We start from the raw sequence: 86,084 nt of genomic DNA, 5'->3' as shown, positions 1-86,084 counted from the left end.
GAATAGGGGAATAGGGGAATAGGGGAGGAAGAAAGTGTCAGTAGGGTTGCGAAGGCGCGCCGCTTCCTTTTCGTTACCCTACTCCCCTACTCCCCTACTCCCGCGGCCTCTGCCAGCCGATATCGAGCAGACCCAACCGGCCGAGTTCCCGGTCCATCGCGCGCGCGACATCCTTGCGCTCGGCGCCGATGTCGCGCAATTGCCGGTCCGAAAGGTCGTCGACGTTCTCGGGCGGGAGGTTGACCGCCATTTTTGCATGGCGGAACCAATCAGACACCGCGCGCAGCCAGGCCGGGCGGACGGTTACAGGACTCAAGACGATGTGAGACATGGTGCAATCCGGCTTCTCCGGACATCAAGTCCGGTTTGATGTTTGTACGATGGTCACATCATGACGGATTGAAATTAAAACGAGAAACGAGTAGTTTTCTCTGCATCTTCAAGTTTTGTTTGAGGATTGAAAATGCTCGACCGGCCTCTCCTCGTCCTATTCTGATGGCGCGCCTGCTGCCTGGAACCCGTGCACTGAGGACGCTGGAAGCAGCCGCCCGGCACCTCAATTTCACCCGCGCCGCGGACGAACTTGGCCTGACCCCGGCCGCGGTCAGCCACCAGATCAAGGAAATCGAGGATCAGCTCGGCATCGTGCTGTTCACGCGCACCAGCCGCACCATCCGGCTGACCGAGGCGGGCGCGGTGCTGTTCGAGGCCTCGACCGACGCGCTCGACCTGCTTGGCCGCGCCGTCTCACGGGCGCACAAGCTGGCGCGTGGAACGGCGTTGCTGAAAGTGACACTCGACGCCCAGTTCGCGACAAAATGGCTGATGCGACGCGTCGACGATTTTCGCAAGCAGCGACCGGGCATCGAGCTCCGCTTCGACATTGCTTCTGAATTGCGCGATTTCGACCTGGACGACGTCGATGTCGGCATCCGTTTCGGCGCGGGAAAATATCCCGGCCTTTGCACCCACCGGCTGTTCGACAACATCATCATCCCTGTGTGCAGCCCCAGCCTGCTGGCCTCCGGCCCGCCGCTGCGCGAGCCGCGCGATCTCTTCCATCACACGCTCGCCCATATCGAGTGGGCGCGACAAGGCGTGACCTGGCCAAACTGGCGGATGTGGATGGCGGCGGCCGGCGTCGACGATTTCGACGACAGCCGGACGATCGTGTTCGGCACCTCGACCGACGCCGTTCAGGCCGCGCTCGACGGCAATGCCGTTGCTCTCGCCGATTTTGCCATGGTGGCGAACGACCTTTCCGAGGGCCGGCTGATCCGGCCCTTCGAACTTGGCATCAAGGTTCCGCCCGACTTCGCCTACTTCCTGGTCTATCCCATCGCATCCGCCAACGACCCCAGGATCGTGGCGTTCAGGGATTGGCTCCTCAACGAAGTTCACAACCCGCAGCCGGAGCCGACGCTTGGATGAGCTTCAGGTCGCTCTGAGTGATCAGCCGGCAGTCATCGACCTATTTTTTCATGGCGGCAGCGTCAGCCCGCGACATCCGCCGCGCCGAACCAGCCGATCACCGCGCCGATGATAAGCAGCACGCCGAGCCAGTGGCCGCAGACGATGATGGTCAGGTCCCAGCCGAACCCTTGGTAACGATGATTGACGGATAGCGTCGTGGCGACGAATCCGAACCAGAGAACGAAGCCGAAGACGAGCCCGGCAACGAGGTTCGGTTCGCCACCGGTCATCGCTCCGACGATCAGAGACATGACGAGCGCCATGACAATTTCCGCGACGAAGCTGATTACGAAGGGCAGCGGCGATTTACTCATGGTCGCCGGATCAAGCCTGGTGGCCTTTAGCCACGGCTTGCTCAGGCCCATGTACCAGGCAGCGCCGAACAACCACGCCACCACCGCGGCGACGATCACCGCCAGCCAGTTCACTGCTGAAAAATCCATGATTTCCTCCCCGGAAGCATGTCGCTCAAAAGCATGCCCCCGGGCCCGAGCCGGGGGTGCCCAGCGGTTTTGGGACAACGGCATGCGTATTCTCAAAATCGAAGCGTGATGGAACGCCTGTTCGGCAATGCCGTCAAGAAAACCGCCAGACGGTGGTGCGTTTGACCAGCGCGTCTTCCAGCGCCCGGGTTACCGCCACCTCGTAGATGGCGAGCGGCTCCAGTCCAGCTTTCGGCAGATAGGAGCGGCCGGGATCGCCAACGAGGATGTCGGCGCCACGCGCCTTGAGCGTCGCGAACCATGGCTTCAGCCGGTCGGCGAAGGATTTGTCGTAGAAGACGTCACCGGCCAGGACCACATCCCAGCCCGCATCGGTTCCGATGCAGTCGGTGCCAAGAAACATTATCCCGACGCCATTGGCCTCGGCGTTGAGGCGGATCGCGGTCGCACAGAACGGGTCGATGTCGGCGGCGATCACCTCTGCCGCGCCGGCCTTCACTGCCGCAATGGCGACAAGGCCGGAACCGGAGGCAAAGTCGAGCACGCGCTTGCCCTGCACATCAGACGGATTGTCGAGGATGTAGCGGGCAAGGCCCTGGCCGCCGGCCCAGGCGAAGGCCCAGAAAGGCGGCGGCAGACCGATTTCGGCCAGTTCGTCCTCTGTCCGCTGCCACAGATCATGCGCCTCGTCGGCCAGATGCAGCAGCATCTCCGGCACATGCGGCGGTGCCATCAGCGCCGTGTTGTCGAGGATGAAGTTTCTCGCGCTGTTTGGCGTCAGCGCCGTCACGGCGCCGGCGTCAGGTCGCCCATGCGGCAGACCTCTTTCCATTCGGCCGGCGTCACCGGCTGCACGGAAAGCCGTCCGAGTCGGACCAGCGCCATCTCGGCAAGCTTGGGGTTGGCCTTGACCTGCTCCAGCGTCACCGGCTTCGGCACATCCTTGACGGCGCGGATATCGACACATTCCCAGCGCGGATCGTCAGTAGTGGTGTCCTGATGGGCCAGCGCGCAGACCTCGACGATGCCGACCACGTCGAGCCCATCGTTGGAATGGTAGAAGAAGCCGAGATCGCCGATCTGCATCGCCTTCATGTTGTTGCGCGCCGCATAGTTGCGCACGCCGTCCCATTGCGTGCCGGCCTTGCCCTTCGCCTTGAGGTCCTCGAAGGAGAAGACCGAGGGTTCGGATTTGAACAGCCAGTAGTTCATTTTTTGCTCCTCCGCGGCTGGAGATCAGCTACAGCGCCGCGCGTCTTTCAGACGCGCAAAGGACGCTGTAGCACTTTGATTTTGCGCATGATCCTTTCCGAAAATCGATTCCGATTTTCGGAGTCATGCACTCACTGGCTTGTTGAAGGTCCAATTCCATTGCCGGATTTCGACGCTTTCGAACAGCCCTGCCCTGGCAAAAGGGTCTGCCGCCGATAGCGCTTCTGCCGCCTCCAGATCGGGCGCCTCAACCACGACGAGGCTGCCGTTCGGCTTGCCGTCGGCGTCGAGGAACGGACCGGCGAAGGCCAGCTTGTTCTCGCCGTTCAGTCCCTCCAAAAAGGCAACATGCTCGGGCCGCGTATCGAGCCGCACCTGCAGGCTTCCAGGCTTGTCCTTGCAAATCAGCGCAAACAGCATCTTTCCATCTCCGGATTGTTCAACATTACACGTCGGTTTCGGTCTTCAGCGGCCTTGTCATCAGCGCCGACACAGCCTGGCGGATGGTGATCGTGCCGTCCAGTATGGCGGCGACGGCGGTGATGATCGGCGCGTCGATGTTGCGCTCGGTGGCGATGCGGGCGGCGATCGCCGCCGTCGGCACCCCTTCGGCCAGTGGCAGCCCGGCAAGCGGCTTGCCTTGCCCCAGCGCCAGCCCGTAGGCGAAATTGCGCGACTGGGCGGACGAGCAGGTGAGCAACAGGTCGCCGAGGCCGGAAAGTCCCATCAGCGTTTCCGGCCTAGCGCCGAAAGCAGCGCCGATGCGGCGCAATTCGACGAAGCCGCGCGTCACCATGGCGGCCTGGGCGCTGGCGCCGAGCTCGGCGCCGGTGACCGCACCGGCGGCAATGGCGAAGACGTTCTTCAGCGCGCCGCCGATCTCGACGCCGATGAGGTCGTCACTCGAATAGCAGCGCAAATTCTGCGCCGAAAAGCGCGCGGCCAGGTCGGCCGCCAGACCCTCATTGCCGGCGGCGACCACCACGGCCGTCGGCAGCCCCCTGGCGACGTCAGTGGCGAAGCTCGGCCCGGATAGGGCGGCGACCGGATTTTCAGGCAGGATCTCTCCAGCGATCGCCGACAGCAATGCGCCGGTGTCGCGCTCGATGCCCTTGGCGCAGAGGACCAGCGGGACGTCTTTCGGCATATGGGCTTTCGCGGTGGCCAGCATGGCGCGCAGCGACTGCGCCGGCGCCACCGCCAGCACGCAGTCGGCGCCGTCGAGCGCAGCCTCGATATCACTCGTTGCCACGATGCCGGCCTGGAGCGCGATGCCAGGCAGATAGCGCGGATTTTCGCCACGGTCGATCGCGGCGACGGTCTCCAAGTCGCGCGCATAGAGGCGGACGAAATGGCCGGCGCGCAACATGGCCAGCGCCAGCGCCGTGCCCCAGGCACCGCCGCCGAGCACGGCAACGCGCCAGCCGCTTGGTACCTTGTGCCCGCTGCCGCTCATGCCTTGGCTCCGCGCCGGCCCGAGCCGACCATCGGAGCGGAGATGCTGTCCAGCGGCCAGCGCGAACGCGGCACGAAATCAGCGGTGTTTTCACCCGATATGCCGGCGCGCAGCCGCTCGATGCCGGCCCAGGCGATCATCGCCGCATTGTCGGTGCAGAGCTTGAGCGGCGGCGCGACGAAGGCAAAGCCGGCCTTCTCGCACAGGGCTTCGAGTGTGGTCTTGATCGTCCGGTTGGCGGCGACACCGCCTGCAACGACGAGCGCAGGCTTCAGCTCGCTCGGAAACTCCTTGCGGAAACGGTTCAGCGCCCTCGAAACACGGTCATCCAGCGCATCCGCAACCGCCGCCTGGAAGGAGGCGCAGATGTCGGCGACGTCCTGGTCGCTCAAAGGGGCAATGGCCGTCGCTGCCTGGCGCACGGCGGTCTTCAGCCCGGAAAAGGAAAAATCGGGCTGCGCCGAGCCCTTCATCGGTCGCGGGAAGGCGAAGCGCGCGGCGTCGCCGGTCGCCGCCGCCTTCTCGACATTCGGCCCGCCCGGATAGGGCAGGCCGAGCATCTTGGCCGTCTTGTCAAAAGCTTCGCCGAGCGCATCGTCGATGGTTGTTGCCCAGCGCTGGTAGTCGCCAACGCCACGCACCGCAACGATCTGCGTGTGGCCGCCGGACACCAGCAGCAACAGATAGGGAAAGTCGAGCCCGTCGGTCAGCCGCGCGGTCAGCGCATGGCCTTCGAGGTGGTTGATAGCAATCAGCGGCTTGTTCGCCGCGGCTGCGATCGCCTTGGCCGTCATCAGCCCGACGATCAGACCGCCGACGAGGCCGGGGCCGGCGGTCGCAGCGATCGCGTCGATATCGGCGAGATCGACGCCTGAATCGGCAAGCGCGGCCTCGATGATGCCGTCCAGCGCCTCGACATGGGCGCGCGCGGCGATTTCCGGGACGACGCCGCCGAAGGCGGCATGCTCTTCGATCTGGCTGAGCACGATATCAGACAGGATTTTCGGCGCGCCGCCGCCGTCCAGCGCTACCACGCTGGCGGCGGTCTCGTCACAACTCGTCTCAATGCCCAGAACGCGGATCAATTCGTTGCCATCCCTGGAGATTGTGCAACCAGCCTTTCCCCGTTAGGAGAAAGCCCGGAAACGGCCTCGATCTGCCGGGGGTTATCACGGACAGCGCGCCATGCAAACAACCTTGAAAATCGGAACACGCGGCAGCCCGCTGGCGCTGGCGCAGGCGCATGAAACGCAGGCGCGGCTGATGGCCGCTCACGGCATGCCGGTTGAGGCATTCGAGGTGGTCGTCATCTCGACCAGCGGCGATCGCATCCAGGACCGGCCGCTGTCGGAAGCCGGCGGCAAGGGGCTGTTCACCAAGGAAATCGAGGAGGCGCTGCTGGCGCGCCGCATCGACATCGCCGTGCATTCGTCGAAGGACATGCCGACGGTGTTGCCCGACGGACTGGAACTGTCTGCCTTCCTGCCGCGCGAGGATGCCCGCGACGCCTTCGTCGGCAAGGCGGCCAAAACGATCGCCGGATTGCCGCACGGCGCGAAGGTCGGTTCGTCGTCGCTCCGGCGTCAGGCGCTGATCCGGCGGATGCGGCCGGACCTCGAGGTGGTGATGTTCCGCGGCAATGTGCAGACGCGGCTGCGCAAGCTCGACGAGGGCGTCGCCGACGGCACCATCCTTGCCTATGCCGGGCTGAAGCGGCTCGGACTCGAAGATGTCATCACCGACCTGATGCCGCTCGACAGCTTTCCGCCGGCGCCGGGGCAAGGCGCGATCTGCATCGAAAGCCGCATCGGCGACCTCGATGTGGAAAGAATGCTGACGGCAGTCCACGACGTGCCAACCGGGCAGGCGCTGGCCTGCGAACGCGCTTTCCTGGCGGCGCTCGACGGTTCCTGCCGCACGCCGATTGCCGGCCATGCGACGATATCGGCCGAAACGGTGTTCTTCGGCGGGCTGATCATCTCGCCGGACGGCGCGCAATCGCATGAGGTCAAGGCGGAAGGCCCGGCGCAGGATGCCGCGCGCATCGGCGACGAAGCCGCCAGGACCGTGCGGGCCAAGGCCGGCGAAAAATTCTTCGACGGCTGGGCCTGACATGCGTCGCGTCCTGGTGACGAGGCCGGAGCCGGGCGCTTCGCGCACGGCACAGCGGCTCGAGGACCTGGGTTTTAAGCCGATCCTGCTGCCGCTGACCGAAACGGTGGCGCTGCCGGTTGATCCGGACAGGGTCGCAGCCAATGCCGCGGCCGTTGCCGTCACCAGCGCCAATGCCGTGCGCCATGCGCCGAAAGAAATCAGCACGGCGCTCGCCGGTTTGCCTTGCCATGCCGTCGGCAGACGGACAGCGCAGGCCGCCCATGCGGCCGGGTTTCTGTCGGTCAGCGAAGGGCCGGGCGATGCCGAGGCGCTGGCGGATGCGCTTGCCGGCGATTACGCCGGACAAACCATCGTCTATTTGTGCGGGCGGGTGCGTTATTCGGGTTTCGAGCAGCGGCTGCAGTCGGCAGGCGTTCAGGTTCGCGCCGTCGAGACCTATGACACTGTCGCGCTGGATTATTCCGATGAGGCCGTTCTTGCGCGCTTGTCCGGCCGGCCGGTCGAGGCAATGCTGCTCTATTCGGCCAAGGCCGCCACAGCGCTGCAGGCACTGGCTGGGCGGCCGGCGCTGCGTGAGCTTTTTAAAAAGTCATGTTTTTTTGCGCTGTCCGGACGTATCGCCGCAGCCTTGGACACTGTTGCCTCAGAACAGCTCCGCGTTGCGCCGGAGTCCAGCGAGGAGGCGCTGCTGGAGCTTTTGCGGACGTCGCCTTGACCCCGTGTCATCACGCCGCCCCTTTTCACCGCTTGGTGATGTGCTAGACCCTTTCTGAACCATCCCGAAGCGAAACTTGCGGAGCCCAAGCATGGTCAAGACGCCGAAGATGCGGCATTCGAAAAGCCGTCGCGAGCCGGTGACCATCGAGCTCGAGCCCGGCGCTGTCTCGCGCGTTGCCGACGAGGATGCCGCCAACGGGCGGACCGACGAGGCGAAGGCGGAGGAGGCGGCAAGCGCGTCGCAGCCGGAAGCGCCTGAAGAACCCGTCCATGCCGACCAGACCGACATCGAGCCGTGGGAACATGCCGAAGCGGCCCCGCCGGACGGCTCGGAACAGCCGGCCGAGGGCGGTGCCAAAACTCCTGAAGGGCCCAAGCCGACTTATCCGGCCGGCTCGGAGGCATCGGCGAAGCGGGCCTTCGACTACAGTTTCGACGACGCATCGGCCAAGGACGCTTCGGCCAAGGCGGGCGCCGCAGACGCGCCGAAGGAAACCCAGGCAGGGACTGAAGACATGGCAGCGCAGCCGAAGCATGGCGGCATCAACGGCATCGCTGCCGGCATTATCGGCGGCGTCATCGCGCTGGCTGCCGCCGGAGGGCTGCAGTTTGCCGGCCTGCTCGGCGCGCCAGGGGTTGGCGATTTATCCTCGGGCGGCGTGTCGCTCGATGGCGTCAACAGCGAAATCGCTGCGCTGAAGAGCGAGATTGCCGGGCTCAAGGATACAGCCGGCAACAATGACGCCTCGGCCAAGGTGGACGGGCTGTCGTCGGCGCTGGATCAGGTCAAGACGGATGTCGCGGCGCTGCAATCGGCGATCGAGCAGGGCGGAGCAGGCGACACTGCCGGGCTTGCAGCCCTCGGCGATAAGGTCAGGCAGATCGAGACGGCGGTTGCGGCGCTTGGCCAGACCGGCAACACGGCGCCGGTCGATCTCGGGCCGCTCAATGAAAAGCTGGCCGGGCTCGACGCGGCGGCGAAATCCGCCGGCGAGACGGCGAAGGCACAGGACGGCCGGCTTGCAGCGCTGGAACGGTCGGTGTCTCAGCTTTCCGGCAAGGTCGAGGCACAGGCCGGGCAGCCCAAGGTTGCGCTCGCCATCGCCGCATCGGCGCTGAAGGCAGCACTCGACCGTGGTGCGCCATTCGCCGCCGAACTCGAAACCTTTGCGGCGATTTCGCCGGATGCTCCAGAGATCGCAGCCTTGCGTCCCTACGCCGAAACGGGCGTTCCGACCCGGGCGGAGATCGCAACCGAAATGCCTGCCGCCGCCAACGCCATGGTCGCTGCCTCCGAGCCTGTCGACCAGAATGCCGGCTTCCTGCAAAACCTGCTGTCGAGCGCGCAATCGCTGGTCAAGGTCAGGCCGATCGGTGCAGTCGAAGGCGCTGGCGCTCCGGAAATCGTCGCTCGCATGGAGGTGGCGGTCAATCAGGGCGATTACGCCAAGGCGCTCAGCGAATACGATATGCTGCCCGAGGCGGTGAAGGCTGCCGGCGCCGATTTTGCCGGCAAACTGAAGGCGCGAATCGAGGTCGAGAAGCAGGTCGACGCGCTGATCGCCAGTGCGATGAAGGCGTGAGGGAAACCCGATGATTCGCATTCTGCTTTTCCTCGCCGTGGTTTTCGCGCTCGGGCTGGGTTTCGCCTGGCTGGCCGACCGGCCAGGCGAGATGGTCGTCACCTTCAGCGGCTATCAATACCAGGTCAGCCTGATGGTGGCGGCGGTGGCGGTCGTTGCCGTGGTTGCCGCGGTGATGATCGTCTGGTGGCTGCTCAAGGCGCTGTGGAACAGCCCCTACACCATCTCGCGCTATTTCCGCGTGCGCCGTCGCGATCGTGGCTATCAGGCGCTGTCGACCGGCATGATTGCCGCCGGCGCCGGTGACGGGGCGCTCGCCCGCAAGAAGACCAAGGAAGCGGCAAAGCTGATCCGCTCCGACCAGGAGCCGCTGATCCAATTGCTGGAGGCGCAAGCCTCGCTGCTCGAAGGCGACCATGAGGGTGCCCGCGAAAAGTTCGAGACTATGCTCGACGACCCCGAAATGCGGCTGCTCGGCCTGCGCGGGCTTTATCTCGAGGCCGAACGCCTCGGCGACCGCAACGCGGCGCGGCACTACGCCGGCCGCGCTGCGGCGATGGCGCCGCAACTGGCCTGGGCCGCCGAATCGACGCTGGAAGACCTGACCGGGCGTGGCGACTGGGACGGCGCGCTGAAACTGGTCGAGGCGCAGAAATCGACGCGGCAGATCGAGCGCGATGCCGCCAACCGGCGTCGCGCCGTGCTGCTCACCGCCAAGGCGCAGGGGCTGATCGACAGCGATCCCAACGCCGCCAAAACCGCTGCTCTGGAGGCCAACCGGCTGCGGCCGGATTTCGCGCCGGCGGCGGTGAACGCAGCCAAACTGCTGTTCAGACAGAATGATGTGCGCAAGGGCGCGAAGATACTCGAAGCGGCGTGGAAAGCCGAGCCGCATCCAGAGATCGCCGAGCTTTACACCCACGCCCGGCCGGGCGATGCCGTGCTCGACCGGCTGAACCGGGCGAAGAAGCTGCAGGAGATGAAGAAGAACCACGCCGAATCGTCGCTGGCGGTGGCGCGCGCCGCGCTCGACGCGCAGGACTTTTCAACCGCCCGCAAAGAGGCCGAGGCGGCTATCCGCATGGATCGCCGCGAAGGCGCCTATCTGCTTCTGGCCGACATCGAGGAGGCCGAGACCGGCGATCAGGGCAAGGTGCGGCAGCTTTTGTCCAAGGCAGTACGTGCACCGCGCGATCCGGCCTGGGTCGCCGACGGCGTCGTTTCCGAACGCTGGGCGCCGGTGTCGCCGATCACCGGCAAGCTCGACGCCTTCGAGTGGCGTGCGCCGATGGAGCGGCTCGGCCAGCTCATCGACAGTGACGAGGATGCGCCGGCCGCCGCGGTGCCAACAATTGCGGCGCCAACGAAGCCGGAAAAGGAAAATGTGATCGAGCTGAACCCCGCTGGTTCGGCCGAAAGACCGACCGCCGTGGCGGCATCGGAAACTGGCGAAGACGATGTTGCGCCGGTCACCGCCACGGCGTCTGCCGCGGTGCCGCCGGATGGCGACGCTGTCGAACCGGCGGAGGAAATGGCCCGGCTGCCCGACGATCCCGGCGTCGATCCGGACGACGAAGAGCAAAAATCACCACGCAGGTTTCGATTGTTTTGATTTGGCTAAGCTTGAAAGTTTTGGCGGATGGGAAGCAGGAATCACATGTTCGAACGCGTTCTGTCGTTTCTGAAGGACCTGCCGGGAGACGGCAGCGCCCGCAACGACGCCGATGATCCGCGCGTTGCCGCATCCGCCCTTCTCTACCATGTGATGAGTGCCGACGGCTTGCGTCAGGATGCCGAATGGGAGCGGTTCAAGGCGGTGCTGGCGGAAAGCTATTCGATCAGCGGCGACGAGCTCGACGCGCTTGCCGCTGCCGGCGAGCGGGCCGACAATGAGGCGATCGACCTCTACGCCTTCACCAGCGTTTTGAAGCGTCAGCTCGATCCGGACGCGCGAAAAGCCTTCATCGGCCTGATGTGGGAAATCGTCTATGCCGATGGCGAATTGCACGAGCTCGAGGACAATATCGTCTGGCGCGTCGCCGAGCTGATGGATGTCGAACGCCACGACCGCGTCGAGGCACGCCGCAAGGCGGCCGCCGAAGTGCCGGGCGCGGCTGGAACATCGAGCGACGAATAGACGGGATCCCCCATGCCATCCACGCCGAGGCCGAGACCAAAAATCCTGATCGTGCTGCATCAGGAGAGTTCGAGCCCCGGGCGCGTCGGCCACATGCTTATCGAAGAAGGCTTCGACCTCGATCTCCGCTGCCCGCCGCTCGGCGACGCCTTGCCGGAAACACTGGACGGCCATGCCGGAACCGTGGTGTTCGGCGGACCGATGAGCGCCAATGACGAGGACGACTTCGTCCGCCGTGAGACCGACTGGCTAAAAATTCCGCTCAGGGAGAACCGGCCGTTGCTCGGCATCTGCCTCGGCGCGCAGATGCTGGTCAACCATCTTGGCGGCAAGGTCGAGGGTCATGGCGAGGGGCTGGTCGAGATCGGCTGGTATCCGCTGACAGCGACCGAGGACGGCAAGAAGCTGATGCGCTGGCCCGAGATGGTCTATCAGTTTCACCGCGAGGGCTTTTCGCTGCCGAAGGACGCGACGCTGCTGGCGACGGCCGAAACCTATCCAAACCAGGCCTTTCGTTATGGCGACAATGCCTGGGGCATCCAATTCCATGGCGAATTGACAAGGGCGATGATGCAGCGCTGGGTCGTTCGCGGCGCGCATCGCTTCGAGTTGCCCGGCGCGCAGCCCGGTCGCGATCATCTCGGCGGCCGGCTGATCTGGGACATGCATCTCAAGCGCTGGCTCGGCGAATTCCTGCAGACGATCTTCGGCAAGCCGGCGCTGTCCTGATCTGATCTAGTTTTGCCCGGATCAGTGCGCCCTGGGATCAGTTTCGCCCGTTGAGGTGGCGAACCTTGCGCAGCTGCGGGAACAGCACCGCCCACAGCCCGGCGACAACGACTGCGCCGACGCCGCCGATCACCACCGCGGGCACGGTGCCGATCAATGCCGCCATGGTGCCGGCGCGGAATTCGCCGAGCTCGTTGGAGGCGCCGACGAAAACCTGATTGACGGCGTTGACGCGGCCGCGAACCTTGTCCGGCGTCCACAGCTGGATCAGCGTCTCTCTGATGTAGACGCTGAACATGTCGGCGGCGCCGAGCAAGGCGAGCGCTGCGATCGACAGCCAGGTGATGGTGGAAAGGCCGAACAGCACCGTGAAGGCGCCGAACAGCGCGACGAAGCCGAGCATGACCACGCCGGCATGGTTGCGGATCGGATGTCCGGCCAGCCAGATGGCAACGCAGATGGCGCCGACGCCCGGCGCCGAACGCAACAGTCCCAGGCCCCAAGGGCCGAGTTCGAGGATGTCGCGCGCATAGACCGGCAGCAGCGCCGTGGCGCCGGACAAAAGCACGGCGAACAAATCGAGCGAAATGGCGCCGAGCACGATCTTCTCGCTCCAGATATAGCCGAAGCCGGCAAACAGGGTCTGCATCGTCGGCCTGTCGGTCTCGCTGCGCTGGGCAGGCTTTGGGATGGTGAAGACCAGCACCGCGGCGACAAACATCAGAACGGCAGCGGTGCCGTATGCCGCTTGCGCCGAAAGCCCGTAGAGCAGGCCGCCGGCGACCGGTCCGACGATGGTCGCCGTCTGCCAGGCGGACGAATTCCAGGCGATCGCGTTGCCGAAATCCTCCGGCGGCACGAGGTTGGCGAACAGCGACGCCGCGGCCGGTCCGAGGAAGGCGCGCGCGATGCCGAACATGGCGAGCACGCCGAAGATCAATCCCGGTCCGCTAAGACCGCGCAACGTCAGCAGCAGCAGGGCCAGCGCGCAGATCGCCTCCAGCAGCACCATCAGCGCCATGATCAGGCGGCGGCCGAAACGGTCAGCGACCACCCCGGTGATCAGCACCAGCAGCAGCGAAGGCAGGAACTGGACAATGCCGACAAGGCCGAGATCGAACGGATCGCGGGTCAGGTCGTAGACCTGCCAGCCGACGGCGACGGACACGATCTGGGTGGCGAATGTGGCGAGGAAGCGTGCCGCCCAATAGCTCAGGAAGGGTTTGTGCCGGAAGGCGGCATAGCGCCGGTCGGGCGGTGCGTGAGGTTCGGGTGTCATGAATCAGGCCCCGTGGCAAGGAAGTCGGCCGGCGGGGCACTTCCACGAGGGCGCTGGTCCGACCACAGCGCTTTTAACGCAGTTCGGTGCGAGGCGCGCGCAAAAATCGGCTCTGGATCAAGGATTTCCGGCTACCATGCTAATTGCACAGCGAGGCGGAGGCGGAGAGTTATTTTGGCGCGCAGGTCGAGTTCCCCCCTGTCCTGCCGGACATCTCCCCCTCAAGGGGGGAGATTCGACGCCGCGACGGCTTCCGCCAATCTCGAGCGTCAAAGGCGACTTCGAGCGCGTCAGACCGTGGCCTTCGGCTTCCTGGTCTTCTTGACCGGCGCCGGCGGGGCGGCCTTGCGGCCAAGGCCGATCGCCTTCGCCAACTGCGAGCGCGAGGCCGCATAAGTGGGGGCGACCATGGGATAGTCAGCCGGCAAGCCCCATTTGGCGCGGTAGGCATCCGGCGTCAGTCCGAAATGAACGCCGATATGGCGCTTCAGGGATTTGAACTTCTTGCCGTCTTCGAGGCAGATGATGTAATCTGGAGTCACCGATTTCTTGGGATTGATCGCCGGGATCAGCGGTGCTGCGACCGGAACGGCGGGCTGGCCGAGCCCACCTATCGACGCGCTGACGCTGGCGATGAGATCGCCGAGGCCGGAAGCCGGCAAGCGGTTCTTCTCGACGTAAGCGGACACGATGTGAGCGGTCAGCTCGAGAAGGTCGATGTCCTTGCGGGCTTTGTTGCTGTCGTCGGTCAATCTATTTTCTCCGTTAGTGGGGTCGCAGAATTCCTAGTCGGCAAATCTGCATAACGCAATGACGCCGCACCACGCCACACATTATTTTGAATAACAATACTAACGGCCGGGCCAGATCAACAGGTTTGGGCCCGAACCGCTATAATATCAGACAATCAGGGATTTGTCGCGCCACAGTCGAAATCCCCCGTCGAAGGCGCGTGTGTTGTCGCCACGCCTGCAACCGGCAGGCAATTCGTCGAGTTTGTCGGCATTGCCGCCGCCGATGACCACATAGTCAGGCTGAAGGGCGGCGCGCAGCCGCTCGACGACGTCGAAGACGTGTTTGCGCCATTTCTTCTTGCCGCGCTTTTCAAGGCCGCGTTCGCCGACATAGTCCTCGAAGCTGCTGCCCTTCCTGTAGGGAAGATGCGCGAGCTCCATCGGCTGGGCGACGTTGTCGAGGACCATCGCAGCACCGAGTCCGGTTCCGAAACCCAGGAACAGCATGCGCCCGCCTTCATAGCTGCCGACGGCCTGCATCAGCGCGTCGTTGACCAGCTTCACCGGCTTGCCGAACTGCGTTGCGAAGTCAAATCCGACCCAACCCTTGCCGAGATTGGCGGGGTCGGCCAGTGGCCTGTTGTGGTGCACCGGGCCGGGATAACCGATCGAGACGACATCGTAGGGCAAGCCATTGGCGAGCGTCTGCACGGCGGCGATCATCTGCTGCGGCGTCAGGCCGGGTCCGGAATCGGCTCTGCGCTCCTGGCCGCCGGCGCTGGTGAGGATCTTGACATGGGAGCCGCCGATATCGATCACAAGCACGATCTTTTCGCTGTCCGGTGCCAGCTTTTTCGCCGCTTTGGCCATTGCGTCGCCTCCGAGTTCATTTCGCCGGGTTGATCCAGCCGTTCGGCGGTCCGAACCCGGCCATCGCATCGGCGGGACCCCATGCTCCCGGCTCATAGAGGTGTGGCGGCGTGGTATCGCCGAGCACCGGGCCGACGATCCGCCAGGCAAGCTCACTGGCATCCTGGCGAGTGAACAACTGGCCGTTGCCGTTCATGGCGTCGCCGATCAGCCGCTCATAGGGCGGCATGTCGCCCTTGCTGTCGTCGAGCGCGGTGAGTTCGACCTGCTCGCCGATCATGTCGTCACCAGCGGCCTTGCGCTGGGCGCCGATCGAGATCGCCACCTGCGGGTCGATGCGGAAACGGACGTGATTCGCATCTCCGGGCTTGATCGGGTCGAAGACGTCGAGCGGCGGCCGCTTCAGCCGCACGATGACCTCGGTGGCGTGCACCGGCATGCATTTGCCGGCGCGGATGAAGAAGGGCACGTCCCGCCAGCGCCAGGTGTCGACGAAGAAACGCACCGCCGCGAAGGTCTCGACCGGCGAATTCGGCGCGACGCCCGGCTCGCTGAGATAGCCTTTGAATTGGCCGCGCACGACATCGTCCCTGGTCAGCGTCCGGATCGCCCGCAGCACCTGCACCTTCTCATCGATCAGATCGTCGGCCGAGCGGCCAACGGGCGGCTCCATGGCAAGCAGCAGCAGGATGTTGAGCAGATGGTTCTCGATGACGTCGCGGATGCAGCCGACCTCGTCGTAGAAGCGGCCGCGGCCTTCGACGCCGAAATCCTCGGCCATGGTGATCTGCACGCTCTCGACGAAATTGCGGTTCCAGATCGGCTCGAGAAAGGAATTGGCGAAGCGGAAATAGAGCAGGTTCTGGATCGCCTCCTTGCCGAGATAATGGTCGATGCGAAAGATCGACTGCTCGTCGAACACCAGGTGAAGGACCCGGTTCAGCCAGCGCGCCGATTGCAGATCGTGACCGAACGGCTTTTCCACCATCAGGCGCGCGCCCTGGGCCGCGCCCGACTGTTCCAGGCCCTGGATGACCGTCTCGAACATGGTCGGCGGCACCGCCAGATAGTGCAGCGGGTGCCGCGCGGTCCCGAGCGCGCTTTTCAGCTTCTCGAATGTCGCGGCGCTGCGGTAGTCGCCGCTGACATAACGAAGCAGCGAGGCTAGTTTAGCGAAGATCCTTTCGTCGACCTTGCCGATGGCCTTGACGATGCCGTCGTGGGCGCGCGCCTGCAACTGCTTCAGGTCCCAGGCGTCGAAAGCGACGCCGATCACCGGCTCGGTCAGCGTTCCCTTGGCGACCATGGCGTAAAGTGCCGGGAAGATTTTTTTGTGGGCGAGGTCGCCGGTCGCCCCGAAAAGCACCAGCGTGTCGGACCGTTCCTGGTTCATGAGCGTGTCTTCGCCGTCACGAGCCGGTCTTCGGCTTTTCGACATGGCCGCCAAAGGCATAGCGCATGGCGGACAGCAGCTTGTCGGCGAATTCGGATTCGCCTTGCGAGGCGAACCGGTCGAACAGGGCCGAGGACAGAACCGGCGCCGGCACGCCGGTGTCGATCGCCGCCTTCAGCGTCCAGCGGCCTTCGCCGGAATCCGAAACCCGTCCGCCGAACTGCGTCAGCCCCGAATCGGCCTTCAATACGCCCGCCGTGAGGTCGAGCAGCCAGGAGCCGATGACGCTGCCATGCCGCCAGACCTCGGCTACCTCGGCGATATCGATGTCGAACTGGTAATATTGCGGGTTTTCCAATGGACTGGTTTCAGCGTCGGCGGTCCGTTGTCGCTTGCCGGCATTCGCCGACTTCAGGATGTTCATGCCTTCGGCATAGGCGGCCATGACGCCGTACTCGATGCCGTTGTGGACCATCTTGACGAAATGACCAGCGCCACTCGGCCCGCAGTGGAGATAGCCGAAGGGGGCGGTTCCGGCATCCTTGCCGGCGGCGGGCACCCCGGCATCGGCGCCCGGCGCCAGGGTGGCGAAGACCGGATCGAGATGCTGGACCGCGCTGTCTGGGCCGCCGATCATCAGGCAATAGCCGCGCTCGAGGCCCCAGACGCCGCCGCTGGTGCCGACATCGACATAGTTCAAACCTTTCAATGCCAGGCGCGCGGCATGGTCGACAGCCTCGTGATAATAGGAATTGCCGCCGTCGACGATGATGTCGCCCGGCTCCATCAGGTCGGCCACCTGATCGACGATCCGGCTGGTGATCGCCGCCGGCAGCATCAGCCAGGCGCTGCGCGGCTTGGTCAGCTTGCCGACGAAATCCTCCATCGAAGCGGCTCCGATCGCGCCAGCCGTCACAAGGGCTTCAACGCTGGCCGGGTTGATGTCGTAGGCCACGCATTCGTGGCCATCGCGCAGCAGGCGCCGCACCATGTTGGCGCCCATCCTGCCCAGTCCCATCATTCCGATCTGCATGTTTTTCGTCCTGCTTCTTGAGGGATAGAAGATCTACTGCTCTATCTTTGGAGCATGATCTTTTCCGAACCGAAGGTCAGCGAAGCAAAACCGGCTTCCATTTTTCGCTAACGCGGACCTTCGGTTCGGGATCATGCTCTAGTCCGGCTTGTCGATACCGACGGAAAAGTCGACATTCTCCCAACGGCCGGCATCGGGCCAGAAAAAAGTAAAGACGATCCTATTGCCCGGCGGGACATCGGCAACGGGCAGGTCCGTGAGATGGATGCCGAAGGCGTTCTCGATCGTAGTGGCGTCATGGATAGTTGCCCAATCGTCGTTGCTCCAATGGACCACTGCCCGGGCCAGCAGTTCGACGCGCAGCAGCTTGCCGGCGGGCATGGCGCGGAGCTTGTGATTGAAGCGCCATGTCCGGCGCGGCGCCACGGTCCTGTCCTCGATGTAGCGCTTCACGCCTTGCGGCGGCATGTCGAAGACGGCGCAGTCATTGAGCGAGCGCAGCAGCTTGATATGCTCCGAATGCGCCCAGACCAGCGGCATGGCGCTGCCCGACGGTCCGCCGTGCCGCAGTTCGTGTTCGGCCATGTCGGGACCATCCCAGACCTGCTCCGGCAACAGGCCGCCAGACCCGGCAGAATCCTCCAGGGTCTTCAACAGGCTCGCTGCCTTGTCCTTGCGGCCCGCCGCCAGTTCATAATGGGCGCGTTCGCCGACCAGCAGCGGCCAGGGCCGGCCATGGCCGGTCCCGTCGAAGGGCGCGCCGTCGGCGTGCTCGCCATAGCCGTCGCTGGTATAGCGATACCAGACAGGCCCCTGCGGCAGGTCGCAGCGCAGCCGCGCATCGATGACCTTGACCGTGCCGACGATGCGCGGATCGTCGGCGGCCCTGAGGCCGAAGCGGACGAGCGCCAGCGCATCCGGGCTGACGATCGCCTCGGCCGGCCGGTCGCTATCGCCGGGCGGCCGGTTCTTGATCGGCACATAGCCGTCCTTCGGCGACGCCGCGCCGGCGGTGTCGGGCGGCGCGATACGGACGTAATAGCCCTCGACGCCGACGTCTTCGCCGAGTGGAGTGCCGGTGACATAGGTCCAGCGCTCGATCTGGTCGTTCCAGACATCGGCGGTTTCCCGCAGATATTTTGCCGGCTCTGCTTTGCCGCAAGCTTCGAACATGTCGGCCGCGGCCAGCAGGGCGGCGATCTCGACGGCCAGCGTGAACGGGCTGTAGCCGGCATCCTCCTCCCAGCGGTCTTCACCGGTGACCGGACCGTTGCGCACGACGTAGGAAGCGGCGCGTTCGACCATCGGCATGAAGGAGCGCAACGCGGCGTCTGCCAGATGCCCAGCCCGGCGCAGCGCGTCTGCGAGCAGCAGCGGAAACGCGCACTCGTCCATCTGGATGCCCGGCCAATAGGCTGATCCGTCGAGCCAGGCGTTCTGCGGCCAATGCCCATCCGGCTGCTGGATCGAGCGGAGATAGGCGAGGATCTCCAGCGCTTGCGCCGGATCGCCGGCGGCCAGGAAGCCGCCCGCGGTTTCGACCAGGTCGCGCGGCCAGACCAGATGATAGCCGCCGATATCGTCGTCGCCCTTGCTGAAGCCCCACGGGATCGACAGGCTGGCGACGGCCGCGCCGGTGGATGAGCGATGTGTTGCCAGAACCGCCGTGCTGACACGATAGGTGTTGATCCCCGCACCATGCCGGTCCAACGGCAGCAAGCCAGCCTGCCATTTGCGCCATTTTTCGATAAAGGATTTGGCCGCGGGCGCAAAGCCTCGCTTCAGGCTGGCCGAGGCATTTTCCGCCGCCTCTTGCGGCGTCGTTCCGAAACCCAGCGCCAGCAACGCCGTCGGGTTCGCAGCCGAAAAGCCGATCTCGCCGGTCAGCGCGACATTGCCGTCCTCGGCCCTGCGGCAAGCCGGGTCGAGCCGGCCGTCACGACGGAGTTGCTGCCAGCCGTCGGAGACACCGACATAGCCGGCCGAGCATGCTCCCCAGGGCAGCGACGAGGCGAGCGCCAGGCAAACGCCACGTCCCGATGCAAACAGGACAGGCCTTCCCTCGTGGTCGCCGACCCAGGCGGTGTTGGCCATGCCGGCGTTGACCAGATGTGGCGCCAGCAGCGCGTAGACGCGGTGATCGGCGTGTGTGCCTCTCAGCGGCGTGAAGCTGATTTCCTGAAGCAAAACAGGATGTTCCGGGTCAGTAACGATACGCTTCTCGATCCAGTAGGTGGCGGCGGTGTTGACCAGCCTGTAGGCGGGCACGCCGTCCTCGAACGGCTCGAGGCTGTGCACGGCATCGCGCTTTTCTTCCGAGAAATAGAAGCCGGGGCCGGTGACGACCAGTCCCATGTCTCGGGTGCAGGCGCTGTCGAGGCGGGGATAATAGACCTCGTTGAGGGTGCCGTGGCTGATCGTGAACCAGACAGGACAGGCCGGCGAAAGCGCGGTTCCGATGCCGCTCTTGGCGCTCGACGTCCAGCGCGCCGGAATTCCGGGTGCACCCAGCGCATCAGTCGGCGTCGCTGCCATCTCGATTTCGATCTCCTGCCCCACCCCTAGACCAGGAGCCGAAGCCTTTTCAATCATTGCACCGCAAGTTGATCGTCAAACCTTCATCGATCGCTGTTGACAAGTGCGCCCATCTAAATTTGTCTGACAATATTGAAACGAGGGTCGTCATAACAGCCGCCAGCAGCCAACAACGACCAGCAATCCATGGGAGGATAACAGATGAAGAAGATACTCGTCCTGAGTGCCCTTGCAGCGATGCTCGCGTCAGGCGCAGCACTGGCCGACACCAGCGACAAGAAGATCGCCTTTTCCAACAATTATGCCGGCAATTCGTGGCGACAGGCGATGCTCGACAGCTATGCCATCGTCACCAAGAAGGCGGTCGCCGACGGGGTGGTCGCTGCCGCGGACATCTTCACGACGGCCGACAAGGAAGTGCCGACACAGGCGGCCCAGGTGCAGAACCTGATCCTGCAGGGCTATGACGCCATCGTCATCAACGCCGCCTCGCCGGACGCGCTCAACGGCGCCGTCAAGCAGGCCTGCGATGCCGGCATCGTCGTCGTCTCCTTCGACGGCATCGTCACCGAGCCCTGCGCCTACCGCGTCGTCGTCGACTTCAAGGACATGGGCAGGCAGGAAGTCGAGCAGATGGCCAAGTTCCATCCCGAGGGCGGCAATCTGCTGGAAATCCGCGGCCTTGCCGGCACGTCGATCGACGACGCCATCCACGCCGGGATTCTGGAGGGTGTCGCCGCCCATCCCGAGTTCAAGATCGTCGGTTCGGTGACCGGCGACTGGGACCAGACCACAGCACAGAAGGCGGTCGCGACGATCCTGCCGTCGCTGCCGGAGATCGTCGGCGTCGTCGATCAGGGCGGCGACGGCTATGGCGCGGCACAGGCCTTCGCCGCCGCCGGCAAACCGCGCCCGACCATCATCATGGGCAACCGCCAGGACGAATTGCAGTGGTGGAAGGAACAGAAGGACAAGGATGGCTACCAGACCTGGTCGGCGTCGATTGCGCCGGGCGTGTCGTCGCTGGCCTTCTGGGTGGCGCAGCAGGTGCTCGACGGCCGCACCGATGTGCCGCATGACCTGTTGGTGCCATACCTCGCCTTCACCCAAAATAATTTCGAGGCCGAGCTGCCGAACATCCCCAAGGGCGGCGTCGCCAGCCACGAATACACGCAGGAAGACGCCATCGCGGCGATCAAAGCCAACATCAAGTGAGCGTGGCACGTTGCCAGCTGCGTCGCCAACCGGATATCGCCAGGGATGCCTAGGGGTGACGCGGATATTGTCAGGCTGGACGGAGCCGAAAAACATTTCGGCGCCATTCGGGCGCTCGCCGGGGTGGATTTCCACGTCGGCGCCGGCGAATGCGTCGGTCTCGTCGGCCACAATGGCGCGGGCAAGTCGACGCTCATGCATATGGTGGCGGGCACGCTCGTGCCCGACAGCGGTCGGATCGCGGTGCGTGGCGGCATCGAGGATAACTATTCGGTGCCGCGCGCCCAACAACTTGGCATACGCTGCGTGTTCCAGGAACTGTCGCTGTGCCCGAACCTCAGCGTTGCCGAGAACACCCGAATCAACCACCCGGCGCTGCGCGGCCTCGGCTGGCGGCGCAAAGCGGCCGATCTGATCGCCGCCAAGCTCGACGAGATATTTCCGGGCCACAGCATCTCCGCCGCCGATATCGCCAGCGACCTTTCCATCGGCAGGCGGCAGATGGTCGAGGTGGCGCGCGCCTTCACGGTGACGCAGGATCCGCTCGAATTGGTCATCCTCGACGAGCCGACATCCTCGCTCGACGCGCACACGGCCGGCCAGTTGCTGGGTTTCGTCCGGCGCTTTGTCGCCGGGGGCAAGAGCTGCATTCTGATCTCGCATGTTCTGGGCGAGGTGCTCGGGAATGCCGACCGCATCGTGGTGATGCGCGACGGCAAGGTCGTCGCGTCGGATGCGGCTAAGGCTTTCGATCGCGGCAGGCTGGTGACGACCATGGGCGGAGCGGCAGCGCGTGAGAAGATCGCGGCCGAAATCGCGACCCAAAAGCCGGAGACCGGCCCGTTGCGGGTCCGGGCCCGCCCAGCGCGGCAACAGGACGGCAACGAACTTGTGGCGCATGCCGGCGAGATCATCGGCCTTGCCGGGCTTGCCGGTCATGGCCAAACCGATCTGCTGCTGGCGATTTTCGCAGCCGCGGCGCACACCAAAACCGGCATCGAGGTCACCGCGCCGGTGGCGCTGGTGGCCGGCGACCGCCAGTCTGACGGGATCTTTCCGCAATGGTCGATTGCGCAAAACATCGGCATCCGCTCGCTGGCGCGATTGCGCAACGGCCTGCTGATCTCGCCGCGGCGCGAAGCCGAACTCGCCGACTTCTGGCAAAAGAAAATCGGCATCCGCACCCCCGACATGAACAACAACATCTTCTCGCTGTCCGGCGGCAACCAGCAGAAGGCCCTGTTTGCCCGGGCGCTCGGTTCCGACGCCAGGATCGTGCTGATGGACGACCCGATGCGCGGCGTCGACATCGGCACCAAGCTCGAAGTCTACGACCTCGTGCGCGAAGAGGCTGGCCGCGGCCGCACCTTCCTCTGGTACACCACGGAAACCGAAGAGCTCGACAATTGCCACCACGTCTATGTCTTCAAGAACGGCCGGATCGTCGCCAAGCTTGGTCGCGACGAGCTGACCGAGGAAAAGATCATTCAGTCCTCGTTCGGCGACGCGGCCTGAGATGACGGCAGCACCCGTCGAGACCGGTCCCAAGAGTTCTTCCGAGCGAAGCGCGTTGGCGCGGGCGCGTCTGCTGCGCGGGCTGCTGCCAGCGATGTCGCTGATGCTGGTGCTGCTGGCGATCGCCTGGCTCAACCCGCGCGCCATCAGTTATTTCGGCTTCAGCCTGATGCTCAATTTGGCGGTCCCGATCGCCCTGGCCACGATCGCGCAGATGTTCGTCATCGCCGGCAACGAGCTGGACCTGTCGATCGGCACCTTCGTCGGTTTCGTCGGCTGCGTCACGGCGACATGGCTGAAGGAGGCGCCGCTGGTCGGTGTCTTGATCCTCCTCGGGTCGATCGGCGTCTATGCGCTGCTCGGCGCGCTGATCCATCTGCGCAACCTGCCTTCAATCGTGGTGACGCTCGGCATGAGTTTTGTCTGGCAGGGCCTCGCCATCCTCATCCTGCCGAAGCCCGGCGGCAAAGCACCGGACTGGCTGCTGTCGCTTATGGCCTTCAAACCGCCCTTCGTTCCGTTCCCGATCATTGCGGCGCTGCTGATCGCGGCGGTCGTTCATTTCGGGTTGATGCGCACCTCGTATGGCGTGATCCTGCGCGGCTCCGGCGGCAATGCCGCGGCCCTCAGCCGTGCCGGCTGGTCGCTGCTCAAGACCAAGATCGTGCTGTTCGCGTTGACCGGTCTGTTCGGCGTTTTGTCCGGCATGGCCCTGATCGGCATCACCACCTCGGCCGATGCCAATATCGGCAATGGCTACACGCTGCTTTCGATCGCCGGGGTCATCCTCGGCGGCGGCGAATTTGTCGGCGGCCGGGTATCGCCGATCGGCGCGGTAATCGGCGCGCTGACGCTGGCGCTCGCCGCCTCGCCGCTGCTGACCTTCATGCACATCCCGCCCGATTGGCAGGTGGCCGCCAACGGCGCCATCCTCATCATCGTGCTGGCGGCCCGGGTGCTGATCAGCCGCAGGGAGAGGTGAGGGGATGGCATCGATGCGATTGCTGCTCGCAAAACCCTGGATATGGTCCTTCATCGGTGCGCTGCTGGTGTGGCTGGCGACGATCACCTTCACCGGCGGATATGGCGGCGGCGGCATGATCACGGCGGCACTTTCGCTCGCCGTCTTCACCGTCATCGTCGGTGTCGGCCAGATGTTCGTGATCACGCTCGGTCCCGGCAATGTCGACCTGTCGCTGCCCGCCAATATCGGCCTCGCCAGCGCCGTCGCCATGAAGGTGATGGACGGCAATGATTCAATGATCGCGGTCGGGCTGCTGGCGGCGCTGGCCTGCGGCATGGCGATCGGCGCCGCCAATTATCTGTTGATCTGGGCGCTGCGCATTCCACCGATCATCGCCACACTGTCGGCGAGCTTCATCATCCAGTCGATCGACATCAGCTATGGCCGCGGCTTGCAGATCAAGCCGCCGCCGGGCTTTGCCAGTTTCACCAACTGGCAGATTCTTGGCATTCCGGTGCTGGCGATCCTCACCGTGCTGTTCTCCATCGGCGCTGCGATCGTGCTGCAGCGCATGATCTATGGCCGTTCGGTGCTGGCGATCGGCCAGAACATCCGCGCGGCGTGGCTGGCCGGCGTCAATGTCGGCCGCATCCGCTTTCTTACCTACACGCTGTCGGGCGCGCTCGGCGGCCTCGACGGGGCGCTGCTCGCCGGCTATTTCCGCGGCGCCAATGTCGATATCGGCAATGAGTACCTGCTGGCCTCGATCGCCGTCGTCGTCATCGGCGGCACGTCGGTAGCCGGCGGCAAGGCCAATGTGCCGGGTGTATGGGGCGCGGCCCTGTTCCTGGTGCTGCTTTTGACCATGCTCAACACGTTCGGCGTCAGCGCCGGCGTCCGTCTGTTGCTGACCGGGCTGATCATCGTCGGCGTCATCACTGCCGCCGGCGGGCAGAAAGCGCTGCGCTAGCAAGCGGGGGCCCTTGGCGGCGCTGACCTGTGTCATCTCATACGTGCTTGCGCCCGCCAGATTCGCGGAACCAGCTGTCGGGATAGGGATACCACCAGTCCTGGATCGCTGGCCTGTGGTCGATGATGACCATCTTCGAGCGGCGGAAGGCATCCAGCCCCTGGCGACCAAGTTCGCGGCCGAGGCCCGACGCCTTCCAGCCGCCGAACGGCAGTGCGTCGTTGTCGATCAGCGGATTGTTGACCCAGACCATCCCTGCCTCAAGCCGCTCCGCAGCCTCATGCGCCTCGGCAAGATCAGTGGTGAACACCGAGGCGCCGAGCCCGAACGGGCTGTCATTGGCAAGTTCTATCGCCTCGTCGAAATCCTTGACCCGGCAGATCGCGGCGACTGGCCCGAAACATTCTTCCCGCACGATCGCCATGTCGGGGGTGACGCCGGTCAGGATCGTCGGCTCGTAGAACCAGCCGACATTGTGCGCCGGCGGAATACGCCCGCCGGTGATCGCCTTGGCACCATTGCGCACGGCATCGTCGACCAGCCGCATGACTTTCGCCCGCGCCGCCTCGCTGACCAGCGGCCCGATCTCGGTCTTGTCGAGGCCGTTGCCGATGCGCAGCGCCCGTGTCTTCTGCGCAAACAGCTCGACAAAGCGGTCATGAACGGCATCGACGACGAAAAACCGTTCGGCCGAGGTGCAGACCTGGCCGGTGAGATGGAACGCGGCGGTGACGCTGCCGGCGGCCGCCACGTCGAGCGGGGCGTGTCGGCTGATGATCAGCGGATCGCTGCCGCCGGCCTCGATGACGCATGGCTTCATGCGCTCGGCGCAAGCGACGGCGACAGCCTTGCCGGCGGCGACCGAACCGGTGAAGGCAACCGCATGGGTGCGATCGGAGGCGATCAAAGCCTGCGCCGTGGCCGCCGCGCCGGGCAGGCAGGAAACCAGGCCCTCCGGCAGTGAGCGGAACACGGTCATGTAATCCAGCGTCGACAGTGTCGTCGCTTCGGCCGGCTTGATGACGCAGGCATTGCCGGCGGCAAGCGAGGCGGCAACTGTCCAGCACATCAACAGGATCGGGAAATTGTAGGGCATGATGTGCACAGACGTGCCGTAGGGCTCGTAGCGCGCATACTGGAACGAACCCGCCTGCGTCGTGCCGGCGATCTTGCCGGCATCGTCACGCGCCATCTCGGCGTAGTAGCGGAAGATCGGCGCGCAATTGGCGATCTCGCCGATTGCTTCCGGATAGGGCTTGCCCATCTCGCGCACCATAAGCTCGGCGCAGCGCGTGAAGTCGGCCGCCTCGATGGCGTTGGCGACTGCATGCAGATGCCCGGCGCGGCTCTTGGCGTCGAGCTTTTTCCAGGCAGCTTGCGCCCTGGCCGCAGCGGTGAGCACGGCGTCGATCTCGCCGTCGGTTGCAGTCGCGATGGCGCCGACGGTTTCCAGTGTCGCCGGATCGATCACCGGTTTTGCCCCGCCGGTCATCGGCCGATAATCCGGATTGACGAAGAAGGCCGGCCGGTCAGGTGAGAAGTCCATGGTCGTCCTTTCAAGCTGCTCAGCGGATCATGTAGACCTTCTTGATGGTCTCGTGGACGGTGCAGACGCCCTTCCAGTCCTGCGGAAAGAACGCCGCCGTGTCCGGTTCGATCTCGATCACCTCGCCGGATTCGTGGACATAGGTGCAGCGGCCCTCGAGGAAATGGCAGAATTCGTCGCGGGTAACGTGGCAGTGCCATTTGCCTGGGGTGCAGACCCACAGCCCGCATTCGGAGCGGCCTTCCGGCCGCTTGTGCAGCAATTTGCCGGAGGTGCGGGATTCGCCCTCGATCATGGTGGGGATGACGCCCCAGTCGACGAGGTCTGTAAGGGCGAGCGGCGATTTCATGATCGGTGTCGGCATGTCGTGAAGCTCCAGTGGCTGGCTTCAGGCCAGCATGTAAATGTTGCGGATGGTTTGGTGGACGGTACATTCGCCCGCCCAGCCGGCCGGGAACATGACCACCGTGGCGGCAGAGACTGCTATCACCTCGCCGTCGTCCGATCGGTAGGTCGCGCGGCCGGCAACGAAATGGCACAACTCGTCGCGCGGGATCGCCAGCCGCCAGCGGCCGGGCGTGCAGACCCAGATGCCGGATTCCGGCTGGTTGTTCGGCCCCTTGTGGACGAGCCTGCCGGTGGAGTGCGAAGCACCTTCCAGCGCATTGGGCTGTGCGCCCCAGTCGACGAGGTCGGTGCGGGTCGAGGCTTGGTGGAGATGTGGCACAGTGGAGGTCATGTGGGTGCTCCGCCGGCGCGATGCATGACTTCGCGATCGTCTCGCTCTACGGCGCCCCCCTCTGTCCTGCCGGACATCTCCCCCACGAGGGGGGAGATTGGCAGCTCTGGCGGCGGCACTCTTCTTGCGACATTTGTGATTGGCGAAATCAGTGATGACGGCCAATCTCCCCCCAAGTGGGGGAGATGTCCGGTAGGACAGAGGGGGGCGCGAAGGAACGCCATACCCATCCGCCCGGTCACAGCAGCTCCTCCAGCAGCCCGGCCGCCTTCTCCGGGCCGTTCTGCGATTGCATCTGGGCCGACGTCTTCGCCAGCTTGACCTTGATTGCCGGGTCGGTCAGGCAGGTTTCGATCTTGGCGATTAGCTCGGCGTCGCTCCAGTCGTAGCGCGGCATGCCGAAGCCGTGGCCGGTTTCCTCGACCCGCGTCGCGTTGTCGTGGCCATCCCAGACATAGGGCATGATGATCGCCGGCTTGCCGAAGTAGAGACACTCGGTGAACGAGTTGTTGCCGCCATGGTGGATAACCGCGTCGACCTGCGGGATCACCGAGGGCTGCGGAAACCAGCTCTCGACGATGACATTGCCGGGCACTTGCGCGTATTGGTCCTTGTAGCCGCCGAGATTGACCAGCGCCCGGTAGCGAGTCTCGGCCAGCGTCGCGATGATGCGCTTCAAGAGATCGACATCGCCGGCGCCAAGGCTGCCGAACGAGACGTAGAGCAGCGGCCCGTCATTATTCTCAGCAAAGGTCGGCACGGTGTAGGGCTTCTCCTGCCGCACGCAGCCTTCCAGATACTGGAATTTTGCCGGGTCGAGCGGATGGCGGCGCTTGAACTTTGCCGCCTCGGGATAAAGCAGCAGGTTGAGGTAAGGCGAGGCCTCGAAGAATTGGCCGATCGGATACGGCGCTTCGTTGTTGGCTTTCAAAAACGTATTGAAGTCGTCATGGATCGGCTTGATTGCCGCGTTGAAATGGTCGTGGTAGCGCTGATGGCAGGCGTGGTCGTTCTCGCCGCAGCCGGACAGATGCGGAGGGATGTCCTCGTCCTCGATCTCGTTTTCCGAGCAGGAGATGACGCGCACCCATGGCTTGCCATACTGCTTGATCGCCGGGAACAGGATGACGTTGTCTACGCAGATGACGTCGGGCTTGATCGTCGCAAGCACGCCGGGCAGGTCCTTCTCAGCCCATTTGGCGCTGTCGACGATCGCCGTCCAGCAGTCCTTCACGTAATTGTCGACCTGGTCGTAGGGCGATTTGCGGAAATTCGGGATGTGGCCGTTGATGAAGTCTTCCCAGAACTTGGCCATCTGCTCGGGCGGCATCGGCTCGGACAGGTTCACCGGATGCGCCTCGAAGCCGTAGCCCTTGTAGACGTCGACGAAGCCGGGGTCCGACAGGAACACCGCTCTGTGGCCGCGCGCCTCGACCGCCTGGGCGATACCGACGGAGTTGAGCGCCGGGCCGTAGGCCGCTTCCGGAAAAAACGCGATGGTCTTCTGCGCCATGAAAGTTCTCCTTCAATCAATCTGCGAAAATTCTGACGTCGGCGGCATCCCAGCCGAGTTCGACCGCATCGCCCGACGCGACCGGGCGGCGGTCGGCGGCGTCGGCGGTGACGCGCACCAGGAACGGTTTTTGTGACAGAGCGGTGCGGACATGCAGCTGCAGGTCCAGCCCGTGATAGGCGAGCGCCTCGACGATGCCGGCAACACGGTTGGCCGTCTCTGGCGGCGGGAACAGCCGGATGCGCTCGGGCCGCACCGAAGCGACCGCCGCAGCGCCGGGCGAAAGTATTTCGGGAACCATGCCTGATATCCGCGCACCATTGGCTGCCAGCACGCCATCGTTGGCGGCTTTGCCCGGCACGAAATTCATGACGCCAATGAAGTCGGCGACGAAACGGTCGGCCGGATGTTCGTAGACCGCATGCGGCGTGTCGCATTGCAGCAGCTTGCCGTCCCTCAGCACCGCCATGCGGTCGGCCATAACGAGCGATTCCTCCTGGTCATGGGTGACGATGACGAAGGTGATGCCGACTTCGTGCTGCAGCCGCTTCAGCTCCAGTTGCATGGCGCCGCGCAATTTCTTGTCGAGCGCACCGAGCGGCTCGTCGAGCAGCAGCAGCCGCGGCCGCTTGACCAGCGCCCGGGCAAGCGCGACGCGCTGCTTCTGGCCGCCCGACAATTGCTCCGGCTTGCGGTCGGCGAAGGCGACAAGCTCGGTCGTCGCCAGGATGGCGTCGACGCGGGAGCAGATTTCGTTTGCCGGCAAGCGCTCCATTTCAAGGCCGTAGGAAACATTGGCCCGGACGCTCATATGCGGAAACAGCGCGTAGGACTGGAACATCAGGTTGACCGGCCGCCTGTTGGGCGGGGTTTTGGCGATGTCGCGGCCGTCGAGCAGGATGCGCCCCTCATTGGGCGTCTCGAAACCGGCCAGCATGCGCAGCAGCGTGGTCTTGCCGCAGCCGGAAGGTCCGAGCAAGGCGAAGAACTCGTTCTCGCGGATATCGAGCGAGATGCCGTCGACGGCCGTCACCCGGCCGAAGTTCTTCGACACCTTGTCGATCGCCAGCAGCGTGCGGGGCTCGCTCATTGGCCGATGACTCCGCGGTTGAGCCGCTGCGACAGGGTTAGCGCGGTGATTGAGACCGCCATGACGATGGTCGCCAATGCATTGATCTCCGGCGTGATGCCGAAGCGGATCATCGAATAGATCTGCATCGGCAGCGTAGTCGAGGCGCGGCCGGCGCCGGCGGTGAAGAAGGCGATGATGAACTCGTCGACCGAAAGGGTGAAGGCGAGCAGCGCGCCGGCGACGACCGCAGGCAGGATGACCGGCAATGTCACCCGCCTGAAGGTGGTGAGCGCGGAAGCGCCGAGATCGGCGGAGGCCTCGACGATCGACCAGTCGAAGCTTTTTAGCCGCGCGCGCACCACCGAGCAGACGAAGGCGAGGTTGAAGACGACATGGGCGAGGATGATGGTGTGCAGGCCGAGCGTGAAATCGAGCATAGAAAAGAAGCTGAGCAGCGCCACCGCCAGCACGATGTCGGGAATGATCATCGGCGCAAAGATCAGCGCCTCGAGGCCGCTTCCGTACTGCCGGCGCATTTCGACGCCGATGGCCAGCAAGGTGCCGAGCAGCGTGGCGATGGCTGTCGAGACCAGCGCCACGATCAGCGTGTTGAGGGCGGCGGAAAGGATCGCGGCGTTTCCGGCGAGCGAGGCATACCATTTCAGCGAAAAGCCCGACCAGACGGTCGGCAGCCCGCCTTGGTTGAACGACAGCGCCACCAGTACGGCGATCGGAACGTAGAGGAAGGCGAAGACGAGCGTCAGCACGAGCCAGAGCGTACGCCGTGTGGCGGGCGAGCGCTCAGTCATCGGCGCCTCCTTTCGCTTCGGCGATACGGCCCGCGGCGCGATCGGCAGCCAGGGCCTGCGCCGTCAGCACCAAAAGCATGATGGCGATCAGCGCCATCGCCAGCGCTGCGCCGAACGGCCAGTCATTGGCGGTCAGGAACTGGTCGTAGACAAGATTGCCGATCATCTGGAAGCGGCCGCCGCCGAGCAGTGCCGGCGTGACGAAATTGCCGATCGACAGCACGAAGACGAAAACCGCCCCGGCGGCGATGCCCGGCACCGTCAGCGGCAGTATAACCCGGCGAAATGTGGTCATGGCCGAAGCGCCGAGATCGCGCGAGGCCTCGGCCAGCTCCGGATTGAGCCGAGACAGCGGCGCGTAGCAGGCGAGGATGACGAAAGGCAGGTAATTGTAGACCAGACCGGCGATGACGGCGCCTTCGGTATAGAGCATCGACGGCGGCTCGCCGGTATAGCCGAACCAGCGCAAGAGCTGGGTGATCAGGCCTTCGCGGTTGAGCAGCACGATCCATGCATAGGTGCGGATCAGGTAATTGGACCAGAAAGGCAAGACGGCGAAGAACAGGAACACCGGCTGCCACCGGCGCGGTGCTGCCGCGATCGCATAGGCGGCGGCATAGCCGATCACCACCGCGATCAGCGTTGCCGTGCCGGCGATGCGCGCCGAATTGAGGAAGATGCCGGCATAGAGCGGGTCGAGCACCAGCCCGAAATTCTCCAGCGTGAAGCTGTATTCGATGCCGCCATAAATGCCGCGCCGGAAGAAGGCGAGCGCCAGCACCAGCGCGCATGGCACCACCATCAAGGCGGTGAGCCAGGCCAGCGCCGGCGCCATCAGCAAGGAGGAGCGAGAAGGTGTGAACGATCTCATGTCGCACCCTCCTCTGGCCTTGAGGCCATCTCAAAAGCATCGAAATTGTGTTTGGACAAGCGCCCCCTCACCCGGATTGCCAACCGAATTGCGAAGGGCAATTCGGGGCAATCCGACCTCTCTCCGAGGGGAGAGGAGGTCGCCGACCTTGGCGTCAGCCTCTTCTCCCCAGCGGGGAGAAGGTGGCCGCGAAGCGGCCGGATGAGGGGGTGCTGCGCCGGAGATTGGCGAGCGGCTGCAATCCAGCCGATCTCCCCCCTTGAGGGGGAGATGGCCGGCAGGCCAGAGGGGGGCGTGAAGGAACGCAAGCCTGATTCCAGATGCCGAAACTACTGCGCCGCCTTGATCTCGCTGACGATCTTCGAATAGTCGCGCTGGGCGTCGCCGACGTCGCGCAACTGCTCGAACTTGACCAGTTCGGCCACAGGCATGTTCATATTTGGGAATTTGGCGAGGAAATCCGCCGGCAGGCTTTCCATAGCCGGCTTGTTCGGCACCTTGTAATCGATGTTCTGAGCCGCCCAGGCGTGGTTCTTGGCGTCCAGCATGAAGTTGATGAACTGGAAGGCGGCGTCCTTGTTGGCCGATGCCTTCATCACCACCATCGTATCGACCCACAGGTCCGAGCCTTCCTTGGGTATGGTGTATTTAATCTGCGGATTCTCGGCGATGCCATAGTTGCACCAGCCATCCCATGCCTGCACCATCAGCGCCTCGCCCGAAACCAGCTTCGAATAGAAGGTGGTGTCGTCATAGGCGAGCAAGGTCTTCTTGGCCGAGATCAGCAGGTCCTTGACCTCGGCGAGCTTGGCCGGATCGGTTTCGTTGACCGAATAGCCCTTGGCGAGCTGCCCGGCGGCAAGCAGCCAGCGGTCGGTCGCCAGCATCGTGGTCTTGCCCTTGAGCGCCTCGGACGGGGCGAGAAGATCGTTCCAGCTGGCCGGCTCGGTCTTCACCAGATCCGAGCGGTAGCAGAGGCCGGTTGTGCCCCAGGTGTAAGGCACGGAAAAATTGTTGCCGACATCGTGCGGCAGCTTGGCCGCCTCAGGATAGAGATTGGCGAGATTGGGGATCTTGGCGTGGTCGATCGTCTCGATCAGGCCGAGATTGTTCAGCACTTCTGCGAACGGCGAGGAAACGAAGACCACGTCATAGCCCTTGCCGCCCGAAGCAACGAGCTTGCCCATGATCTCCTCATTGGTGGCGTGAACGACGACCTCGCCGGAAACGCCGGTCGCTGCTTTGAAGGCGGCCATGGCGTCCGGCGCCATGTAGCCGTCCCAGTTGGAAATGACGAGATCGGCGGGGGCCGCCGGCGCCGACAGCGCCATAGCGAGGCCAAGCGCGATCGCGGAAGTTTTTAACGAACGGTGCCGCAGGGTGGTGGCGGTCATGACAGACTCCCATTCTGGTTGATCGTCGAATTCAATCAATCGTCGGACCAGCGCTTGCGACCATGCCGCCGCTTCGATCCTGTTCCCCGGTCTTTTTATTGCCGATTGAACCCACAGTACTATTGCAGAAAAAAGTACGTCAATCCATAATTTGGAAAATCGCCGCGAAGTCCAGCCGATCGCGCCCGCAAGGGCAGTTGGTAAAACCGTAGCGGTCGAGCCCGTTCACGAGAAACGCCATGCAAGCCGTTGCCAGACGCCCGCGCACCAATCATCTTGATCTCGCGCAGCGCATTCTCGATGTAGCCCGGCAGCGCGGCTTCGAGGCCGGCGCCCATCTCCCGGAACAGCAGATCGCCTCGCTCTGCAACGTCTCGCGGACCCCGGTGCGGGCCGCGCTGCGCCTGCTCACCGAAAAAGGCGTCGTGCGATGGGAAGCCGAATCCGGCTATCGGCTGGCCGTTGACCTCACCAAGCAGGCGACGCTTGCCACTGACCTGCCAAGCGCCGAGGAGGACGAACTCGCGGAGATGATCCTGCGCGATCGGTCGGCACGTCGGTTGGATCAGACTGTGACCATCGGCGCGTTGATGCGGCGCTACAGTGCCGAACGAAGGACAGTACTAAAAGCGCTAAAGAAACTGACAGACGAAAATCTTCTGGATCGCGCACCGGGACAGTCCTGGCTGTTCAGGCGAGCGCCAGACGATCCGGAGGCACAAGGGGAAAGCTATGAGTTCCGCCTGATGCTGGAACCCGCCGCCATTCTGGCGCCTGGCTTTCGGCTGGACGGGACCCGCGCGGCAGCGTTGCGCCAGGGCATGGAGGCGCTGCTGGCGCTGCCCGACGCCACATTCGATATCAGAGAGTTCCAGCGGCTGGACATCGACTTTCACGGCCTAATCGCCGGCGGCTCCAGCAACCGGTTCGTCGCCGACGCGCTGTCGGACCATCTCAGGCTGCGCCGGCTGCCGGGGACCTATGCCGGCGTCAACGTCTTCCGGCTGAAGCAATCGCTGCGCGAGCACCTGACCATACTCGACCAACTGGAAAGCCGGCAGTATGAGGTTGCAGCCGATCTGCTTCGCGTCCATCTGCGATTGTCCCGCAGCCAGCGACCGCAGGCGGCCAGTCGCGGCGCCCCCGCGTTGTTCGGCATGATCAGCCGGCCGGATTGACGAGGACCACGAGAACAGTGACGCGCAAAACCGGCCCGACTATCGCGTTGTTTCCCGAAGCGAGCTTCGGTGCCGCGCTCAATTGCGTCGGCATCGCGCAGGCCTTGCGCGCAAGGGGTGCGCGGCCGGTGTTTATCTGTCACGCCGGCTTTTCCGGCGTGTTCGCCGACTACGGGTTTCAGGAATACCAGTTGCCGACCGACGATCCGCTGACCGACAGCGAACGCCAGAGCTATTGGCAGGCCTTCGTGCGCCGGCATCTGCCGCATTTCAGGCTGAGCCCGATCGACCAGCTCGAAACCTACGTCGCCCCGACCTGGCAAGCGATCGTCGACACCGCGGTCAATGCCGAGGCGCCGCTGCGCAAATTGCTGACCCGGTTGAAGCCGGACGCCGTGGTGCTCGACAACGTCGTCATGTTTCCAGCACTTGCTGCCGCCGGTTGCCCATGGGTGCGCGTCGTCTCCTGCGCCGAGACCGAGCTGCCCGACGCCGATGTACCGCCCTATCTGTCCGGTCTCGCCGCCGACGACCCCGGTCGCGCGGCCTTCGAGGCGCGCTACCTGGCAGCCGTCGCTCCGGCACATGACCGGTTCAACCGGCTTCGGACCGACGCCGGCCTTGCGCCCTTGCCGGAGGGGCTTTTTCTCGAAGCTTCGCCCGATCTCAATCTGCTGCTGACCCCAACCATCGTGCGCAGGCAGCGCGCCGAGCCGCTCGACCCGGCCCGCTTCGTCTATCTCGAAGGCTGCGTCCGTTCGGAAGGGCCGTTCGACGTGCCGGTCTTTCCACGCAATGACGGGCCGCTGGTCTATCTCAGCTTCGGCAGCCTGGGCGCGATGGATGTCGGGCTGATCGAGCGCATGCTCGCCGTGTTCGACCGGCTTCCGGCCCGCTTCATCGTCAATGTCGGCGGTCTGCGCGACAGCTATCGCGCGGTTCCGGACAATGTCTATCTCGACGCCTGGTTTCCGCAACCGTCGGTTGTCGCCAAGTCCGATCTCTTCATCCATCACGGCGGCAACAACAGCTTTTGCGAAGCGCTGCGTTTCGGCGTGCCGTCGCTGATCATGCCCTATTGCTGGGACGGGCACGACAATGCGCAACGCGCCGAGGAAACCGGCGTCGGCCGCTACCTCAGCCGCGATGGCTGGAGCGACGACGAACTGGAACAGGCTATCCTTGGCCTAATGGCCGACGGCGAGATGCGCTTTCGCCTCAAGGAGAATGCGGCCACCATGGCGCGGGCGCCGGGAACTGACGCCGCCGCCGAAGCCATTCTCGCCCTCGCAAGGACGTGACCTGATGCTCAACACCACGACAACGGATGCACCGCAAATGACCCCGACGGACGATCCGAAGCGATGGCTGGAGCAGCAGGGGATCAGGGAAGTCGAGTGCCTGGTGCCGGACGTGAACGGCGTGTTGCGCGGCAAGGCGTTGCCAACGGCCAAGTTCCTGAAGTCGCTCGAAGACCGCGCGCTCTACCTGCCGAGCAGCGCCTTCCTGGTCTGCATAGACGGCCGCTATTCCGGTTCCAACGACGAGGGCTTCGCCTATCAGGATCCCGACATGCGGATGGTGCCGGATGTCGCGACGCTCTGCCTTGCGCCCGGCGCTGGAGCTGAAAAGGCCTATGTCTTCACCGATGCGTTTCACATGGACGACCGGCCGTGGATGGCCTCGCCACGTCATGTGTTGAGGGCCGTGCTCGATCTCTATCACCAGCGCGGCTGGCGGGCAGTGGTGGCGCCGGAGCTCGAATTCTACCTGACCGCGCCCAATCCCGATCCCGATCGGCCGTTGATCGCGCCGGTCGGGCGCAATGGCCGCTCCGAAACCGTGCAGCACCCCTATGACATGGCGGCGCTGGAGGAATTCGAGCCGGTGATCCAGCGGCTCTACGACTATGCCGCAAAGGCCGGGCTGCCGCTCGATACGCTGATCCACGAGTCAGGCACGGCGCAGCTGGAGATCAATTTCCTGCATGGCGACGCGCTGCCGCTGGCCGACAAGGTGCTGCTGTTCAAGCGGATGACGCGCCGGGCCGCGCAGGATAATGGCATGCATGCGACCTTCATGGCCAAGCCGATCGCCGCACAAGCCGGCAGCTCCATGCATCTCCACATGTCGGTCATCGACGAGGCCGGGAATACGCTGTTCGCCGGGCGTGACGATGCCGACACCGAGATGTTCGGGCATTTCATCGGCGGCCTGCAGAAATACATTCCGGAGGTGATGCCGCTGTTTGCGCCGAACGTGAATTCGTTCCGCCGCATCCGGCCGAACCACAGCGCCCCCGCCAACATCGAGTGGTCGCATGACAATCGCTCCTGCGGCCTGCGCGTGCCGGCCGGTGGGCGGGCCGCGCGGCGGGTGGAAAACCGGCTGCCCGGCGCCGATGCCAACCCCTATCTGGCGATGGCCGGCTCGCTGCTCTGCGGCTATCTCGGCGTCGAGGAAAAGCTCTCGCGTTCGCCCGAGGCATCGGGCAACGCCTATCGCAGCAAGAGCACGCTGCCGAAAACCATGGAGGAGGCGCTCGACCGTTTCGCCGCCTGCAGTCCGGTTCGGGACCTGCTCGGCGAGGATTTCGTCCAGACCTATTTGCGCGTCAAAAGCGTCGAGCTCGACCTGTTCCAGAGCGTCGTCACCAGTTGGGAACGCGACCACCTGCTGCTCAAGGTCTGATGATGGGCTTCAATTCCGGACTGGACATCGGCAAATCCTACTATGTCGCGACCGCCAATCCGGCGCATGATCATCCGGCGCTGCAGGGCGACGTCGACGTCGATCTGGTGGTGGTCGGCGGCGGCTGCACCGGACTGTCCGCAGCCCTTCATGCGGCCGAGCGCGGGCTGAAGGTGGTTCTCCTCGAAGGCGGCAAGATCGGCTGGGGGGCGTCGGGGCGCAATGGCGGCCAGATCATCCCCGGCCTGCGCAAGGGCGCCAAGGGCCTGGTTAAATTTTATGGGCCCGAACGGGCGCGGGCGCTTTTCGCTCTCGCCCTCGAGGCGCGCGGGCTGGTGCTCGACCTGATCGAGCGCCATGCCATCGATTGCGACCTCCGGCTCACCGGCCATCTGGCCGGTGCGGTCAACGGCTCCGACCTGCGCGACCTCGAGGAAGAGGCCGAGTGCCTTGCCAGCGTGATGAACTTTCATGACGTCGAGATGCTGTCGGCGGCGCAGGCGCGTGAAATGGTGAACACACCCTATCACGGCGCCATGTACGAGAAGCTCGGCGGCCATATGCATCCGCTGAACTACACGCTGGGTCTTGCCCGCGCCACGGCAGCGGCAGGCGTCACCATCCACGAGAATTCGGTAGCGCTGCGGCTGGAGCGGAAACCTTCCATCCGGGTTTCCACGGCCAAGGGCTCGGTCCGGGCCAGACATGTTGTGTTGGCCGGCGACGCCCTGCTTCAGGGGCTCGAACCGCGCGTCAACAGCCGCATCATGCCGGTCGGCAATTACATCATCGCCACCGAGCCGCTGGACGACACCAGCGACGTCATCCCAAGCAACGCCGCCGTTTCCGACACACGCTTCGTCGTCAACTACTACCGGCTGTCGGCGGACGGCCGCCTGCTGTTCGGCGGTGGCGAGCGCTACACGCCGTCGCCGCCCGCCGACATTGCCGGCTTCGTGCGGCCGCATATGGAAAAGACCTTTCCGCAATTGCGCGGCCGCCGCATCGATCATGCCTGGGGCGGGCTGGTCTCGGTGACGACGTCGCGCCTGCCGGATGTCGGCCACTATGGCGAAGTCTATTTTGCGCATGGCTATTCCGGCAAGGGCGTGATCCTGTCGACGCTGTCGGGAAAGCTGCTTGCCGAGGCGATCACCGGCGATGCGTCGCGGCTCGATCTGTTCTCGACGCTGAAGCCAATGCCGTTTCCCGGCGGTACCGCCCTGCGCGGCCCGCTCTATGTGCTCGGCATGCTCTGGTACGCCATGCGCGATCGCATCAAGCATTGAGCAAGCAATCCACTGCCGCCGTGGTCTTGCGAGGAGGGCAGCCGGCTGCAGCTTCCCGACAAATTTGACCATGTGGACAAAGGTCGGATGCCGTTCCATAGTTCCCTCGCCTGATATCCAAAGAAACAGCCGGCTCGACACGGCGCCAATCAGAGGGGCATGCAATGGAAAACGGGAAGAGCAAAATCCAATCGAAACGCGGAGGGCTTTCGCGACGCGATTTGCTGGAACTCGGCGCGCTCGGCCTGGCGGCAACCATGCTGCCGGGCCAGGTCTTGGCGCAGGACAAGAAGCTGAAGGTGGCGGCGATCTTCGCCACGCCGACCGAGGAGCCATGGGTCCACCAGATCCATGTCGCCCTGCAGAGGGCCGAGAAGGAACTCGGCATCGAATACAAATGGTCGGAGAAGGTGCAGACGGCCGATTTCAGCCGTGTGATGCGCGAATATGCGCAAGGCGGCTATGAGCTAGTGCTGGGCGATGCGTTCGCTGCCGAACGCGAATCCCGCCGCACCGCCAAGCAGTTTCCGAAGGTCGCCTTCCTGTTCGGCTCCGGCGCCGGGCCGGCCGAGCCGAATTTCGCTGTCTTCGACAATTGGATCCACGAGCCCGCCTATCTCTCCGGCCTGATCGCCGGAAAGATGTCGAAATCAGGCACGATCGGCGCCGTTGCGGCGATGGGCATTCCGGAAGTGAACCGGCTGGTCAATGCCTTCTTTGCCGGCGCCCGCGAGGTCAATCCTGACATCAAGAGGAAGGTCGCATTCATCGGCTCTTTCTTCGACCCGCCAAAGGCCAAGGAAGCGGCTATCGCCCAGATCGACGCCGGCGTCGACGTGATCTATGCCGAACGTTTCGGCGTCATCGAAGCGGCAGTCGAGAGGAAGATCCTCGCCATCTCCAACATGTCCGACCAGTCCAACCTCGGCCCGGACACGGTGATCACCGGCCCGGTCTGGGACATGTATCCGACGGTCGAGCATGCGATCAAACTGGTCAAGGCCGGCGTCTTCACCGCGCAGGACTATGGCGATTTCTCGCGCATGGCCAAGGGCGGCTCCTTTCTGGCGCCCTACCACAAATTCGACAAGACGCTGCCCGCCGACGTCAAGGAGCTGGTCGAGAAGAAGAAGGCCGAAATCCTCGACGGCAATTTCCGTGTCGTCGTCGACGAGAACACGCCGGTTTCGGATTGAGCGGCGCAGCCCTCCCCTTGAGGGGAGGGTGCCGAGCGAAGCGAGGCGGGTGGGGTCACCTCAGCTGCCTCGAGCTTTAGACCGATAAGGATGGAGCGCGTCACAGCGGACCCCACCCGGCCCTTCGGGCCACCCTCCCCTCGAGGGGGAGGGATATCAGCGCCATCTCCCACCAGGAGCACCCTCGCCTTTGCCCGCCCCTCTCATCGAAATGCGCGGCATCTCCAAGAGCTTCGGCGCCGTCATGGCGAACGAGGCCGTCGATCTTAGCGTCGCACCCGGCGAAATTCTCGGGCTGCTGGGTGAAAACGGCGCCGGCAAGACGACGCTGATGAACGTGCTGTTCGGCGCCTATGCCCCCGACGCCGGCGAGATCCTGGTTCAGGGCCGGCCGGTGACGATCAACAACTCGGCCGATGCGCTCGCCGCCGGCATCGGCATGGTGCACCAGCATTTTCATCTGGCGCCGCGGCTTTCGGTGCTGGAAAACCTGCTGATAGGCATTCCCGGCAAATCGGGCCGGATCGACCGCGCCGGCGGGCTGGCGCGACTGGCGGAGATCGGCCGCCAGCATGGCCTCACGCTCGATCCGGACCTTCCCGTCTCGGCGCTGTCGATCGGCGAGCAGCAGCGGCTCGAAATCGTCAAGGCGCTGTTTCGCGGCGCAAGGCTGCTGATCCTCGACGAGCCGACGGCGGTGCTGGCGCCAACCGAGATCGATGGACTGTTTTCGGCGCTGCGATCGATGGTGGCCCAGGGCCTCGGCATCATCTTCATCTCGCACAAGCTCAACGAGGTCAGGGCGCTGACCCATCGCTGCGTGGTGCTGCGGCATGGCCGCGTGACCGGGCGCGTCGACGCACCTGCCAGCACGACATCCCAGGACATGGCGCGGCTGATGTGCGGCCACGAGATCGTACCGCCGGCCAGGGGACCGTCGACGCCGGGTGCTGCGGTGCTGACCCTGGATGGCATCTCGACATCGCGTCGTTCAGGCATGGCGCTCGCCGATGTCTCGCTCTTTGTCCGCGCCGGCGAGATCCTCGGCATTGCCGGTGTCTCGGGCAACGGCCAGCGGGCGCTTGCCGAGGTGATCTCCGGCGTTCGCGCGCCCGATGCCGGCCGGATGACGATAGCCGGCAAAGCTGTCTCGCGGTTCTCGCCGCGCGAGGTGCAGGCGCTCGGTCTCGGGCGCATCCCGGAAGACCGGATGACGACAGGACTGGTCACCAACCTGCCGCTTGCCGATTCGATGGTGCTGCCGCGCATCGGCACCGGGGCGTTCAGCCGCAACGGTCTCCTCAGGCCCGATGCGATCCGCGCCTTCGCCGAAGAACAGATCAAGGCCTATGACATACGCTGCCCCGGGCCGATGACGCGGGCCGGAGCGCTGTCCGGCGGCAATCTGCAAAAGGCGCTGCTGGCGCGTGAGCTCGCCTTCGACCCCAAGGTGCTGATCGTGTCGCAGCCGACGCGCGGCCTCGACATTGGTGCGGCGCGCTTCATCCACGAAAAGTTCCTCGACATGCGTGCCAGGGGCTGCGGCATCGTCGTCATCGGCGAAGACCTCGAAGAGCTGCTGATGCTCTGCGACCGCATCGCGGTGATGTATGAGGGGCGCATTGCCGGCACGTTGGACAGCGCCGACGCCACGATCGCGCGGCTCGGACTGATGATGACCGGAGCGGAGGGCCATAGTTGATGTTCCGCCTCGAAGCCCGCACCTCAACGCCCGCCTGGTTCAACCTGGCTCTGCCGTTGCTGGCCATCGGCGCGACATTGGTGCTGTGCAGCGGCCTCATTGCGCTGGCCGGTGCCGGGGTGATCGAGGCCTATGGCGTGATGTTCTCGGCGTCGCTGGGCGACAGCTACGCGATCACCGAAACGCTCGTGCGTGCAACACCGATGATCTTCACCGGGCTTGCCGTGGCGGTCGCCTTCCGCGCCAAATTCTGGAATATCGGCGCCGAGGGGCAGTTGCTTGCCGGTGCGGTGGCGAGCTGTGCGGTCGGCGCCATTCCGATGCCGGGGCCGCTTGCCATGCTGCTGATGGCGCTCGCCGGCGCCGCCGCCGGTGCTGCGGTCGCCCTGATCCCGGCAACGCTGCGGGTGAAATTCAAAGTCGATGATGTCGTTAGTTCACTGCTGCTCAACTCGGTCATCTTCTACGCGTTGATGGCGCTGATCGAAGGCCCTTGGAAAGACAGTTTCAGCGGGTACCCGATCTCGCCGCCGATCGAGGATTCAGCGAATTTCCCGGTGCTGCTCGAAGGCACGCGGCTGCATCTCGGCGTCGTGGCGGCTTTCGTGGCCGCACCGGTCATCTGGTTCCTGATTGCGCGCACGACGCTCGGCTTCAGGATCAGGGTGATCGGCGAAAATCCCGAGGCCGCGCGCTATGGCGGCATCCATGTCGAGCGGGTGCTGATCTCGACGGCGCTGCTGTCCGGGGCGCTCGCCGGCCTTGCCGGCGTCAGCGAAGTCGGCGGCGTGCATTTCCAGGTGATGAGCGACATCTCGCCGGGCTATGGCTATTCCGGCATCGTCGTCGCCATGCTGGCGAGGCTCAACCCGCTTGGCGTGATGCCGGCGGCGCTGTTCCTCGCCGCCGTCATGACCGGCGCCGAGGCGATGTCGCGGGCCACCGGCGTTCCGGCCTTCCTCAGCGACGTCATCCAGGGCACCGCGCTGCTCGCCATGCTGGTGGCGCTGCTGTTCACGGCCTATCGCATCCGCCGCGTCGGAGCCGCATGATGAGCGTCGTGCTCGAACAGATTTTTCAGGTCGGCTTCCTCGCCGCGATCATCCGCATCGCCACGCCTTTGGCTTTCGCGACGCTGGGCGAGATGTTTTCGGAGCGGGCCGGCGTGCTCAATCTCGGCATCGAAGGCATCATGCTGTTGTCGGCGATGACCGGCTTCACCGCGACCAGCCTCAGCGGCAGCCTGTGGCTCGGCGTGCTTGCGGCGGTGCTGACCGGTGCGCTGATGGGTGCCGTGCATGCGCTGTTCACGGTGGCTCTCGGCCTCAGCCAGCATGTCTGCGGCATCGGCGTGACGCTGTTCTCGTCGGGCCTCGCCTATTTCCTTTACCGGCTGATCTTCGGCCAGCAATCGGTGCCGCCCAGCATCAAGAGTTTCGAAACGCTGCCGATCCCTGTTCTCTCCGACATCCCGGTGCTCGGACCAGCCGTGTTCAACCAGTTTTCGCTGGTCTACATGGCGATGGCAGCCGTTCCCCTTGCCGCTTTCGTGCTCTATCGGACTCCGTGGGGCCTGTCGGTGCGCATGGTCGGCGAAAATCCGCGCGCCGCCGATTCGGCCGGCGTCGGCGTCATCGCCGCTCGCTTCCAGGCGGTGATCCTTGGCGGTGCCCTGATGGGGCTGGCCGGGGCTTTCCTGTCGATGGTGCAGTTCAACGCCTTCACCTTCGGCCTCGTCTCCGGGCGTGGCTGGGTGGCGATCGCGCTCGTCGTCTTCGGCCGCTGGGATCCCTGGCGTTCGGCGGGGGCGGCACTGCTGTTCGCCTTCGTCGATGCCCTGCAACTGCGCATGCAGGCGAGCGGGCTCGGCCATATCCCCTATGAGGCGTTCCTGATGCTGCCCTTCATCTTCACCATCGTCGCCATGGCGGTGATGTCACGCAACGCCGTCGCGCCTTCGGCGCTCCTCAAGCCGTTCCGCCGCGAAGAACGCTGACAGGGCGGGGAAGGGAATTCTCAGCCACCGCTTAGCGCCCGCATCACATTCGGCAGCGCCGGCAGCGTCAGCAAAACCGTGCCCGCAAGCCAGATCGACGCGACGACGATGCTCCTGGGGCGCGCCGACCAGCGCTCATAGAGAGCGGCCGGCACGCCGGCGAGCATGATGGTCATCGTCGACAGGATCAGCGCACTTGCCATGTAGACGATCTGGCTCAGGGGAGGCGCCCAGCCCGGATACCAGATCGGATAGAACAGGAACACCATCAGCACCCACGGCGAAAAGATGCCGTTGACGATGGCGACCGCCATGACCGGGACAAGACCGTTTCTGTCCATTGCCTCAACCCCCCTGCGAAGCCATCGGCGCAATGCCGAAATTGATCAGAAAGACGAGGTAGAACACGCGCAAGGCCATAAGCCAGAGCACGCTGAAGACGATCACCACCGGCTGGGTCAGGATCGACGGCGTAATGCTCCGCACGGCCCGCAGGAACGGGTCCGTGACACTCTTGAAGAAGCGCCAGATGTAGTTGTCCCAGCTTTCGGGCACGAAGAGGCGGAGCAGGAGACGCCCCATCAGAGTGTACATCACCGCGGCAAGGATGAAATTCGGGATGTGGAAATACCAATAGGACCAGAAATCGTTCATGTGGGACTTTCCAAGCAGCGGCGGCGCCGCGTTATGCCAGCGACGCCTCCAAAATGAAAGCGGGGTCCGTCACCGGACCCCGCCTTGAGCGCCGATCGCTATGCGCGATCAGGCAGTCTTTTCTTCCATCATCTGCTTGCCGCGCGGCACACGGATTTCTTCGATGAAATCCTGCATATCCCGGGACGGCGCCCTGGTGAGAAGGCTGATAATGATCATCACGGCGAAGCCAACCGGCAGTCCGAAGGCCGCCGACGAAATGTTCTTCACGCCCCACCACAGTTCCATATTCGGCGTCGCCTTGTCGAAGTCGGCGCCGTACTGGGTCATGACAAGGTAGAAGATGGTGATGCCGAAGCCCGCGATCATGCCGGCGACCGCACCGGCCGAGTTGGCGCGCTTCCACCAGACGCCGAGCACCAGCGCCGGGAACAGCCCGCCGGCGGCAAGAGAGAAGGCCCACGACACCATCGACAGGATGTCCGACGGCTTGGTCGATGCGACGTAGGCGGCCAGCACGGCGACCATAACCAGCAGGATGCGGGACACGATCAGGCGCCGCGACGTCGGCGCATTCTGGTCGATCATCTTGTAGTAGATGTCGTGGCTGAGCGCGTTGGCGATGGCCAGCAGCAGGCCGTCCGCCGTCGACAGCGCGGCGGCAAGACCGCCGGCGGCGACGAGGCCCGAGATGACGTAAGGCATGCCGGCCATTTCCGGCGTCGCCAGCACGATCATGTCGGCGTTGAGGTTGATGTCGGCAAACGAAAGTGCCGTCACCCCCTTTTCGGCGCAGGCCGCGACGATCGCCGCGGTGTCGGTCGCCGCCTTGCCGCAGATCTGCACGAGCGTATTGTCGGCAGCGGCCCAGCGCATCATCCATCCGGCTTTCTCGGCGATGTTTTCAGGCGTCAGGCCCGACGCCACCAGGTCGAGCATCGTCCACTTGGCGAACGCCGCATAGGCGGGCGCAGTGAAGTAGAGGATGAAGATGAACAGCAGCGACCAGGCGACCGAAACACGCGCTTCACGCACCGACGGGGTGGTGAAGTAGCGCATCAGGACATGCGGCAATGACGCCGTTCCGACCATCAGGCAAAGGATGAGCAGGAAGTAGTTCTTGGCATCGTAGCCGCCATGCACGAATGGGGTGATGTGATGCACGGTGATGCCCTGCGCCGTCTCAAGCGCGGTGATGTTCGCCAGCGCCTGGCCTTGCATCAATTGTGGGATCGGCACGCCGGTTTTCACCGTCGACATCCAGATGACAGGGATGAGATAGGCGATGATCAGCACGATGTACTGGGCGACCTGCGTCCAGGTGACGGCGCGCATGCCGCCCAACATGGAGCACACCAGGATGCCAGCCAGTCCGACATAGACCGCGACGTTGAAGTCGATGCCAAGGAAGCGGGCCGAGATCAGCCCGGTGCCGAAAATCTGCGCGACCACATAGGTAAATGAACAGGAGAACAGAACGATTACGCCGATGAAGCGGGCAAGATTGCCGCCGTAGCGCGCCGACAGGAAGTCGGGAACGGTGTAAGCGCCGAACTTGCGCAGATAGGGCGCAACGAGGATGGCCACGAGCACGTAGCCGCCGGTCCAGCCGAGCACGAAGCCGAGACCGTCATAGCCGAGCAGATAGAGCGAACCGGCCATGCCGATGAAGGAGGCCGCCGACATCCAGTCGGCGCCGGTCGCCATGCCGTTGTAGAGCGCCGGTACGCGACGCCCGGCGACGTAATATTCACCGACGTGCATGGTGCGGCTCAGGACGCCGATCACGGCGTAGATGACGATGGTGAAGCCCATGAACAGGTAGCCGATGACAACATTCTCGACGCCCATGGCGCTCAAGACAGCCATCAGGATGATGAAGGCTATGAAGCCGCCGGTGTAGATGCCGTAGATGCGGCCGAGATTGGAGGTGAAGTCGCCTCCGCCTGCGGTGGTGGATGTCGTGTTAGCCATTGAAGTTCCCCCGATCAATCTTCATGGACGCCATGCTCTTCGTCGATCGCGTTCTGGCGCCGTGCGAACCAGAACAGCATGACGACGAAGGCGATGAGCGAACCCTGAGCGGCCATGTAGAAGCCGAGCGGAAAGCCAAAAATGACGATGGTGTTGAGTTGCTCCACGAACATGTGGATGACGTAACCGAAGAACACCCATAGGCCGAGCATGACGAACATGAGGCTCTTGGTCTTGTTCCAATAACTTATGCGGTCTGGCGTCGCCATAGCGTTGAACCCTCCCTAGGTTGGCAGCTTGCGAACCGTCTCGACCGCAAGGCGCCGTTTAAAGCTTGCCTCTTCCGCTGACGCGGAAGCCCTCCGGCATATGTCGCGGCCAAGCATAGAATCAGCCGACCGTAACTGTGGAGGAGTATCACTTTTTGTCGCGGCTGTTCATACGACTTTAGAATCGGTGAAAGGACTGGAGAATCGGTGAGAGGACTTGAATTGGCAAGAGGGCTGGCGGTGCGGCATCGCGGAGGCTAAACGGTCAACATCGGTTGGAACCGAAGGGAGAGCGCCATGGGCCTGCTGAACGACCTGTTGCCCGCGTTCCTGCGCAAGCCGCAGCCGATCGGCAGCGTCGGCGAACTGGCTGACTTCATGGATTCGCGCGCCGCCTTCCTGGCGCAGAAAAGCATCGTCGAGTTCTGCCGCGTCAGGGCAGGGGTATACTGGCAGAAGCTGTTCAGCGAGAAGGAATTCCAGGCGGCGCTCAGCCATTCGCGCTGGCGCGCCTACCCTGCGTGTTACGCCATGATGGCGGAAATGGTGGAGGGTGCGCTGCGCGAACCTGCCGGCTTGCGCCAGCGAGGCCTGCCGGCGGCGCTGGAACAAGTCGCCTTGGCAAGCTTCTCCAAATATGCCGTTCCAGAGGGCTCACCCGCCACTTTCTGGGAAGACGCCACCGAACTCACCCGTCAGCGCCTCGCCGCCACCCAGATCGGTCCGCCGCGGCCGGTGCGCGAGATCCCCGAGCCGCTGGCACGAACGGTTTTCGAGATGGTCCCGATCCACCCCAATCTGCTGACCAACGATTACGACTATATCTTCAACTTCCTGAGAATGAATCTGCTGCGCGCGCATGAGGATTTCCTGGTGCAGGCCGACCGCAGCGCCCTCGTCGACCAACTGCTTGGCGCCGCGCGCAGCTGAGTTTGTTTACTGTCCGAGCGTCGCCGGCGATGCGAACATCAGGTCCCGCACCAGGTCGGGTGCCGACTGAAGGCGCTTGATGAGGCTCTTGAGCTGTGCCTGCTGATCGCGCGCCAGCGCATTGATCTCGACGCGGTTGGATACCGGTATACCGGCGTAGATGTCACGCGTCTGCTGAGCGAGCAGCAAGCCGACCAGCATGGCGTGACCGGCCAGCATCGCCTTCATGTCGGGCTCGCCGCCAATATCCAGGGCGATCAGTTGCTCGAGCCGGGCACGGGTGCTCCGCTCGCGGATGCCGTGGCGAATTGCAAGCGTGCGTGCCGTCGCGACGATTGGAAAAAGGCCATGCTTCTTGATGTCCAGCCGGCCATTTTCAAGCTGAAAGCCGCCAAAGACAGTGAAGGGACTGCCGGTCGTCATCTGCTCGCCGAGCAGCTTCGCGAACACCGGCTCGGCGTGGGCACGGTCATAGGCATATTCGATGAACTGCGCGGCCAGCGTGGTGTCGCCATGCACCGGCCGCAGGTCGTAGACGATATCGACGTTGAGCAGGTCCTGAGGCCGCAGGCGGCGAACCCAATCCTCGACGCGCCGCTTCCAGGTGGAGAGGCTACCGCGGAATGCGGCATTCGAGGCCATTACCCCGCCTTTGCAATACGGCACGCCTGAGACGTCGAGCATGTCGGCGAGCCTGGCGCCGAGTTTCTTGAACCAGCGGTCTTCGGGCCCATCCGGCTCGCCATCTGCGAAGACGATTGCGTTGTCCTGGTCGGGGGCCATCAGGCTTTCGCCACGGCCGCCTGAGCCGAGCACGAGCACGGCATAGGCGCAGGGCGGCGGGCCGTGACCTTCGATCTGCATCTGCTGTTCGGCAAGCACGGCGGCGCGGCGGGTAAGCGAGCAAAGTTCGTCGCTGATGATTTCCGCCACCACGCGCGGGTCGATCGCTTCGCCGATGAGCGATCGTACCACGCCCGGCAGCATCGACCAGCTGGCCGCCAGTTCGGCGGCGTCCCTGGCATGTTCGATCGTGTCGTCGAGATCGATGGCAGCGGCGGCGCGAAGCCTCAGCAGGTCGCGCGCCGAAAGCACGCCGACCAGCATGCCGCCGTCGTCGCGGACGGCGAGGTGGCGGACTTTCAGCCGATCCATGCGGCCGATCGCCCGATAAGCGAAGGCGGCGGCGCGGATGCTTATCAGCGGTCGCGCTGCGATGTTTCCGACCGGCATGTCAAAAGCCCGCTCGGCGTCGGACGATATGCGGCGCAGCAGGTCACGCTCGGTAACGATGCCATAATCCTCGATCGCTTGATCCGGCGTTCCACGCTCGGACACGAGGACAGAGCTGATCTTGCGCTTGACCATGAGGTCGATGACCTGCCTTGTCGGCTTGGTCGACTTCACCACCACTGGCGGGCTGCTCATCAGGCTGCCGACGCGATGGCGATAGGCATAGGGATCAACCGGCTGAAACGCGGGAGCCTGGGGTCGCGACACCGGTTCGGCCCAGCCGGCGCGATGGCCGGCTTCGAGAGCGTCCGAAAGGGCAAGGCAGGCAACCTCGGCCTCTCCAAGTGTTCGGATGTTGCGCTTGCGCAACTCCGGAATCAGCGCGGCAAAGATGTCTCCGGCCGCAATCGCATCGCCCAGAGCCGAATGCCGGCCGGTTATCTCCAGGCGAAGCCACCCGGCGATCGTTTCCAGCGAATGGTCTGCCAGATTGGGATTTGCTATGGTCGCAAGAAGCCGGACGCACAGCGCCCGAGGCTTTTTCCAGGGCAACCGGGCGCGTCGGCATTCGCGCTCCAATACCGCCAGGTCGAAGCCGATCGAATGGCCGACGAGGATGCGGTCGCCGACGAACTCCTGGAATTGTGCCCATGCATCCGGGAAGCTGCCGGCTCCGTCAACATCGGCATCGGTGATGCCGTGGACGAGCGAAGCCTCGGACGGGATTGCTTCACCGGGATCGATGAGCAGATCGAGCTGAGCTTGCCGTACGACCTTGCCATGCGCGATGCCGATCGCGCCAATCTGGACCACGCGCGCCTTGGTGGCGTCGGGCCCGGTTGTTTCGGTGTCGACGGCGGCAGCCGCAATTGCTATCAGCGGTGTCGCGCCGCTCGCCGGCTTCAATTCCGTCTCCTTCGGCATAGCCGATAGCCTTCCTCTGCCGGATGTCTTGCCCAGACAACGCCTGTCCTAGACAGCGCCTGTCGATGCCGGAAAGGTTCGATTCTGCTTTGCCATGCAACATAGAGCGCGCCGGCGGGCCGCGTCGATGGCCGAAGTCAGGCTATGGCGTTCGCAATGTTGCGCGGGGAGTTGCGCGCCTGCACGTCCAGGCGGCACATTCGCCTTAAAGTGATTTGATACGGTCGCAGCGCTCGCACATTGTCGGCGAGCTTGCTGCCGAGGGCGCCGATGGATGAGATCAGGCGGGTTGCTGTGGGGTGCATCGGGCGCGCCGTCATGTTCGGCTCGCTTGCCATTGGCTGTGTCATGGTCGGATTCTCCTTCAACCCGGTGTCTGCATTTCGCTCCGGCGCGTTCCTCACGCTGACCATGGTTCTGGCGCTGATGGGGAAAGCCACGACCGCAGCCTTCAAAAATCCCAAGCACACCGAAGTCTGGCTCTATCTCGATGAGAAATCGCGCCCAGCAGATGCCTCGGCACGACGGGTGTTCGGCACCATCATGGGCGACGTTTATAGACTCTACGCCCGGATCGCGCTCGGCGTCGCGGTCGGGTTCTTCCTTGTGTCGCTCGTGCTGATGCTGTTCGGCCTGGAAGCTTACAGGCCGCCCGCCAACTAGGCGGCCGCTCCGCCCATCCCTGCCCGCCCGCACGACCGGGCGTTTTGCCATCGGGCCGATCGGCCTCGGAAAGTGCCGCGCTAAGCAGCAAACAAACCAAATTGTCCTCAGGTTGGAGAAAAACATTCTAAGGATCGCTGGAAAATGGCACTCGACAAAATCTACTGATTTAATAGATTAACTGCCGAGACGGAGGTCGATATGTCCTATTTCCAGAACGCCCACACTGCCCGCAAAGGCCAAAGGCTCGGTTCCGAGCAGACTTGGCGGCCGGCCTATGCGGGCGCCTTTGCGTATCTCGTCTTTGCCCTTGCGTTCGTGTTCACCGGGGCGGTCGTTCTGGGTTTTGTTCCCTGACTATGGAGCCCGCGAGTCATCGGGCCTGACTAAAGGGATAGCTGTCTGCCGTTTCGCGATATCGGAGTTGAATGAACCGAGTCCCGGTGCGCTTTCGCGCGCTTGACCCCAACGTGATGGAGGAGATGGCAATGCCGTTCGAGTTCACGCATGTTCCCGGTAAAACTCACCCGGCCGACCCAACCGCGCCGTTTTTCTACGATTTCGCGGAAACCGCGACAAAGCTGTCGCTGATCGAGGACATCGGTTTCCAGAAAATCGTCGTCGACGATCCGGCCGGGCTGCTGACCAATATGGATATTGCCGCCCGGGCGCTGGACCGCACTTCTTCGCTCGAGATCGTTCTCACGCATTGGGCTGGTGTGATCGACCCGACGGTGGCGGCACGGCAATTGGCGGCCCTCGACGCGAAAAGCGGCGGTCGGCTGTCGCTCAGGATGCTCAGCGAGCCGCTGAACGACGACGATGCCGAAACACGCCCGGTCGGTCACACGGTCGTCTGGCAGCGCATCGATGAATATCTGGTGCTGCTGAAACGGTTGTGGTCGAACGACAGGCCGTTCGACCATGAAGGCGCCTTCTACAGCGTCAGCGGCGGCTATGTGCCGCGCAAGGGGCCGCGTAGCGCCGGCGTGAGCATCCGCATGGGCGGACGGTCCGGAACGGCGCTCAGGGTCGCCGGGCGGCATGCCGATGTCTTCGAGCTGACGCCGGGTTCGCTCGACGAGATCCGGCAACTGATGGAGCGGGTTCGCAATGCCGCCGCCGAACACGGTCGGGCCGGCAAGCTGCGTTTCGCGCTCCCCGTCCGGATCCGTTCGGAGGGCAACGCTTCCTGCCAGAAGGCGGTCGAATTTGTCGGACCACCGGCACAAGTCGCGCTTTCCCTGCTTCCTTATGCTGCCCTGGGAATCGAGGAGTTCATGATCGTCGGTGTCGACAGGCCGGGCGGCATCGCGGCGGCGGGCCGCGAGGTGATCGCGCTGCTGCGCAATTCGCTGACGCGGCGCGAGGCCGATGTCCCTCAGCCCGGCGCGTTTGCGCCTCGCGTGATCCGCGAAGCACGCGCCGGCTGAGCGCGTGCTATGCGCTTTGTGGTCGCCAACCCGAAGCGCGTGGCGGGGCCGCTCATTGCCGGCCTTTCCACATCAGCACCATGAAGTAAGGCCCGCCAACCAGGGCAGCAAGCAAACCCGCCGGAATCTGCCACGGGAAAATCAGCATCCGGCCGGCCCAGTCGGCCGAGACAAGCATCATCCCGCCAAGCATCGCGGAAGCGAAAAGCTGCGGCAAGGCGCGTTGAAGACCGAGCATGCGGGCCAGGTGCGGCGCCATCAATCCGACGAAGCTCAGCGGCCCGATGACCAGCGTGGCTATTGTCGTCGGCACCGAGATAAGCACCAGGAGGACGACCCGCACGCGAAACAGGCCAAGCCCGAGCCCGCGCGAGGCGGCTTCTCCAAGCGGCAGGATTTCCAGCCAGCGGCTGGTGAGGGGCACGATGGCGAGCAGAGCAGTCGCCGTCACGGCAGCGATTGAGGCATCGGCGGCGGTGGCTCGGTAGGTGGAGCCGGACAGCCAGCCGATCAGCGTATCGAGCCGAGGATCGCCGCTGGCGAGCATCACCGCCGAGAATGCCGACGCCATCGTCGCCACGGCGACCCCGGAAAGCAGCAACCGATCAGGCGCGAGGGGCTGCCGGCGGGCGGTCGGCGAAACCATCGCCAGGCTGACCAGCGCCCCGACGAGACCGGCCGCGATCATCGCCGGACGGTTGACATCAGAAGTCGCGACGAAGAGCAGCAGTATGCCTAGCGAGGCGCCGCCTGAGATACCCAGCACCTCGGGCGCCGCCATCGGATTGCCGGTCATCCGCTGCATCAGCGTGCCGACCACGCCAAGCATCATGCCAGCGCAAACCGCGACGACGATGCGAGGCGCTCTGAGCGGCAGCAGGTCGGCAATTTCGGCGGCCGAGGCCACGTGCCAGCCGGTCGCGCCTCGCCCGATGACAAGCGCGGCGCAGAGAAGAAGCGCCATCGCGACGAGCCCGAGCAGCAGACAGGGCCACCCGCTGCGCCTGCGCACGGAAGCCAGCATGGTGCCGTCCCGATCCGGGCTGGTGCGCAATTTCGGCAGGAGAAGAAACAGCAGCGGCGCACCGAGGAAAGCAGTCGCCACGCCTGCCGGGATTTCGGAGGTAAACGGCAGGACCTGCACCAGCCAGTCGGTCAGCCACAACAGCGCGGCGCCCGCAAGCGGCGCCCAGATCATGCGCTGGCGCAGGGTCCGTGCGCCGGCGAGCCTGACCAGCGCCGGCGCTGCAAGCGCCACGAAGCTGATGACGCCGACGGCTGCGACCACCATGCTGCTCAGCGCGACGGCGACAGTCATCCCGGCCAGCCGCGTCACCACGGGATTCGTTCCGAGGCTTTCGGCTCCCTCGTCGCTGAGGTCGAGAAGCCGCAGTGGCCGGAGCAGAAGGAAGGCGGCAATGCCGGCCATCGCCAGCCATGGCGCGAACCCGAGCACAACGGCATCGCCGTTCTGGATCAGCGAACCGCTCTGCCAGATGAAGAGTTCCTCGGAATATTCGCGGTTGGCCGCCATCAGCAGGGCGCTCGCCGAACTGCATGTGAGGCTGACCACCAGGCCGGAAATGATGATCGCGACCGGCGAGAAACTCCGGCCCCGGGCCAGAGCCAAAACCGCCAGCGTCGACAGGGCGCCGCCGGCGAGCGCCATCCATTCGCGACCTTGCTCCAGCAGCCACGGCGCGTAGAGCGTGGCGATCGTCAGGGCGACGGTGGCGCCTGCATTGGTGCCGATGGTCGTCGGCTCGGCGAGCGGATTGCGCAGCACCTGCTGGAGCAGCGTGCCGGTCAGGCCGAGCGCCGCGCCGGCCAGCAGGCTGATCGCCAGACGCGGCAGAAAGGCATGCCGGTAAAGCAGCTGCCGCGGATTGGCAAAGTCGGTCGCCCCGAGCGACTGCCACCACATGTCGGCGGGCAACAGGCGCAAAAGCCCGGTAGCGGTGAGATAGGCGGCGAGCACCGCCGGCACGCCGACGAGGGCGACGAGCATCCCTGCCTTGAAACGAGCACGATGGCCGGCCGTGGACTGCATGATGGTCATGCCCGGGCCAAAAACGTCGCAAAACGGGTAGCGGCGGCTAGCCCGCCGAACGGCCATACCGGCGGGATTGTCCTGACGTTGCCGGCTTTGACGCAGGGAAGGTTCGCCCAGAGGCTGCTCTGGTCGATCCTGATCTTCACATGCGGCGGGATCGGATCGAGCGAAATCACGCGGGCCTCGCCGATCGCAACCAGTTCTTCGATGCCCAGCATGGAAAAGCCCCAGCTATCGGTCGGCGCCGTCCAGGCGTTGGTGAGGCTCAACCGGTCGAGCACGTCCTGGAACAGACTGCCCTTGCCGTAGACGCGGACGTGACGATCGTCGAACATGCTGACCACCGCGAGCGGCTGGTCTGCCCGCCCTGAAAACTGTGCCCTGATCTGGGCGATTGCCGCCGCCGTTTCCTGGACAAGGCGCAGAGCCTCAGCCTCGCGGCCGAGCTTTGAGCCAAGTTTCAGCGTCTCATTCTCGGCCTGGCGATAAGGCGCTTCGGTGCCATCGTAGAAGGGCACCGTATGCAGCGGCGCGATCCGCCTGAACGGAGCTTCGTCCAGCCCATAGCCATAGGCGCCGGTGATAAGATCGGGCTTGAGTTCCAGGAGCAGTTCGAGATTGGGCTCGCCGCGCGAGCCGAGATCGAGGCAGCCGGCAGGAAGAGCCGGTCCCGCGACCCAGTCGCGGTAACCTTTTGAGTCGGCGACCGCCACCGGGCCGATCCCGAGCGAGACGACCATCTCGGCCGAGGTCCATTCGAGGCAGGCGATGCGCGGCGGCGGAGCGGCATGCGCCGGGTCGCCGCGCAGGCCTAGGCTCGTCGCGGCCAGGCCGGCCAGGCACCGGCGCCGCGTCAGTGGCGCCAATTGGGTCCGGGCCTGCACGCGCGGGTCACCATGTGTATTTCACCGAGCCGTTGATCCGGCGACCCTCGCCATAAAAGCAGCCGAAGCTTTCCGCGTAGCAGGAGGCGACATAGCGCTTGTCGAACAGATTGCTGACATTGAGGTTCAGCTCGGCGTTCCTCCATTCGTAGTGGAGTGCGGCATCGACAAGCGTGACTGCCGGCACTTTGAAAGTGTTGGCGTCGTCGCCGAAGGTCGAGCCGACATAGCGGATGCCGGCGCCGAGCCCGAAGCCTTCCAATTTGCCGCTGCCGACGGTGTAATTCGCCCACAGCGAGGCCGCATGCTCCGGCACGCCGAATGGGATGTTGCCCTCATCGCTGATTGTCTCGCCACTATCGTCATCGACGGTGATCGAGGTGGCCTTGGTGATCTCGGTGTCGAGATATGTATAGGCCGCCCGGAAATCGAAGCCTGAATCGAGGCTCGCAACAGCTTCCAGCTCGATGCCGCGCGACCTGATCTCGCCGGTCTGGAAGATGTCGTTGGGCGCGCCAACACCGCCATAGCGTACGACATTCTGCCGGGCCAGGTCGAACGCCGAAACGGTGACGAAGGCGTTCCAGCCGACCGGCTGGTATTTCAGCCCGACCTCGTACTGCTTGCCGGTTTCGGGCACGAGCGGATTGCCGTTGCTGTCGGGGCCGGACACCGGCTGGAACGATTCGGAATAGCTGACATAAGGGGCAAGGCCATTGTCGGCGAGATAAAGCAGACCGGCGCGGCTGGTGAAGGCGTCGTCCTTCTGGCGGGGACCGAAAGCGCCGGCCAGATTGTCGTGGACTTTCGCGTCGGCCCAGTCCTGGCGGCCGCCCAGCGTCAGTCGCCAGTTGCCCAGCTTGATCTGGTCCTGTGCGTAGAGGCCGACCTGCGATTGGGTGGTGTCGGTGTCGGTATAGGGCGTCATTTCGCCGACCGGGTAGCCATAGGCCGGGTCGAATATGTTGAAATCATCGTCGGTCATATCGTTGCTGGCGGCATAGTCGCGGTAGGTGTAGCGCTTGTAGTCGAGGCCGAGAAGCAGCGTGTGGGCGAGCGGCCCGGTGTCGAAATCGGCCTGCGCCTGGTTGTCGATGGTCACGCCGCTGAGCCTGCTGCCGCCGGCATCGGCATAGCGGGAATAATCGCCCTCATCATTCAGAAGCCCGCCGCCGAAGACGCCTTCCTCATAGTGCTTCAGATAGACGTAGCGGGCATGCTGGCGAACCTGCCACGTCTCGTTGAGGCGGTGATCCAACTCGTAACCGATCGACGCCTGGTCGTTGTCGTAGGTGTCGAAGCCCGGTTCGCCGACGAACATGCTGTTCGGCAGGTATTTTCCGTCCCTGCCCGGCCTGATCGTGCCGTATGCCGGCAGATACTGCATCGCCCAGCCGGACCGGTCGCGCTGATAGTTGGCGAGGATGGTCAGGCTGGTATCGGCATCGGGCTGCCAGGTCAGCGCCGGCGCGATGAAGATGCGGTCGTCCTCGACGAAGTCTGTCTGCGTATCGCCGGTGTGGGCGGCGCCGGTGAGGCGGAACAGCAGCGACTTGTCGGCGTTGACAGCCCCGCTGAAGTCGAACTTTCCTTCATAGCGGTCGAAGCTTCCGGCGCCGAGCTCAACCTCGCGGAGGTTCTCCTCGGTCGGACGCTTGCTGACATAGTTGATGATGCCGCCAGGACTTGCCTGGCCGTAAAGAACCGATGCCGGCCCGCGCAGGATTTCGTAGCGTTCGGCACCGTAGGAATCGAGCGCCGTGAACAGCGTGAAATTGCTTTCCTTGAGCTGCAGCCCGTCCTTGTAGAAGACGCCGCTGGAATTCGAAATGCCGCGTATCTGCAAGCCGTGGCCACGATTGTCGGTGCCGTAGAGATTGCCGGTTGCGCCTGGCGTATACCGCAGCGCGCTGTTCAGGCTGTCCACCGCCTGCGCTTCCATCTGGTCTTTGGTGATGACCGATATCGACTGCGGCGTCTCGATCAGCGGTGTTTCGGTCTTGGTAGCGGTGGAGCCCTGGGTGGCGACATAGCCGTCGACCGTCCCAAAGGCGCTTTCGACGCGTTCCTGAATATTGATCGGGTCGAGAGTGGTGGTCGCCTCCTGCGCGACGGCGTGACCGCCGCCAAGCAGCACCGGCAGCGACATCGCCGCGACCAGCAGGTTTCGGCGCGCAGTCACTTCGCTTTGAGTTCTTCCGCGACCTGAACCAACGACCATCTCGGCGCGCTCCACATTTCGTGTTTCGACGCAAATCCGGCGCGTCACGACATTTTGTTGACTCAAAAGTCATCTTCATTGTTGACTAGTAAACTCATGTTTCATAGTCACCGGACATGGGCGCCCGCAAACCGGATTGCCGAAAACCGGATTTGGAAATGCGCGCAAAGCTGGAGTGAGGCCGAGACCGTGGCAGGAATTCATGCCCAGACTGCCTTCCATGTCGAAGCGGTGCGGTTCGCCGTCGGCGAGCGGACGCTGCTCGGTCCGGTTACACTCGAGTTGCAACGCTCGCGCGTCTATGGGCTGATCGGGCACAACGGCTCGGGCAAGTCGACGCTGATCAAGCTCCTGGCGCGCCAGCAGCCGGCAAGCTCGGGCGGCATAACCTTCGCGCAGCGGCCGCTGGTGCAGTGGGGCGCGCGCGAACTGGCGCGCGCGCTCGCCTATCTGCCGCAGACGACGCCGGCGGCGACCGGCCTGACGGTGCGCGAACTGGCGACGCTCGGCCGCTATCCCTGGCATGGCGCGCTCGGTCGTTTCGGGCATGAGGACAGGCGCCATGTCGAGGAGGCGCTTGTCCTGACCGATATGGCTGACTTCACCGACCGGCTGGTCGACGAATTATCCGGCGGCGAGCGCCAGCGCGCATGGCTGGCCATGCTGGTGGCGCAGAATGCCGGCGTCATGCTGCTCGACGAGCCGATCTCGGCGCTCGACATCGCCCATCAGGTCGAGGTGCTGGGGCTGGTCAGGGACCTCAGCCGCAAGCGCGACCTGTGCGTCGTCGTCGTGCTGCACGATCCCAACATGGCGGCGCGCTACTGCGACGAATTGATCGCGCTGAAGGACGGCAGGCTGCTGACGCGCGGCACGCCGGACCAGATCATGCAGGGCGACGTGCTCAAAGGAATTTTCGGTGTCGAGATGGGCGTGTTTGCGCACCCCGTCACCGGCCAGCCCATCGGCTATGTGCAATGAGGCCACCGTGAGAATAAGGAAGAAGCCCTTGTCCAGACATGGTTTGTTCGCGGCGTTGCTCGCATCCGCCATCCTGTCGGCCGGCGGCGCAGCCGCCCAGGAGCAACCGGAGGCAGCCGCCCAGGAGCAACCGGGCGCGGCCCCGGCGATCGAGGCGCCGGCTCCAGTGCCTGGGCAGGCTGCGCCAGACGCCGCCGCGCCACCGGCGACGCAGCCCGGCGTGACAACACCTATCGAGACAACGCCTACCGAGACTGGCCCTTCGACGGCAACGTCCCTGACCCTGCCGCGTGACCTGTCGCCATGGGGCATGTTCATGGCGGCCGACATCGTCGTGAAAGCGGTGATGATCGGGTTGGCTTTTGCGTCCTTCGTCACCTGGACGATATGGCTGGCCAAATCGCTGGAGATCCTAGGCGGCAAGCTGCGCGCCCGCCGCGCGGCACAAGCGATCGGCAATGCCGCGACGTTGAACCGGGCCGGGCGCGCGCTTGGCCATAATAACGGTCCTGGCGCCCTGCTGGTGCGGGCAGCCGAGGAAGAGACCGCGCTTTCGGCCGGCTCGCTCGACCATGTGTCCGGCGACGGGCTGAAGGAACGGGTCACCTCGCGCCTGTCGCGCATCGAGGCGGCGGCGGCGCGGCGCATGTCGCGCGGCACCGGCGTGCTGGCGACAATCGGCTCGACCGCGCCCTTCGTCGGCCTGTTCGGCACCGTCTGGGGCATCATGAACGCCTTCATCGGCATCTCGCAGGCGCAGACCACCAACCTCGCCGTCGTTGCCCCGGGCATTGCGGAAGCCTTGCTGGCCACGGCGATGGGCCTTGTCGCGGCGATCCCGGCGGTGATCATCTACAACGTCTTCGCGCGATCGATAGCCGGCTACAGGCAGATCCTTGCCGATGCGTCGGCAGGGGTCGAGCGGCTGGTCAGCCGGGATCTGGATTTCCGCACGGTCGCGCCGGCAAAGCAGATGGCCGCGGAATGAACACGGAGCGACGCCATGGCGGCTAGAATTCGAGAGAACATCGACGGCGATCTCGAGGAAAATCACGAGATCAACGTCACGCCGTTCATCGACGTGATCCTGGTTCTGCTGATCATCTTCATGGTCGCGGCGCCGCTGGCGACCGTGGATGTCAATGTCGACCTGCCGGGCTCGACCGCAACGCCTGCGCCTCGACCGGAGACGCCGCTGTTCCTGACGCTGAAGAACGATCTCAGCCTGGCGATCGGCAACGACAGCGTGCCGCGCGCAGCCTTCGCCGCCGCGCTGGTCGGCAGGACAAAAGGCGACAGGCAGACGCGCATCTTCCTGCGCGCCGACAAGGCGGTCGGCTACGGCGAGCTGATGGAGGTGATGAACCTTTTGCGCGGCGCCGGCTATCTGAAGATCGCGCTGGTTGGCCTCGAGACAGCGCCCGGCGATGCCGCGGCGCCGCAAGTCGGAACCGGCCAATAATGTCGCCGGCGGCCGCCCTGCCGATGGCCGATCAGCGGCGTTTCGGCGCGCGCGAGATCGCCTGGTGGGCGGGCGCGGCTGCGCTGGTCCTGATGGCGCATGCCGCGGTCGGCTATGCGATGCAGAGCTGGCGCCCGGCCGAGCCCGATGGCGGGCCGCCGCAGGCGCAGGTGATCGAGCTGTCGCCAATGGCGCTCACGCCGGCCGAGCCGGCGCCGATATCGGATGAGATAGCGCCCGATCAGCCGGGCCCGGCCGAGGAGCCCGAGATAACCGAAACGGAGCCTCCGCCCGAACCACCCGTCGAGCAGGCCGAGCCGGTCACCGAGCCATCGGAGGCCGCTCCGGCCGACACGGTCGAGCCGACCCCGCCGACAGTGGCCGAACGGGTCGACCAGCCGCCGCTCGAGGAGGTCGTGCCCGAAATTGCCGAAGCCGTCACGCCGGAAGTGGTCGTTCCGCTGCCGCAGCCGAAACCGGTCGACAAACCCGTCGAGGCCAAGCCAAAGAAACAGGCAAAGACTGAGGTAAAGGAGCCGGCTGAGGTCAAGGCGAAGAAGCCTGTCAAAGAAGCCAAAAAGCGTCCGAAAAAGGAAAAGGCCGCACCGCCGCGGACGACGGCCAGTGTCGCTGCGACATCCGCAGCCAGGGCGGCCGCCCCGAAATCGACCAAAGCAGCGGCTGCGAGATCCGGCGTGAGTCCGGACAGGTGGAATTCGCGGTTGCGTGCATGGATAAGACGGCACACAAACTATCCAAGGGCGGCGAAGGCCCGGCGCGCTGAAGGCAGTCCGAGCGTGACCTTCACGATCGACGGATCCGGCCGGGTCCTGTCCGCCCGGCTGGCTCGTTCCTCTGGCGATCCAGACCTCGATAGCGCGGCGCTCAGCGCATTACAGGGCGCGTCGGTGCCGGAGCCGCCGCCGGAACTCGGCTCCCGCATAACCCGCACCGCGCCATTCTCGTTCGCCCTGCGCAACTAAGTTCCTCGGCACAGTGATTTTGACAGGTCTGGGCCGGCAGCGAACGTCGACAATTCGGTCCAGTGGCAAACCGCCAACCTCTAGGATTAGCCGAATCATCCTCCACTTCGTCATCCCAGGGCGGAGCAAGGAGCGAAGCGACGCGGCGCAGACCCTGGGATCCATTCCGTGATATCAGCCGAAGAATGCAGCGGCTCAGAAGTGGCCGGCCTCTTGCCTATGTCATCTGTCTGTCACATACCGGCCATATACATCGATAGTTCCGGATTTTAGGATATATGGATAAGAACGCCGCTCTTCTCGCATTGGCAGCGCTTGGTCAGGACACCAGGCTCGAAGTGTTTCGCCTGCTGGTGCGGGCGGGCGCGGACGGTGTGCCAGCCGGCGAGATCGCCGCGCGCCTCGGTGCGGTGCAGAACACCATGTCGGCGCATCTGAAGGTCCTTGACCATGCCGGCCTGGTCCGCGCCGAGCGCGACGGCCGGACGATCCGCTACGTTGCCGACATGACCGGCTTTCGCGATCTGCTTGCCTATCTCATGGAGGATTGCTGTAACGGCGCGCCGGAGCTCTGCCAGCCGGTCATTCAGGCCGTGACTTGCAACTGCTAGAAGGGAGGACCACCCCATGAATGACCCATACAACGTGCTTTTCCTGTGCACCGGCAATTCGGCACGGTCGATCCTCGCCGAAGCGATCCTCAACCGTTTCGGCGCCGGCAGGTTCAGGGCCTATTCGGCCGGATCGCACCCGAAGGGAGAGGTCCATCCCTACGCGCTCCAGCTGTTGAAAACCCTCAACCACGACACGTCCTTCGCCCGCTCGAAAGACTGGCAGGAATTCGCGGCTCCTGGCGCCCCCGAGATGAATTCCGTTTTCACCGTCTGCGACAACGCGGCCAATGAAGCCTGCCCGGTCTGGCCGGGACAGCCGATGACCGCGCATTGGGGCGTGCCCGACCCGGCCGCCGTGAACGGCACCGACGCCGAAAAGCATCTGGCCTTTGCCGAAGCCTATCGCATGCTCAACAACCGGATCTCGATCTTCGTCAGCCTGCCGATGAACACCATCGACAAGCTCGCCCTGCAGAAACGGCTCGATGAAATCGGCCGCGATCTGCCGAAGGCCGGCTGACATCATGGTGGCTGACCTGTCCCGTCGCATCGTCGCGGAAGCGCTCGGCACGGCAATGCTCGTCGCGACGGTCGTCGGGTCCGGGATCATGGCCGACAGGCTGACGGATGATTTGGGTCTCTCCTTGCTCGGCAACACGCTGCCGACTGGAGCGATTTTGGTGGTGCTGATCACCATACTCGGACCGATTTCCGGGGCGCATTTCAATCCGGCGGTGACGCTGGTTTTTGCGCTGCGGCGCGAAATCGAAGCCAACGCTGCACTGGCCTATGTCGTCGCCCAGATTGTCGGCGGCGTCGCCGGAACGCTGCTGGCGCATGCCATGTTCGAGCTGCCGATTCTGCAGATCTCGCAAACCGTGCGGACCGGAAACGGACAATGGATTGCGGAGTTGGTGGCCGCTTTCGGGCTGGTCTTCACCATTCTGGCCGGCTTTCGCTTCCGTTCGGATGCCATCCCCTGGCTGGTCGGCCTCTACATCACCGCGGCCTATTGGTTCACGGCCTCGACCTCGTTTGCCAATCCGGCAGTCGCCATCGCGCGGGCGGTTTCCAACACCTTCGCGGGCATCCGGCCGATCGACCTGCCGGCGTTCATCGTCGCCGAGCTGCTGGGCGCGCTGCTTGCCATGGCCTTGGCAGGATGGCTGCTCGCTGAGCCCAAGCGAATCAGACAGATGAGAGCCGCGAAATGACCATCACCATCTACCACAACCCCGACTGCGGCACCTCGCGCAACACGTTGGCGATCATTCGGCAGTCCGGCGAAGAGCCTGATGTGATCGAATATCTGAAAAACCCGCCGTCGCGCGAGCGGCTGGTCGAGCTGATCAAGGCGATGGGGATGACGCCGCGCCAATTGCTGCGCGAGAAGGGCACGCCGTACGCCGAGCTCAATCTCGGCGACCCCAAATGGACCGACGACGAGATCGTCGATTTCATGCTGGCGCATCCGATCCTGATCAACCGGCCGATCGTGGTGACGCCCCTTGGCACCATGCTTGCTCGGCCGTCCGAAGCGGTTCTCGACATCCTGCCCAGTCCTGAGATCGGGCCGTTCACCAAGGAAGACGGCGAAATCGTCATCGACGCGCAGGGCAAGCGAGTTGCCTGACCTGGTGCCTGAAGACTCATTGCCGAACGTCGACGAAGACCTGTTCCGGCCGATCGACCTGCAGGCGCTGCTCGACGTGCCGCGGTCGATCCAAAAACCTCGCGTGCTGATGCTCTACGGCTTGCTGCGCGAGCGGTCCTATTCCCGGCTCGCGACGGAGGAGGCGGCTCGCATTTTGCGCCGCCTGGGCGCCGAGGTGCGCATCTACAATCCCGCCGGCCTGCCGCTGCCGGATTCGACCTCGGCCGACCACGCCAAAGTCCAGGAGCTGCGAGACCTGTCGATCTGGTCGGAAGCGCAGGTCTGGTGCTCGCCGGAGCGGCATGGCTCGATGACCGGAGTGATGAAGGCGCAGATCGACTGGCTGCCGCTCTCGGCCGGCGGCGTCAGGACGACGCAGGGCCGCACGCTCGCGGTGATGCAGGTGTCTGGCGGCTCGCAGAGTTTCAACGCCGTCAACCAGCTTCGTATCCTCGGCCGCTGGATGCGGATGGTCACCATCCCCAACCAGTCGTCGGTAGCCAAGGCTTTCAACGAGTTCGACGAGGCCGGCCGCATGAAGCCGTCGTCGTACTATAACAGGATCGTCGACGTGATGGAGGAGCTGATGAAGTTCACGCTGGTCTTGCGTGATCGGTCCGCCTATCTCACGGACCGTTATTCCGAGCGCGTCGAAAGCGCCGAAGCGGTCGCCAAGCGGGTCAACCAGCGGTCGATTTGAGGCGTCTGCTAATTCGATAATTTTCGAAATAGTATTGACGCGGCGCTGTTTCGGCGCTAGCTTATTTCTATGAAACTCGAACAAGCAGCCAAACAGCTCGAGGCGCTCGGCAACCCGACGCGGCTCAATCTTTATCGCACGCTGGTGCGGGCAGGCGAAACCGGGAGACCGGTCGGTTATCTCCAGGAAGCCCTCGGCATCGCTGCGTCGACGCTGTCGCATCATCTCCACCGGCTCATCCTGACCGGCCTGGTCACCCAGGAACGCCAGGCAACGACGCTGATTTGCCGTGCCAATTACCCTGTGATGAACGATCTCCTTGGCTTTCTTGCCGATGAATGTTGTGCCGATGCCGCATGCGGCCCGGCTGTCGGCGAGGCGGCTGCATAACTCTTTTTTGACTGGTATTTCTATAATCCTAGAAACATAGAAGGTGTGTCATGGTTTCTGAAATCGATCTCCCGATCGCTATCATTGGCGGCGGACCTGTTGGCCTGGCGGCGGCCGCCCAACTGGTCAGCCGTGGCCTTCCGGTTAGGGTTTACGAGGCTGGTTCTTCTGTCGGCTCGAACCTTCGGGATTGGGGCCATGTGCGGGTTTTCACGCCATGGCGCTATTGCGTCGATGCGGTCGCCCGAAAACTTCTCGAGAGCCACGGCTGGCAAATGCCGGAGCCGGAGGCGTTCCCCACCGCCGATGAAATTGTCGACCAGTACCTCGCGCCGCTGGCAAAGCTTTCCGAACTGGCGCCGTCGATCGAGACCAGTGCCCGTGTTGTCGCCATTTCCCGCTGGGGAGCCGACAAGGTTCTGAGCAAGTCGCGGGAGACGCGGCCGTTCATGCTTGTGGTCGAAACGGCGGAAGGCACGCGCCGGGACAGCGCCCGTGCCGTGATCGATGCATCCGGCACCTGGCAGACGCCGAACCCGCTCGGTGCGGGTGGCTTGCCGGCCGAAGGTGAGACGGAATTTGGCGACCGCATCGCCTACGGCATCCCAAATGTTCTCGGCCGCGACCGTCATCTCTATGCAGGTCGCACGACATTGGTGGTCGGCGCCGGCCATTCCGCTGCCAATGCCTTGCTGGAACTGGACAGGCTTGCGCAAACCGGGCCGGGCACCTCGGCACTATGGGTGACGCGCAGCACCGACCTTGTCCGCATCTACGGCGGCGGCGATGCCGACGCCCTGCCGGCGCGCGGCGAACTTGGCTCCGATGTACGGCAACTCGCTGAGAGCGGCCGCGTGCGGCTGGTGACCGGCTTTGCCATTGTTGCCATCCGTGAGGTCGACGGCCGTCTCGCTGTCGAAGGCCGGACAAAGGATGGGTTGCGCACGCTCGGACCCGTCGACCGGATCATCGCCGCGACGGGGCAGCGCCCCGATCTCGTCTTGACCCGCGAGCTCCGGCTGGACCTCGATCCGTGGCTCGAAGGCGTCAAGGCGCTGGGACCGCTCATCGATCCCAATGAGCATTCCTGCGGCGACGTCCCGCCGCATGGCCATCGCGAGCTCAGCCACCCCGAGCCCGATTTCTACACGGTCGGCGTCAAAAGCTATGGCCGGGCGCCGACGTTCCTGCTGCTGACCGGCTATGAGCAGGTCCGCTCGGTCGCCGCGGCGCTCGCCGGCGACATGGCTGCCGCCGATGCCGTGCAGCTGGTGTTGCCCAAAACCGGCGTCTGCACGGTGCCGGTGTCACTTTCAGGCGCGTCGTCCCAGGGTTGCTGCGGCGGACCCGTGCCGGCTGCTGTCGATGCCTGTTGCGTCGACGATGCCAAGGCAAAGGCGAGCGGCAAGTCTGGGTACGGCTGTGGCAGCACGCAAGCGATCGCAGCAGTGCGCAGCGGCGATCTTGAGATCGCCGCTCCATGAGCGACCGGAAAATCCCGGCTGCCGCACTCTGGGCGTTGGGGCTGACGCAGATCATCGGCTACGGCACGCTCTATTACAGTTTTAGTATCCTGGTGCCGTCGATCGCGCTCGAGTTCGCCTGGCCGGAACAATGGGTTTTCGGCGCCCTGTCGGCGTCGCTGCTGGCGGGTGGCCTGTTTGCGCCGACAGCCGGGCGCTGGGCCGATCGTTTCGGCGCCGGCCGGGTGATGACCTTTGGTTCGCTTGCGGCCGCAGCAGCGCTTGTCGCTTGCGCGATAGCACCCGGCCGGGTGAGCTTCGTGCTGGCCTTGATGGTCATCGAACTGGCGTCCGCTTTCGTGCTCTACAGCGCCGCTTTCGTCGCCATCGTCCAGATCGGCGGCGCCAGGGCGCAGCGCAGCATCACCCATCTGACGCTGATCGCCGGCTTCGCCTCCACCCTGTTCTGGCCGCTGACGGCCGCACTTCACGAATACCTGAGCTGGCGCGAGGTCTATCTGGTCTTTGCCGGCATCAACGTCGCCATCTGCTTGCCCATCCATGCCTGGCTGGCACGACTGTCGCGTCGAGTGAACAAAAACGCTTCGGCGACACCTGCGGCCATTGGGCCGGCGGGCGGGCCGGTTGCCTTCACCGCGCGCGACCGCAGCAGAGTGTTTCTGCTCATGCTTGGCGGCTTCGCGATCGAGGGTTTTGTGCTGTCCTCGATCCTCGTTCACATGGTGCCGCTGACGGCGGCGCTCGGGCTTGGCTCCGCCGGGCTTGTCGTCACCACGCTTTTCGGCCCGTCCCAGGTGGCAAGCCGGCTGATCAACATGCTGTTCGGCGGCCGGCTGGCGCAGACCTGGCTCGCGGTGATCGGCGCGACATTGTTGCCGCTCGGCCTTGTCGTCCTGCTGGCGACGACACCATCGGTGGCCGGCGCCATCGCCTTCGTCATCCTGTTTGGATTGGGCTCGGGCCTTGCCAGCATCGTCGGTGGCACGCTGCCGCTGGAACTGTTCGGACGGGAGCGCTACGGCGCCCGGCTCGGCTGGGTGACGGCCGCGCGTCAGTTCTCTTCAGCACTTGCGCCATTTGCCCTTGCCATGGCGATGGCAGGCTTGGGCGTCCAGCCATCGCTCTGGTTCACCGCTGCAGCAGGCATGCTCGGCATACTGGCTTTCTCGGCAATCATCCTGATCAGACGGCAGCCCCTCGCGCCTGTGATGCTTACCTCAACGAACTGACGCCGCGCGCAGCGTCGACCTGTGCGCAACACCGAGCCGCCGGCCATCGGCGCTCGACGGGCTGTGATGCGGTTGATAAGCCCTCTCCCTAAGGAGAGTCGAGACATGACCGTTGCGATCGAGATGGGCCACACGACCGCAGGCGCCCCGGCGGCGCTGGATCTTGAGGAGCTGCTGGCGACGCGACTTTTGGTGCAGGGCAATTCGGGCTCCGGCAAATCCCATCTGCTGCGCCGGCTGCTGGAGCAGAGTGCCCCTTGGGTGCAGCAGACCATCATCGACCCCGAAGGCGACTTCGTCTCGCTGGGCGACCGGTTCGGCCATTTGGTGATCGATGCCGAGGAGCATACCGAGCGCGGCCTGCAGAGCGCCGGCGAGCGGGCGCGCATCCACCGCGTCTCCACGGTGCTCAATCTCGAGGGGCTCGACGCCGAGAACCAGATGCGCCGCGCCGCCGCCTTCCTTGGCGGGCTTTTTGAGGTCGCCCGCGACCACTGGTACCCGATGCTGGTAGTGGTGGACGAGGCGCAGCTGTTCGCGCCGGCTGTGGCCGGCGAGGTTTCCGACGAGGCGCGCAAGCTCTCGCTTGGCGCCATGACGAACCTGATGTGCCGAGGCCGCAAACGCGGGCTTGCCGGCATCATCGCCACTCAGCGGCTGGCCAAGCTCGCCAAGAATGTCGCCGCCGAGGCTTCCAATTTCCTCATGGGCCGGACTTTTCTCGATATCGACATGGCGCGCGCCGCCGACCTTTTGGGCATGGAGCGGCGCCAGGCGGAGGCTTTTCGCGACCTGGAGCGCGGGCAATTCATGGCGCTCGGCCCGGCGCTGTCGCGACGGCCGCTCGGCTTGCGCATCGGCCCGACCGACACAAGTCCGCGCAATGGCACGCCGCGGCTGATGCCGCTGCCGGAAGCAGCCCTTGAGGACGCACGCGCCATCATCCTGGCAGCACCGCCGCCGGAAACTGTCCGGCCGCAGCGCCGGTCGTCGCCGGACCTTCTCGATCAGCTGATGGCGGCGAAGTCCGCGGCGCTGGAAATCCGCCCCGAACCGTCGGAGCCGCCGATCAGCGCCGAGGATTTGGCGGAGCGGCGTGAGCGCGTCGACCGTGTCCTGCGCGCCGTTCTGGCGCAGCCCGACGCGGGCTTCCGGGTCATCGGCGTGCTTTATCAGGAGTTCGTGGTCCGCTGCCGGATAGAAGGCCTCGCCTCGGTGGTGCCGGACCTGCCCGCCTTTCGCCGCATGCTGACGCGCGCCCGCGCCGGCCTCGGCTCCGACATGGCCGGCGATGACGCCTGGCAGGACGTCTCGGCTCGCGCCGCGCTGCTGCCCGAGGATATGCAGGGCGTGTTCATGATGATCGCCCGCGCCGCGAAGGAGGGCTGGCCGTGCCCGAGCGACGCAGCGATCGCCCGCGCCTATGGCTCACACTCGCTGCGCCGCGCCCGGCGCCTGCTGACCTATATCGAGGAGCAGGGGCTGATCGTCTGTCAGCTTGACGGTCTCGGCCGGCGGGTCGTGACGCTCGTCGAATTGGCCTGGGCGACGGCGCCGGGGGATCCTAATGCGGAGGACGCGGAGCAGGGGCGTTTGGCAGTGTGAGGCGGCGGCCGAGCGCGCAAGAGAAATGCCACGCATCAAGGCGATGTATGGCCAAGCGGCAGGTACAGCGGCGAGTCTTTTTTGCGCAGATAGGGCCTTGGCCCGCCACAGCTCTTCTGCCCGGTCTTCATCATACGACGACGATTGGCGCGACGCAGATCCGCCTATTGTAAGTTGTTCGACGCTACAGCACTCACTCCTGCCGACGGCGCTTCACATATCTTCTAAATTACCCGCGGGTCGGTTTGCCAATGAAGAGATCAGCCCCGATCAACTGACGAAGGACAAGAAATACGGCAGGACTGTAGCGCAAATAGCCGCCGAAACTACGCTACCGCCGCCGATTACCCCCTTCGGTTCATTCTATTGACATCTCCTGCTTCTGGAGAGATGGTAAGATACTATGCGGCGGCCCTTTTTCCGAAGATTTTATTCTGCAGCTTCATCAAAGGATTTCGGCAATGCGTTTGTCTCGATCGCGCCGACTTATGGCCATCGCTTTGACGGCAATCGCAGCCGTCACCCTTCCCTCTTATGGACATGCCGAGGACAAGCTGCTGACGGAAGCGGTGCAGTTCAACGGTACGATCCTGTATCTCTCCACCGAAGTGCCTGGCCTGATCTTCGGCGCCGTGCGCAACGGCGAGACGGCCTTGGCCGGTTTCGGCAAGATTGCCGACGGGAGTGAAAAAGTGCCCGACGGCGACACAATGTTCCGCATCGCATCCGTGAGCAAGGTGTTCTGCGGCAGTGTGCTTTCCTCGCTGGCGATCGACGGCAAGGTACAGCTCACCGACCGGCTGCAGGATCGCCTTGGCTGGGACGTCACGCTCCCTGAGAAGGATGGCCGCGCCCTCCGCCTGATCGATCTCGTCGCGCAAGCTTCCGGCCTTCCGCGGGAGGTGCCAGTGGCCGAGGCGCCCCCCTCCGACCCCTTCTCTACGAATACCAAAGAGGCGCAGATTGCCGCCCTCAAGGACAATCCGCTGCTGTTCGCGCCGGGCACGGCCGTTCTCTATTCGAACTTCGGATACGACCTCCTTGGAGCGGCGCTCGCGAATGTCTCTGGAAAGCCTTATGCCGAGCTCCTTCGGGAGCGTGTCCTCGATCCTCTCGGCATGAAAGACACTGTTTTCAACGCAAGACCGGAGGACGAGCCGCGCCTGATGCAGGGCCATAACTTCGACGGCAGTGCCATGCCCATCGTGCCGACGAGCACAGCCATGGAGTGCGCCGGTGGATTGTACTCGACCGCGGACGACCTGCTGCGCTGGATGAACTGGCATGTCGAGAACAAGCCTTCTGCGGCCGATGCCGAGTTGCGGCTTTTGAACCACGCGGCTTTTTTGTACCGGGACGGGCTCGCGTCGGTGGTGGGGCTGGATGACGGCGGCCCGATGGACGCCATGGGTCTCGGCTGGGTCATCATGCTCCCCACCGAGCATAGCCCGCTCATCCTCCAGAAGAGCGGCGGCCTGCAAGGGATGTTTCTCTATGTTGCGATTGCACCGACACGCGGCGTCGGCGCTTTCTTCGTCATGAACGAATTCAATGCCGCCGGCTTCATGGCGGGGGTCAAGACGACGAACGATCTCGTCGCAGAGATCGCTCCACGCTGATTTTCGCGCTGATCAGGGGGAACGTGCGCGATGATTAACGCTGTGGAGGGGGCCTGACGGACCGCATGTTTGGTGGCAAGGCAAGCTCGACATCGGCTATTTCCGGCCGACGGCTTAGTTATTCCCTCCTGAGGACGACCACCGCATGGATAGGTCGCCGCGTGCAAGGTCAGGCCCAAGCGGCGCTTTTGATCTCAAATGTGGAGCTCTCTGGCTCGACTGTTCTGAGCTTGAAAGGGTCGATTGACCAAGCTCAGATTGAGCCGTAGCTTCAGATAGCGTGCGGCCTGGTTGTTTCAGCAGAGGCTCGCCTTGAGGGTACCGATGGCTGGCAGTGACGATGCGCGTCTGCCCAAGCAGGTAGGTCAGCCGGCGGCGCATCATTCTGCGTCGGCAACAGTGCGGCGACGCGAGCTTCTCATTGCCGTCTCGACGCTCGCAGCATTCTTCGGATTGCCCGCCGCGGCCCGTAGCCAGGTCGCCTTGAGCAGCGCGATCGAGCCCGGCGCGTTTCGCGAATTGACAGGCATACTGACGGGCATGTCGCCGAGCGACGCCACGCTGCCGGAATTGTTCCTGCAGGCATTCTCCGCTGACGCCGCCGATCTCGGAAAACTGCATGCGATCGTGACGGAACAGCCCGAGACAGAATGGGACAGCGCGATTGCGTCGGCGGGGCTGAAACCGCTGTCGGAATCGCTCATCCAAGCCTGGTATACGGGTAGCATCATGCACGGCTCGGAAGAACGCGTCCTTACCTATCTCGATGCGTTCGTCTGGCATGCCTGCGGTTACACCAAGCCGCCGACGCGATGCGACACGAATTTTGGCGCGTGGGCGAACGCACCGCCGCCCGGACGGTTTTCCGAATGACCGCGCCGGCGTCCGCCGATGTCGTGTTTGTCGGTTCAGGCGTAGCCGCGGCGCTTGCCGGCGCGGCTATCGCGAAAGCAGGGTTCAGCGTGCTGTTCCTCGAGGCGGGACCGCGCGTCGATCGCGGCACCGCTGTGACACGATTCCAGTACTCGTCCGCGAAGGGCCAGAACTCGCCTTACCCCGACCAGCCCTATGCGCCGCAGCCGGAAGAATCCGACTTCTCCGCCTACTATGTCGAGGCTGGGCCGGACACCTTTAGGGGACAGCAGGCGAGGATCGTCGGCGGCACCACGTGGCACTGGGGCGGGCTCGCCGCGCGGTTCCGGCCAAACGATTTCAAGATGCGCTCGAAGTTCGGCGTCGGCGTCGATTGGCCTATCGCCTATGGCGACATGGAGCCGTGGTATCAGGCCGCCGAGGAAGAGATCGGCGTCGCGGGCGACGACACCGCCGATTTCGGCGCGCCGCGCTCAAAGTCGTTTCCGATGCCACCGATCCCCATGACCTATGCCGACAAGCAGGTCGGCATCGCTGCCAAGGCGCTCGGCTACTCGGTGTTGCCATTTCCACAGGCGCGCAATTCGGTGTGGCGGGATGGCCGCCCGCAATGCTGCGGCAATGCGAGTTGCGTGCCGATCTGCCCCATCCAGGCGAAGTACGACGCGACGCATCATCTCGCCATCGCGGAGCGCGCCAGCGCGCATGTCGAGCCGCAGGCCGTGGTGCACGAGCTAGTCGTCGGTCCGGACAAACGCATTGCCGAAGTGCGTTACCGTCGCCCGGATCGCAGCGAGGGCAGCGCGACCGGAAAAATTGTGGTCATCGCGGCGCATACCATTGAGACGCCAAAGCTGCTACTGCTTTCGACGGGAGACAATGCGCCGACGGGCGTGGCGAACAGTTCCGACCAGGTCGGCCGCAATCTGCTGTCGCAGATCGATGTCGGCATTCAGGGACTGACCAGGGATCCCGTGTTCACCTATCGCGGACCGGTCTCGACCGGTGGCATTGCCGAGCTTCGGGACGGCGATTTCCGCAACGAGCGTGCGGCCATCGGCATCTCGCCTTCCAACGAGGGCTGGGCGCGGGCGGTCGGTCCGTTCCAGGCTGCGACGACCTTCATCAAACAGGGCCTGCGCGGCGATGCGCTGAAGGCGGCAGTCCGTTCGCACGTCGCGCGGGAGCTGATCATTGGCAGCTCTGCCGAAATGCTTCCCAATCCGGACAATCGCGTGACGCTGAGCAATCAGATGGACGGGATCGGCATTCCGCGGCCGAACATCGCCTTCAAGTCTGACGACTACACGGCGCGCGGGCTGGCGGTCGCGCGCGATGTGCAGAACAAGCTCATGGCTGCACTCGGCGCCACGCAGATCAAGCAGCTCGGCCCGATCGCTGACAGCGCGATCATGGGCGGCACGACACGCATGGGAGATGACCCGCTCACCTCGGTCGTCGACAGGGACCTGAAGAGCCACGACCATCCAAACCTCTACATCGTTGGCTCGTCCGTCTTCCCGTCCATCACGGCGAATGCGCCCACGCTCACCATTGCGGCGCTCAGTGCGCGCCTCGGCGCGCATCTCATCTCCCTGCTGAAGGCGTAGATGTCATGCGCGGGCGGGGCACTGTTTTCCTCGGTTTTGTCTCCGCAATGATGCTCGACGCACGGCACGGCTTGGCGCAGGCGCCGGCGAACTGGCAGACAAGTTTCGGCGTCTCAGCCTCGGAGACGAAGGAGCGGATCGTTGCGCTGCACGACCACATATTGCTGATCGGCGTCTGCATCGTCGCGCTCGTCGCCATGCTGATCGGTTTCGCGCTCTTGCGCTTCCGGGCGAGCCGGCACCCCACGGCGTCAAAAGTCACGCGCATGCCCTGGCTGGAATTCGGCTGGACTATCGCGCCGGTGCTGGTGCTGGGCGCGATCGCCGCGCCGTCGCTCCAGCTGCTCGCCTATGAGAGCGATATTCCCGACGCACAGTTGACGATAAAGGCCAGCGGCCATCAGTGGTTCTGGCGTTATTCCTATCCCGACAATGGCGGCTTCGCATACGATTCCATCATGTTGCCGCCGGCCTCCGTTCCGGCCGGTGAACCGCGTCTGCTAGCGGTCGACAATCGGATGGTTGTCCCGGTCGGCGCTGTCGTGCGCATACAGGTGACATCGTCGGACGTCGTGCACTCCTTCTTCATGCCGGCACTGGGCCTACAGATTTACGCCATGCCCGGGCGCCTCAACGAAACCTGGACACGCGTCGAGAAGCCGGGCGTCTATTACGGGCAGTGCAACCAGATCTGCGGTCTGAATCACTCCTTCATGCCGATCGCGATCGAGGCCATGGCGCAGCCTGATTTCGACGCCTGGGTGCGGGACGCTGCAACGCGATATCCGGTCGTCAGCGCCGCCGCTATATCAGCGCAGGTGGCGAAATGAGCGCCACCGAACATAGGCCCGAGTGCCGGTCGATTGCGGCCTGGCTGTTCACCACCGACCATAAGGCGATCGGCACGCTTTATCTCGGATTCGCGATCATGGCGGGGACCCTGGGCGGCGCGATCTCGGGCTACATGCGGCTCGAACTGGCGCAGCCGGGCATGGACTATGTCGTCAACGGCCAGTCCTGGAACGCGCTGATCACCGCGCATGGCCTAATCATGATCTTCTACATGGTGATGCCGGCGTTGATCGGCGGCTTCGGCAACTGGTTCGTCCCGCTGATGATCGGTGCGCGCGACATGGCCTTTCCGGGACTGAACAGTCTCGGCTTCTGGTTGCTGCCGCTGTCCTTGATCATGCTGATCGGGTCGCTGCTGGTCGGCGACGGAACGGGTACCGGCTGGAGCCTCTATCCGCCGCTGTCGGGAATAGACGGCCAGCCCGGACCGTCGGTCGACATGACGATCCTCGCGCTGCACTTGGCCGGCATTTCTTCCGTGATCAGCGCGATCAATTTCGTCACTACCATCCTTAACATGCGCGAGGATCGCTTGCCGCTGTTCGGCATGCCGCTGTTCGTGTGGTCGATCCTGATTTCGTCGCTCATGCTGCTTCTCGCCATGCCGGTGCTGGCGGCCGCGCTGGCGATGCTGCTTGCCGACCGCAATTTCGGCGGCGCCTTTTTCGATCCAGCCGGCGGCGGAGACCCGATGCTGTTCATGAACCTCTTCTGGTTCTTCGGCCATCCGGAGGTCTACATCATGATCCTGCCGGCCTTCGGCATCATCAGCCAGATCGTCTCGCGGTTCTCAGGTCGCCAGATTTTCGGTTATCCCGGCATGGTGCTGGCGATGGCATCAATTGCGGCGCTGGGTTTCATCGTCTGGGCGCACCATATGTTCACCGTAGGTGTAGGCTTCGCGCCGCGTGCCTTCTTCACGCTGGCCTCGATGGTAATAGCGGTGCCAACCGGCATCAAGGTGTTCGCCTGGATTGCCACGATGTGGGGTGGGTCGATCCGCCTCACCGTGCCGATGCTGTGGGCGCTGGGCTTCATCATCATGTTCACGGTCGGCGGCACGACGGGGATCGTGCTTGCCAATGCCGGCGCGGATCAAGTGCTGCACAACACCTACTACGTCGTCGCGCATTTCCACTATGTGCTGAGCCTCGGCGCGACCTATGCGATCTTCGCGGGCTTCTATTACTGGTTCCCGCGCATGACCGGACGCATGTTCCCGGAGTGGGTTGGACGGTTGCATTTCTGGTGCTTCTTCATCGGTACCAACTTTCTGTTTTTCCCGATGCATTTCCTCGGACTGGCAGGAATGCCACGGCGCATCGCGGATTATCCGGACGGTTTCTTGGGCTGGAATATGATTGCGTCGCTCGGCGCTGTGCTCGCGCTCGCCTCCACGCTGCTGTTCCTGGTGATGCTTGCGGTCTCGCTGCGGCGTGGCGCGCCGGCCCCCCGCGATGTGTGGGGCCCGGCTTTCACGCATGAATGGGATGACGATCCCGAGATGGCGCGTCCGCGTGGCACGGCGGGCGCGGAGGCAGGCGCGTGAGCAAGACTGTCACCGAGGTCGGCGGCACGGATGGCCGATGGCCTGTCGCGATTGCTGTCTCGCTGTTCCTGCTAGCGTGCGCCGGTCTCGCGCTCTTCCACCCGTCGCTGTTCGGCACGCTGGCCGGCAGCATCGCGGTACTCGGTCCGCTCGTGATCGCGGTGGGGCTTCTGCCATTGTTCATCGCTCTGACAGCGTGGTCGCGGGCGACGAGTGGTGAGCGTGCGAATGGTCCGCAAAACACCTTTGGCCCGAGGATCGCGATCATCGCCTTAATCGCGTCCGAGGTAGCGTTCTTCGCCGCCTTGTTCGCCGTCTACCTACGATACGCGATCTATCCGGAGATCGCGGGGTTCAACTCATGGCCACCTACGCCGATGCGCCCCGACGACCCTTGGGGCGGCCCGCTTCTCAACACAGTGATCCTCCTCGCGTCGGGGGTCTGCGTCGCAGCGGCGCATGACTGGCTTCTGAAAGAGCGATGGCAGCTTTCGGCTATCGGGCTTACCGTGGCGATCGCGCTCGGCGGCGTGTTCGTCGGCCTTCAGCTTCGGGAATTCAGCCTCGCCTCGGTGGGATTCCGCGACGGTGTCTATCCCTCGATCTTCTTCCTTACGACTGGCTTCCACGGCCTGCACGTCGTTATCGGCATCTTGTTGCTGTCGATCGCCGCATATCGGGTGATCCGCGCGCGCTCAGCCGGCGGCGGCGGCTTCATCACGACGGCGGCATCCTGGTACTGGCATTTTGTCGATGCGGTGTGGCTTCTGCTGTTCGCCGTCTTCTACGCTTGGGCCAGCTAGGAGCGTACCGACGCGACGTCGACTAGCATCGGCATTGCTGAAACATATCTGGGAGCCGGCTGAGGGCGGCCTTCGCGGTTCAAAGTTGCATATTAAAAGCACCCAGAAGAGCTGCCTCTGGCGGAAGTGACCTTACTCCATGATCGATCAGTTTCCTGCAGGATCAAGTAGTGTAGTAGCTCCCGTCCTCGATCATCAATGACCAAGCATATCTCAAGCTGTAGTTGCAAAAGAATTGCGGCCGTGGTTTTGCCTAAAGGCAAGTTGCGTTTCAGGATGAGGGCCGCAATGGCAGAGGGTCATTCAATTGATCACGAACTTGCCGTAAAGGCGGTGGCGTCTTCCGTGCACGATGCCATAGCGACTCGCCATGGCTTGCGCGGAGGGAACACGAGCCAGGTGACCGGCGACGGCGCCGGGGGATCCTAATGCGGGGGAGGCGGAGCAGGGGAGCTTGGCTGTTGAAGGTTGATGCGCTTGGGCGAAAGCTGACGTCGCTCAACATCAGCAAACGCCAAAAACCGCGGGGTGGGTGGCCGATCAGAGTCTTCGCAATCTCTGTCGCCACGACATGCTCGAAAATGCGCGCCCCAGATCCTTGGCGAACAGATCCCAGTCGGCCTCCGCGACTTGTCTTTACGCAGGTGGCTGAATTGGCATTCTGGGTTTACATCGGCAGCCAAGCCCCTAGTTTTAGAGTTTCGCGCCGCGCACCTTAGTGCGTGGATGATCGAAAACGGGACCGTGAACTCTGGCCGGTCCCTCAAAAATCCCAAAGGATGACTGCCATGACACAGGCCAAGAATGGCGACACCGTGCGCATCAATTATACTGGACGTCTAGCCGACGGCACTCAATTCGATTCTTCCGGCAGCGAACCGCTGCAATTCAAGCTCGGTGAAGGGCAAGTGATCCCCGGCCTTGAGACCCATGTCGAGGGCATGGAGGTCGGCGCGAAAAGCACCGTCACCGTTCCCGCCGATGCCGCCTATGGCCCCCACCGTCCCGAAGCGGTCATGACCGTCGACCGCGCGAGGGTGCCGGACAACATCAACATCGATATCGGTACTCGACTGCAGGCCAGAACCCCCGAAGGGCGCCCCATGCAGGTGACGGTCGTCGGCGTCGACGACGCCAGCGTCAAGCTCGACGGCAATCATCCGTTGGCCGGAAAGGATCTGGTGTTCGACGTTGAACTGGTCGAGATCGTTCAGGCGGCGTAGGGTATCCATGCGGCCAGGGCCGTGGTGGCTATGATTTTGGGTGACGGACTTCCGCCGGAGGTTTCGGCGGTTTGTGCCGCCTGCCGCCCTGCTTTCCGCGCTTAGGCCATCGCCAAAACCGTGCCGACATTCGTAAGGTTCGACACTGCATCTAATCTAATGCGACAGCGCGCAAAGCTGTCATGCACGGCTGCGTTTGCGAGAGTCTGCTTCGGTCAAAAGCAGCCCCCCGGCTCCAGCCTCCACCCCTACCGATCCTCAATAATCCGCAAATACGCCGCCGTCACGAACAGCACGATCAGCCCGAACAGTATCCGCCGCGCGCCTTCCGGCATTTGCAGGATGGTCAGCAGGGTCGTCAGCACGGTGAGGATCAGCGCCCCGATGATCGTGCCGGTGTAGCCGCCGCGGCCGCCGAAGATCGAGGTTCCGCCGATCACCGCGGCCGCTACCGAAGGCAGCACCAGCGGCTCGGCCAGCGACAGCGACGGCGCCTTGATCAGGCCTATATAGAGCAGCCCGGTGATGCCGGCGAGCACGCTGGAGATGACGTAGAGCGCTGTGATGACCTGCCAGTAGCGGACGCCGGACAGGCGTGCCGCCCCTTCATTGTCGCCGACTGCGTAAAGCAGGCGGCCAAAGCCGGTGCGGTTCAAGGTGAAGACGATGAGGACGGCGATGGGCACGAACAGCAGCAGCGCGTTGGGCACGCCATAGGTGAGGCCAGTGCCCAACCAGGCCAGGAAGGGCGGAATCTTGGCGCCCGAAGCGATGACGGTGCGCTGATAGACCTGCAGGCAGCCGGTGCCGATCAGGCTGGTGCCAAGCGTCATGATCAGTGGGTGCACGCGAAACACGCCGACGCCGATGCCGTTGACCAGCCCAATCAGCACCGCCGGCACCAAGGCGATCAGGATCGCCACCGCCGGGTCATGGTTGACGACCTGCGTCGCCATGATGAAGGCGCTCATCGTCGCCACGGTTCCGACCGACAGATCGATGCCGCCGGTCAACATGGTCATGGTCTGGCATCCGGCCAGAATTGCCAGCGGAATGGCGAATTTGACGGTGTTGGCGAGCCAGCGCTCGTTGACGATGCCGGGGCGCAGGATCTGCAGGACCACCACCAGGATGACCAGCAGGATGATCAGCGGGATCAGCGGCCGGTCGGCCATGAAGCGCTTGAGGCGGCGGCCGAAGGGGACGGGTTGGATCGCGGTTGTGCTCATGAGGTTGCTCGCGATTGGGGTGGCGCGATGCCGGGAGAGGATGGCGTTCTACGGCGCCCCCCTCTGTCCTGCCGGACATCTCCCCCACGGGTGGGGAGATTGGCAGCTTCGGCGCCTCGCTCATTCTTGCAACGTCGACAATTGGCGAAAGCCGTCGCGCCGTCCAATCTCCCCCCAAGTGGGGGAGATGTCCGGCAGGACAGAGGGGGGCGCCGTGGATCGCCGACTCCGTAAACCAGCCTTGCGCCATTGCTCATCATTGCCGCCCCCTCATCGTAATAAAGGCGCCGAACATGACGACGGCGACCATGATCGCGCCCTCGATGATTGCGGTGACGTTGGGATCGATGGCCAAGAGCGTCAGGTCGGTGCGCACCAGCCGCAGCACGAAGACGGCGACGATCGGGCCGAGCAGGCCGCCCTTGCCGCCGCCAAGCGCGACGCCGCCGAGCACCACCGCCGCCACGCTGGCGAGAAGATAGGGGCCGGGAATAGGGGCGCCGATGCCTGTGCTCATGGTCAGCGCCAGCCCGCCCATGGCAGCGAAAAGCCCCGACAGGGCATAGGCGATGATTTTGGTGCGCGCGACCGGCACGCCGCTGCGAAATGCGGCGAGTTCGCTGCTGCCGATGGCGTAGATCGACAGGCCGAGTTTTGATCGCTTGAGCGGTATCCAGATGATGCACAGGCAGACGACAAGAAGCACCAGCGCCTTCGGTATCCAGGCAGAGATTTCTGGCAAGCCCGGGATCGAGACGGTGCCGACGATGGTCGCCCTTAGCCATTCGGCCACCGCGCCGCCGGGCGCGCCGAGGACCAACAGCGCCGCGCCCTGCAGGACGAACAGGGTGGCCAGCGTGACGACGATATCGGGCACGCGAGTGACGACGATCAGCATGCCGTTGACGGCGCCCAGCACCAGCCCCATCGCCAGCACGAACGGAACGACAAAAAGCGCGTATTCCTCGCTGGCGCCGTCCATCATCGAGGCGGCGGTGACGCTGGTCAGCGCCATCATCGCGCCGACGGAAAGATCGATGCCGCCGGCGATGACGACAATCGTCTGGGCGGCCACGGCAAAGGCGTAAGGCAGCACCGCGCGCACCAGCGAGCCGAAATCGCCGCTGCCATAGCCCGGCTGGATGAGCCTGGTGATCACCAGCAGGACCGCGAACAGGACAAGCAGACCGGCGACCCAGCCCTGACGGCGGACGAGGCGGGTCAAGGTTTCGCCACCGGGCTCGAGTGGATGTCGGCAAGGATGCCGACGTCCACCTTGGCGCCGCGCGGCAAGCCGTAAGCGGCGCGCATCAGTGCCGGTTCGTCGGCGAGTTCGACGGGGAAGACATCGACGACACGCCCGCCAAAGATGACGATGACGCGATCGCAGACACGCTGCACCTCCTCGAGCTCGGATGTATAGAACAGCACCGACTTGCCCTGGTCGGCGAGTTCGCGCAGCAGCTTATAAATCTCCTGCTTGGTGCCGACATCGATGCCGCGCGTCGGGTCGAAGCAGAGGATGGTCTGTGCCTCGGCGGCGATCCAGCGGGCGATCGTCACCTTCTGCTGGTTGCCGCCGGACAGCCGCTGCACCTCGCGCTGGGCGCGGGTGTCGATCTGCAGACGCTCGATCGCGCTGACGACCCTGGAGCGTTCCTGCGCCATGTTGATCGGCCCCCAGTTGCGCAAGGCGGCGCTGAACGGGAGTGCGATGTTTTCGCGCACCGAGCGCTGCATGGTCAGGGCTTCGGTGCGGTCGCCGGGCACATAGGCGATGCCGGCGCGGATCGCATCCGCCGGATGCGCGAATTTCACCGGCTGCCCGTCCACCTCGATCGTGCCGCCGGATGGGCGGATCGAGCCGGCGAGCGCGGCGAACAGCTCGTCCTGGCCTTGCCCCTCGAGCGCGACGACGCCCGCGACTTCGCCGTTCACCAGATCGAACGAGACGTCGTTGAGCTTGGTGCCGACACGAAGGTTCGCCACACCGAGGCGTGGACGGCTATCCCCAGGCGAAGCGGCCTGGCCCGCCTGGCGCGCCGTCACGCGCGTCTTTTCGATCCTGGCGCCGAGCATCATCTCGACGATGCGCTCCTCGACGCCCGGCTCGATGTCGACGACGCCGACGGTCTCGCCGTCGCGAAGCACGGTGGCGCGGTCGCAAAGCGCCGATATCTCGACGAAACGGTGGGAAATGAAGATCACCGAACGGCCGCTGTCGCCTTGGCGGCGAACGACCTCAAGCACCTTTTCGGCAAGGTTCGCCGGCAGTGCCGCGGTCATCTCGTCGAGCAGCAAAACGTCGGGCTCGACCGCCAGCGCGCGCGCCAGATCGAGCACGCGCAGCACGGCCAGCGGGATGTCGCGCGCGATGTCGCGGATGTCGAGGTCGGGAATGCCGAGTTCGCGCACCCAAGCGCGGAACGGCTCGACCGGCGTGTCGGTCAGGCGAAGGTTGGAGGCGACGTCGAGATCGGGGATGAGCGACGGTTCCTGGTAGACGGGAAGCAGGCCGGCGCGGCGCGCATCGGCGGGCGAGCGCACGTCGCGCGTCTCGCCGCGGATCAGGATACGTCCGGCATCGGCGCGGATGGCGCCGGTGAGGATTTTGACCAGCGTCGATTTGCCGGCGCCGTTGGCGCCCATCAGCGCGTGAACCTCACCCGGCAGAACTGACAGCGACGCGTTGCGCAGCGCCACCACTGCGCCGTAAGTCTTGACGACGCCGGTGGCGTCCAGGAGAGGGTTGGTGGTCAAAATCGCGTTGCTCTCGTTGCAAGTTGTCTAAAATGGCGATCCTGCCTTCTCCCCTTGTGGGAGAAGGTGGCCTCGCGAAGCGAGGTCGGATGAGAGGTGTTCCAGGGAACACCAACTTCTCATTCCTTCCAGCACCCCTCATCCGTCTCGGCGCTGCGCGCCGATCCACCTTCTCCCACAAGGGGAGAAGGCAGAAGCGCGGCAGCGATTACTCGCCAGGGCCCTTGCAGGCGATGATCTGCTCCTTGGTGTAGGTGGTCCATTCCGGAATGGAGATCGAGACCGGCCATTCCGGGCTCAGCGACGGATCGGCGACGCTCTTCAGTTTGGCTTTGCCCTCTTCGGTGGCGTTCTCCCACAGCTGCGGCTCGACGAGAACGGTCTGCTCCGCCGGCTTCTTGCCGTTCAGGATCTGCAGGGCCAGGGTCACGCCAGCGCCGCCGATCGAACCAGGATTGGTCACCGCCGCGCCGACAAGGCCTTCGACCGAGTTCAGCTGGCCGACGAAGCCGGCATTGTCGGCGCCCACCACCGGCACCAGCGGCGTCTGCGACTCGACCAGCGCATCGACGATCACATTGTCGATGCCCGAGGTCCAGATGCCGTTGAACGGCGATCCGGTGGCGATGAAGTCGAGGATCTGCTGCTTGCCCTGGTCCTGCTGCCAGCCGGTGAAGACCTCATGCACGACCTTGACGTCGGGGAATTCGGCAAGCGCCTTCTTAAAACCCTTGTCGCGGTCGCTGTCGGCCGAGGCGCCGGCGGCGCCACGCATATAGACGACGTCGCCCTTGCCGCCGATCTGCTGGAACAGCCATTTGGCGCCGAGATAGGCATACTGTTCCTGGTTGTTGGAGATGATGTAGGCCGAAGGCTCGGTGACCGCCTGGTCGACGGCGACGACGACGATGCCGGCCTTGGTGGCTTCCTCAAGCGCTGACTTGATGCCGGCGGGATCGGCCGGGTTGACGACGATGGCGTTGACCTTGGCGCTGATCAGGTTGCGGATATCCTCGAGCTGGCCGGCGGCGTCGGTGTTGCGATGGGCGATGTTGAGCTTGGTGACCTCGCCGGAGGCAAGCGCCTGCGCCTTGATGGCGCAGATCATCTCCTCGCGCCAGCCATTGCCCTGCACCGTGTTGGAGACGCCGATCGTGTATTTGGCTTCCGCGGACGAGATGCCCACCGAAGCCAGAAACGCCGCGCCGGCAAGCAGCGGGACCATTGCCAGATATTTTTTCATTTCAGTCTTCCTCCACCTTGTTTTCAGTTCAGTTCGAAAAGGGGCCTCATTTCACGAAGGGGCGCAGCACGTCGCGGGCGAGCAGAAAGCCGCGCTTGACGTCGTCGTCGCTTCCCTCAAAGCGCCGGTCCTCGTGTTCGATGATGATGGCTCCGTCGTAGCCGGCGCGGTAGAGGCCGGAGAAGATCACATTCCAGTCGACATCGCCAAGCCCCGGCATGCGCGGCACCTGCCAGCCCATGCCGGCCGAGAGGATACCGCGCTCGTAAAGGCCATCATGATCGATCATCAGGTCCTTGGCATGGACATGCAGCATGTACGGGCCGAATTCCCTGATGAAGCGGGCCTGGTCGATCATCTGCCAGACCAGATGCGACGGGTCGAAGTTCATGCCGACGTCGCCGCCCCATGCCTCGAGGATGCGGCGCCAGATATAGGGCGAATAGGCGATGTTGTGGCCGCCCGGCCATTCGTCGTAGCTGAAGATCATCGGACAGTTCTCAAAAGCCAGCTTGACGCCGTTGTCGCGCGCATGGGCGATGATATCGGGCCACAGTTTGAGTGCCTCTTGCCAGTTGGCGTCGATGGTTTTTGAGGCGTCGCCGCCGCAGAAGGTGTTGACGACAGGCACGCCCATATGGCTCGCCAGCACGATCACCTTCTTCAAATGATCGACGACGGCCTTGCGGTGGGCGGCATCGGGATGCAGCGGATTGGGATAAAAGCCGAGGCCGGAGATCGACAGGTTCTCTTCCGCCAGTGCGGCGGCGATTTCCTTGGCCTGCGAGGTCGAGGTCGAGGCGGCGTCGACATGGCTGGTGCCGGCATAGCGCCGGGCTGCGCCTGAGGATTTCGGCCAGCAGGCGATCTCCAGCGCCTCGAAGCCGGCAGAACTTGCCCAGTCGGCGACCTCGCCAAGCGGGGTGTCGGCAAACGGTGCGGTGAGCAATCCGAGCTTCATGTGGCCCTCCCGTGGTTCACGACCGGCCTACTATGCCGATTGTGCAGGCCGCTTCAACCGTGTCGCCGCCGGCAATGCGCAAACCTGTCTGACGAATGCCATCGGATCGTCGCAGAGCAGGCCATCGTGAGCGGCTGTGACAGCCGTGCAGAACGGCTGGATTTAGTTAGGCGTCTGACAACAGCAGGACTTCCCTTGGCTGGGCACCAGCCCACTTCCGCAACGACCTGATTTTGCTCTTGTGGGGCGATTTCGGTCGAGCTAATGATGTGTCGGGCTTAGGGGTTTGAAGTGACTGACATCATCACATTCGTGGTTGCTGGCGCGTGGGCGGCAGTTGGATTTGGCGTGATCTGGTACGTCAGAACGAGACCGCCTATCCCTGAAGGTCACGAGGACCCCGATCTGAGGGAATGGCTTGATGGCCAGGTTTAAGCCCCAAGCTCAAAGCCCGCCAGAGCGCGTTCGGGGTGCCGGTACAGCTATCTTCTTGATTTTACTGAGGTGAAAATCCGCTGGTGGAGCTGAGGAGGATCGAACTCCTGACCTCGTCATTGCGAACGACGCGCTCTCCCAGCTGAGCTACAGCCCCGTCCAGCGGAATGGGCGCATTTATCGGGCGCGGCGGTTTCCTGTCAAGACGGCGTTTTGCCCAAAAGCCGGGCGGCCAGCCACCGGCCTGCCGTGCCGCGAAGCTGGCTCTTGCCGCCTCCGCCTGCAATGGCTACATGTCGGCAACAATCGGAGACCGGCATGATAGCCCTCATTCAGACCATTGTCCTGGCGCTTGACATTTATTGGTGGATCATCATCGCTTCGGCGATTTTCTCCTGGCTCTACGCCTTCAACGTCGTCAACTCGCGCAACCAGTTCGTCGATAGCGTCAGCAACATGCTGTTCCGGCTGACCGAGCCGGCGCTGCGGCCGATCCGCCGCTTCCTGCCCGACCTCGGCGGCATCGATATTTCGCCGATCATCCTGCTTCTGATCCTGTTCTTCCTGCGGCAGTTCCTGCTCACCACGGTGGCGCCGCTGGTCATCTGACGGCGGTTCCATGACCGGGCCGTTTCGCTCGCGTAACGACGGCGTCGACCTGTTCGTCCGGCTGACGCCGAAAGCGGCGATGGACAGGCTCGAAGGCATCGAGATCTCGGCAGACGGGCGAAGCCATCTGAAGGCCCGCGTCCGTGCCGTGCCGGAAAACGGTGCCGCCAACCAGGCGCTCGAACGGCTGGTCGCCAAGGCGCTGGAAGTGCCGCGATCGGCCGTCTCTGTCGTTGCCGGCGGCACCGCCCGGCTGAAGACGCTGCGCATTTCAGGCGATCCGGCTGCGCTGGCGAAAGCCGTCGAGGCGTTGGGTGGCGGCCCAAGCGCCCCGCGTTAAGGTGGCCTGCTGCGAGGTGCTTGTGATCAGACATCGTCGGTCCGCCGAGATTAGCAATTGGTCCGTTGGCCCTTGCTCTACACCAGCCCGCGCTTGATCATCATCGCTTCGGGCGACGGCATCTTGCCGCGGAAGGCGGTATAGAGCTCTTCCGGGTCTTTCGAACCGCCGGCGGCATAGATGTTTTTCCTGAGCCGCTCGGCCAGCGCCGGATTGAACAGGTCGCCCGTCTCCTCGAAGGCGGCGAAGGCGTCGGCGTCGAGGACCTCCGACCACATGTAGGAATAGTAGCCGGCCGAATAGCCGTCACCGGCAAAGATGTGGCCGAAATGCGGGGTGCGGTGGCGCATGGCGATGGTGTCGGGCATGTTGAGCTTCTCGAGCGTTTCGGCTTCGAAACGAAGCGGCTCCTCCGGGGCATCCGGCCGCGCGTGGTAGGCCATGTCGACCAAGGCCGAGGCGGTGAACTCGACCGTGGCGAAGCCGGCGCCGAAGGTGCGCGCCGCCAGCATCTTGTCGACCAGCGCCTTCGGCATCGGTTTGCCGGTCGTCACGTGAAGCGCATGCTTTTCCAGCACCGCCGGCACGGTCAGCCAGTGCTCGTAGAGTTGCGAGGGCAGCTCGACGAAATCGCGGCTGACCGAGGTGCCCGCGACCGACGGCCAGGTGACCTCGGTCAGCATGCCATGCAGCGCATGACCGAATTCGTGGAACAGGGTTTTGGCCTCATCGACCGACAAAAGCGCTGCCTCGCCCTCCGGCGGCTTGGCGAAATTCATGGTGTTGTAGATCACCGGCCTGGAGCCATCGCCAAGCTTGTAGCCGGACTTCAGCGCGCTCATCCAGGCGCCGGAGCGCTTTGAGGGCCGCGCGAAATAGTCGGCCAGGAACAGCCCGCGCTCGCTGCCGTCGGCATTCCTGACGATGAAAACGCGCGCGTCCGGATGCCAGGTGGCGATGCCTTGCTTCTCCTCGAAGCTGATGCCGAACAATTTTGTCGCCACGTCGAAACAGGCGTCGATGATGCGGTCGAGCTGCAGATAGGGCTTCAGCTCGGACTCGTCGAAGGCAAACTTCTCGGCGCGCAGCTTCTCCTGATAGAAGCGCCAGTCCCAGGCGGCGAATTCTTCGTTGCTGCCGGCCTCGGCCGCCAGCCGGTGCAATTCGATCTGATCGCTTGCGGCCTTTTCCAGCGCCTTTTCCCAGACCGGGTCGAGCAGCTTATGCACCGCCTCCGGCGTCTTTGCCATGGTGTCGTCGAGCTTCAGCGCGGCATAGGAAGCATAGCCGAGCAGCTTCGCCTTTTCGGCGCGCAGACGCAGCATGTCGCGCACCACGGCGGTGTTGTCGGTGGCGCCGCCGTTCTGGCCGCGCATGGTGAAGGCGCGAAAGGCGATTTCGCGCAGGTCGCGGCGCTCGGAGAAGGTCGAGAACGGCTCGTAGATCGAGCGCGACAGGGTGACGGCATAGCGGCCCTTCTGGCCGCGCATCTCGGCGGCCTCGGCCATCGCGCTTTTCAGGAATTCCGGCAGGCCGGCAGTGTCGGCCTCGTCAAGAAACAGCGCCCAGTCGCGCTCGTCGGCAAGCAGGTTCTGGCCGAAATTCGTGCCGAGCGACGATAGTTCCTCATTGATCGCCGCCAGCCGCTTCTTGCCCGCGGCGTCGAGCCTGGCGCCGGAACGGACGAAATTTTTCCAGGTCTTTTCCAGCACCCGCAGCGTTTCGGCATCGAGCTCCAGGGCGTCGCGGCGCTGGTAGAGCTCGTCGATGCGGGCAAACAGCCTCTCGTTCATCGAGATCGCCGAGAAATGCCGCGACATCTTTGGCGAGATGTCGCGCTCAAGCGCCTGGATCGCCTCGTTGGTGTGGGCGCCGGCCCGGCACCAGAAGATCGACGAGACATGGTCGAGCGCCTCGCCGCCAAGCTCGAGCGCTGCAAGCGTGTTCTCGATGGTCGGGGTCTCGGCATTGCCTGATATCGCCTCGATCTCGGCCTCATGCGCCGCCAATGCCGCATCGAAAACCCCGGAAAAATCGCCGTCGCCGATGCGGGTGAAATCGGGCAAGCCGAGCGGTCCTTGCCAGGTGGTCAGCGGATGGGCGGCGAGGTCGACGGCGGACGGCATGGGCATTCTTCCGTTAAGTGAGGGGCTTTCGCTGCGTGGCGGGATGAGGCGGATCGTCACCGATGTAAGGCGCCGGCTTGCCGCACGCAATATCGCGGCTGGTCAGTAGCTATCGCAGTTTTCTGCGATCGCCGCCTGCGAGCTGGCTGTGATGCGGTTGTCGGCGATCGCGAAGGTTTCCTGCATCAGCACGTCGTTGTTGGGGAAATCATAACAGGCGATCACCGTGGTGACGCCGCTTTCGGTCTTCTCGATGCGATGCCGGATTTCAGCCCCGGCGACTGCGCCCTCCCAGTCGTCGATGGAGGCGATGAATTCCTGCTTGCTCTGGAGGACGCCGAGATCGTCGAGTTTTATCCGGACGTCGTCGGCAAGCAGGTCCGACAGTTCCGTGCGATCGGCGACCAGCAGCGCCGCATACCAGCGGCCGATGAGCGCGCCGTCGTCGGCGCCGGCGGATATGACTGAAAACAGAAGCGCCGCTGCGGCCAAAGCGATCGAACGGCATGCCATGCAACCCTCCTACGTCATCTCCGGCCGCTCGAAGTCGCCGGTGTCCTTGTTCATCACCCAGAGTTCGCCGGTCGAGATGTCGAACCAGGCGCCGTGCAGCGACAGCCGTCCCTTGCCTTCCAGGATAGAGACGCAGGGAAAGGTCCTGAGATTGGCGATCGAATAGCGGATCGAAATGCGCTCGAGCGCGGTCTGCCGCTCGGTCGCCGTCATGAAGGTGCTGGACGACACGGTCTCGGCCGCCGGCGCAATCAGGCTCATCCACTTGCCGATGAAGTCGCCGGGCGACAACGGCGCGGCCGTACTGTCGAGTGCTGCGCGGATGCCGCCGCAGCGGCCATGGCCCATCACCACGATGTTCTTCACCTTGAGGCTCTGCACGGCGAACTCGAGCGCCGCCGAGGTCGAGTGGAACTGGTCGTCGGGCGCATAGGGCGGCACCAGATTGCCGACATTGCGCAGCACGAAGAGTTCGCCGGGGCCAGCGTCGAAGATCGCCTCGGGTGCCGCGCGGGAGTCGCAGCAAGCAATGATCATCGTTTCGGGGGCCTGGCCCTCGCGAGCAAGCGAGCGATAGCGTCCGCTTTCGGCGAGATAGCGGCCACTCATGAAATTGCGGTAGCCGGTGAG

The 86,084-nt window shown here is 64.3% G+C and carries 82 protein-coding genes and 1 tRNA gene (1 of these 83 running past the window's edge); 45 read left to right on the top strand and 38 right to left on the bottom strand.

Annotated features, from left to right (window positions below; all coding sequences use genetic code 11):
* Window positions 1–94 precede the first annotated feature (94 nt).
* Window positions 95–331, bottom strand: a complete 237-nt coding sequence (locus AC0L2M_RS27985; RefSeq protein WP_128173681.1) for a hypothetical protein — start codon at window positions 329–331, stop codon at window positions 95–97.
* 164 nt (window positions 332–495) lie between these two features.
* Between AC0L2M_RS27985 and gcvA the strand changes: the two genes are divergently transcribed.
* A complete protein-coding gene (gene gcvA, locus AC0L2M_RS27980; protein ID WP_091592246.1) occupies window positions 496–1,431 on the top strand; it encodes a transcriptional regulator GcvA in 936 nt (311 codons plus the stop codon).
* Window positions 1,432–1,493: 62 nt separating this feature from the next.
* Here gcvA and AC0L2M_RS27975 read toward each other — a convergent pair whose 3' ends face one another.
* The 6 genes from AC0L2M_RS27975 to tsaD form a co-directional block, all read right to left on the bottom strand.
* A complete protein-coding gene (locus AC0L2M_RS27975; protein ID WP_473536457.1) occupies window positions 1,494–1,916 on the bottom strand; it encodes a DUF1761 domain-containing protein in 423 nt (140 codons plus the stop codon).
* 133 nt (window positions 1,917–2,049) lie between these two features.
* Complete coding sequence (locus AC0L2M_RS27970) at window positions 2,050–2,649, bottom strand: class I SAM-dependent methyltransferase (RefSeq protein ID WP_287173078.1); 600 nt, start codon at window positions 2,647–2,649, stop codon at window positions 2,050–2,052.
* 53 nt (window positions 2,650–2,702) lie between these two features.
* Complete coding sequence (locus AC0L2M_RS27965; protein ID WP_027154811.1) at window positions 2,703–3,128, bottom strand: EVE domain-containing protein; 426 nt, start codon at window positions 3,126–3,128, stop codon at window positions 2,703–2,705.
* Between the two features lie 123 nt (window positions 3,129–3,251).
* Window positions 3,252–3,548: a YciI-like protein gene (locus AC0L2M_RS27960; RefSeq protein WP_027154810.1), complete on the bottom strand. Its 297-nt coding sequence runs from the start codon at window positions 3,546–3,548 to the stop codon at window positions 3,252–3,254.
* 25 nt (window positions 3,549–3,573) lie between these two features.
* The gene (locus tag AC0L2M_RS27955; RefSeq protein ID WP_236384588.1) at window positions 3,574–4,584 is read right to left on the bottom strand and encodes an NAD(P)H-dependent glycerol-3-phosphate dehydrogenase; all 1,011 of its coding nucleotides are present in this window, start codon (window positions 4,582–4,584) and stop codon (window positions 3,574–3,576) included.
* On the bottom strand, window positions 4,581–5,666 hold the full coding sequence (gene tsaD / locus AC0L2M_RS27950; RefSeq protein WP_473536456.1) for a tRNA (adenosine(37)-N6)-threonylcarbamoyltransferase complex transferase subunit TsaD: 1,086 nt from the start codon (window positions 5,664–5,666) through the stop codon (window positions 4,581–4,583). The genes AC0L2M_RS27955 and tsaD overlap by 4 nt, the downstream gene beginning before the upstream one ends.
* Before the next feature lie 103 nt (window positions 5,667–5,769).
* Here tsaD and hemC point away from each other — a divergent pair, with 103 nt between their 5' ends.
* From hemC to AC0L2M_RS27920, 6 genes are all read left to right on the top strand, one after another.
* Window positions 5,770–6,696, top strand: coding sequence for a hydroxymethylbilane synthase (gene hemC, locus AC0L2M_RS27945; RefSeq protein ID WP_473536453.1), 927 nt, complete (start codon window positions 5,770–5,772; stop codon window positions 6,694–6,696).
* Window position 6,697: 1 nt separating this feature from the next.
* Complete coding sequence (locus AC0L2M_RS27940) at window positions 6,698–7,414, top strand: uroporphyrinogen-III synthase (RefSeq protein WP_473536452.1); 717 nt, start codon at window positions 6,698–6,700, stop codon at window positions 7,412–7,414.
* Between the two features lie 91 nt (window positions 7,415–7,505).
* Entirely contained in the window at window positions 7,506–8,999 is a 1,494-nt protein-coding gene (locus tag AC0L2M_RS27935) for a COG4223 family protein (RefSeq protein ID WP_473536451.1), read from the top strand.
* A gap of 10 nt (window positions 9,000–9,009) precedes the next feature.
* Complete coding sequence (locus AC0L2M_RS27930) at window positions 9,010–10,611, top strand: heme biosynthesis HemY N-terminal domain-containing protein (RefSeq protein WP_473536450.1); 1,602 nt, start codon at window positions 9,010–9,012, stop codon at window positions 10,609–10,611.
* A gap of 45 nt (window positions 10,612–10,656) precedes the next feature.
* Window positions 10,657–11,136, top strand: a complete 480-nt coding sequence (locus tag AC0L2M_RS27925) for a tellurite resistance TerB family protein (RefSeq protein WP_473536449.1) — start codon at window positions 10,657–10,659, stop codon at window positions 11,134–11,136.
* 12 nt (window positions 11,137–11,148) lie between these two features.
* Window positions 11,149–11,865: a glutamine amidotransferase gene (locus tag AC0L2M_RS27920; RefSeq protein ID WP_091592267.1), complete on the top strand. Its 717-nt coding sequence runs from the start codon at window positions 11,149–11,151 to the stop codon at window positions 11,863–11,865.
* A gap of 37 nt (window positions 11,866–11,902) precedes the next feature.
* Here the strand turns inward: AC0L2M_RS27920 and AC0L2M_RS27915 are convergent, their stop codons facing one another.
* The 6 genes from AC0L2M_RS27915 to AC0L2M_RS27890 all read right to left on the bottom strand — a co-directional run bounded on the left by AC0L2M_RS27915 (window position 11,903) and on the right by AC0L2M_RS27890 (window position 19,709).
* Complete coding sequence (locus AC0L2M_RS27915; RefSeq protein WP_473536448.1) at window positions 11,903–13,144, bottom strand: MFS transporter; 1,242 nt, start codon at window positions 13,142–13,144, stop codon at window positions 11,903–11,905.
* Window positions 13,145–13,434: 290 nt separating this feature from the next.
* Entirely contained in the window at window positions 13,435–13,896 is a 462-nt protein-coding gene (locus AC0L2M_RS27910) for a Ros/MucR family transcriptional regulator (protein ID WP_473536447.1), read from the bottom strand.
* A 147-nt stretch (window positions 13,897–14,043) separates the two neighbouring features.
* Window positions 14,044–14,748, bottom strand: a complete 705-nt coding sequence (locus AC0L2M_RS27905) for an ROK family protein (protein WP_473536446.1) — start codon at window positions 14,746–14,748, stop codon at window positions 14,044–14,046.
* 16 nt (window positions 14,749–14,764) lie between these two features.
* Window positions 14,765–16,141, bottom strand: coding sequence for a glucose-6-phosphate dehydrogenase (gene zwf / locus AC0L2M_RS27900; protein ID WP_473536445.1), 1,377 nt, complete (start codon window positions 16,139–16,141; stop codon window positions 14,765–14,767).
* 16 nt (window positions 16,142–16,157) lie between these two features.
* The gene (gnd, locus tag AC0L2M_RS27895) at window positions 16,158–17,174 is read right to left on the bottom strand and encodes a phosphogluconate dehydrogenase (NAD(+)-dependent, decarboxylating) (RefSeq protein WP_473536444.1); all 1,017 of its coding nucleotides are present in this window, start codon (window positions 17,172–17,174) and stop codon (window positions 16,158–16,160) included.
* A gap of 138 nt (window positions 17,175–17,312) precedes the next feature.
* Entirely contained in the window at window positions 17,313–19,709 is a 2,397-nt protein-coding gene (locus tag AC0L2M_RS27890; protein ID WP_473536443.1) for a glucan 1,4-alpha-glucosidase, read from the bottom strand.
* 201 nt (window positions 19,710–19,910) lie between these two features.
* Between AC0L2M_RS27890 and AC0L2M_RS27885 the strand changes: the two genes are divergently transcribed.
* From AC0L2M_RS27885 to AC0L2M_RS27870, 4 genes are read left to right on the top strand one after another with little or no spacing between them, the layout of a single operon-like run.
* Window positions 19,911–20,924 carry a substrate-binding domain-containing protein gene (locus tag AC0L2M_RS27885; protein WP_473536442.1) on the top strand — a complete coding sequence of 338 codons (1,014 nt, stop codon included), beginning with the start codon at window positions 19,911–19,913 and terminating at the stop codon, window positions 20,922–20,924.
* Between the two features lie 45 nt (window positions 20,925–20,969).
* Window positions 20,970–22,439: an ATP-binding cassette domain-containing protein gene (locus AC0L2M_RS27880; RefSeq protein ID WP_473536441.1), complete on the top strand. Its 1,470-nt coding sequence runs from the start codon at window positions 20,970–20,972 to the stop codon at window positions 22,437–22,439.
* 1 nt (window position 22,440) lies between these two features.
* Complete coding sequence (locus tag AC0L2M_RS27875; RefSeq protein WP_473536440.1) at window positions 22,441–23,421, top strand: ABC transporter permease; 981 nt, start codon at window positions 22,441–22,443, stop codon at window positions 23,419–23,421.
* A gap of 4 nt (window positions 23,422–23,425) precedes the next feature.
* Window positions 23,426–24,373 carry an ABC transporter permease gene (locus tag AC0L2M_RS27870; RefSeq protein WP_473536439.1) on the top strand — a complete coding sequence of 316 codons (948 nt, stop codon included), beginning with the start codon at window positions 23,426–23,428 and terminating at the stop codon, window positions 24,371–24,373.
* Between the two features lie 37 nt (window positions 24,374–24,410).
* Here AC0L2M_RS27870 and AC0L2M_RS27865 read toward each other — a convergent pair whose 3' ends face one another.
* The 8 genes from AC0L2M_RS27865 to AC0L2M_RS27830 form a co-directional block, all read right to left on the bottom strand.
* Window positions 24,411–25,919 carry an aldehyde dehydrogenase family protein gene (locus AC0L2M_RS27865; RefSeq protein WP_473536438.1) on the bottom strand — a complete coding sequence of 503 codons (1,509 nt, stop codon included), beginning with the start codon at window positions 25,917–25,919 and terminating at the stop codon, window positions 24,411–24,413.
* Window positions 25,920–25,938: 19 nt separating this feature from the next.
* Window positions 25,939–26,283 carry a cupin domain-containing protein gene (locus tag AC0L2M_RS27860; protein ID WP_473536437.1) on the bottom strand — a complete coding sequence of 115 codons (345 nt, stop codon included), beginning with the start codon at window positions 26,281–26,283 and terminating at the stop codon, window positions 25,939–25,941.
* Window positions 26,284–26,307: 24 nt separating this feature from the next.
* Entirely contained in the window at window positions 26,308–26,658 is a 351-nt protein-coding gene (locus AC0L2M_RS27855; RefSeq protein ID WP_473536436.1) for a cupin domain-containing protein, read from the bottom strand.
* A gap of 238 nt (window positions 26,659–26,896) precedes the next feature.
* Window positions 26,897–28,171 (bottom strand): glycosyltransferase, encoded by a 1,275-nt coding sequence (locus tag AC0L2M_RS27850; protein ID WP_473536435.1) that lies wholly within the window; start codon window positions 28,169–28,171, stop codon window positions 26,897–26,899.
* A gap of 16 nt (window positions 28,172–28,187) precedes the next feature.
* Window positions 28,188–29,261 (bottom strand): ABC transporter ATP-binding protein, encoded by a 1,074-nt coding sequence (locus AC0L2M_RS27845; RefSeq protein ID WP_128173662.1) that lies wholly within the window; start codon window positions 29,259–29,261, stop codon window positions 28,188–28,190.
* Window positions 29,258–30,052 (bottom strand): ABC transporter permease, encoded by a 795-nt coding sequence (locus AC0L2M_RS27840; RefSeq protein WP_473536434.1) that lies wholly within the window; start codon window positions 30,050–30,052, stop codon window positions 29,258–29,260. Before AC0L2M_RS27840 ends, AC0L2M_RS27845 begins: the two co-directional genes overlap by 4 nt.
* A complete protein-coding gene (locus AC0L2M_RS27835) occupies window positions 30,045–30,887 on the bottom strand; it encodes an ABC transporter permease (protein ID WP_036269997.1) in 843 nt (280 codons plus the stop codon). The genes AC0L2M_RS27840 and AC0L2M_RS27835 overlap by 8 nt, the downstream gene beginning before the upstream one ends.
* A 365-nt stretch (window positions 30,888–31,252) precedes the next feature.
* On the bottom strand, window positions 31,253–32,317 hold the full coding sequence (locus tag AC0L2M_RS27830; protein ID WP_473536433.1) for a polyamine ABC transporter substrate-binding protein: 1,065 nt from the start codon (window positions 32,315–32,317) through the stop codon (window positions 31,253–31,255).
* A 239-nt stretch (window positions 32,318–32,556) separates the two neighbouring features.
* Here AC0L2M_RS27830 and AC0L2M_RS27825 point away from each other — a divergent pair, with 239 nt between their 5' ends.
* The 8 genes from AC0L2M_RS27825 to AC0L2M_RS27790 all read left to right on the top strand — a co-directional run bounded on the left by AC0L2M_RS27825 (window position 32,557) and on the right by AC0L2M_RS27790 (window position 42,369).
* Complete coding sequence (locus AC0L2M_RS27825; RefSeq protein ID WP_473536432.1) at window positions 32,557–33,495, top strand: GntR family transcriptional regulator; 939 nt, start codon at window positions 32,557–32,559, stop codon at window positions 33,493–33,495.
* 17 nt (window positions 33,496–33,512) lie between these two features.
* Window positions 33,513–34,796: a glycosyltransferase gene (locus tag AC0L2M_RS27820; RefSeq protein WP_473536431.1), complete on the top strand. Its 1,284-nt coding sequence runs from the start codon at window positions 33,513–33,515 to the stop codon at window positions 34,794–34,796.
* A gap of 37 nt (window positions 34,797–34,833) precedes the next feature.
* Window positions 34,834–36,186 carry a glutamine synthetase family protein gene (locus AC0L2M_RS27815; RefSeq protein WP_128173657.1) on the top strand — a complete coding sequence of 451 codons (1,353 nt, stop codon included), beginning with the start codon at window positions 34,834–34,836 and terminating at the stop codon, window positions 36,184–36,186.
* Window positions 36,186–37,475 carry an NAD(P)/FAD-dependent oxidoreductase gene (locus AC0L2M_RS27810; RefSeq protein ID WP_128245861.1) on the top strand — a complete coding sequence of 430 codons (1,290 nt, stop codon included), beginning with the start codon at window positions 36,186–36,188 and terminating at the stop codon, window positions 37,473–37,475. Before AC0L2M_RS27815 ends, AC0L2M_RS27810 begins: the two co-directional genes overlap by 1 nt.
* Before the next feature lie 164 nt (window positions 37,476–37,639).
* Window positions 37,640–38,671: a BMP family protein gene (locus tag AC0L2M_RS27805; protein WP_128168651.1), complete on the top strand. Its 1,032-nt coding sequence runs from the start codon at window positions 37,640–37,642 to the stop codon at window positions 38,669–38,671.
* A 190-nt stretch (window positions 38,672–38,861) separates the two neighbouring features.
* Window positions 38,862–40,373 (top strand): ABC transporter ATP-binding protein, encoded by a 1,512-nt coding sequence (locus AC0L2M_RS27800; protein ID WP_287343359.1) that lies wholly within the window; start codon window positions 38,862–38,864, stop codon window positions 40,371–40,373.
* The gene (locus tag AC0L2M_RS27795) at window positions 40,373–41,425 is read left to right on the top strand and encodes an ABC transporter permease (RefSeq protein ID WP_128245863.1); all 1,053 of its coding nucleotides are present in this window, start codon (window positions 40,373–40,375) and stop codon (window positions 41,423–41,425) included. Before AC0L2M_RS27800 ends, AC0L2M_RS27795 begins: the two co-directional genes overlap by 1 nt.
* Window positions 41,425–42,369 (top strand): ABC transporter permease, encoded by a 945-nt coding sequence (locus AC0L2M_RS27790; protein ID WP_128245864.1) that lies wholly within the window; start codon window positions 41,425–41,427, stop codon window positions 42,367–42,369. The genes AC0L2M_RS27795 and AC0L2M_RS27790 overlap by 1 nt, the downstream gene beginning before the upstream one ends.
* 20 nt (window positions 42,370–42,389) lie before the next feature.
* Here AC0L2M_RS27790 and AC0L2M_RS27785 read toward each other — a convergent pair whose 3' ends face one another.
* From AC0L2M_RS27785 to AC0L2M_RS27770, 4 genes are all read right to left on the bottom strand, one after another.
* Window positions 42,390–42,710 carry a hypothetical protein gene (locus AC0L2M_RS27785; protein ID WP_091592307.1) on the bottom strand — a complete coding sequence of 107 codons (321 nt, stop codon included), beginning with the start codon at window positions 42,708–42,710 and terminating at the stop codon, window positions 42,390–42,392.
* Between the two features lie 4 nt (window positions 42,711–42,714).
* On the bottom strand, window positions 42,715–43,023 hold the full coding sequence (locus tag AC0L2M_RS27780; RefSeq protein WP_473536430.1) for a YggT family protein: 309 nt from the start codon (window positions 43,021–43,023) through the stop codon (window positions 42,715–42,717).
* A 108-nt stretch (window positions 43,024–43,131) separates the two neighbouring features.
* Window positions 43,132–44,997, bottom strand: coding sequence for a sodium:solute symporter family protein (locus AC0L2M_RS27775; RefSeq protein WP_473536429.1), 1,866 nt, complete (start codon window positions 44,995–44,997; stop codon window positions 43,132–43,134).
* A gap of 14 nt (window positions 44,998–45,011) precedes the next feature.
* The gene (locus AC0L2M_RS27770; RefSeq protein ID WP_023800520.1) at window positions 45,012–45,266 is read right to left on the bottom strand and encodes a DUF4212 domain-containing protein; all 255 of its coding nucleotides are present in this window, start codon (window positions 45,264–45,266) and stop codon (window positions 45,012–45,014) included.
* 297 nt (window positions 45,267–45,563) lie between these two features.
* Between AC0L2M_RS27770 and AC0L2M_RS27765 the strand changes: the two genes are divergently transcribed.
* Window positions 45,564–46,196, top strand: a complete 633-nt coding sequence (locus tag AC0L2M_RS27765; RefSeq protein WP_128245866.1) for a hypothetical protein — start codon at window positions 45,564–45,566, stop codon at window positions 46,194–46,196.
* 6 nt (window positions 46,197–46,202) lie between these two features.
* Here AC0L2M_RS27765 and AC0L2M_RS27760 read toward each other — a convergent pair whose 3' ends face one another.
* Complete coding sequence (locus AC0L2M_RS27760; RefSeq protein ID WP_473536428.1) at window positions 46,203–48,353, bottom strand: DUF294 nucleotidyltransferase-like domain-containing protein; 2,151 nt, start codon at window positions 48,351–48,353, stop codon at window positions 46,203–46,205.
* 270 nt (window positions 48,354–48,623) lie between these two features.
* Between AC0L2M_RS27760 and AC0L2M_RS27755 the strand changes: the two genes are divergently transcribed.
* The 3 genes from AC0L2M_RS27755 to AC0L2M_RS27745 all read left to right on the top strand — a co-directional run bounded on the left by AC0L2M_RS27755 (window position 48,624) and on the right by AC0L2M_RS27745 (window position 50,449).
* The gene (locus AC0L2M_RS27755) at window positions 48,624–49,016 is read left to right on the top strand and encodes a hypothetical protein (protein ID WP_473524050.1); all 393 of its coding nucleotides are present in this window, start codon (window positions 48,624–48,626) and stop codon (window positions 49,014–49,016) included.
* Between the two features lie 201 nt (window positions 49,017–49,217).
* Window positions 49,218–49,373 carry a hypothetical protein gene (locus tag AC0L2M_RS27750; protein ID WP_091592315.1) on the top strand — a complete coding sequence of 52 codons (156 nt, stop codon included), beginning with the start codon at window positions 49,218–49,220 and terminating at the stop codon, window positions 49,371–49,373.
* 131 nt (window positions 49,374–49,504) lie between these two features.
* Entirely contained in the window at window positions 49,505–50,449 is a 945-nt protein-coding gene (locus AC0L2M_RS27745; RefSeq protein WP_128173692.1) for an LLM class flavin-dependent oxidoreductase, read from the top strand.
* A 52-nt stretch (window positions 50,450–50,501) separates the two neighbouring features.
* Here the strand turns inward: AC0L2M_RS27745 and fhuB are convergent, their stop codons facing one another.
* The 3 genes from fhuB to AC0L2M_RS27730 are packed head-to-tail and all read right to left on the bottom strand — an operon-like array spanning window position 50,502 to window position 55,568.
* A complete protein-coding gene (gene fhuB / locus AC0L2M_RS27740; RefSeq protein ID WP_473536427.1) occupies window positions 50,502–52,508 on the bottom strand; it encodes a Fe(3+)-hydroxamate ABC transporter permease FhuB in 2,007 nt (668 codons plus the stop codon).
* On the bottom strand, window positions 52,505–53,386 hold the full coding sequence (locus AC0L2M_RS27735) for an ABC transporter substrate-binding protein (RefSeq protein ID WP_473536426.1): 882 nt from the start codon (window positions 53,384–53,386) through the stop codon (window positions 52,505–52,507). Before AC0L2M_RS27735 ends, fhuB begins: the two co-directional genes overlap by 4 nt.
* 7 nt (window positions 53,387–53,393) lie before the next feature.
* Window positions 53,394–55,568, bottom strand: a complete 2,175-nt coding sequence (locus tag AC0L2M_RS27730; RefSeq protein ID WP_473536425.1) for a TonB-dependent siderophore receptor — start codon at window positions 55,566–55,568, stop codon at window positions 53,394–53,396.
* A gap of 228 nt (window positions 55,569–55,796) precedes the next feature.
* Between AC0L2M_RS27730 and AC0L2M_RS27725 the strand changes: the two genes are divergently transcribed.
* The 20 genes from AC0L2M_RS27725 to AC0L2M_RS27630 all read left to right on the top strand — a co-directional run bounded on the left by AC0L2M_RS27725 (window position 55,797) and on the right by AC0L2M_RS27630 (window position 75,238).
* Complete coding sequence (locus AC0L2M_RS27725) at window positions 55,797–56,588, top strand: ATP-binding cassette domain-containing protein (RefSeq protein ID WP_128173647.1); 792 nt, start codon at window positions 55,797–55,799, stop codon at window positions 56,586–56,588.
* A 28-nt stretch (window positions 56,589–56,616) separates the two neighbouring features.
* On the top strand, window positions 56,617–57,576 hold the full coding sequence (gene exbB, locus AC0L2M_RS27720) for a tonB-system energizer ExbB (RefSeq protein ID WP_473536424.1): 960 nt from the start codon (window positions 56,617–56,619) through the stop codon (window positions 57,574–57,576).
* Window positions 57,577–57,591: 15 nt separating this feature from the next.
* The gene (gene exbD / locus AC0L2M_RS27715) at window positions 57,592–58,050 is read left to right on the top strand and encodes a TonB system transport protein ExbD (RefSeq protein WP_023800509.1); all 459 of its coding nucleotides are present in this window, start codon (window positions 57,592–57,594) and stop codon (window positions 58,048–58,050) included.
* Window positions 58,050–59,033: a TonB family protein gene (locus AC0L2M_RS27710; protein ID WP_023800508.1), complete on the top strand. Its 984-nt coding sequence runs from the start codon at window positions 58,050–58,052 to the stop codon at window positions 59,031–59,033. Before exbD ends, AC0L2M_RS27710 begins: the two co-directional genes overlap by 1 nt.
* A gap of 278 nt (window positions 59,034–59,311) precedes the next feature.
* Entirely contained in the window at window positions 59,312–59,644 is a 333-nt protein-coding gene (locus AC0L2M_RS27705) for an ArsR/SmtB family transcription factor (RefSeq protein ID WP_023800507.1), read from the top strand.
* Window positions 59,645–59,660: 16 nt separating this feature from the next.
* A complete protein-coding gene (locus tag AC0L2M_RS27700; RefSeq protein ID WP_473536423.1) occupies window positions 59,661–60,167 on the top strand; it encodes an arsenate reductase ArsC in 507 nt (168 codons plus the stop codon).
* A 4-nt stretch (window positions 60,168–60,171) separates the two neighbouring features.
* Window positions 60,172–60,861 (top strand): aquaporin, encoded by a 690-nt coding sequence (locus tag AC0L2M_RS27695; protein WP_473536455.1) that lies wholly within the window; start codon window positions 60,172–60,174, stop codon window positions 60,859–60,861.
* A complete protein-coding gene (arsC, locus tag AC0L2M_RS27690; protein WP_473536422.1) occupies window positions 60,858–61,280 on the top strand; it encodes an arsenate reductase (glutaredoxin) in 423 nt (140 codons plus the stop codon). The genes AC0L2M_RS27695 and arsC overlap by 4 nt, the downstream gene beginning before the upstream one ends.
* A gap of 4 nt (window positions 61,281–61,284) precedes the next feature.
* Window positions 61,285–62,001: an arsenical resistance protein ArsH gene (arsH, locus tag AC0L2M_RS27685; protein ID WP_473536421.1), complete on the top strand. Its 717-nt coding sequence runs from the start codon at window positions 61,285–61,287 to the stop codon at window positions 61,999–62,001.
* 69 nt (window positions 62,002–62,070) lie between these two features.
* Window positions 62,071–62,391, top strand: a complete 321-nt coding sequence (locus AC0L2M_RS27680) for an ArsR/SmtB family transcription factor (protein WP_023800502.1) — start codon at window positions 62,071–62,073, stop codon at window positions 62,389–62,391.
* Between the two features lie 50 nt (window positions 62,392–62,441).
* Window positions 62,442–63,875 (top strand): NAD(P)-binding domain-containing protein, encoded by a 1,434-nt coding sequence (locus AC0L2M_RS27675; RefSeq protein WP_473536420.1) that lies wholly within the window; start codon window positions 62,442–62,444, stop codon window positions 63,873–63,875.
* Entirely contained in the window at window positions 63,872–65,104 is a 1,233-nt protein-coding gene (arsK, locus tag AC0L2M_RS27670) for an arsenite efflux MFS transporter ArsK (RefSeq protein ID WP_473536419.1), read from the top strand. The genes AC0L2M_RS27675 and arsK overlap by 4 nt, the downstream gene beginning before the upstream one ends.
* Window positions 65,105–65,209: 105 nt before the next feature.
* Window positions 65,210–66,709, top strand: coding sequence for a helicase HerA domain-containing protein (locus AC0L2M_RS27665; RefSeq protein ID WP_473536418.1), 1,500 nt, complete (start codon window positions 65,210–65,212; stop codon window positions 66,707–66,709).
* A gap of 461 nt (window positions 66,710–67,170) precedes the next feature.
* A complete protein-coding gene (gene ampH / locus AC0L2M_RS27660) occupies window positions 67,171–68,328 on the top strand; it encodes a D-alanyl-D-alanine-carboxypeptidase/endopeptidase AmpH (protein WP_473536417.1) in 1,158 nt (385 codons plus the stop codon).
* Window positions 68,329–68,652: 324 nt separating this feature from the next.
* Window positions 68,653–69,201 (top strand): sugar dehydrogenase complex small subunit, encoded by a 549-nt coding sequence (locus AC0L2M_RS27655; RefSeq protein ID WP_128173635.1) that lies wholly within the window; start codon window positions 68,653–68,655, stop codon window positions 69,199–69,201.
* Window positions 69,198–70,811: a GMC family oxidoreductase gene (locus AC0L2M_RS27650; protein ID WP_128173634.1), complete on the top strand. Its 1,614-nt coding sequence runs from the start codon at window positions 69,198–69,200 to the stop codon at window positions 70,809–70,811. The genes AC0L2M_RS27655 and AC0L2M_RS27650 overlap by 4 nt, the downstream gene beginning before the upstream one ends.
* A 5-nt stretch (window positions 70,812–70,816) precedes the next feature.
* Complete coding sequence (gene coxB, locus AC0L2M_RS27645; protein ID WP_473536416.1) at window positions 70,817–71,641, top strand: cytochrome c oxidase subunit II; 825 nt, start codon at window positions 70,817–70,819, stop codon at window positions 71,639–71,641.
* The gene (locus AC0L2M_RS27640) at window positions 71,638–73,212 is read left to right on the top strand and encodes a cytochrome c oxidase subunit I (protein ID WP_473536415.1); all 1,575 of its coding nucleotides are present in this window, start codon (window positions 71,638–71,640) and stop codon (window positions 73,210–73,212) included. Before coxB ends, AC0L2M_RS27640 begins: the two co-directional genes overlap by 4 nt.
* Window positions 73,209–74,015, top strand: coding sequence for a cytochrome c oxidase subunit 3 (locus AC0L2M_RS27635; RefSeq protein WP_473536414.1), 807 nt, complete (start codon window positions 73,209–73,211; stop codon window positions 74,013–74,015). Before AC0L2M_RS27640 ends, AC0L2M_RS27635 begins: the two co-directional genes overlap by 4 nt.
* A gap of 788 nt (window positions 74,016–74,803) precedes the next feature.
* Window positions 74,804–75,238 (top strand): FKBP-type peptidyl-prolyl cis-trans isomerase, encoded by a 435-nt coding sequence (locus AC0L2M_RS27630; RefSeq protein WP_128168627.1) that lies wholly within the window; start codon window positions 74,804–74,806, stop codon window positions 75,236–75,238.
* Between the two features lie 248 nt (window positions 75,239–75,486).
* Here the strand turns inward: AC0L2M_RS27630 and AC0L2M_RS27625 are convergent, their stop codons facing one another.
* The 6 genes from AC0L2M_RS27625 to AC0L2M_RS27600 all read right to left on the bottom strand — a co-directional run bounded on the left by AC0L2M_RS27625 (window position 75,487) and on the right by AC0L2M_RS27600 (window position 82,023).
* Window positions 75,487–76,467, bottom strand: coding sequence for an ABC transporter permease (locus tag AC0L2M_RS27625; protein WP_023800493.1), 981 nt, complete (start codon window positions 76,465–76,467; stop codon window positions 75,487–75,489).
* 256 nt (window positions 76,468–76,723) lie between these two features.
* A complete protein-coding gene (locus AC0L2M_RS27620) occupies window positions 76,724–77,692 on the bottom strand; it encodes an ABC transporter permease (protein WP_287260852.1) in 969 nt (322 codons plus the stop codon).
* A complete protein-coding gene (locus tag AC0L2M_RS27615; RefSeq protein ID WP_287281918.1) occupies window positions 77,689–79,227 on the bottom strand; it encodes a sugar ABC transporter ATP-binding protein in 1,539 nt (512 codons plus the stop codon). Before AC0L2M_RS27615 ends, AC0L2M_RS27620 begins: the two co-directional genes overlap by 4 nt.
* A 208-nt stretch (window positions 79,228–79,435) precedes the next feature.
* Complete coding sequence (locus AC0L2M_RS27610) at window positions 79,436–80,470, bottom strand: ABC transporter substrate-binding protein (protein WP_473536413.1); 1,035 nt, start codon at window positions 80,468–80,470, stop codon at window positions 79,436–79,438.
* A gap of 46 nt (window positions 80,471–80,516) precedes the next feature.
* Entirely contained in the window at window positions 80,517–81,431 is a 915-nt protein-coding gene (locus tag AC0L2M_RS27605; protein ID WP_473536412.1) for a sugar phosphate isomerase/epimerase family protein, read from the bottom strand.
* A gap of 516 nt (window positions 81,432–81,947) precedes the next feature.
* Window positions 81,948–82,023, bottom strand: a tRNA-Ala gene (locus tag AC0L2M_RS27600).
* Between the two features lie 161 nt (window positions 82,024–82,184).
* Between AC0L2M_RS27600 and AC0L2M_RS27595 the strand changes: the two genes are divergently transcribed.
* Window positions 82,185–82,475 carry a YggT family protein gene (locus tag AC0L2M_RS27595; RefSeq protein WP_473536411.1) on the top strand — a complete coding sequence of 97 codons (291 nt, stop codon included), beginning with the start codon at window positions 82,185–82,187 and terminating at the stop codon, window positions 82,473–82,475.
* A 10-nt stretch (window positions 82,476–82,485) separates the two neighbouring features.
* Window positions 82,486–82,815: a DUF167 family protein gene (locus AC0L2M_RS27590; protein WP_473536410.1), complete on the top strand. Its 330-nt coding sequence runs from the start codon at window positions 82,486–82,488 to the stop codon at window positions 82,813–82,815.
* A gap of 77 nt (window positions 82,816–82,892) precedes the next feature.
* Here the strand turns inward: AC0L2M_RS27590 and AC0L2M_RS27585 are convergent, their stop codons facing one another.
* The 3 genes from AC0L2M_RS27585 to AC0L2M_RS27575 form a co-directional block, all read right to left on the bottom strand.
* Window positions 82,893–84,947, bottom strand: coding sequence for a M3 family metallopeptidase (locus AC0L2M_RS27585; protein ID WP_473536409.1), 2,055 nt, complete (start codon window positions 84,945–84,947; stop codon window positions 82,893–82,895).
* A 96-nt stretch (window positions 84,948–85,043) separates the two neighbouring features.
* On the bottom strand, window positions 85,044–85,454 hold the full coding sequence (locus tag AC0L2M_RS27580; protein ID WP_473536408.1) for a nuclear transport factor 2 family protein: 411 nt from the start codon (window positions 85,452–85,454) through the stop codon (window positions 85,044–85,046).
* A gap of 9 nt (window positions 85,455–85,463) precedes the next feature.
* Window positions 85,464–86,084 carry the 3' portion of a carbonic anhydrase gene (locus tag AC0L2M_RS27575; protein ID WP_023800486.1) on the bottom strand. Its footprint extends 24 nt past the window's final position, so the window shows 621 of its 645 coding nt (coding positions 25–645); its start codon lies off the right edge, out of view; the stop codon is at window positions 85,464–85,466.

The sequence above is a fragment of the Mesorhizobium sp. WSM4806 genome (genome assembly GCF_055811635.1).
Note: the sequence above shows the minus strand (reverse complement) of the source record. Positions and strands in the feature narration are given on the sequence as shown.

Coding starts and splice junctions, on each gene's coding strand:
- AC0L2M_RS27985 (WP_128173681.1), bottom strand. CDS start 331: ATGTCTCACATCGTCTTGAGTCCTGTAACCGTCCGCCCGGCCTGGCTG.
- gcvA (WP_091592246.1), top strand. CDS start 496: ATGGCGCGCCTGCTGCCTGGAACCCGTGCACTGAGGACGCTGGAAGCA.
- AC0L2M_RS27975 (WP_473536457.1), bottom strand. CDS start 1,916: ATGGATTTTTCAGCAGTGAACTGGCTGGCGGTGATCGTCGCCGCGGTG.
- AC0L2M_RS27970 (WP_287173078.1), bottom strand. CDS start 2,649: ATGGCACCGCCGCATGTGCCGGAGATGCTGCTGCATCTGGCCGACGAG.
- AC0L2M_RS27965 (WP_027154811.1), bottom strand. CDS start 3,128: ATGAACTACTGGCTGTTCAAATCCGAACCCTCGGTCTTCTCCTTCGAG.
- AC0L2M_RS27960 (WP_027154810.1), bottom strand. CDS start 3,548: ATGCTGTTTGCGCTGATTTGCAAGGACAAGCCTGGAAGCCTGCAGGTG.
- AC0L2M_RS27955 (WP_236384588.1), bottom strand. CDS start 4,584: ATGAGCGGCAGCGGGCACAAGGTACCAAGCGGCTGGCGCGTTGCCGTG.
- hemC (WP_473536453.1), top strand. CDS start 5,770: ATGCAAACAACCTTGAAAATCGGAACACGCGGCAGCCCGCTGGCGCTG.
- AC0L2M_RS27940 (WP_473536452.1), top strand. CDS start 6,698: ATGCGTCGCGTCCTGGTGACGAGGCCGGAGCCGGGCGCTTCGCGCACG.
- AC0L2M_RS27935 (WP_473536451.1), top strand. CDS start 7,506: ATGGTCAAGACGCCGAAGATGCGGCATTCGAAAAGCCGTCGCGAGCCG.
- AC0L2M_RS27930 (WP_473536450.1), top strand. CDS start 9,010: ATGATTCGCATTCTGCTTTTCCTCGCCGTGGTTTTCGCGCTCGGGCTG.
- AC0L2M_RS27925 (WP_473536449.1), top strand. CDS start 10,657: ATGTTCGAACGCGTTCTGTCGTTTCTGAAGGACCTGCCGGGAGACGGC.
- AC0L2M_RS27920 (WP_091592267.1), top strand. CDS start 11,149: ATGCCATCCACGCCGAGGCCGAGACCAAAAATCCTGATCGTGCTGCAT.
- AC0L2M_RS27915 (WP_473536448.1), bottom strand. CDS start 13,144: ATGACACCCGAACCTCACGCACCGCCCGACCGGCGCTATGCCGCCTTC.
- AC0L2M_RS27905 (WP_473536446.1), bottom strand. CDS start 14,748: ATGGCCAAAGCGGCGAAAAAGCTGGCACCGGACAGCGAAAAGATCGTG.
- zwf (WP_473536445.1), bottom strand. CDS start 16,141: ATGAACCAGGAACGGTCCGACACGCTGGTGCTTTTCGGGGCGACCGGC.
- gnd (WP_473536444.1), bottom strand. CDS start 17,174: ATGCAGATCGGAATGATGGGACTGGGCAGGATGGGCGCCAACATGGTG.
- AC0L2M_RS27890 (WP_473536443.1), bottom strand. CDS start 19,709: ATGGCAGCGACGCCGACTGATGCGCTGGGTGCACCCGGAATTCCGGCG.
- AC0L2M_RS27885 (WP_473536442.1), top strand. CDS start 19,911: ATGAAGAAGATACTCGTCCTGAGTGCCCTTGCAGCGATGCTCGCGTCA.
- AC0L2M_RS27880 (WP_473536441.1), top strand. CDS start 20,970: ATGCCTAGGGGTGACGCGGATATTGTCAGGCTGGACGGAGCCGAAAAA.
- AC0L2M_RS27875 (WP_473536440.1), top strand. CDS start 22,441: ATGACGGCAGCACCCGTCGAGACCGGTCCCAAGAGTTCTTCCGAGCGA.
- AC0L2M_RS27870 (WP_473536439.1), top strand. CDS start 23,426: ATGGCATCGATGCGATTGCTGCTCGCAAAACCCTGGATATGGTCCTTC.
- AC0L2M_RS27865 (WP_473536438.1), bottom strand. CDS start 25,919: ATGGACTTCTCACCTGACCGGCCGGCCTTCTTCGTCAATCCGGATTAT.
- AC0L2M_RS27860 (WP_473536437.1), bottom strand. CDS start 26,283: ATGCCGACACCGATCATGAAATCGCCGCTCGCCCTTACAGACCTCGTC.
- AC0L2M_RS27855 (WP_473536436.1), bottom strand. CDS start 26,658: ATGACCTCCACTGTGCCACATCTCCACCAAGCCTCGACCCGCACCGAC.
- AC0L2M_RS27850 (WP_473536435.1), bottom strand. CDS start 28,171: ATGGCGCAGAAGACCATCGCGTTTTTTCCGGAAGCGGCCTACGGCCCG.
- AC0L2M_RS27845 (WP_128173662.1), bottom strand. CDS start 29,261: ATGAGCGAGCCCCGCACGCTGCTGGCGATCGACAAGGTGTCGAAGAAC.
- AC0L2M_RS27840 (WP_473536434.1), bottom strand. CDS start 30,052: ATGACTGAGCGCTCGCCCGCCACACGGCGTACGCTCTGGCTCGTGCTG.
- AC0L2M_RS27835 (WP_036269997.1), bottom strand. CDS start 30,887: ATGGCGCCGGCGCTGGCCTGGCTCACCGCCTTGATGGTGGTGCCATGC.
- AC0L2M_RS27830 (WP_473536433.1), bottom strand. CDS start 32,317: ATGACCGCCACCACCCTGCGGCACCGTTCGTTAAAAACTTCCGCGATC.
- AC0L2M_RS27825 (WP_473536432.1), top strand. CDS start 32,557: ATGCAAGCCGTTGCCAGACGCCCGCGCACCAATCATCTTGATCTCGCG.
- AC0L2M_RS27815 (WP_128173657.1), top strand. CDS start 34,834: ATGACCCCGACGGACGATCCGAAGCGATGGCTGGAGCAGCAGGGGATC.
- AC0L2M_RS27810 (WP_128245861.1), top strand. CDS start 36,186: ATGATGGGCTTCAATTCCGGACTGGACATCGGCAAATCCTACTATGTC.
- AC0L2M_RS27805 (WP_128168651.1), top strand. CDS start 37,640: ATGGAAAACGGGAAGAGCAAAATCCAATCGAAACGCGGAGGGCTTTCG.
- AC0L2M_RS27795 (WP_128245863.1), top strand. CDS start 40,373: ATGTTCCGCCTCGAAGCCCGCACCTCAACGCCCGCCTGGTTCAACCTG.
- AC0L2M_RS27790 (WP_128245864.1), top strand. CDS start 41,425: ATGAGCGTCGTGCTCGAACAGATTTTTCAGGTCGGCTTCCTCGCCGCG.
- AC0L2M_RS27785 (WP_091592307.1), bottom strand. CDS start 42,710: ATGGACAGAAACGGTCTTGTCCCGGTCATGGCGGTCGCCATCGTCAAC.
- AC0L2M_RS27780 (WP_473536430.1), bottom strand. CDS start 43,023: ATGAACGATTTCTGGTCCTATTGGTATTTCCACATCCCGAATTTCATC.
- AC0L2M_RS27775 (WP_473536429.1), bottom strand. CDS start 44,997: ATGGCTAACACGACATCCACCACCGCAGGCGGAGGCGACTTCACCTCC.
- AC0L2M_RS27770 (WP_023800520.1), bottom strand. CDS start 45,266: ATGGCGACGCCAGACCGCATAAGTTATTGGAACAAGACCAAGAGCCTC.
- AC0L2M_RS27765 (WP_128245866.1), top strand. CDS start 45,564: ATGGGCCTGCTGAACGACCTGTTGCCCGCGTTCCTGCGCAAGCCGCAG.
- AC0L2M_RS27760 (WP_473536428.1), bottom strand. CDS start 48,353: ATGCCGAAGGAGACGGAATTGAAGCCGGCGAGCGGCGCGACACCGCTG.
- AC0L2M_RS27755 (WP_473524050.1), top strand. CDS start 48,624: ATGGATGAGATCAGGCGGGTTGCTGTGGGGTGCATCGGGCGCGCCGTC.
- AC0L2M_RS27750 (WP_091592315.1), top strand. CDS start 49,218: ATGTCCTATTTCCAGAACGCCCACACTGCCCGCAAAGGCCAAAGGCTC.
- AC0L2M_RS27745 (WP_128173692.1), top strand. CDS start 49,505: ATGCCGTTCGAGTTCACGCATGTTCCCGGTAAAACTCACCCGGCCGAC.
- fhuB (WP_473536427.1), bottom strand. CDS start 52,508: ATGACCATCATGCAGTCCACGGCCGGCCATCGTGCTCGTTTCAAGGCA.
- exbD (WP_023800509.1), top strand. CDS start 57,592: ATGGCGGCTAGAATTCGAGAGAACATCGACGGCGATCTCGAGGAAAAT.
- AC0L2M_RS27710 (WP_023800508.1), top strand. CDS start 58,050: ATGTCGCCGGCGGCCGCCCTGCCGATGGCCGATCAGCGGCGTTTCGGC.
- AC0L2M_RS27705 (WP_023800507.1), top strand. CDS start 59,312: ATGGATAAGAACGCCGCTCTTCTCGCATTGGCAGCGCTTGGTCAGGAC.
- AC0L2M_RS27700 (WP_473536423.1), top strand. CDS start 59,661: ATGAATGACCCATACAACGTGCTTTTCCTGTGCACCGGCAATTCGGCA.
- AC0L2M_RS27695 (WP_473536455.1), top strand. CDS start 60,172: ATGGTGGCTGACCTGTCCCGTCGCATCGTCGCGGAAGCGCTCGGCACG.
- arsC (WP_473536422.1), top strand. CDS start 60,858: ATGACCATCACCATCTACCACAACCCCGACTGCGGCACCTCGCGCAAC.
- AC0L2M_RS27680 (WP_023800502.1), top strand. CDS start 62,071: ATGAAACTCGAACAAGCAGCCAAACAGCTCGAGGCGCTCGGCAACCCG.
- AC0L2M_RS27675 (WP_473536420.1), top strand. CDS start 62,442: ATGGTTTCTGAAATCGATCTCCCGATCGCTATCATTGGCGGCGGACCT.
- arsK (WP_473536419.1), top strand. CDS start 63,872: ATGAGCGACCGGAAAATCCCGGCTGCCGCACTCTGGGCGTTGGGGCTG.
- AC0L2M_RS27665 (WP_473536418.1), top strand. CDS start 65,210: ATGACCGTTGCGATCGAGATGGGCCACACGACCGCAGGCGCCCCGGCG.
- ampH (WP_473536417.1), top strand. CDS start 67,171: ATGCGTTTGTCTCGATCGCGCCGACTTATGGCCATCGCTTTGACGGCA.
- AC0L2M_RS27655 (WP_128173635.1), top strand. CDS start 68,653: ATGGCTGGCAGTGACGATGCGCGTCTGCCCAAGCAGGTAGGTCAGCCG.
- AC0L2M_RS27650 (WP_128173634.1), top strand. CDS start 69,198: ATGACCGCGCCGGCGTCCGCCGATGTCGTGTTTGTCGGTTCAGGCGTA.
- coxB (WP_473536416.1), top strand. CDS start 70,817: ATGCGCGGGCGGGGCACTGTTTTCCTCGGTTTTGTCTCCGCAATGATG.
- AC0L2M_RS27640 (WP_473536415.1), top strand. CDS start 71,638: ATGAGCGCCACCGAACATAGGCCCGAGTGCCGGTCGATTGCGGCCTGG.
- AC0L2M_RS27630 (WP_128168627.1), top strand. CDS start 74,804: ATGACACAGGCCAAGAATGGCGACACCGTGCGCATCAATTATACTGGA.
- AC0L2M_RS27625 (WP_023800493.1), bottom strand. CDS start 76,467: ATGAGCACAACCGCGATCCAACCCGTCCCCTTCGGCCGCCGCCTCAAG.
- AC0L2M_RS27610 (WP_473536413.1), bottom strand. CDS start 80,470: ATGAAAAAATATCTGGCAATGGTCCCGCTGCTTGCCGGCGCGGCGTTT.
- AC0L2M_RS27605 (WP_473536412.1), bottom strand. CDS start 81,431: ATGAAGCTCGGATTGCTCACCGCACCGTTTGCCGACACCCCGCTTGGC.
- AC0L2M_RS27595 (WP_473536411.1), top strand. CDS start 82,185: ATGATAGCCCTCATTCAGACCATTGTCCTGGCGCTTGACATTTATTGG.
- AC0L2M_RS27590 (WP_473536410.1), top strand. CDS start 82,486: ATGACCGGGCCGTTTCGCTCGCGTAACGACGGCGTCGACCTGTTCGTC.
- AC0L2M_RS27585 (WP_473536409.1), bottom strand. CDS start 84,947: ATGCCCATGCCGTCCGCCGTCGACCTCGCCGCCCATCCGCTGACCACC.
- AC0L2M_RS27580 (WP_473536408.1), bottom strand. CDS start 85,454: ATGGCATGCCGTTCGATCGCTTTGGCCGCAGCGGCGCTTCTGTTTTCA.